This window comes from Paenibacillus sp. YSY-4.3 (genome assembly GCF_054767475.1).
The window spans coordinates 1-114,425 of record NZ_BAABMC010000008.1; the positions used below are offsets into that span (position 1 = coordinate 1).

General features: G+C 51.7%; 111 protein-coding genes and 2 riboswitches (1 of these 113 running past the window's edge). Of the genes, 20 read left to right on the top strand and 91 right to left on the bottom strand.

The features are described from left to right. Positions 1-185: 185 nt before the first annotated feature. Positions 186-1,106 carry a nucleotidyltransferase-like protein gene (locus tag ACYUJT_RS20740; RefSeq protein ID WP_460325840.1) on the bottom strand — a complete coding sequence of 307 codons (921 nt, stop codon included), beginning with the start codon at positions 1,104-1,106 and terminating at the stop codon, positions 186-188. Positions 1,107-1,230: 124 nt separating this feature from the next. Here ACYUJT_RS20740 and ACYUJT_RS20745 point away from each other — a divergent pair, with 124 nt between their 5' ends. Then, positions 1,231-1,608 (top strand): DUF2614 family zinc ribbon-containing protein, encoded by a 378-nt coding sequence (locus ACYUJT_RS20745; RefSeq protein WP_460325842.1) that lies wholly within the window; start codon positions 1,231-1,233, stop codon positions 1,606-1,608. A 60-nt stretch (positions 1,609-1,668) separates the two neighbouring features. Here the strand turns inward: ACYUJT_RS20745 and ACYUJT_RS20750 are convergent, their stop codons facing one another. The 18 genes from ACYUJT_RS20750 to uptA form a co-directional block, all read right to left on the bottom strand. Further along, the gene (locus ACYUJT_RS20750) at positions 1,669-3,399 is read right to left on the bottom strand and encodes a glycosyl hydrolase family 18 protein (protein WP_460325844.1); all 1,731 of its coding nucleotides are present in this window, start codon (positions 3,397-3,399) and stop codon (positions 1,669-1,671) included. A 128-nt stretch (positions 3,400-3,527) separates the two neighbouring features. Then, positions 3,528-3,953 carry a Fur family transcriptional regulator gene (locus ACYUJT_RS20755; RefSeq protein WP_460326202.1) on the bottom strand — a complete coding sequence of 142 codons (426 nt, stop codon included), beginning with the start codon at positions 3,951-3,953 and terminating at the stop codon, positions 3,528-3,530. Positions 3,954-4,037: 84 nt separating this feature from the next. Beyond that, positions 4,038-5,891 (bottom strand): DUF4097 family beta strand repeat-containing protein, encoded by a 1,854-nt coding sequence (locus ACYUJT_RS20760; protein ID WP_460325846.1) that lies wholly within the window; start codon positions 5,889-5,891, stop codon positions 4,038-4,040. Between the two features lie 128 nt (positions 5,892-6,019). Next, complete coding sequence (locus tag ACYUJT_RS20765; RefSeq protein WP_460325848.1) at positions 6,020-6,496, bottom strand: GNAT family N-acetyltransferase; 477 nt, start codon at positions 6,494-6,496, stop codon at positions 6,020-6,022. Positions 6,497-6,543: 47 nt separating this feature from the next. Beyond that, entirely contained in the window at positions 6,544-7,983 is a 1,440-nt protein-coding gene (gene gatB, locus ACYUJT_RS20770; RefSeq protein WP_460325850.1) for an Asp-tRNA(Asn)/Glu-tRNA(Gln) amidotransferase subunit GatB, read from the bottom strand. 43 nt (positions 7,984-8,026) lie between these two features. Next, positions 8,027-9,481, bottom strand: a complete 1,455-nt coding sequence (gene gatA, locus ACYUJT_RS20775) for an Asp-tRNA(Asn)/Glu-tRNA(Gln) amidotransferase subunit GatA (RefSeq protein WP_460325852.1) — start codon at positions 9,479-9,481, stop codon at positions 8,027-8,029. 112 nt (positions 9,482-9,593) lie between these two features. Continuing rightward, positions 9,594-9,881 (bottom strand): Asp-tRNA(Asn)/Glu-tRNA(Gln) amidotransferase subunit GatC, encoded by a 288-nt coding sequence (gene gatC, locus ACYUJT_RS20780; RefSeq protein ID WP_460325854.1) that lies wholly within the window; start codon positions 9,879-9,881, stop codon positions 9,594-9,596. 191 nt (positions 9,882-10,072) lie between these two features. Further along, positions 10,073-10,456, bottom strand: coding sequence for an ATPase (locus tag ACYUJT_RS20785; RefSeq protein ID WP_460325856.1), 384 nt, complete (start codon positions 10,454-10,456; stop codon positions 10,073-10,075). A gap of 118 nt (positions 10,457-10,574) precedes the next feature. Further along, positions 10,575-11,360, bottom strand: coding sequence for an ABC transporter permease (locus ACYUJT_RS20790; RefSeq protein WP_460325858.1), 786 nt, complete (start codon positions 11,358-11,360; stop codon positions 10,575-10,577). After that, complete coding sequence (locus tag ACYUJT_RS20795; RefSeq protein ID WP_460325860.1) at positions 11,357-12,274, bottom strand: ABC transporter ATP-binding protein; 918 nt, start codon at positions 12,272-12,274, stop codon at positions 11,357-11,359. Before ACYUJT_RS20795 ends, ACYUJT_RS20790 begins: the two co-directional genes overlap by 4 nt. Beyond that, positions 12,275-12,469, bottom strand: coding sequence for a PLD nuclease N-terminal domain-containing protein (locus ACYUJT_RS20800; protein WP_460325862.1), 195 nt, complete (start codon positions 12,467-12,469; stop codon positions 12,275-12,277). A gap of 4 nt (positions 12,470-12,473) precedes the next feature. Continuing rightward, positions 12,474-12,713, bottom strand: coding sequence for a hypothetical protein (locus ACYUJT_RS20805; protein ID WP_460325864.1), 240 nt, complete (start codon positions 12,711-12,713; stop codon positions 12,474-12,476). After that, on the bottom strand, positions 12,710-13,045 hold the full coding sequence (locus ACYUJT_RS20810) for a DUF5345 family protein (protein WP_460325866.1): 336 nt from the start codon (positions 13,043-13,045) through the stop codon (positions 12,710-12,712). Before ACYUJT_RS20810 ends, ACYUJT_RS20805 begins: the two co-directional genes overlap by 4 nt. Continuing rightward, positions 13,035-13,574: an RNA polymerase sigma factor SigY gene (gene sigY, locus ACYUJT_RS20815; RefSeq protein ID WP_460325868.1), complete on the bottom strand. Its 540-nt coding sequence runs from the start codon at positions 13,572-13,574 to the stop codon at positions 13,035-13,037. The genes ACYUJT_RS20810 and sigY overlap by 11 nt, the downstream gene beginning before the upstream one ends. Before the next feature lie 142 nt (positions 13,575-13,716). After that, positions 13,717-13,914: a hypothetical protein gene (locus tag ACYUJT_RS20820; RefSeq protein WP_460325870.1), complete on the bottom strand. Its 198-nt coding sequence runs from the start codon at positions 13,912-13,914 to the stop codon at positions 13,717-13,719. Between the two features lie 226 nt (positions 13,915-14,140). Next, a complete protein-coding gene (locus ACYUJT_RS20825) occupies positions 14,141-14,767 on the bottom strand; it encodes an MBL fold metallo-hydrolase (protein WP_460325872.1) in 627 nt (208 codons plus the stop codon). A 1-nt stretch (position 14,768) separates the two neighbouring features. Beyond that, positions 14,769-15,335, bottom strand: coding sequence for a thioredoxin family protein (locus ACYUJT_RS20830; protein ID WP_460325874.1), 567 nt, complete (start codon positions 15,333-15,335; stop codon positions 14,769-14,771). Position 15,336: 1 nt separating this feature from the next. Beyond that, the gene (gene uptA, locus ACYUJT_RS20835; protein WP_460325876.1) at positions 15,337-15,951 is read right to left on the bottom strand and encodes an undecaprenyl phosphate transporter UptA; all 615 of its coding nucleotides are present in this window, start codon (positions 15,949-15,951) and stop codon (positions 15,337-15,339) included. Positions 15,952-16,114: 163 nt separating this feature from the next. Here uptA and ACYUJT_RS20840 point away from each other — a divergent pair, with 163 nt between their 5' ends. Next, positions 16,115-16,417, top strand: coding sequence for a dehydrogenase (locus tag ACYUJT_RS20840; protein ID WP_460326204.1), 303 nt, complete (start codon positions 16,115-16,117; stop codon positions 16,415-16,417). On the opposite strand, the gene ACYUJT_RS20845 is transcribed toward ACYUJT_RS20840, so the two are convergent. The 5 genes from ACYUJT_RS20845 to yyaC form a co-directional block, all read right to left on the bottom strand. Beyond that, positions 16,414-18,645, bottom strand: a complete 2,232-nt coding sequence (locus ACYUJT_RS20845; RefSeq protein ID WP_460325878.1) for an O-antigen ligase family protein — start codon at positions 18,643-18,645, stop codon at positions 16,414-16,416. The two genes, ACYUJT_RS20840 and ACYUJT_RS20845, sit on opposite strands and share 4 nt — an antisense overlap. A 143-nt stretch (positions 18,646-18,788) precedes the next feature. Further along, positions 18,789-19,955, bottom strand: coding sequence for a class I SAM-dependent methyltransferase (locus tag ACYUJT_RS20850; protein WP_460326206.1), 1,167 nt, complete (start codon positions 19,953-19,955; stop codon positions 18,789-18,791). A 58-nt stretch (positions 19,956-20,013) separates the two neighbouring features. Further along, positions 20,014-20,661, bottom strand: coding sequence for a DUF6483 family protein (locus ACYUJT_RS20855; RefSeq protein WP_460325880.1), 648 nt, complete (start codon positions 20,659-20,661; stop codon positions 20,014-20,016). A 162-nt stretch (positions 20,662-20,823) separates the two neighbouring features. Continuing rightward, positions 20,824-21,624: an alpha/beta hydrolase gene (locus tag ACYUJT_RS20860; RefSeq protein WP_460325882.1), complete on the bottom strand. Its 801-nt coding sequence runs from the start codon at positions 21,622-21,624 to the stop codon at positions 20,824-20,826. Between the two features lie 100 nt (positions 21,625-21,724). Beyond that, complete coding sequence (gene yyaC / locus ACYUJT_RS20865; protein WP_460325884.1) at positions 21,725-22,270, bottom strand: spore protease YyaC; 546 nt, start codon at positions 22,268-22,270, stop codon at positions 21,725-21,727. 135 nt (positions 22,271-22,405) lie between these two features. Between yyaC and ACYUJT_RS20870 the strand changes: the two genes are divergently transcribed. Then, on the top strand, positions 22,406-22,633 hold the full coding sequence (locus ACYUJT_RS20870; RefSeq protein WP_460325886.1) for a DUF1128 domain-containing protein: 228 nt from the start codon (positions 22,406-22,408) through the stop codon (positions 22,631-22,633). 104 nt (positions 22,634-22,737) lie between these two features. Here ACYUJT_RS20870 and ACYUJT_RS20875 read toward each other — a convergent pair whose 3' ends face one another. Together ACYUJT_RS20875 and ACYUJT_RS20880 are read right to left on the bottom strand one after the other, a co-directional pair. Beyond that, complete coding sequence (locus ACYUJT_RS20875) at positions 22,738-23,457, bottom strand: pirin family protein (RefSeq protein WP_460325888.1); 720 nt, start codon at positions 23,455-23,457, stop codon at positions 22,738-22,740. Between the two features lie 137 nt (positions 23,458-23,594). Then, positions 23,595-24,608 carry an asparaginase gene (locus ACYUJT_RS20880; RefSeq protein ID WP_460325890.1) on the bottom strand — a complete coding sequence of 338 codons (1,014 nt, stop codon included), beginning with the start codon at positions 24,606-24,608 and terminating at the stop codon, positions 23,595-23,597. Positions 24,609-24,813: 205 nt separating this feature from the next. Here ACYUJT_RS20880 and ACYUJT_RS20885 point away from each other — a divergent pair, with 205 nt between their 5' ends. From ACYUJT_RS20885 to ACYUJT_RS20895, 3 genes are all read left to right on the top strand, one after another. Continuing rightward, positions 24,814-25,182 (top strand): YtxH domain-containing protein, encoded by a 369-nt coding sequence (locus ACYUJT_RS20885; protein WP_460325892.1) that lies wholly within the window; start codon positions 24,814-24,816, stop codon positions 25,180-25,182. Between the two features lie 96 nt (positions 25,183-25,278). Further along, complete coding sequence (locus tag ACYUJT_RS20890) at positions 25,279-25,599, top strand: DUF5665 domain-containing protein (RefSeq protein ID WP_460325894.1); 321 nt, start codon at positions 25,279-25,281, stop codon at positions 25,597-25,599. Between the two features lie 65 nt (positions 25,600-25,664). After that, entirely contained in the window at positions 25,665-25,889 is a 225-nt protein-coding gene (locus ACYUJT_RS20895) for a hypothetical protein (protein WP_460325896.1), read from the top strand. 93 nt (positions 25,890-25,982) lie between these two features. Here the strand turns inward: ACYUJT_RS20895 and ACYUJT_RS20900 are convergent, their stop codons facing one another. The 11 genes from ACYUJT_RS20900 to ACYUJT_RS20950 form a co-directional block, all read right to left on the bottom strand. Then, complete coding sequence (locus tag ACYUJT_RS20900) at positions 25,983-26,930, bottom strand: magnesium transporter CorA family protein (RefSeq protein WP_460326208.1); 948 nt, start codon at positions 26,928-26,930, stop codon at positions 25,983-25,985. 111 nt (positions 26,931-27,041) lie between these two features. Then, a complete protein-coding gene (locus ACYUJT_RS20905) occupies positions 27,042-27,815 on the bottom strand; it encodes a sigma-70 family RNA polymerase sigma factor (RefSeq protein WP_460325898.1) in 774 nt (257 codons plus the stop codon). Then, positions 27,812-28,264, bottom strand: coding sequence for an anti-sigma B factor RsbW (gene rsbW, locus ACYUJT_RS20910; RefSeq protein WP_460325900.1), 453 nt, complete (start codon positions 28,262-28,264; stop codon positions 27,812-27,814). Before rsbW ends, ACYUJT_RS20905 begins: the two co-directional genes overlap by 4 nt. Positions 28,265-28,282: 18 nt before the next feature. Next, positions 28,283-28,621, bottom strand: a complete 339-nt coding sequence (locus tag ACYUJT_RS20915; protein WP_460325902.1) for an STAS domain-containing protein — start codon at positions 28,619-28,621, stop codon at positions 28,283-28,285. A gap of 55 nt (positions 28,622-28,676) precedes the next feature. Further along, on the bottom strand, positions 28,677-30,371 hold the full coding sequence (locus ACYUJT_RS20920; RefSeq protein ID WP_460325904.1) for a response regulator: 1,695 nt from the start codon (positions 30,369-30,371) through the stop codon (positions 28,677-28,679). A 14-nt stretch (positions 30,372-30,385) separates the two neighbouring features. Further along, a complete protein-coding gene (locus ACYUJT_RS20925) occupies positions 30,386-31,258 on the bottom strand; it encodes a CheR family methyltransferase (RefSeq protein ID WP_460325906.1) in 873 nt (290 codons plus the stop codon). A gap of 80 nt (positions 31,259-31,338) precedes the next feature. Beyond that, complete coding sequence (locus ACYUJT_RS20930) at positions 31,339-35,010, bottom strand: response regulator (protein ID WP_460325908.1); 3,672 nt, start codon at positions 35,008-35,010, stop codon at positions 31,339-31,341. Next, positions 35,007-36,176, bottom strand: coding sequence for a PP2C family protein-serine/threonine phosphatase (locus ACYUJT_RS20935; RefSeq protein ID WP_460325910.1), 1,170 nt, complete (start codon positions 36,174-36,176; stop codon positions 35,007-35,009). Before ACYUJT_RS20935 ends, ACYUJT_RS20930 begins: the two co-directional genes overlap by 4 nt. 142 nt (positions 36,177-36,318) lie before the next feature. Further along, on the bottom strand, positions 36,319-36,663 hold the full coding sequence (locus tag ACYUJT_RS20940) for a YflT domain-containing protein (RefSeq protein WP_460325912.1): 345 nt from the start codon (positions 36,661-36,663) through the stop codon (positions 36,319-36,321). 116 nt (positions 36,664-36,779) lie between these two features. Next, positions 36,780-37,307 carry a hypothetical protein gene (locus tag ACYUJT_RS20945; RefSeq protein ID WP_460325915.1) on the bottom strand — a complete coding sequence of 176 codons (528 nt, stop codon included), beginning with the start codon at positions 37,305-37,307 and terminating at the stop codon, positions 36,780-36,782. 43 nt (positions 37,308-37,350) lie between these two features. After that, the gene (locus tag ACYUJT_RS20950) at positions 37,351-37,857 is read right to left on the bottom strand and encodes a DUF948 domain-containing protein (protein ID WP_460325917.1); all 507 of its coding nucleotides are present in this window, start codon (positions 37,855-37,857) and stop codon (positions 37,351-37,353) included. Between the two features lie 263 nt (positions 37,858-38,120). On the opposite strand from ACYUJT_RS20950, the gene ACYUJT_RS20955 reads away from it, so the two are divergent. Beyond that, on the top strand, positions 38,121-38,285 hold the full coding sequence (locus ACYUJT_RS20955) for a DUF1328 domain-containing protein (protein WP_110931360.1): 165 nt from the start codon (positions 38,121-38,123) through the stop codon (positions 38,283-38,285). A gap of 81 nt (positions 38,286-38,366) precedes the next feature. Here ACYUJT_RS20955 and ACYUJT_RS20960 read toward each other — a convergent pair whose 3' ends face one another. Further along, entirely contained in the window at positions 38,367-38,951 is a 585-nt protein-coding gene (locus ACYUJT_RS20960; protein WP_460325919.1) for a hypothetical protein, read from the bottom strand. A 117-nt stretch (positions 38,952-39,068) separates the two neighbouring features. Here ACYUJT_RS20960 and ACYUJT_RS20965 point away from each other — a divergent pair, with 117 nt between their 5' ends. Then, positions 39,069-39,392: a hypothetical protein gene (locus tag ACYUJT_RS20965; protein WP_460325921.1), complete on the top strand. Its 324-nt coding sequence runs from the start codon at positions 39,069-39,071 to the stop codon at positions 39,390-39,392. Positions 39,393-39,486: 94 nt separating this feature from the next. Here the strand turns inward: ACYUJT_RS20965 and ACYUJT_RS20970 are convergent, their stop codons facing one another. Beyond that, positions 39,487-40,527 carry a C40 family peptidase gene (locus ACYUJT_RS20970; RefSeq protein ID WP_460325923.1) on the bottom strand — a complete coding sequence of 347 codons (1,041 nt, stop codon included), beginning with the start codon at positions 40,525-40,527 and terminating at the stop codon, positions 39,487-39,489. Positions 40,528-40,763: 236 nt separating this feature from the next. Further along, positions 40,764-41,636, bottom strand: coding sequence for a cation diffusion facilitator family transporter (locus ACYUJT_RS20975; RefSeq protein ID WP_460325925.1), 873 nt, complete (start codon positions 41,634-41,636; stop codon positions 40,764-40,766). A gap of 194 nt (positions 41,637-41,830) precedes the next feature. Here ACYUJT_RS20975 and ACYUJT_RS20980 point away from each other — a divergent pair, with 194 nt between their 5' ends. Then, the gene (locus ACYUJT_RS20980) at positions 41,831-42,016 is read left to right on the top strand and encodes a hypothetical protein (protein ID WP_019637580.1); all 186 of its coding nucleotides are present in this window, start codon (positions 41,831-41,833) and stop codon (positions 42,014-42,016) included. A 619-nt stretch (positions 42,017-42,635) separates the two neighbouring features. Here the strand turns inward: ACYUJT_RS20980 and ACYUJT_RS20985 are convergent. The 6 genes from ACYUJT_RS20985 to ACYUJT_RS21010 all read right to left on the bottom strand — a co-directional run bounded on the left by ACYUJT_RS20985 (position 42,636) and on the right by ACYUJT_RS21010 (position 48,127). After that, positions 42,636-44,261 carry an ABC-F family ATP-binding cassette domain-containing protein gene (locus tag ACYUJT_RS20985; RefSeq protein ID WP_460325928.1) on the bottom strand — a complete coding sequence of 542 codons (1,626 nt, stop codon included), beginning with the start codon at positions 44,259-44,261 and terminating at the stop codon, positions 42,636-42,638. 162 nt (positions 44,262-44,423) lie between these two features. After that, positions 44,424-45,374: an MBL fold metallo-hydrolase gene (locus ACYUJT_RS20990; RefSeq protein WP_460325930.1), complete on the bottom strand. Its 951-nt coding sequence runs from the start codon at positions 45,372-45,374 to the stop codon at positions 44,424-44,426. Positions 45,375-45,479: 105 nt separating this feature from the next. Further along, entirely contained in the window at positions 45,480-45,581 is a 102-nt protein-coding gene (gene cydS / locus ACYUJT_RS20995) for a cytochrome bd oxidase small subunit CydS (protein ID WP_460325932.1), read from the bottom strand. 8 nt (positions 45,582-45,589) lie between these two features. Continuing rightward, positions 45,590-46,621, bottom strand: a complete 1,032-nt coding sequence (locus ACYUJT_RS21000) for a cytochrome d ubiquinol oxidase subunit II (protein ID WP_460325934.1) — start codon at positions 46,619-46,621, stop codon at positions 45,590-45,592. Next, a complete protein-coding gene (locus tag ACYUJT_RS21005) occupies positions 46,618-47,967 on the bottom strand; it encodes a cytochrome ubiquinol oxidase subunit I (RefSeq protein ID WP_460325936.1) in 1,350 nt (449 codons plus the stop codon). The genes ACYUJT_RS21000 and ACYUJT_RS21005 overlap by 4 nt, the downstream gene beginning before the upstream one ends. Continuing rightward, positions 47,900-48,127: a hypothetical protein gene (locus ACYUJT_RS21010; RefSeq protein WP_460325938.1), complete on the bottom strand. Its 228-nt coding sequence runs from the start codon at positions 48,125-48,127 to the stop codon at positions 47,900-47,902. Before ACYUJT_RS21010 ends, ACYUJT_RS21005 begins: the two co-directional genes overlap by 68 nt. Before the next feature lie 171 nt (positions 48,128-48,298). On the opposite strand from ACYUJT_RS21010, the gene ACYUJT_RS21015 reads away from it, so the two are divergent. Together ACYUJT_RS21015 and ACYUJT_RS21020 are read left to right on the top strand one after the other, a co-directional pair. Beyond that, positions 48,299-49,447, top strand: coding sequence for a virulence factor (locus ACYUJT_RS21015; protein WP_460326210.1), 1,149 nt, complete (start codon positions 48,299-48,301; stop codon positions 49,445-49,447). Positions 49,448-49,593: 146 nt separating this feature from the next. Continuing rightward, positions 49,594-49,789: riboswitch (Lysine riboswitch) on the top strand. A gap of 106 nt (positions 49,790-49,895) precedes the next feature. Next, positions 49,896-51,356 carry an amino acid permease gene (locus tag ACYUJT_RS21020; protein ID WP_460325940.1) on the top strand — a complete coding sequence of 487 codons (1,461 nt, stop codon included), beginning with the start codon at positions 49,896-49,898 and terminating at the stop codon, positions 51,354-51,356. 107 nt (positions 51,357-51,463) lie between these two features. Here ACYUJT_RS21020 and ACYUJT_RS21025 read toward each other — a convergent pair whose 3' ends face one another. Next, positions 51,464-52,630, bottom strand: a complete 1,167-nt coding sequence (locus ACYUJT_RS21025; protein WP_460325942.1) for a transglutaminase domain-containing protein — start codon at positions 52,628-52,630, stop codon at positions 51,464-51,466. 259 nt (positions 52,631-52,889) lie between these two features. Here ACYUJT_RS21025 and ACYUJT_RS21030 point away from each other — a divergent pair, with 259 nt between their 5' ends. Further along, a complete protein-coding gene (locus ACYUJT_RS21030) occupies positions 52,890-53,087 on the top strand; it encodes a hypothetical protein (protein WP_460325944.1) in 198 nt (65 codons plus the stop codon). 118 nt (positions 53,088-53,205) lie between these two features. Here ACYUJT_RS21030 and ACYUJT_RS21035 read toward each other — a convergent pair whose 3' ends face one another. The 11 genes from ACYUJT_RS21035 to ACYUJT_RS21085 form a co-directional block, all read right to left on the bottom strand. Next, entirely contained in the window at positions 53,206-53,454 is a 249-nt protein-coding gene (locus ACYUJT_RS21035; RefSeq protein ID WP_460325946.1) for a glutaredoxin family protein, read from the bottom strand. A 54-nt stretch (positions 53,455-53,508) separates the two neighbouring features. Further along, on the bottom strand, positions 53,509-54,456 hold the full coding sequence (trxB, locus tag ACYUJT_RS21040) for a thioredoxin-disulfide reductase (RefSeq protein WP_460325948.1): 948 nt from the start codon (positions 54,454-54,456) through the stop codon (positions 53,509-53,511). Positions 54,457-54,641: 185 nt separating this feature from the next. Further along, on the bottom strand, positions 54,642-56,585 hold the full coding sequence (locus tag ACYUJT_RS21045) for a heavy metal translocating P-type ATPase (RefSeq protein ID WP_460325951.1): 1,944 nt from the start codon (positions 56,583-56,585) through the stop codon (positions 54,642-54,644). A 748-nt stretch (positions 56,586-57,333) separates the two neighbouring features. Beyond that, positions 57,334-57,477: a hypothetical protein gene (locus tag ACYUJT_RS21050; protein WP_460325953.1), complete on the bottom strand. Its 144-nt coding sequence runs from the start codon at positions 57,475-57,477 to the stop codon at positions 57,334-57,336. A 227-nt stretch (positions 57,478-57,704) separates the two neighbouring features. After that, positions 57,705-58,997, bottom strand: a complete 1,293-nt coding sequence (locus tag ACYUJT_RS21055) for a homocysteine synthase (RefSeq protein ID WP_460325955.1) — start codon at positions 58,995-58,997, stop codon at positions 57,705-57,707. A gap of 312 nt (positions 58,998-59,309) precedes the next feature. Further along, positions 59,310-60,170 carry an ATP-binding cassette domain-containing protein gene (locus ACYUJT_RS21060; RefSeq protein ID WP_460325957.1) on the bottom strand — a complete coding sequence of 287 codons (861 nt, stop codon included), beginning with the start codon at positions 60,168-60,170 and terminating at the stop codon, positions 59,310-59,312. Then, positions 60,157-61,011, bottom strand: a complete 855-nt coding sequence (locus tag ACYUJT_RS21065; RefSeq protein WP_460325959.1) for a hypothetical protein — start codon at positions 61,009-61,011, stop codon at positions 60,157-60,159. The genes ACYUJT_RS21060 and ACYUJT_RS21065 overlap by 14 nt, the downstream gene beginning before the upstream one ends. Beyond that, entirely contained in the window at positions 60,992-61,621 is a 630-nt protein-coding gene (locus ACYUJT_RS21070; protein ID WP_460325961.1) for an RNA polymerase sigma factor, read from the bottom strand. Before ACYUJT_RS21070 ends, ACYUJT_RS21065 begins: the two co-directional genes overlap by 20 nt. Positions 61,622-61,685: 64 nt before the next feature. Then, positions 61,686-62,408, bottom strand: coding sequence for a hypothetical protein (locus ACYUJT_RS21075; RefSeq protein ID WP_460325963.1), 723 nt, complete (start codon positions 62,406-62,408; stop codon positions 61,686-61,688). After that, the gene (locus ACYUJT_RS21080; RefSeq protein ID WP_460325965.1) at positions 62,392-64,599 is read right to left on the bottom strand and encodes an ABC transporter permease; all 2,208 of its coding nucleotides are present in this window, start codon (positions 64,597-64,599) and stop codon (positions 62,392-62,394) included. The genes ACYUJT_RS21075 and ACYUJT_RS21080 overlap by 17 nt, the downstream gene beginning before the upstream one ends. Further along, entirely contained in the window at positions 64,596-65,483 is an 888-nt protein-coding gene (locus tag ACYUJT_RS21085) for an ABC transporter ATP-binding protein (RefSeq protein ID WP_460325967.1), read from the bottom strand. Before ACYUJT_RS21085 ends, ACYUJT_RS21080 begins: the two co-directional genes overlap by 4 nt. Before the next feature lie 189 nt (positions 65,484-65,672). Here ACYUJT_RS21085 and ACYUJT_RS21090 point away from each other — a divergent pair, with 189 nt between their 5' ends. Beyond that, the gene (locus ACYUJT_RS21090; protein WP_460325969.1) at positions 65,673-66,596 is read left to right on the top strand and encodes an AEC family transporter; all 924 of its coding nucleotides are present in this window, start codon (positions 65,673-65,675) and stop codon (positions 66,594-66,596) included. Positions 66,597-66,663: 67 nt separating this feature from the next. Here the strand turns inward: ACYUJT_RS21090 and def are convergent, their stop codons facing one another. After that, positions 66,664-67,245 (bottom strand): peptide deformylase, encoded by a 582-nt coding sequence (def, locus tag ACYUJT_RS21095; protein ID WP_460325971.1) that lies wholly within the window; start codon positions 67,243-67,245, stop codon positions 66,664-66,666. A gap of 49 nt (positions 67,246-67,294) precedes the next feature. Beyond that, the gene (locus ACYUJT_RS21100) at positions 67,295-67,552 is read right to left on the bottom strand and encodes a YqkE family protein (RefSeq protein ID WP_460325973.1); all 258 of its coding nucleotides are present in this window, start codon (positions 67,550-67,552) and stop codon (positions 67,295-67,297) included. A gap of 225 nt (positions 67,553-67,777) precedes the next feature. On the opposite strand from ACYUJT_RS21100, the gene ACYUJT_RS21105 reads away from it, so the two are divergent. After that, positions 67,778-68,347 carry a type II toxin-antitoxin system PemK/MazF family toxin gene (locus ACYUJT_RS21105; protein ID WP_460325975.1) on the top strand — a complete coding sequence of 190 codons (570 nt, stop codon included), beginning with the start codon at positions 67,778-67,780 and terminating at the stop codon, positions 68,345-68,347. A 355-nt stretch (positions 68,348-68,702) separates the two neighbouring features. Here the strand turns inward: ACYUJT_RS21105 and ACYUJT_RS21110 are convergent, their stop codons facing one another. The 3 genes from ACYUJT_RS21110 to ACYUJT_RS21120 all read right to left on the bottom strand — a co-directional run bounded on the left by ACYUJT_RS21110 (position 68,703) and on the right by ACYUJT_RS21120 (position 72,329). Further along, complete coding sequence (locus ACYUJT_RS21110; RefSeq protein WP_460325977.1) at positions 68,703-69,266, bottom strand: TetR/AcrR family transcriptional regulator; 564 nt, start codon at positions 69,264-69,266, stop codon at positions 68,703-68,705. Between the two features lie 21 nt (positions 69,267-69,287). Then, positions 69,288-70,004: an MBL fold metallo-hydrolase gene (locus ACYUJT_RS21115; RefSeq protein WP_460325979.1), complete on the bottom strand. Its 717-nt coding sequence runs from the start codon at positions 70,002-70,004 to the stop codon at positions 69,288-69,290. A gap of 78 nt (positions 70,005-70,082) precedes the next feature. Further along, a complete protein-coding gene (locus ACYUJT_RS21120; protein WP_460325981.1) occupies positions 70,083-72,329 on the bottom strand; it encodes an MMPL family transporter in 2,247 nt (748 codons plus the stop codon). A gap of 190 nt (positions 72,330-72,519) precedes the next feature. On the opposite strand from ACYUJT_RS21120, the gene ACYUJT_RS21125 reads away from it, so the two are divergent. Together ACYUJT_RS21125 and ACYUJT_RS21130 are read left to right on the top strand one after the other, a co-directional pair. Then, positions 72,520-73,137 (top strand): TetR/AcrR family transcriptional regulator, encoded by a 618-nt coding sequence (locus tag ACYUJT_RS21125; RefSeq protein ID WP_460325983.1) that lies wholly within the window; start codon positions 72,520-72,522, stop codon positions 73,135-73,137. A 23-nt stretch (positions 73,138-73,160) separates the two neighbouring features. Further along, on the top strand, positions 73,161-73,463 hold the full coding sequence (locus tag ACYUJT_RS21130; RefSeq protein ID WP_460325985.1) for a hypothetical protein: 303 nt from the start codon (positions 73,161-73,163) through the stop codon (positions 73,461-73,463). 55 nt (positions 73,464-73,518) lie between these two features. On the opposite strand, the gene ACYUJT_RS21135 is transcribed toward ACYUJT_RS21130, so the two are convergent. Beyond that, positions 73,519-74,979: a SulP family inorganic anion transporter gene (locus ACYUJT_RS21135; RefSeq protein WP_460325987.1), complete on the bottom strand. Its 1,461-nt coding sequence runs from the start codon at positions 74,977-74,979 to the stop codon at positions 73,519-73,521. Positions 74,980-75,221: 242 nt separating this feature from the next. Further along, positions 75,222-77,522, bottom strand: a complete 2,301-nt coding sequence (locus tag ACYUJT_RS21140) for a PAS domain S-box protein (RefSeq protein WP_460325989.1) — start codon at positions 77,520-77,522, stop codon at positions 75,222-75,224. Positions 77,523-77,703: 181 nt separating this feature from the next. On the opposite strand from ACYUJT_RS21140, the gene ACYUJT_RS21145 reads away from it, so the two are divergent. After that, positions 77,704-78,972 carry an MFS transporter gene (locus ACYUJT_RS21145; RefSeq protein ID WP_460325991.1) on the top strand — a complete coding sequence of 423 codons (1,269 nt, stop codon included), beginning with the start codon at positions 77,704-77,706 and terminating at the stop codon, positions 78,970-78,972. Between the two features lie 139 nt (positions 78,973-79,111). Here ACYUJT_RS21145 and ACYUJT_RS21150 read toward each other — a convergent pair whose 3' ends face one another. Next, positions 79,112-80,044: a manganese-dependent inorganic pyrophosphatase gene (locus ACYUJT_RS21150; protein WP_460325993.1), complete on the bottom strand. Its 933-nt coding sequence runs from the start codon at positions 80,042-80,044 to the stop codon at positions 79,112-79,114. A gap of 187 nt (positions 80,045-80,231) precedes the next feature. Here ACYUJT_RS21150 and ACYUJT_RS21155 point away from each other — a divergent pair, with 187 nt between their 5' ends. Both ACYUJT_RS21155 and ACYUJT_RS21160 read left to right on the top strand, forming a co-directional pair. Continuing rightward, on the top strand, positions 80,232-80,915 hold the full coding sequence (locus ACYUJT_RS21155) for a response regulator transcription factor (RefSeq protein ID WP_460325995.1): 684 nt from the start codon (positions 80,232-80,234) through the stop codon (positions 80,913-80,915). Further along, complete coding sequence (locus ACYUJT_RS21160; protein ID WP_460325997.1) at positions 80,912-82,468, top strand: sensor histidine kinase; 1,557 nt, start codon at positions 80,912-80,914, stop codon at positions 82,466-82,468. Before ACYUJT_RS21155 ends, ACYUJT_RS21160 begins: the two co-directional genes overlap by 4 nt. Positions 82,469-82,543: 75 nt before the next feature. On the opposite strand, the gene hflX is transcribed toward ACYUJT_RS21160, so the two are convergent. Continuing rightward, the gene (hflX, locus tag ACYUJT_RS21165; RefSeq protein WP_460325999.1) at positions 82,544-83,815 is read right to left on the bottom strand and encodes a GTPase HflX; all 1,272 of its coding nucleotides are present in this window, start codon (positions 83,813-83,815) and stop codon (positions 82,544-82,546) included. 460 nt (positions 83,816-84,275) lie between these two features. Here hflX and ACYUJT_RS21170 point away from each other — a divergent pair, with 460 nt between their 5' ends. Beyond that, positions 84,276-84,701, top strand: coding sequence for a DUF2500 domain-containing protein (locus ACYUJT_RS21170; protein ID WP_460326001.1), 426 nt, complete (start codon positions 84,276-84,278; stop codon positions 84,699-84,701). Positions 84,702-84,845: 144 nt separating this feature from the next. On the opposite strand, the gene ACYUJT_RS21175 is transcribed toward ACYUJT_RS21170, so the two are convergent. From ACYUJT_RS21175 to ACYUJT_RS21290, 24 genes are all read right to left on the bottom strand, one after another. Further along, a complete protein-coding gene (locus tag ACYUJT_RS21175) occupies positions 84,846-85,745 on the bottom strand; it encodes an SDR family oxidoreductase (RefSeq protein ID WP_460326212.1) in 900 nt (299 codons plus the stop codon). A 242-nt stretch (positions 85,746-85,987) separates the two neighbouring features. Then, a complete protein-coding gene (locus ACYUJT_RS21180) occupies positions 85,988-86,959 on the bottom strand; it encodes a ring-cleaving dioxygenase (RefSeq protein WP_460326003.1) in 972 nt (323 codons plus the stop codon). Between the two features lie 43 nt (positions 86,960-87,002). Then, a complete protein-coding gene (locus ACYUJT_RS21185; protein WP_460326214.1) occupies positions 87,003-87,437 on the bottom strand; it encodes a MarR family winged helix-turn-helix transcriptional regulator in 435 nt (144 codons plus the stop codon). Between the two features lie 767 nt (positions 87,438-88,204). Beyond that, positions 88,205-90,406 (bottom strand): discoidin domain-containing protein, encoded by a 2,202-nt coding sequence (locus tag ACYUJT_RS21190; protein ID WP_460326005.1) that lies wholly within the window; start codon positions 90,404-90,406, stop codon positions 88,205-88,207. 162 nt (positions 90,407-90,568) lie between these two features. Beyond that, positions 90,569-91,756, bottom strand: coding sequence for a response regulator (locus ACYUJT_RS21195; RefSeq protein ID WP_460326007.1), 1,188 nt, complete (start codon positions 91,754-91,756; stop codon positions 90,569-90,571). Then, on the bottom strand, positions 91,734-93,551 hold the full coding sequence (locus ACYUJT_RS21200; protein WP_460326009.1) for a sensor histidine kinase: 1,818 nt from the start codon (positions 93,549-93,551) through the stop codon (positions 91,734-91,736). The genes ACYUJT_RS21195 and ACYUJT_RS21200 overlap by 23 nt, the downstream gene beginning before the upstream one ends. Positions 93,552-93,617: 66 nt before the next feature. Beyond that, the gene (locus tag ACYUJT_RS21205) at positions 93,618-94,499 is read right to left on the bottom strand and encodes a carbohydrate ABC transporter permease (protein WP_460326012.1); all 882 of its coding nucleotides are present in this window, start codon (positions 94,497-94,499) and stop codon (positions 93,618-93,620) included. Positions 94,500-94,514: 15 nt separating this feature from the next. Continuing rightward, positions 94,515-95,405: a carbohydrate ABC transporter permease gene (locus ACYUJT_RS21210; protein ID WP_460326014.1), complete on the bottom strand. Its 891-nt coding sequence runs from the start codon at positions 95,403-95,405 to the stop codon at positions 94,515-94,517. Between the two features lie 102 nt (positions 95,406-95,507). Beyond that, positions 95,508-96,830, bottom strand: a complete 1,323-nt coding sequence (locus ACYUJT_RS21215) for an extracellular solute-binding protein (protein ID WP_460326216.1) — start codon at positions 96,828-96,830, stop codon at positions 95,508-95,510. Positions 96,831-97,020: 190 nt separating this feature from the next. After that, a complete protein-coding gene (locus ACYUJT_RS21220) occupies positions 97,021-98,322 on the bottom strand; it encodes a pyrimidine-nucleoside phosphorylase (RefSeq protein ID WP_460326016.1) in 1,302 nt (433 codons plus the stop codon). Between the two features lie 118 nt (positions 98,323-98,440). Further along, positions 98,441-99,148: a purine-nucleoside phosphorylase gene (gene deoD / locus ACYUJT_RS21225; protein ID WP_460326018.1), complete on the bottom strand. Its 708-nt coding sequence runs from the start codon at positions 99,146-99,148 to the stop codon at positions 98,441-98,443. A 20-nt stretch (positions 99,149-99,168) separates the two neighbouring features. Further along, a complete protein-coding gene (gene deoB, locus ACYUJT_RS21230; protein ID WP_460326020.1) occupies positions 99,169-100,350 on the bottom strand; it encodes a phosphopentomutase in 1,182 nt (393 codons plus the stop codon). A gap of 69 nt (positions 100,351-100,419) precedes the next feature. Then, entirely contained in the window at positions 100,420-101,085 is a 666-nt protein-coding gene (deoC, locus tag ACYUJT_RS21235; protein ID WP_460326022.1) for a deoxyribose-phosphate aldolase, read from the bottom strand. Positions 101,086-101,319: 234 nt separating this feature from the next. After that, positions 101,320-102,261, bottom strand: coding sequence for a sugar-binding transcriptional regulator (locus ACYUJT_RS21240; RefSeq protein ID WP_460326024.1), 942 nt, complete (start codon positions 102,259-102,261; stop codon positions 101,320-101,322). A gap of 53 nt (positions 102,262-102,314) precedes the next feature. Beyond that, positions 102,315-103,622, bottom strand: a complete 1,308-nt coding sequence (locus ACYUJT_RS21245; protein WP_460326026.1) for an MFS transporter — start codon at positions 103,620-103,622, stop codon at positions 102,315-102,317. 87 nt (positions 103,623-103,709) lie between these two features. Continuing rightward, positions 103,710-104,861, bottom strand: a complete 1,152-nt coding sequence (locus tag ACYUJT_RS21250) for a winged helix-turn-helix domain-containing protein (RefSeq protein ID WP_460326029.1) — start codon at positions 104,859-104,861, stop codon at positions 103,710-103,712. Between the two features lie 167 nt (positions 104,862-105,028). Next, positions 105,029-106,216: a KamA family radical SAM protein gene (locus ACYUJT_RS21255; RefSeq protein ID WP_460326031.1), complete on the bottom strand. Its 1,188-nt coding sequence runs from the start codon at positions 106,214-106,216 to the stop codon at positions 105,029-105,031. Between the two features lie 133 nt (positions 106,217-106,349). Beyond that, a riboswitch (cyclic di-AMP (ydaO/yuaA leader) is annotated at positions 106,350-106,499 on the bottom strand. A gap of 58 nt (positions 106,500-106,557) precedes the next feature. After that, positions 106,558-106,968, bottom strand: a complete 411-nt coding sequence (locus tag ACYUJT_RS21260; RefSeq protein WP_460326033.1) for an antibiotic biosynthesis monooxygenase — start codon at positions 106,966-106,968, stop codon at positions 106,558-106,560. Continuing rightward, positions 106,965-107,378, bottom strand: a complete 414-nt coding sequence (locus ACYUJT_RS21265; protein WP_460326035.1) for an ankyrin repeat domain-containing protein — start codon at positions 107,376-107,378, stop codon at positions 106,965-106,967. The genes ACYUJT_RS21260 and ACYUJT_RS21265 overlap by 4 nt, the downstream gene beginning before the upstream one ends. Next, positions 107,360-107,527, bottom strand: a complete 168-nt coding sequence (locus ACYUJT_RS21270) for a hypothetical protein (RefSeq protein ID WP_460326037.1) — start codon at positions 107,525-107,527, stop codon at positions 107,360-107,362. The genes ACYUJT_RS21265 and ACYUJT_RS21270 overlap by 19 nt, the downstream gene beginning before the upstream one ends. 774 nt (positions 107,528-108,301) lie before the next feature. After that, positions 108,302-110,971: a glycoside hydrolase family 31 protein gene (locus ACYUJT_RS21275; protein WP_460326039.1), complete on the bottom strand. Its 2,670-nt coding sequence runs from the start codon at positions 110,969-110,971 to the stop codon at positions 108,302-108,304. 51 nt (positions 110,972-111,022) lie between these two features. Continuing rightward, positions 111,023-111,907, bottom strand: a complete 885-nt coding sequence (locus ACYUJT_RS21280) for a carbohydrate ABC transporter permease (RefSeq protein WP_460326041.1) — start codon at positions 111,905-111,907, stop codon at positions 111,023-111,025. 18 nt (positions 111,908-111,925) lie between these two features. Continuing rightward, complete coding sequence (locus ACYUJT_RS21285) at positions 111,926-112,816, bottom strand: ABC transporter permease (protein ID WP_460326043.1); 891 nt, start codon at positions 112,814-112,816, stop codon at positions 111,926-111,928. Positions 112,817-112,881: 65 nt separating this feature from the next. Next, positions 112,882-114,425, bottom strand: the 3' portion of a protein-coding gene (locus tag ACYUJT_RS21290) for an extracellular solute-binding protein (RefSeq protein WP_460326045.1). 157 nt of this gene lie beyond the right edge of the window; 1,544 of the gene's 1,701 nt are visible here — the last part of the coding sequence; its start codon lies beyond the right edge, outside the window; its stop codon occupies positions 112,882-112,884.

Below are 114,425 nucleotides of genomic sequence, written 5' to 3' on the forward strand. Positions count from 1 at the left end.
TTCTCGTTTTGTGCACCGCCGTTGTTTCAGCAGCGACTCTTATAATATATCATGATCACCCGGATTAAGTCAACAAGTTTTTTTAAAAACTTTTTTAGGCTGTTGCCTGTATAAGATTCTACAAAACTTGATGCCTTGAAGGGGCGAGATTTAATTTAACACAGATCGTACAGAAGAGTCAATCTCTATTTATATTTATTGTCCTGGAAATGTATTACATCATAATTTACCGCTAAATACTTGAGTTCCCGATCCTCCCCGCCGTATCCCTTAGGATCCTTTGTAGTCTCTTTCGCCAAGGAATGGTGCACCAGCTTACGCAGTATCATCGGAACTTCCTCCCGGACATGAACTAGCTCTGGCAATTGTCTGAGTTCCTGAATGCTCCACCCTTCTTTGCGGCTTGATAATATGCGAAGCAGGACCGCACAGCAGTCGGCCATTTTGGATATAATCGTAAACTCGCAAGCCAGGAGCACAAGCTGAATCCGCTGCTCCAACGTCTCCTTGTTATCCGTCAGCTCGTCAAACAACTTATAAACTACGGAATTAAGCGGACGCACCTGCTCCCACACACTATTCTCCGGCAGCATCCCCTGCTCAATCAATTCGATCCTTGCATAATGCTTTAAAGCCTGAAGAACATGATAATAAGCATCAAGGAAATCAAGATCCTGGGTATAACGCTTCGCTTCAATATACACTTTCAGAAACTTGGCAAATTCAATAAATTTGCGTTGTTCTTTCATATCTTCCCCAAAATCGATAATCTCTTTGCGTAATCGAGCCAATCCCCCCTCGACGTCCCAAATAATTTCTCCATGTAAAAAACACTGTACAATTTCCCGGTTCTCACCGGTCATTACCCAGCGTTTTAAATCCTCATTGCCAATATAGAGCAATTGGTATTGAATGTCTCCGTTCGAGCAATGCTCAATTTCGATGCCGGCCTCATTTCGCCCTTCACATACCGTGATAACAACCAGTTCAAAGTCGTATACGAGCGAACTGCGAAATTCCCCTTTGTCATGACGGTATCCGATAGCGCCCAAGGCTTGCCGGCCGACGCTGTCTTCATCAACCAATGAAAAAATAGTTGGTTCCACGATATCCCCCTACCTTGGCGTTATTCCACCAATTCGTTATAATATAGTTCTACGCTATATTGAAGTTTCCTGCTTTTTCTAAGGCAGCGTCCTAAAAAAAAAACATGAATTGGGGTTTGCTCAAATGTTCTTTAAATCAAGCAAAATCAATGAATTCAGACTATGGGGCCTACTCCTGACCATGCTAGGCATGGGGCTTATGGTCCTCGGCACAGCTGGCATCGTCTTCTGGGGACAATCCGGTAAAGTCGTTGCCGGGATCGGGCTAGTCATCGGACTTGTCGCTATGCTCGGAAGCTTGGCCGTTTATTTCATCGCCGGCATGTTGTCCACTTCTGCCGTACAGCTGGAATGCCCGGAATGCCATAAATTAACCAAGATGCTAGGCAAGACGGATCGCTGCATGTTCTGTAAAACAATGCTAACCTTAGATCCGGAGCGGGCGAACATAACAGTAGATCAACTGCAACAACAAAAAACTGCAGTACAGTCAGCCGACTGACGTAAACATAAAGAAGGCGGGAACCTCCTAAGGTCCCGCCTTCTTTATGTTTAACCATGCCTATTTCGCGATTTTGCTCAGCACATCCCAGGCTTCGCTCGACGCAAAGCTCCGATTCCACGTTGCTACCCCTCCGAGCTGAAGCGACTTTGCCAACTCCACCCGGCGAGCCAGTGAATCTTTGTCTTCCAGCCAAATTCGGTGGAGAGCTCCGTTTTCCCGATACTCGACATAATTCTGTCCGGTTTCTTCCGAAAGCTGAGGCTTCAGGGATTTTTCCTTTATGATCTCCTGGGCCTTTTTCATGCCAATGGCCTTGGACTTCACCTTGGTTGCCCCGTCTTCTTCAGTTTCCGTCCATACCCGCGTATATAACGGTATGCCCAAAATCAGCTTGCCCGGAGGAACATCATCCTCTTCAATAATCCGCGTCATCGACGAACGGACCCACGGCAAGGAAGCAACAGAACCCGCAACCGGGCTTGCGGCCCAATGCTCATCGTAAGCCATCACGATCAAGTAGTCCGTAACCTTCCCCAAAGCTCTGCGGTCCAAAAACGCGGACCACATTTCGCTATTCGACTTCGGAGTCACGTCTATGGAGACCACCAGTCCCTGTTCCTGTGCCAATGGCCATAATTCCCTCATGAATTGGGTTAAATTGGCCCCATCCTTTGTATAAACATTTTCATAATCGATATTAATGCCGTCCAAATCGTATAACTTCGCATAATACAGCATTTGCAGGATCGTAGTTATCCGCCGCTCGAATGTCGATAAGGATTCCGACGTAATTTCCGGCTCGAAGCTGTTGCTGAACAAGCCCCACACCTGCATGCCCCGGCCATGCGCCCACTCTACATAAGCGCGATCAGCCTTGCTTTGCACATTTCCTTTGCCGTCCACAAGCGAAAACCAGGTAGGACTAACTACGTTTACCCCGGGCAACTCCCCGATCGAGGAAGGCTTCGGTGCTACGTTGTACACGGCCTCCCAGGTCAGATTGACGACTTTGGACTGCCACTTTTGTTTGGCCGGAGGAATCTCCTGCTCTTCCAGCGGTGGAACCACCACTTGCTCATCCACTGTGACATTCTTTTTCTTCACATATCCGGCATAGCCGTTATTCAGTTGGGCATGATACCAATCATCAGTCTCGTCCAAAATCCGCAGCCGCTCTCCCGGCTTCATCTCCGCTAAAATCGGGGTATGAATGCTATTGCCCTGCCGCAGAGCCACCGTAGCGTCCTTCCTCGTGCTGGTACTTTGAACGTGAGCCATTTGAATCGTCTCCCCGGCCCGATATAACAGCACTGTACCGGAAGCGGCATCTTCATGGACCTCAATGCCATATAATTCCTTCAGCAAATAGGCCGGCAGATATAAGTTCCCGTCCTTCTCGACAGGCGCAAACAGCAGTTGAACTGGCTTGTTGTTGATCTGCCCATTCATATCGTCCATCTTCATCAATACAAGCTTGCGCTGTGTAGTCAAAATGACCGACTTTGTTTCTTCTTCATATCTTACATTGGGATCAACTTCCGACTCGATCACCGAAAAAGGAAGCTTAAGCCCCTCCCCGCTGTCCAAAGCGGGCAGATCCATCACTTCGCCTGCAACGAATATCGGCTTCTCGAACTTCCCCTTCCAGTCCGGATCGGCATGCTCCCAGCTTGGCAGTAGCTCAGACGCAGCCCAATACGCTCCGGCCGCAAACAGCACAAGTACGACAAACCACTTAAATCGGCCCCCGCGCTTGCGCCTAATGCGAGCCGTTCTTCTATTCTTCAATCCGCAGTACCTCCATCAAAAAGAAATAATAATTTCGATGCGGCAGCACCATACGGGGCTAAAAAACAAGAACGTGAAGAATCCACGAAGGAATCCGTCACGTTCTTCCAAACCCGCAGGTCAAATGATTATTGTTCCCGGCAATCGCCGCAAACCCCGTAAAGTTCCAATCGGTGACCATGCACCTGGAAGCCGGTCATCTCCTCGGCCTTTTGTTCCACATCCTCCAACGAGGAGTAAGTGAAGTCTTTAATTTTTCCACACTTCTCACATATTACATGATAATGATTCGAGACGTCCGCGTCAAAACGGCTGGAGTTATCCCCATAGGTCAGCTCCCGAACCATGCCAGCTTCTATAAACATCTTAAGATTGTTATAAACTGTTGCCACGCTCATATTCGGAAAACGGGGCGCTAAAGCACGGTAGATTTCATCTGCCGTCGGATGGCCCATCGATTCCATAAGAAACGTTAAAATGGCATGACGCTGCGGCGTAATTCGAACCCCGCTCTGTTTCAATTGATCCAGAGCATGCTGTACCCGCGTAGTCATTATGTCCACCGCCTTTAAGAGGTTGTTCACTGCTCCCTCTTCTTCTTCTTACAACTTTATTGTACTTTTACAATAAATCTTTTGTCAACGGAGTGCGGATTCATCGATTATTCGTTTGTTCACAAATAAATTACTGTTGCCTTCGACCTTAACCAAATATTCCCCTTCGCCGACAATGCCATGGATTGTTTTATTATCAACGGCAAACGGCAGCTCCGTCAAAATATCTCCATATCCGCTGGAGCCTTCCAGCGTGTAATCGCCTTCCTCCGGAATGGTTAATGTCATCTCGCCTACCGCGCTATACACACTCCAGTCCCCTTCAATCTGCGGCGATTCGATCTGAATTTTGCCATTCAAAGATTCGGCTTTTAATGCCGCAGCAACGCCATTGATAACGATGTTGCCATTCTTAGTCGCGACATGAATATCGTCATCCACGTTCATAAGGGCAATATTGCCGACTAAAGTAGACATGGACACCTGTCCAGTGATCATGTTCCCCATCATGTTCCCGCCTTGGGTATCTACACTGACATTACCGAATATCCGGTACATTTCCGCATCGCCATTTAGCGTCTTTGCCGTCACGTCGCCGTTGACGTCCCAGAGCTTCAGATCCCCGTTGCCCGTCTGCAGCTTGATTTGCTTCAAGGCGCGAACGCCGCTCATTTTGATTTTGCCGTTTGAAGTACTTATATCGATATCCAAAAAACGGTTCTCCGGCAAAAATACAGTCATATTCATGCGTGGATGCCTCTTGCCGGAAGCACCGTAGACTTTATCCTTCACATTCAAGGTCAACGTCTTCCCTTCAATCACCTGCAGCTCGGTCTCCTCTGCCACAGGCTTAGCTTCCTCAGCCGGCAATTGATCCACCCATACTGTGCTCTCTACGCGAATCCCTTCGATTTCAGCTCTCCTTACGTCGATATTTCCGTTAACGCCATTAAGAACAATCTGCTCTGTACTTAAGTCAATTGGAATTTCCAGCTGATCCTTGGTCAGGGAGTATCCTTCCTCTGCACTGAAATCCGTACCGGCCGCCGTTAAATCGAGACTCACCCGGTTCCATAAATGCATATAATGATCCTGCTGCGTTACTACAAAGACGGAGAACGCCACAAAGATCGATAGCAACAGTCCTTTAATGTCAACGCGGAGCAGTCGCAAAGGATAAGCAGTTTTCCGGCGATTCCACAAAAATACGTAGATTTGCTCAAGTCCGGCGACAACGAGAAGCAGCGGCCACCAATTCAGTAAACGAAGCATAAAATTGCTTCCCGTAGCGACATCGACCAGAAGTATGATTCCTATGCCTATAAGCAGCAGCGAGGCGGTCATCCGGCCGGTTCTAAACAGGCGGCGGCGTCCTTCCCGAATCAGCAATGCCGCTCCGCTCAGAACAAGCAGCACCGCTACCGAATAACCCGCACTTGCCTGAATGAGCGCAGCAAGCCAAGGCGGCTTCTGGCTAAGCAGGAATATCAAACCGCCGCCCGCAATCAACAGAAGTCCCGAGAGAATCCCTCTCCAGACATGCTCCTTGGATCTGGCAGACTCTTCTCTTGGAGCACTTTCACTTCTTACTCTCGCATTGACGACATCCGTAGATTGCAGCACATCATAAATGCTGTAAAAATACATCACGGGAATCATTATTCCAAGCAGGAACAAAAAGGGAATATTAATGGTCATTCGCACGGACGAAAAATAAATTAATGTCGAAGCATCCAGGATAAGAAAATATATAATAGCTATGCCTCGCCAGAACATTCGCAAATAAAGATGGCCCAGACCCGGAAGCAGAGCCGAGAGCATACAAGCCATGAATTTTCGTTTGAGGCGTCTGGGTCTGTAACGTTTGACATTCCCCATCGGCACGGGCTTTTTGTTGTGTCGCGCTGCGCCGCTTGCGGTCATTCGATCCGGTGTCATATCCATCCTCCTTTTGACTAATAATAACCGATTTCAGCACTGTTCGTAACTTGGAAGGTACTGGCGGGAGACGTTTTCTCTTCAGGAATCAGTATATTGAGTTCATCAGGGAATGCAAAGAAACTCTCCTATATAGAGGAGAGTTTCAGAGGTTCAAGCTGGTATATCGTTAATTCTACATTCGGAATCGCCATTAATGTGCCGGCAGCCACGAAGCCCTGCTGCTCGTACAGCGAAACAGCCGGGACGTTTAACGTGCCCGCCTTCACCTCGAACAGCGCTGTATCCGGATAATTCCCAATAACAAAACACAATAATGATCTGCCGATTCCCTGGCGGAGATGCTGAGGATGCACCATAAGGCGCGTAATCTCGACCTCCCCATCCTTCTTAACGGTAACAGCGATCGCACCGAGAACCTCGCCCTCCGGGGTTACTTCCCCGTAGAAAGACTCGGGGCTGTTCATCAAAGTCTCGAATGTATCAGGAAGCGGGGGCAGATACTTAACTCCTACCGCGTGCGCCTCAAGTCGGTACGCCGCATGCTGCAGGCTCCAAATTTGTTCAGCGGTCTCCAGATCATGCAGCGATAGCGGTGTAATCATGCTTCCGCCCCCTTCTTCATTTAAACAATATTGGAACCAGACACACTCTAACCTTTCAATACGTCGACAAGCAGCTTATTAACAAGTCCAGGATTGGCTTTACCTTTACTGCGCTTCATCACTTGGCCTACTAGGAAGCCGATCGCCTTCTCCTTGCCGGCCTTGTAATCCTCGACAGAGGCCGGATTGTCGGCAACGACTTCATTAACGATCGCCAAAATGGCTCCTTCGTCGCTAATTTGGACAAGGCCCTGCTCCTCGACGATTTGCTGAGGCAGCTTGCCGCTCTGAAGCATTTCTTTGAACACGGTCTTGGCGATCTTGGAGCTGATCGTTCCTTTCTCGATCAGGCCGATCATTTCGCCCAGCCCTTGGCCGGTCAGCTTCACATCGGACAACTCTTGCCCGTTAGTATTCAAGTATCCGAGCAGGTCGCCCATGATCCAGTTGGATACCGATTTGGCATCCTCCGTGAACTCCAGGCTGCTCTCGAACAAATCGGCCAGCGCTATAGATGAGGTAATGACCTCTGCATCATAGCCAGGAAGGCCGAACTGCTCGGTATAGCGTACCTTACGTGCATCTGGAAGCTCAGGAATGGATGCTCGGATCCGATCCTTCCACGCTTGGTCGATATGGAGTGTAACTAAATCCGGGTCCGGGAAATAGCGGTAGTCATGCGCTTCTTCCTTGCCGCGCATAGAGAAGGTCTTGCCCTGGGTCTCATCCCAGCGCCGCGTCTCTTGAACAACTTCTCCGCCTTCATCCAATATTTCAGCCTGACGGTATTGCTCATATTCCAATCCGCGCTGCACGCCGCGGTACGAGTTCATGTTCTTAAGCTCAGCCCGGGTACCCAGTTCCTTCTGGCCTACCGGGCGAAGGCTGATATTCGCATCGCAGCGCATTGAGCCCTCTTCCATCTTCACATCGGATACGTCGCAGTACTGCATAATTGCACGCAGCTTCTCCAAATAAGCCTTCGCCTCCTCCGGCGAAGAAATTTCCGGCTCAGATACGATCTCCACCAGTGGAGTGCCGACGCGGTTGAAATCGACAAGCGAGGCATAGCCTCCATCAATATGGGTCAGCTTGCCCGCGTCCTCCTCCAAATGAAGACGGGTTATGCCGATGCGCTTCGTCTTGCCGTCAACTTCGATATCGATATACCCATTCTGCCCGATCGGCTGGTCGAATTGGGAAATTTGATAGGCCTTCGGAGAGTCGGGATAGAAATAATTCTTCCGGTCAAACTTGCTGACGTCAGCAATTTCGCAATTGAGAGCCATCGCGGCTTTCATCGCGTAATCGACGGCCTGGCGGTTAAGCACAGGCAGTACCCCGGGATGTCCGAGACAGACCGGGCATGTATGACTGTTAGGCGGGGCGCCAAATTCGGTGGAGCAGCCGCAGAAAATTTTCGATTTCGTATGCAGCTCCACATGCACTTCCAGCCCAATTACCGTTTCATATTTGGATATTGACATATTGATCCTCCTGAACACTTTAGTGAAACAATCCTGCTATCCCTTACAACGCTGGGCGGCGCTTGTGATGGTCGCTATTGGCTTCAAAAGCATGGGCTAGCCGCAATATCGTGCTTTCATCAAATGCTTTGCCGATAAATTGCAGACCGATCGGAAGCCCATCCGCAAAGCCGCATGGCACGCTAAGCGCCGGCACTCCGGCAAGACTGACCGGAATCGTCAATATATCATTCAAATACATCGTCAGCGGATCATCCACCTGGGAGCCCATCTGGAACGCCGTCGTCGGCGTCGTCGGTCCGACGATGACATCGTATTTCTCAAAGGTTTGGTCGAAATCACGCTTGATCAACGTACGCACTTTCTGTGCTTTTAAATAGTAAGCATCGTAGTATCCGGAGCTAAGAGCGTAAGTTCCTAGCATAATGCGCCGCTTAACCTCCGGCCCAAAGCCTTGGCTGCGGGACTCGTGGTAAAGATCAAGCAGGCCGCCGGCATGATCGGCCCTGACCCCGTAACGAACACCGTCAAAGCGCGACAGGTTCGAGGATGCCTCCGAAGAAGCCAGCAAATAATACGCCGCTACGGCATACTCGGTATGCGGAAGCGAAACTTCCTCCCACACGGCGCCCAGGCTTTCGAGCAGGCGTAATGCCTCCATTACGGAAGCCTTGATTTGCGGGTCAACGCCCTCCAGGTATTCCTTCGGCACGGCGATGCGAAGCCCGGCGATATCCCCGGTCAACGCGCTGGCGTAATTCGGAATATCCACCTGTGCCGATGTAGAATCCTTTGGATCGTATCCGGCGATCGCCTGCAGCAGGTAAGCGGCATCCTCCACATTTTTAGTGATTGGCCCGATTTGATCAAGCGATGATGCAAAGGCTACCAAACCGTATCTGGAGACGAGGCCATAAGTCGGCTTCAAGCCAACTACACCACAGTACGCGGCCGGTTGACGAATGGAGCCGCCCGTATCCGAGCCTAACGCAAAATAAGCTTCACCTGCAGCCACGGCAGCAGCCGAACCGCCGCTGGAGCCGCCTGGTACCCGAGTCAAATCCCAAGGATTGCGTACCGGATGGAAGCTTGAGTTCTCATTGGAACCACCCATCGCGAACTCGTCCATATTCAATTTGCCGATCATTATAGACTCCGCCTGCTTCAGCTTGGAAATGACCGTGCCGTCGTAAATCGGATCGTAGTTGGACAGAAACTGGCTCGCACAGGTTGTACGCAGTCCCTCCGTCACCATATTGTCCTTCACGCCGATCGGCAGTCCGAACAGCAATCCTAGATCCTCCCCACTAACAAGCTTGTCATCCATCCGCGCCGCTTCCGCGCGAGCGCCTGCTTCATTCAGCGTCAAATAAGCGCCGATCCGTTCCTCTCTCTCCCCGATCTTGGCAAAGGCTTCATTAACTAGATCGGTAACCGATAACTCCTTGTTGCGGAGCTGGTTATGTATATCCTGCAAACGTAAATCAAAAAGCGTCACAACCGCTTCCTCCTTCCGAAATTTAGCAGCATGTCCACTGGGACAGCACATTTGTTGGCAGCACCTTCACAGGCGCTGCATCTTCTTCTGCAGAACTCAGCTCAGGCTCCGCTTACTCCAGAACGGCAGGCACCTTGAATTGCCCATCCTCTTCCTCAGGAGCATTGCGGAATACTTTCTCTTGCGTCAGGCTCTCCGCCACGACATCATCGCGCATAACATTGTTGAGGCGCAGCACGTGAGTCGTCGGTTCAACGCCCTCCGTATCCAGCTCGTTCAACTTCTCGGCATATTGTAAAATAGCGTTCAATTGTTCCGTGAACATTTCCCGCTCTTCATCCGTCAAATTCAAACGGGCCAGCCTGGCCACATGTTCAACATCTTTAATTTCGATGCTCATACCGGAATCCTCCTTGTACCTTCCCTGACGGGACTTGATTTGTCCATTCTAACATGTCCGCATAGATGATTAAAATTATATTGTAGATTATCCTACAATTCAATCCATTAACGCGAAGCTTGAATAAACTCAAACAGCGGCCGCAAAGCGAAACAAAACTCAAAAAAGGCCGGCATAGCCGGCCCTTTTCTCTAAATCCAAGCTCGCAAATTCACCTGCTTGATGAATTCCGCCTGAGACATAACTTCCTTTGTTGGTTCTCCTTGCTCCTCCGCTTGAGAATCTTCTCCATTGATGACTTGGTGGAACAACTTCTCGTTGTACGTAGCCAGTGCGTAGTCGATCAACGCTTCCTGGGTGGTGCGCTCTACTTCTTGCTCAATCAGCAGCTCTTCAGATTCCACATCCTGGGATGGGACAAAATAATTCCGCCCCGTCTTTGGAGACCGCACAACGTAATCGAACACATTGTCCGGATTACGGTCATAAGCAATAATATAGCCATATTCCCCAACAGGAAGATTCTGCTCAAAAGCATCGCCGACGATAACAACCTTCTCTCCCAATTGCAGCATCGTCTACCTCCCTGATATTTACTCTCAGTTATTTTACTATCCTACTAAAAATAAGCGAGATTGGTCAAGCGTTTCAGGGATTTTGTAGACTTCTGCGGTAAAATGCGAAATTCAAGGTTCAGTCTCCCCTGAGATCAGGGATGGATTGCCGGCGCAAGCTCCATACGGCAATACCTATACAAATAAAACTTAGTAATGCGGTCATTATACTAGGAAAAGTTGCCGACTTAAGCGCCGTATCCCCGAATACGGCAGTCCCTTCCACGAGTAATCGGCCCGGACTCCAAGAAAACCAAGAGGGTGCTAAGCTGTAGCCTAGCGATAAAGCGCCCATCAGCAGCAGCGAAATCACGGCGGCTGCGCTGCCGCGCAATAAAGTACTAAGCAGCACAGTCAACGATATTGCAAATGTCAGCCATAGAATATACAGCCCCCCAGCAATCAACCCTTCCCGCCAGGAAACTGGACCCAATAGCAGCACAGTATAGTACCATGCGGCTGCGTAGCTTGCCGTAAAGGAGAGAAGCATCAAGGTCATCTGCCCTGCCCACTTCGCAGAAATGAAGGAAGCCGAGCTTACAGGCCGGACAAGCACCAAGGCGGCAGTTCCCCCGTAACGCTCGCCGGCTACGACCTGCATTCCCGCAATGACCAGAATAAGTACACCGATAGTGCTGTACTGTCCGAGCACGCTCGCCATGACCTCGGCAGACCCGGGAATCGGGAAGCCCGCAATCAGCTCTTCGGGCATGCTGCCTGAAGCAGCCAATATCTCTGGCAAATAATACGAAGTGACCGGCTGCATAACGACGAGCAGCATCAATACAACGGGAACCCACAGCAGCTGATAGCTGCGAGCCATGCCAAGCAGTTCCTTCTGATATATCAGCCATGCTTGCCTCATGCTGTCACCACCTTCATGAACATTTCCTCAAGCGAAGTTGCGCCCGTTTCAAAGCTGAGCAAAGGAATATCCCGCGAAGTGACCTCGCCCAAAATGAGACGTCTGGCATCCTCCATATTATTGACGGTTAACTGAGCGGTACTGCCTTGAATTTGCGCATCCTGGACAAATGGCCGGCCCCGGAGCGATTGCAGCCATTCATTTGCGGCGTTATTTCGCTCCACCTGAATGATGAGCTGCGGTTTTCGATATTTGTCGGCAAGCACCTGCAGTTCTCCATTCTCCACAATCTCCCCATCCCGCATCATCATGATCCGGTCACAGATTTCCTCCGCGTCAGGCAGCACATGAGTGGAGAATAGAATCGTGGCCTCCGTCCGAAGCGATTGCAGCAAATTCATCACCTCGCGGCGACCGATCGGATCTAGCGCCGATACCGGCTCATCGAGCAGCAGCAGCTGCGGCTGATGGACCAGCGCCTGAGCCAAGCCAAGCCGCTGCTTCATCCCTCCGGAATATCCTGCGATCCGCCGTTTAGCAGCCTGGGCCAAGCCGACCCGCTCCAGCACAGCGAGCGTCCGCTTCCGGGCATCTTGGCGGCCCAACCCGCTTAAGCCTGCCGCATATATTACGAATTCTTCTCCGGTCATCCAGCCGTAAAACGCAGGATGCTGCGGCAAATATCCGATCAACGAGCGGTATTCCCCGCTGGAATGCAGCCGTTCCTCAACTGTAATCCGTCCATCGGACGGCGAGATCAATCCAGCAAGCATGCGCATAGTCGTCGTCTTTCCAGCCCCGTTCGGCCCAAGCAGCGCGGTACAGCTTCCGCGCTCCAGTTGAAAGGAAATCCCTTTGACCGGGGTGCGCGAACCGAATTTTTTAGTCAATTGATCCACATGAAGAAATGACATCTAAGTCTCCTTCCTTCCGAATATAAAATAAACGATGCTTCCGATCATATTTCCGAATATAATAACCAGTGCCCAAATCCATTTCGCTCCCCGTACCGTTTGCGCCCGGATCAGTGAAACCAGGGCCGTAATCATAAGAATGAGCTGCAGAGCGATTACCGGCGCAAGCAACCCCCAATTAATGTCGATGTCCATATTTCTATTCCCCCGTTCTCTTTTTGGCCTTGCGATAATCGCCCCACACGACGACAAGCAAGTATACAATCAGCGGACCGGGACAATTGATAACCCCCCATACTCCCCAGAACCAAGCTTTTCTTCCCCGTTTGCGGGCATCGATAAACATCCATGTTCCTTGAACCAGCAGCAGCAGAGCAGATAACACGAACACCCACCAAGGAGGAAGCGGATCAGATTGAATCTTAAATGACATATTCATTCCGTTCTCTCCCTTCTGGCCGGGCGCAGCGCCACGGCGATCACTACCGCCGCGATGACTCCAAGTCCTTGCAGCAGCGCATAAATGACCGGCGTCGATAGCGCGAACAGGAACCCGCCACTAATCATCAGCAGGGCAACGAAACAGAACAGCAACACTTCCCATCTTCTCATCCAGGCCATCATGCGCCAGCGCTCTTTCACGACCAACTCCCAAGACTCCGCCGAAGGCCCGTGCTTCTCGGGAACGACGCGATCCAAGGTCTGCAAGTCCTTCAGCAGCTCATGAATAAGCTCGTCCTCGAACTCCTTGTCTTGTCCATTATGATTCATGGGGATTCAACTCCTTTCGCAATTCACGCAACCCATAAGCGACTCGGGACTTGACCGTCCCTGCGGGTACATTCAGCATGCTTCCGATTTCATCGTAGCTATATCCGTAATAATGCTTCAGCAGGATGGCGATCCGGTGCTCGGCAGACAGCCTAGAGAGCAGCTCAAGCAAATCGCTCCATTCCTCCTGATTCGTCTCGAATTGCCATTTCAACCGATCGGAGCTATCGGAGCTGCCGTCCTGCGCCAGCCACTGCCGTTCCCGCTTCCGGCGGCGGGTCACATCGATGAACAACCGCGTCGCGATCGTCATCAACCATGAAGAAAAAGCGGAGGTTCCATCGTATCTCTGTATATTCTCCATGCATTTCAGCATCGTATCCTGGGTCAAATCCTCGGCCGTTTTAGGCTCCATGGTTACCTTCACCAAGTATTTGTACACAAACGAATAGTGATGTTGTATTAGTGAAGCGAGAGCGGCGGCATCGCCTTGTTTAGCTCGTTTGATCCATTCCCTCTCCTGAGGCATCGTGTCACCCCTTTTTGTCCATAGCACCTATAATACGCCCAGACAACACAAATCGTTCAAATATGATAATAAAAAATTAATTCCAAAAAATAGAGCCGAATGAGGGGATATCATACCGCTCATTCAGCTCCTCCGAGCATGCCTATTCATATCGTTCTTTGCGTATTTGCATTAGCTTATGATGCCAAGGCTGGTTGATCAGCCCCGAAGCAATGACAACCTGACGCCATGAACGGAAAATGTCGGATGCTGAAGACTCTGCAATCGCTATGTCTCCCTTATTCTTTCCCATTTCATAGCCGAAGCCTTCATCCGTAACATAGGATACGCTGCGCTTCACCTTGCTCTCTCCTTCCTGATTCTGCGACTCGCCTGCTTACCTGCATTTGCTGCACAACCCGAAAAAAAGACAAAAAAAAGAACGCAAACCGGGACTAATTCCACAGCTTGCGTGCTTCGCAAAGGTTACAAACATTTAATTAATATACATCCTAGCAAAGGAATGTAGTTTTGTCTAGTATTTTTGCACTTTTTGTAGCTAATTCTCGCTAATTCGCATTTTCTGTTCAGGAAACGTACGGATTATTGGCCTTTTCGAATCCGATCGTCGTTTTCGGACCATGGCCCGGATATACCGTCACCTCGTCCGGCAGACGGTACAGCTTGCCGCGGATGGAATTATACAGATCGACCTCCCGGCCTCCCGGCAAATCCGTGCGGCCTACGCTCATCCGAAACAGCACATCTCCGGAGAATAGGTCGTTACCGCATAAGAAGCTGACGCTCCCCGGGGAATGGCCCGGCGTATGGAATACGGTAAACTCATGACCGATCAGCTTCAGCTTCTGTCCCTCAGCAAGCTCATACTCTGCGGCATCGCTCTGGATTGGAGGCGATACCTCCGCCCAGCGAAGCGAGCCGTTAAGAGCCGGCGTTGTCAGCCAATCACTCTCCAGGGAATGTAAGTAAACGGGACACTGCTTCAAGCGGCGAATCTCATCCACTCCGCCGATGTGGTCGAAATGGGCGTGCGTCAGCAGGATCGCTTCAATTTCAAGACCTTCAATTCTACGGATCAAGGGAGCAGGATTCATTCCGGGATCGACGATAATGGCCTTGCCTCCCTCTTCCCCGCGAATTAAATAAGCGTTGGTCTGCAGCGGCCCTAGAGAAAATGTCTCGATGTTCAGCATTTTAAAATTTCGAGAGCAGCGCGCGCAGTTCGGATACGACCTTGCCGTTAACTCCCGCCCCTTCTTCGTATTTCACGGCCATTTGCTTGCGAACGACGGCGATATTCTCCTCATAGTCCGCAGCTTCGCGATCCGGGTTCTCCTGCTTGAAGCGAATCATAAGCTCCTGCACATCAGCCGGACGCGGCCCCCAATGTCCAAATACCTCACCTTCCGCGTTCGTCACGATAACAATCGGAACGGCGCGGCCGCCCATGGTCAGGAAATGGTCCATGACGTCCTGATTCTCCTCCAAGATGAGGAGTTCCGTACTGATTCCCGCTGCCTCGAGTGCCCGAAAAATGACCGGGACGCTGCGAATGACGTCTCCGCACCAGTCTGCCGCCAAAATCAGCACGCGCAGATCATTCCGGTTCTGCAGGCCTTCAAAAAATGCGCGATCTTCCTCGCTCACCCACTTGAAGCCATCATAACCGGATTGGAACGCTTCTTGATTACGCTGCATTCCATCCATAAATTGCTTCGGAGAAATGCCTTTGCCCAATTTATCCTTTAAATTAACGCCCATATCATTTCTCTCCTTTCTTCTTGTTCGCCCCATACCATTTCACGATAAAATACCCGATCAAGAGCGCAAGAGCGACGAGCAAAATCGGCATAATGTACGGCCCGGCCTTCTCATCGATTGCCTTCCACTGCTCTCCCAGCACCATACCTAAGTAAACAAACAATACCGACCATGGAATAACGGCAAGCGTCGTCAGCCATAGAAACTTGCTTACGGGCATCTTGGCCATGCCTGCAGGAATGGAAATGGCGTGCCTAACTACCGGAATGAAGCGGGCAGTAAAAATAACGCCTGAACCATATTTCAAGAACCATGCCTCGGATAAGTCGATATGCTTTTTTTGGATCAGAATATACTTGCCGTACCGCTCCAGGATCGGCCGGCCGCCGTAGCGTCCGATCCAATACACGAACAGTTGGGCGATCACGCCGCCGATGACGCCGAATATCACCGCGCCGATGAAGCTGATGCGCCCTGCATACACGAGATATCCCCCGTAAGCAAGCACGATTTCACTCGGGATAACCTCAATCATGAGGCCCAGCATAATGCCGAAATACCCAAGCTGCTGTATCCACTCAAACAATACACCGACTATATTAGACAACCATTCCAATACTCGTCCTCTCCTCGAAGTCTTCTTATTACCAAGTCTATTCTATCATAGCCTGAGACATGCCTTCTAGTTGGGCCAAGTTAGGTCAGGGTTTTTAAACTTAGTGTCCCGCCAGATTCAGGGCGCATATGCTGTTACAAAGGAGGCGATCATTCTGAACAAGCTGCAAGGCAAACACCAATCCGCCCTTCCAACGCCGCGCAAAATCCGCCGTGGATGCAGCAAGGAGCTCTATCGAACGATCAAGCGGCTCGGTGTATACATCCCCGAGGATCTGCTCCAGGAAGGAGAAACGCTGTACTATAAAAAGGTCATTGCCAACCTCCTCTGGATCGGCGAACACAGCAGCAACCGCAAGCTGCTGGCGGACTGGTGGGACGAGGAGGTCGGCCCAGAGCTCGCCGAGCTGTGGAGCCTGGACACGGAAACGCTATGCAAAGCGTTCCGGGCTGCCTTCGGCGGCTAGCGATGAACGGGAGAGTAGCGGAGCACGTACTCTCCCAGCTCACGCCCGCGGTCTTTCGCCTCCGCCGTCACGGTAAAGCGCCGATCATTGCGTAAGTTTGCTGCACTCGCCAGCCGGCTGGCGAGATCTTCGTAACGAACATACAGCTTATATCCTACTGCGGCGGCAAAGTCAGCTTCCTGCGGGCGATGCTCTCGCAGCCTTCCGGCGAGGGAAGCAAGGCTGCTTAAAGCCTCGGTCTGCCTCTTCCGGCTGTAAGGATCGAGCTGCACAGCCTGCTCCCAGGCGGCAACGGCCTCCTTCGGCCGAGAGCTAGACAGCGCCTGCCCCAAGGCGGCCCAGAGCTCGGGATCGCCCCGGTCATACGCGAGCCCTTGCCGCAGCACCTCAGCCTGCGCCGCAGAGTCGGACAAGCTGGCGAGATGCAGCCGGGCCGAAGTTCGGGCAGGATAAAGCGCAAGCGCCCGTTCCAAAAGGACCGCAGTCTGTCCGATGTTCCCCGAGGCGGCCGCAGCCAGCGCCTGCCGTTCCCAGGCCAGGCTGACTGCCTGCCGCATCCCCGTCGCACTCACGAGCAGAAGCAGCACGGCCAGGGCTGCAAGAGAGCCGCGGGACAGCAGACGCCCCACCGTCGCACAAGCGGGCCGCGCGGGTAAGCGCTGCGGGCGGGTGATGCCAGCAGCAGCCATCCAAATGATGAGCAGCCACGTTAGGCCATAGCTCATATCGAAATCGGCCGCGCTATGCAGGAGCACCGCCAGGAAAGGCGGAAGCATCCTGCTGTGCGAGCGGGCCAAGCCGGCACCGATCGCCGCAAGCCAGAGCAGCACGATAGCCAGCCCAATCAGCCCCGTATCCAACGCCATGTTCAAATAGCCGTTGTGCACGTCTTCCCCGACGTAAGGAGAGCTCTGAACGCTCCGGAACAGCGCTTCCCAAGTCTTTCCCCCTCGTCCGATCCACGGCGAGCCAAGGAATAGGCTCCATCCATCGCGATACATGAGGATGCGGGCGGATACTGTCGCCAGCGGGCCTGTCCGCTCAAGCACCCCCGGGCTCAGCGCTGCGCCAAGGAGAGCAGCCGCGAGCAGAATGCCGCCTGCCGGCAGTAAACGGAAGCCATTTCGATATCCGCGTCCATGCTTCCGGCCATGCTGTTGTCCATGTTTCCCGGTACCCTCCTGGCCATACCGATAATCCAGAAGCCCTACCCCGGCCAAAAGCTTCGCTGCAGCCATGGCCGCACCGGCCGTCCCCGTGAGCAGAACCAGCCCTGGAAGCAGCGGTGGCGCAAGCGCGGAAGCAGCCAGTTGCCCTGCGGCAAGCGAACCGCAGAGCAGCAGCACCCCGCTTTGCAACGCAAAGCGGAGGCGGTCCGTGGCCTGCAGTTGGCACAGCCCAACGACTCCCGCAGCTGCGGCCGCCAGGTAAGCTCCCCGTGACTCCGTCAGCAGCAGGCATAAAACATAAATAAATGCGCTGCCTGAAACAATATACCCTCTGCATCGGTACCTGAGGGTAAAGTCTGCTGCCCTCAGCCGGGCCAGGAGCATCAAGCGCTCCAGGAAAAAGGCTCCCATCACCGCCCCGAAGGCGTTCGGGTACTGCAGCATCCCTCCTAACCGTGCGCCGCCTGCCGCAACATCCGCCTGATCCGTACGAAGAATGGCATCCGGATACGGCAACAATCCGTATACCGATGCCAGTCCCGTCACGCCGAGCACCAGTCCGATCAGGCTCCAGCCTGCCTGAAGCACCTGCCTGCCCCTTGCGCTGCCCGCGGCATAATAAGCAGACAATCCGAAGCAGCCGTAAAAACTCCACCCGAGCACAGCTTCCCCTGTACCCTGTACGGACAATGGACCAGCGGCCAGATGAGCGGCATAGAGCAAAGCGATCATGAACGGAGCAGCGGCAATAAGAACAGCTTGCCGCAGATCAAGGGGAAGACGGGCAGTTGGAAGCAGGCCGGACCGATCCGCTCTGCTGCTGCCGATCAGCAGCCCCAAGCTCTCGTCTGTCCGCCGCCCCCTCACCGCTCGTCCCGCTGCTATGATGGCCGTCACCGCGGTTCCCGATGCCAATAGCCCCAACGCCGCCAGCGCATCTGCAAAATATAACCCGCAGCTCAAACATGCGACGCTCCCTGCCGCGATGCAAGCGAACGCCGCCAGTACCGCAGGCATGTCATTTCCGCCGCCCACTCTCTTCACTCTTCTTGCGTCCATGCCGCTCCCCTTTCCACCAGTAACAAGCCTTCTCAGTACGGCTTGCGCCACAATGCAAAAAGGCCAACACCTCAAGTGTTGACCTTAAAAGCCAGCTTCAAACGGTGGAAGCCGGACATGCTTACGCTAATTCTGGCCGCAGCTCAACTGGTAGGCAGCAAGTCCCGGCAGGCCCTCTCCAGATAAGGATCCGCTTGCAAAAAGTCCCGAAAAGCGGCATATTCCTGCCACAGCCGTTCTTTATCGGCTCCGGATGACTTAACGGCCCGAATCAGAATGTTCTTGGGCGTATGCTCCATATCGATGAACTCGAGCAGCTGCGTCTTGTAGCCAAGCAAATCGAGCAGTTTGGCGCGAATGGCATCCGTAGCCAGCGCCGAGAAACGCTCCTTCAGGATACCGTGCGACAGAAGCGGCTCAAGCACGGGGCTCTTGATCTGATTGAACAGCTCGTGCTGGCAGCAAGGCACCGACAAAATAACCGATGCCCCCCAGCGCACCGCCTTCTCCAACGCAGCATCCGTCGCCGTATCGCACGCATGCAAAGTAACGACCATATCCACTTGGCTGAGTTCGTCATAATCCGCGATATCCCCTACGAGGAAGCGAAGCTGATCGTATTGCAAATTCTTCGCGAGCATCCCGCAATGCTCGATGACATCCGCCTTCAAGTCAAGCCCGACAATATTCAGCTCCCGTCGCTGCTGTACGGACAAATAGTGATACAGCGCGAAAGTCAAATACGATTTGCCGCAGCCGAAATCGACGATCGTGAGCGGACGGTCTTCCGGAAGATGGGGAATGACGTCCTGCACCATCTCCAGGAAACGATTGATCTGTCTGAACTTATCATATTTCTTGGCGAACACTTTCCCGTCCGGATTCATGATGCCCAGCTCAACCAGAAACGGTACCGGCGTCCCCTCCTCCAAGATGTACTGCTTCTGCCGATTATGCGTCAGAGCCCCGGGCTTCTTGGAAGGAGATTTCTTCAGGATCGATACTTTGTATTTCTTGCTGATCAGCACTTGATAATCGGTCTCGGTCGTACACAGCAGCCCCTGCCGGAACGTATTTTCGAACAGCTCCATCATCTTCTCTTCGAATAGCGGAGCTTCAATATTCTCGTGGGTGACCTTCTTGGCATAATGATACGCCAGTTGGTAATGAAGACTTTTTTTCAATTCCACAGGTTTGACGACCACTTTGGTATAGCCGGCGTCTCCTGCCTTGCGTAGCTGACTGAGCGTAGCGGAGATCAAAGTGCCTTCTTCCGCCAGTTGATGGACAAGATTCCGCAAAGACTCCATAGTAGACAACTCTCTTTCGCTTCTCAAATAATTGTTCCTTATCGCTAACTAAGCCATTTTACAAGCGATGGCGCAGTTCGGCAAGCCCCTCCTGGACTTCGGCTGCAGACAGCCCGCCTTCCTCCAGTTTATCCGGAGCAACGCCGGCTAAGCGTTCGTAAAATGCAATCCCTTCATGCACGTCCATTTCCTGCTGATCGATTAGACGATACAAAGCATTTTCGGCCAGATCAAACTTGCCCTTGTCCTCTGCAAACCCAAACACCATTCGCTCTGTGTCTGGATCGAGAGAATTGCCCTTTAGCTTCTCCATCAAACTGAATATTTCCTCGTCCAGCTGCCACAATGAGGGATCCGCGCCGTGCTGCCTGGCTTCAAGAAATAAATGGAGCGCTTTCCGCTGCCGCATCCTGCCTTCATTCGTTTGTCCGCTATCCAGGATCAGATCCCCTTCCTCCCGCAGCAGCCGGGCTAAAGTTTGCAGCCGATCCGCCTCGATGACTCCGCCGCTGCGGAATAATTCGGCAATATCCTTGGGGGACAGCGTTCCAAGCAGCAAAGAACTTAGGCGAAACTGGGTTCTATACAGTTCATCGAGTTCCTGAAGGGCTTCAGGATGCTTCTTCTGCTGCTTCAAGCCAAAAATCGTACCCAACGCCTCAGTAATCTCTTCGATGACTTGAACTAGATAATCTTTTCGGAACATGCGAAAAGCCTCCTTTCCTGCTCTAAATGGATAATATTTTATATTATTTCAAGCGCTATTTCCAGCAGAGCCCCGAACGCAGCTCACGCAAATAGACCGGAGTCTGCCAGCAGACGTCCGGTCTATTGCAGTGAAGAAAGAGGGGCGAGAGCCAGGTTAGCTCTATTCCTTTTCCTCGTGGATATGGCGAAGGAAATCGTTGATGACGACCGCCAGCTGCTCGGGAGCCTCGTACATGCTCATGTGTCCGGCCCCTTTAATGACAGCCTTGGTGACATTGCTGCCATCGGTCGTGAACGTCCGGTCAATCGGAATCAGCCTGTCATCCTCTCCCGCGACCAGCAGAATGGGCAGAGTCGTAGCGGACAGTACATCGCGGCGGTCGATCCGCTCACGCATCGCCAGCGCAGTGCCGGAGGCTCCCTGCGGAGGCGTCTTGTAGCCAATTTCTTTAACGCGATCCAGAGCCGCTTCGTGCGAAGCTGCATTTGCAGGAGCGAATAGGCCAGGTACCAGGCCGTCCACGAACGGCGTAATTCCTTCTGTGCCGATCACTGACACTGCCTGAAGCCTCTTCTCCTTGGCTTCCTCGCTGTCCGGATAAGCTGTCGAGTGGACCAAACCGAAGCCGTTCAAGCGGCCCGCATAACGCTGCGCCAGCGACAGTGTGACGTATCCGCCCAGCGAGTGGCCCAGCAGCGTATATCGATCGACCGCCAGCTCCTCCAGCAGGCCCGCTACATCATCAGCCATCTGCTCTATCGTATAAGCGCCGAGCGGCGCATCAGACAAACCATGTCCCCGCAAATCGGGAGCGATGACGCGAATTTGCTTGGATAGCAGCGGCATCACCTGCTCCCAATAACCCGAGCTGCCGCAAAAGCCGTGCAATAGCACGAGAACGTTTCCTTCACCCTGATCCTCGTATGAGATCGTTGTCCCGCTTATCGTTAGCTTTTCCATCGTTCATCCTTCTTTCTTGTCTATGTATTGAATATATATAATTAAGCCAATATCGCCCGTCTGAAACGCCTCTTGCCAGTAATATCGAACATGCACCCGTTTATTCGCCTCCGTAACCAAATCCGTAAGCCGCCGCCCGGACGATTTCGTCCGCCATCTGCATGACCTTGTACAACGAAGTCATCCCCAGCGTCCAATACGGCTTCGGGCCGTTTACGTTCACAACGGCGGCAATGCTGTAGTGGCCGGCCTCCGGCAATCCGCCGCCTACCGATTGGGCCGGAAGAAGCGGTTTTCCCGATACGATAAAACTGCCGACTGAAGCGGGAACGCCCAAACAGGCATCAATCGCGATAATGACATGATCCTTAGGAATCGCATTCATCCGGTGCACCAAATTATCGGCATCGCAGGGATGCCGCAGCGAACCGACGACCGAAGGAAAACCCAGCTCCTCCAGCCGGGTGCCGACAAGGGGGCCAAGCGCGTCTCCAGTGGAGCGATCCGTCCCGATGCACAGAAAAGTAACGTGATCCAACGGATGCTTCTGGCGAATGCTATGCATGAATTGCGGCAATTCATTGCCTGTCAGTTTCTTTTGGCTAAAGGCAGAGTCGCTAAGAAGCCCCTGGCCCTTCAACTTCATCTTCATCCCCCCAGTACAAACGTATTTAGATTGTACCCTAACCAGCCTTTCACCGCAAAACATAGAACCGGACGGACGGTCGTGATACAATACAATGAGGTCAGAACGAGCACTTTATAGAGAGGATGAGCGATCATGGCAGATTTGACGCAGAGAACCCAGGAGAACGTGGAATATATGATCGAAGCAATTAAAACGAAATTAAGAATGGCGACGGGAGCAGCCATGTTGGCATCGGCCTTCCATGTCGATCGCTACGACGACATTCTGGAAGTATATGAAATCGTGATGAGCAAAGAACGGCTGAGCATCTCGGAGGTAGAGGCCCTCGCTAAGGAACTCGGGCAGCTTAGAGGCAATTAATACTTGAAAAGAAGAGTCCGACACCCGCTTTAGCGCATCGCGCCATGCAGGTATCGGACTCTTCTATCTTCTTGGCAAGTACGCCGTTAGTCGTTGTTCTTAAATTAAGGCAAATCGATCAATATGAACTCGGCGGCCTCGTCACTGCCGGTGCTGCAAACGGTCAGTTCCTCCGCATTTCGTACTCGGGCTGCATCGCCTGGGCGAAGCGAAAACTTTTGCTTGCCGCAGTGCAAATCAATATGGCCAGAGAGTATGAATACATGCGTCCGGCGTTCCCTGCTAAATGGAATTGCCAGCTCCTCGCCTGTCTGCAGCCTCGGAATGAACAGCCGGACATCCTGATTGATACGCAGGCTGCCGCCGCCCTCCTCGGGCTCAATAACGGGGTTCAGCAGCCCCTCCCGCTCCTGCCACGGAAACCACCGGCTAGCCCAGGCCGGCTTCAAATTCCTCTTCGCAGGCAGGAACCACATCTGAATGAAGCGCACAGGCTCTGTAGGCGATGGATTGCTCTCGGAGTGGCGGATGCCAGCTCCGGCGCTCATGACCTGCACGCTCCCCGCCGTCAGGTCCTGCGTATTGCCAAGATCATCCTCATGCCGCAGCGTGCCTGACACAACGTAGGTGACGATTTCCAGGTCATGATGCGGATGGGGAGCCAACCCTTGACCAGGCTGAACGATGTTGTCGTTTAAAGCAAGCAAACAGCCGAAATGAGCATTACTCGGATCATCATAATCGGCAAAGGAGAAGCTGAATTCGCTATGAATGGCTCCTTTGTCCGAAGTATGCCGTTCCTCTGCGGTGACCACTTTGATCATGGTTATCCTCCTCGCTCTCTATCAAGATCTATACTTGGATTCATTGCTGTTAAGGATGGTTTGAATATTTCTTACCCTTAACGCAAAAATGCTAATCAAAGTACGTCCCGAAGGAGGCCAGAGTTCAACGCGGACCGCTAATTCCCCAATGCGAACACCGCTTTTGTGTAGCCGATTTCATTCCCCTCGTCATTTAAAATGCGGTCTGGAAATTGTTCCTCCAGCTTAAGTATCAGCTCTTTGTTGCTATAATCGAGCTGTTTCAAAATTTCAAGGACAATCCTGCCCCACTCTTCCTCGGAACCGTCGGATACTTTAAAGGAGATGCCAAGACGTTCCCGTTTGAGGCTGAACCCATAAACGCCTTTGAAACCGCCTTTGGCGATGATATTGTCATCTTCCAGCAAGGCAGAGTCGATACGTCCGCTGCCTCCGACAAGCTCCGGGCGGGCATTCATCGCACGGGTAATTTGCCGTACGGCTTCTGCCGTGCTGTTGTCTCGAATCCGATCGGGACAAGCTAATTTCATATAAGCTGCAGCTAATGCCGACAAGGGCAAAGCGAATACCGGAAAGCCGCAGCCATCTGTACCCCGGCCGATGTCTTCCGCCGAAATATCGGCAAGTTGGGCCAGTGTATCGACAATTTCCTGCTGAACAGGATGGTCCGGCTCATGATAGCTCGCCAAGTCAAAACCCTTCATTTTGCAATAAGCAAGCACACCCAAATGTTTTCCCGAACAATTATGGTATAATCTGCGCCGCTGCCCCCCGGACCGGAGAAGTGCTTCCTTGGATTTGCCGTCCAGCGGCAGGCTGGGGGCACATACCAGGCCCTCTTCTTCGACTCCGATCTTGGAGAGCAGGGATTCCAGCGCATCGATATGAACATCCTCTGCGCGATGAGAGGCGGTCATCACCGCCACTTCGGCATCGGTTAAATGATAAGCGTCCTTAATGCCGGCCCGAATGGCCGGAATGGCCTGAAAAGGTTTCGCGGCGGATCGGGTAAATACCCTGATATGCGGATCGCCGGCATGCTTCAGCACTCGGCCTTCTTCGTCCACCACGCATATATTCCCGCGATGACTGCATTCCAGAATGCCTCCGCGATATTCCTGAATCAATAATGTATCTCTCAAGCTGTCCATCGCTCTTATTCTCCCCTTTCATGAACCCGTGCCATTACAGTATAGTACAGCGGCTTCGCTGGTGCCAAATCGTGTGATTTGCAAGGATTCCGCCGGCCTGCGGGGGGGATTTCTTGTTTCACTCCTTCTTCTGACGTTTATATAGGAAGTAAGCTGAACGACTTCTGTCAATCACGATAAACTGAAATATAAGGAGCGATGAAATATGAATAAAGAAGAAATGGACTGCCAAGTACAAAGCGGTTCCACGTTTACTAAAGGCCTTATGATCGGCGCATTGCTTGGAGCGGCCGCCGCTCTTCTATACGCACCCAAGCCGGGACGCGAGCTGCGCAGCGATCTGACCGAGAAGCTCAGCGCAGCCACGGATAAATCGAAGGAAGTCGCCGCTGTCGTAGGCGAGAAGGCAACCGACCTCGCAAAAAATGTGACCGAAAAAACGACGGATCTCGCCAAGACGGTCGGAGAAAGCGCGGGAACGATTTTTAACAGTGCCAAAGAAGCATCCGCCGATGTAGCCGAGGATGTAAAGCAAGCCTCCGACGAAGTGATCCATGAAGCGCAGCGTTCATGACGGGGCTGTCCCCTGAAGTAGCCAGCTCTCCAGAGCTGGCTACTTATATTTCACCCCATAAACAACAATCCATGCCACATTTTAGGAGGGAACGTCATGGCGCGCACTCAACCTTTCGATCCTCAGGAGCATCCCTTTGAACTGCGGCACGAAGTCAAGCGCTTGAACGGCAGGCTGGACTATATTGCCGATCTGCTGGAAAAGGCGGAGTTCAAAGATATTCTCGAGAACTATACGAGCCCCAAAAAACGCGTACTTACCAATTTCATGGCCGGCCTGTCGCGCGGCCTCGGCCTTAGCGTCGGCACCTTTGTCGTCCTTGGCCTGCTGGGCTGGATTCTGACTCTGTTCGTAGACATGCCCATGGTCGGCGATTACATCAAAGAGCTGCAGGATTACATTAAATCCAAGCCATAGCGGCACACTGTGTAATAGGCCCTATAGGCTCTACAGGCTCTATTACGAAAGAGGAGATGATGAAGATGGCCCGAATCAATGCGGAGCAGGAGCAAGAAAACTACGTGAACAAACAGATCAGGGAAGCGCGTGAAGGCGAGTATCCAGAGCATAAAAACATCCAAGAGGCCGATAACGGCTCCATGGTCAACGATATGGAGGATTTGAAACAGCTCGGCGAAGATATGGAGGAAATGTCAACCAATAGCGAGGATAAAGCGCGGGGACTTAGGCCCGATCCAGAACAATAGCCTGGGCAAACCGCTCAGAACGATAAACAAACCACAAACGAACAAAAGAACCTGCTGCCTTCCGCGTCAGGTTCTTTCTCCGTTTTGTTTTATTTACAAATGTGAGTCCTCTTTATCCACCTGCAGCAGATCCCCCGTCCACCCCTTCATGTTCATCCACAGATAAAAGGCGAGGGTACTAAAAATGGTGATCGCACTAATGATCAAAAACCCGGCAATCCCCGTCTTGACCCAGGGCAGAAAATCGAAGTTCATGCCCCAAATAGCCCCGATCACGGTAGCCGGCGTAAAAATGGCCGTCATAATGGTCAGCGTCTTCATAATATCATTCCCTCGAAAAGCGGAAACCGCCTCATCGATCGAAATCAGAGTGTCGATTTCCTTCTCGTAATGCCTGACCAAGACGTGCATCCGCTCCGTGCGGTATACTAGCCTCTTGAAATATTGACTGTTCTCCAGTTCACCCGTCGAGTATGCCTCCCGGGCGGCCGTCACGATTTCTTGAAACGGAATGAACAGATTTGACCAATATAACAGCTCAAACCGGGAATTCAAGATCCGGTCCATTAAATGCTTCTTGTTATGCTTCTTCATAACCTCTTCGAGCTCACGGAGATTTTGCTCAAACCGGTCCATGCCGATATGAATATAATGCAATATCGTCCGCATCAATACGAACATGCCCTCGATCGGCAGCCTACAGGCGTGAAGCATCCGCATTTTCTCCTGCATATGCATTCTTTCCCGGGTATGAGCATCCAGATTAAGCGTAATGAAGCATTCTTCGTTGACAAAAAAATGAATGTGCACGCAATCTTCGATTTCCTGCATCTCCTCCTCTACGGAGTAGACGAGGGAGCCGAATATGATCGGGCGACTTCCGTCGGGAAATCGCACCGATAAATAGTTCCTATCAACGGATGGGATGATTTTCAGCCATTCCTCCGTATCAGGAATATCCCGGCAAAGCTCACTCAGCTGCGGATCATCCCAGCCGCTAATTTCAAGGTCTTGCCACTTCCATCCCTGCTCGGATATCATGAGGTGCCGCCTTTGATTCGCGTGATTCAAGCTTCATCCCCCCTTCATCAGAAAGGCACGCCGTTCCTTTCGGAAGAAAGCGTGCCTCTGTGTCCTATCCCATTCAAACCGCTAATATAAATTAGAGTTTGACATAATTTGCTTCAACTTCTCGGTCGCTCTTTTTTGTATCCGGGAAACGCTCATTTGCGAAACACCCAGCTGCTGGGCGATGGCACGCTGGGACTGCCCCTCCTGGAAGGCCAGCAGCAGCACCTGCTGCTCCTGCTCCTTCAACTGGCTAAGCGCTTGCTGCAAATCCATCCGCTTCTCCACCGTATCATAGTCATTGGCTTCGGAGCTGATTAATTCGCCAAGCGTAGCCGCGCTTTCATCCTGGGATAAAGGAGAGTCCAGCGATACATAGTGGTAGCATTCTCGCCCAGCGAGTACTTCGACCGTTTCCTCCACCGAAAGATCCAAATATTCGGCGATTTCTTTCACGTCGGGGGAACGTTCCAATTTCACTGTCAGCTCATCAATCGCCTGCTGGACAAGGGCGCCCTTCTCCTTGATTCGGCGCGGCACCTGGATATACCAGGACTTGTCCCGCAGAAAGTTTTTCATGTGCCCGATCATGCTTTTCATGGCGTAAGGTTCAAACGGGATGCCCAGTTCAATGTCATACTGCTGCAGCAGCCGAATCAGCGCCATTTGTCCAACCTGATATAAATCCTCATATAAATCAGGGCGGTTGCGGGCGATTTTGCCAGCTGCCATCTTGACCATCGGCTCGTATTTCTGAATGAGAAGCGTGGCAATCTCGTTGTCTTTCGTTTGCTGATATTCCCAGATCAGGCTGGTTGATTCATTCAAAGACTCGGGGGGAGTCATTTTATCGCTCATACTTTCTCCTCGCTCTTAACGAGCCGACGAGTAAGAACAACCTTGGTTCCTTGGCCGGCCGCACTTTCCACGCTTACATCATCCATAAGCGCCTCCATAAGATAGAAGCCCAGTCCGCCAATTTGAGCTTCGCTCAATTCCTTGTCGTGTAACGATGCCCGATCTGCAGTCTTGCCCCAAGAATCAAAGCTCTCCCCTTCGTCTTTAACCGTAATCGATAATGCATCTTTGTGCACTTCAAAGGTAACTTCCATTATTCCTGGCTCTTGCTTATACGCATACAAAACGGAGTTATTACAGGCCTCTGACACCGCAACCTTCATATCCTCGATTTCTTCATAGGAAAATCCGATCTTAGAGGCTACGCCATATAGATTCAATCTTACGATATCCACATAATCCGCAGTCGCCGGCAAACTGATAACTACTCTCTGAACTTCGTCTTTCATTCCTACTTCGATCCTTTCCTATTGGGAATTCTCTTGTGCGGAAAAAAACTTGGCAATCCCAGTCATGTCGAAGAGCTTCTGGATTTGATCAGGCACTTCCTCTACCAGGAACTCCGCCTTCATGCCATGTCTTGCTTTTAGGATAGACAACAGAATTCCGATACCCGTACTATCGATATATTTCAAGTCTTTCATGTTGATAATCAGGTGCAGTTCTCCATCCCCGACGAGCGGCTCCATCACCTGACGAAAGTCAGGAGCTACGGATAAATCCAGCTCTCCCCGTAAGTACACCGTGCAAGTGCCATTCTCCAGTTGCGACGTAGCTGAAAACTTATCATTTTTATTTGTATTCATAGACCACTCTCTCCTGAAAAAAATGTTTTCTCTATTCATAACCCGAAAGGACTAGTTATGAATCAACCAGGCTTTCCCGATACGTTCCCTGGAGATGCTTCATCGGCTCCTGAATCGCTCCTCTACTGTACTTGGCGATCATCTTTCTCACAGAGCTGAGTTTTACCGGCTTGCTAATATAATCGTTCATTCCCGCCCTCAGGCACTTGCTCTTCACGCCTTCCATCACATTTGCCGTCATAGCTATGATGACGGGCTGCTGCCTGCCCGGGGAATGACCTTTGCGAATCCGCTTTGTAGCTTCTAGCCCGTCCATGACGGGCATCTGCAAATCCATAAAAATCATGGGATAGCCATCACCTTCCAGTGTCATTCGGACAGCCTCGGCCCCGTCTTCAGCTACGCTGGCTTCATAACCCAGCTTGCTCAGCATGCTGACCATCAGGCGCTGATTGATCGGATGATCATCAACAACAAGCATCCGTTCTGGATACGGGATTTTGCCTTCCGCAGGAGCACAAGCGCAAGAATTCGGTTCCTCATCCTCGTCCACACATTTGCGTACCTGCACCGAGAAGGTAAAGGCAGCCCCCTTATCCTCCTGGGGCTCTACCCGGATTTCGCCGCCCATCATCTGCACCAGCGTCTGGCAGATGGCGAGTCCGAGGCCAGTTCCGCCGTATTTTCTCGTCATGGACGAATCCAATTGCGAGAACGGCTTGAAGAGCTTGCCGACCTTATCGGGAGCAATACCGATGCCGGTATCTTTCACGGTGAATTCCAGAACGAGCTTATCCTGATCGCCTTTGTCCTGAGTTGAAGACACGACCAAATAAATCCCGCCCTGATCGGTAAACTTAATGGCATTGGCTATCAAATTGATCAGCACCTGACGCAATCGTCCCATATCCCCGTAAAGAACCTGTGGAATGCCGTCATCCATAAAATACACGAGCTCCAGGCCCTTACGGCTGGCATCGACCGAGAACAGATTAAATACCTCCTGGATTCCGGCCCGCAGCTCGAACGGGCTTTCTTCCAGCTCCATTTTACCAGATTCCATTTTGGTAAAGTCGAGAATATCATTAATGATCGTCACTAAGGTATTCGCACTGTTGCGGATAATCTCGGCATATTCCTTCTGTTCATCCTGCAGCTCGGTTTCCAGCAGTAAATCGATCATGCCGATGACTCCGTTCATCGGGGTACGAATCTCATGACTCATCATCGCCAGAAATTCCGTCTTGGCCTTCACGGCAATCTCCGCCGCCTCTTTGGCCTTCACCAATTCATCGTTAATCCGCTCCAGTTCCTGGGTCTTCTGCTGCAGCAGCATGCTCTGAGTCTTATGGCGCTGGTTCGTGATGTACATGGCAACAAAGCCATCGATTTTCGATTTTAAAATTTGCGGGATAAACGGCTTGACCATATAATCGATTGCACCTGCCGAATAGCCCTCGAATAAATGGTCCGCATCCTTGCTGTTCGCCGAAATGAATATGATCGGAATATCCTTCGTCTTATCGCGGGCCTTGATCAGCCTGGCCGTTTCAATGCCGTCCATTCCCGGCATCTGCACATCAAGCACGATCACCGCGAAATTATCCTTGAGCAAATATTTGAGTGCCTCTTGGCCCGAAGTGGCCAGCACGAGCTTATATTGTTCACTGCCCAGCACGGCTTCCAAGGCCATTAAGTTCTCAGGACGGTCGTCTACCAACAGTATATGAATCGGTTCTTCAACCCCCATGAAATCCTCCCAGATCACTTGATCTTCCGATATATTTTCTCTTCACGATCCAACGCCTCGTAGCAGTCCGTGAAGTCTGTAAAATGAATCGATTCCTTAGCCCCTAGCACCAATACGCCAAAATGGCTCAAACTCTCGTGAAACAGGGCATGAACGCGGTTTCGCAGTTTTTCGTCAAAATATATCATCACGTTACGGCAAAATACCACATTGAACTCATTAAAGGAGCGGTCTGTCGCCAGGTTATGTTCGGCAAAAATAATGTTTTTCCGCAGAAACGGCTGAAAAATAACCGAGTTATACTTCGCCGTATAGTATTCGGAGAACGAGCGCGTGCCGCCCGCCTCCAAATAATTTTTCGTATACTGCTTCATCTTCTGGATCCCAACGATCCCCTCTTTGGCAATTTGCAGCGATCTGTCGTTCATATCGGTAGCATATATGCGGGCTTTATCGTAGAGGCCTTCCTCATGAAGCAGTATGGCCATCGAATACACTTCTTCTCCCGTGGAGCAGCCCGCATGCCAAATGCGAATATAAGGGTAAGTTCGCAGCAGGGGGATGACCTTCTCCCTAAATACCCGAAACAGATTCGGATCACGGAACATTTCCGTCACGGGAATCGACAGGTTGTACACAAAACGCTCAAAGCACTCCCGGTCATGAAAAATTTTCTCCTGCAGCCCGGAAATCGTCTGCAGCTGCTCGGAGTGCACATGGTGCCAGATCCTTCTGCGCAGAGAGGGAATGGCATAATTTCGGAAATCATAACCGTAAAGACGATGGACTCCCTCCAGCAGCAGCTCAATCTCGATATTCTCACGTTCGTTTTGGCTAGCATCATAAAGAATATCGTCTTCGAAGTCTATAAAATCACTGGATGACATGAATTCAACTCCACTTTCTCATAAATTACAGCTTGCTGCCTGAACAGCCTTCGTAAAATATTATTACCCCGTTATTCCGCTTACGAATACAACCATACGCGCATTAATGAAAGTAATTGATCCGTTTGGATTGGCTTCTTCACATAATCGGAGGCTCCGGCCTCGATGCATTTCGAGCGATCCTCTTTCATCGCCTTGGCGGTCAAGGCAATGATCGGCAGCTTCGCGAATTCCTGCTTCTCCCGAATACGGCGCATCGCTTCATAGCCGTCCATTTCCGGCATCATCATATCCATCAGAATAAGATCGAAATCGCTTTGCTCCTCCAAAATCTCAAGCGCCTCCCTGCCGTTCTCGGCATACACGACGTTCATCCGGTAGCCTTCGAGTACACTGGATAACGCAAACACGTTGCGGACGTCATCATCTACAAGCAGAATCTTTTTGCCCTCGAACAATTCTTCCTTATTGTGCAGTTTCTGCAGTATTTTCCGTTTGTCCTCCGGTAGATCCGCCTCCACGCGATGCAGGAACAGGGTCGTCTCGTCCAGTAACCGCTCCGGCGATTTAACGTCCTTGATAATGATCGACTCAGCATATTTACGCAGTCTGGTCTCTTCCTTCTTATCCAAATCCTTGCCGGTATAAATAATGATCGGCAGATCGTTCAAATTCTCGTCGTCGCGAATTTGATCCAGCAATTCAAAGCCGGTCATGTCCGTCAACATCAGATCGAGCACCATGCAGTCGTAATGCTTTGTCCGCAGCTCAGATAGCGCGTCGGCTCCCGTGGATACGGCCGTGATCGCCACGTCATCATGGCCGATCAATTCGATGATTGATTTCTGCTGAATTTCATCGTCTTCTACGATCAGCAGATGCTTCAGGCTTTTCTCCGTATATGACTCTATATAAGTGAAGGCCCGTTCGAGATGATCCCTTGAGGAAGGTTTGCGCAAATAGGCGATTGCCCCCATCATCAGGCCCTGCTTCACGTCATCAACGACGGAAATGACATGTACCGGAATATGCCTTGTCTTGGCATCGCCCTTCAGCTCGTTCAAAATCGACCAGCCATCCATGACAGGCAGTTGAATATCCAAAATGATCGCATCCGGCAAATATTTATGAACAAGACGCAGCCCCTCGTCTCCCTGAACGGCAACGAGTCCTTTGAACCCGTGATTTCGTGACATTTCCAGCAGAATTTTGGCAAATACCACATCATCCTCAATAATGAGCAGCACTTTGTCCTCGTCTGCAATAATTTCCCGGTCATCCTCAATTGGATTGGCCACAGCAGCCTGCTCTTCGATTGGCGCAGCCAGTGCGAAGGTCGCCTCCTGACTTAGCGCCGGAGCTCCGATAACGGCAGTCGCAGCTGCCTCCCTGGCAGCCCCAAATAACTTGGAGCCCGGTTCCTTTGGCAGATACAGCGTGAAGCTGCTTCCTTCCCCTTCTTTGGTCTCAAGGCCGATTCCGCCGCCAAGCAGCGCGGACAATCCCCGGCTGATTGATAGGCCTAGACCGGTTCCGCCGTACTTGCGGCTCGTCGTCCCGTCCACTTGCTGGAAGGCCTCAAAGATCAATTCCGTCTTATCCTTTGGCACGCCGATACCGGTATCCCTAACGGTCAGCTCCAAATATTCGCGGCTGTTCTCCAGGTAGCTAGGCAGCTCTTCCGGGGAAGCCGTTTTGACCAGAAACGCAACCTCGCCCTTACTCGTAAATTTAAACGCATTCGAGAGCAGATTCCGCAAAATTTGCTTCACCCGATGACCATCGGTCATGATCCGTTCAGGCACTTCTGGGCTTACTTCAAGCCGCAGCTGGATGCCCTTGCTCTCCGCGACTGGCCGGAAATTATGTTCAACGAACCGCTCCAGTTCCTCGATGCTGACCGACTCCTGATTCACTTCCATCTTTCCTGCATCCACCTTCGATAAATCGAGGATCTCATCGATCATCTTCAGCAGATCCGTTCCGGATATATGAATCGTCTGTGCATATTCAACCTGCTTCGGCGTCAAATTATTAGCCTTATTCTCCGCGAGCAGTTGCGATAGAATGAGCAGGCTGTTCAGGGGAGTCCGCAGCTCATGAGACATATTCGCCAGAAACTCCGATTTGTACTTGCTCGTAACGGCAAGCTGGGAGGCATGACGCTCCAGTTCTTCCTTCGTTTTCTCGATTTCCTCGTTCTTCTCCTTGACTTCCTGCACCTGCTCCTCGAGGGCGCGGGTCTTGGCGATCAGCTCCGTATTGTAATGCTCCAGCTCCTCCTGCTGCCGCTGCAGCAGTTCCTCGGAGCGTTTCAATGCCGCGGTTTGTTTCTCCATGCTTTCATTGGAGCGGCGAAGCTCCTCCTGCTGCGTCTGAAGCTCTTCCGATTGCACCTGCAATTCCTCGGTCAGGGCCTGAGATTCGCGCAGCAATTCTTCGACACGCAGCCTGCGGTTGACGTTATTCAATACGATGCCCAAATTCACCGTCAGCTCCGCAAGCAGCTGCTCCTCTAGAGACGTAAATTGATCCAGGCAAGCCAGCTCGACGACGCCCAGAAGTTCGTCTTCGAACAATATTGGATAAATAAGCACATGGGCAGGCTTAGCTTCACCCAATGCCGAGCGGACGGATAAGTAATCGGCTGGAGTTTCGCTAAGGGATATCGGCTTATGATCCAGGGCTGCCTGGCCGATGAGGCCTTCGCCAATTTTAAACATGGCCGGAGTGTTCAACTCCCCTTCCTTGGCATAGGTTCCTGCCAAATACAGCTCGTCCGGATTTTCAGTTTCCTTCCGGATATAAACGGCGCCGACTGTGCCGCCAAGGACCGGGGTAAACTCATTGATGAACATCTGCGATATCTGCTCTAACGAGTTGATGCCGTGAAGCAGCTCGGTAATTCGCGCCAGGTTTGAGTTAATCCAGTTCATATCCTTTTGCTGCTGCACGAACTTCCTCTCAAGCTCCTGCTTCTCCCGCAGATCCTCGCTCAGCTCCTGGAACACATGAGCTACGCTGCCGATCTCGTCCCTGGACTGGAACGATATGTTTCTGATCTCTTCCCACTGCTCCTTGCCGAAGTGGTTGATCATAGCATTGACGATGTTCAGTCCCTTGGTTATGCTTGGGAGCACCCACAATACGATGGCAAGCCCCAAGAGCAGGCCAAATGCCATCGTAGCGACCGTGACCTGGATCGAGCTCTTATACGCTTCATTGGCCTCCTTGATTTCGGTCTCAATTTGAACATCAAGGTAATCCTTAAGATCATTCAGTGTATTCAGCAAACGATCCTGGATATCCTGTCCCGACGAAATGCGGTACTCATTGGCCCGATCGTACTGCTCATTACTCAGCAGCGTTACAATGCGAGCTTGATAGCTTTCGAAGTCCAGGTTTGCCTCTTCGATCTTCTTGATGAGTTGGCGTTCGTCCCCATTCGTCAGGCTGTCACGGAGCAGCTGCATGTTCTGCCGAGCCGACTCTCGTTTCTTCTCGAGCTTGCCGCTCTCTTGCACAATATAATCGGGGTTTTTCAACTGAAGCATATTCGTAAGGACCCGGGCCATATCGTTCACATCGCCGCGCATTCCCGTAGAAGCCCTTACTTTCATATAACCGTCCGAATACATGTGCTCCAGCTGCGCATTCATAAAATGCAGCCGATCATAGCTGGCGAAAGTCAATACCAGCATAATGATCAGAAGTGAGCTGAAGCCGACAATTAACTTGCTCCTGATTTTCATTCGCCAACGTCCCCTTCTTTGAGCGTTATCCAGACCAGGCACTTATCGTCTTCCCGCTCCTGCGGATGCCCCTCATCAAAAAACAATCGCTGCATCTGATCCTTGTCCAACTTGCGCCTTCCGTTCAAGGCTCGCTCCAGGAATTCGATCTGCTCCTCCTGCGTTCCCTCCGTCACTTCCATTAAACCATCGGTATACAGGACGATGTGACCTTCCCCTTCATATGTAATCGTATGGGTCTCAGTCTCCATCTTATCGAACAATCCCACAGGCGGACATACCGTCTCCAGTCTGACCACCTCTCCCTCCTTCTGAAAGAAGAGCGCTGGAGGATGCCCGGCGTTGACGTAATCTATCTTCTTATGCTTCGTGTCGACGACAAGGTAAATGGCCGTAAAATAATACTGCACGAGCTGATTTTCGATATGAAGCTGATTAAAACGCCGGTTCAGCTCCTGCACGACCTTCTCGGGTTCGACGTAAGTGCTGACCGTATCTTTGAGCACCGAAGCGATGAACATGCAGAACAACGACGAAGATATCCCGTGGCCCATCATATCCAGCAGTATTACGCCGTACCGTCCCTCGCCGAGCGGATACCAGGAATACAAGTCTCCGGCCAGCTCGAAGGACGGCTTGTACATGGCATCGATTTCGAACTGCGGATCGTCGATGGCGGCGCTGAGAACGGCATGCTGCACCAGCGCGGCCAACTTCAGTTCCTCCTGAATTCGCTGATCCCTTTCCTTATGCCAATCCTTCTCCTGCTTCAGCCTGAGCGCCAGACGAATTCGCGCCATAAGTTCCACCTTATTGATCGGCTTCGTCACATAGTCGACCGCCCCGGCATCAAGAGCTTCGGCCAGTTTTTTGGAGTCCCCGACCGCGGTAACCATAATGATGGGAATATCCTTTAATCCCTCATACTTCTGAATGACGCGGCAGGCCGTAATGCCATCCATTTCCGGCATCATCATATCCAGCAATATCAAATCGATGTCTGTGGATCCCGGCATCCTTTCGCCACTTGGCTCTTCGATCCCCAACTGCTGGAACATCTCCGCAGCAGAAGAAGCCGCCACCGTATTTCTGTAATTCTCTTTTTTCAAAATCTCCCGAATGATAATTATGTTAGTCGGATTGTCATCCACGATTAGTATTTTCACCTGAATTCTCCTCACAACGAAAAATAGGCCCTAAACTTCTTATTCTGTGTAAAAAAACATAGATAAGGAATGGGGGAGAGCAATTTCCCCATTCCTTATCCATGTTTTGATCCTATAGCTTCAGGGCGAAAGTTCCTCTTCATCAAGCCGTATACCTTGCTATAACTAACACTTTTCCCAAATCCAGTTCCTTCTCATAAAAGGCAGCCTCTGACTTCGTGAATCCCAGGGATTCTATCTTGGCGCGGAGTTCGTCGCCGCGCGAACGGAATAGGTTGGCGATGGCATCGAAGATGCCCTCCTCCTTAATGCCGATTTCATTCGCATCGGATGTGTCTGCAATTCGTTCCGTACGGTCCTGCTCATGGGCGAGCACAAAGATATTGTCCTTTGTGTATCCGGCCGAGCGCAGTTCATTTACGGCTTCTACCGCATGAACTCCATTCTGAACCACCTTGGCATAAGACTTCTTGTCCGTCATACTCATCGTCAACACTCTCCTTTGTCTATAATGAAATCCTATCCTTCTCTGTCGCCATGGGCTGTTATTACCCTTTTCAATATCGGTTGAAACAGCATATTTCATATTTCATTTAAAAATAATTAAAATGCGATCGTATCGAACAGGTCAACGCCTACGATAGCTTTTGTCGTAGGATGACGGTATATCTTGATCGCTGCTAAATCACGGATATATACATCTCCGTCTTCAGCTTTGAAGTCAGGCTCTCCGAGAGCCTGCGTGATTTCCTGCTTTTGCAGAGGGAGCCATTGTCCGTTCAATTGGATTACTCCAGCCCAGGCTCCCGTACTTTCGTCCATATGCATATGGACATAATAAACCAAATCCTCACTTAATCCGACAGTAATGTCCTTGTAATGATATTCAGTATAGCCGGAATAAACGTCTTTATTGATCGACAGCGGTTCGCCTTTCTTGCGGACGACGCTTTCGCGATCATCGTATAAGCTTACCTCGCCCATCGACTCAAATTCCGTTATCGGCTTAGGATTGGATTGCTGCACCTGGGCAAGTTTCACTGAAAGTTGTGGAGCGCTGTCCACGGTTGCCGGAATATGGTCTGGAGAAGCTGTAAGGAGCCCGAGCAGCAATAACATCATGTTCAGCATCGTTCTCACCTCTTCTTGGAAACTTGCCGATCCGATCCTATGTTCACGTGCGGTATTTTTGCCAAACGCCAGAAGCGATGTCCACCCATTTCATCCAGCCGGGATCCGACTTAGAATTTGCCGGACTATCATAGGCCGAGCTATAAGTATGCATTGAACGGTCAATCGGCTGCTCTTCGGGTACGCCATGCTCCGCTCCAGCTGCGCTTTTTGCTTTATGTGTGGTTTTCTTCACCCTGCCGACCAGCGAAGAAGATACCTGCTTGGCGGCGAGCGTCACCTCGTTCAATACATCTCCAACGTTCTTTACGGATTCTAACACGGGATCGAGCTGCTTCATCTTATGCTCGACATCCTCGGTAATGCTGTTAGCCTGTCTAACGACCTGCTTGACTTCATAGCTGAGCTCATCCACCGTCTTCTGAATTTCCTGCAGTGTCTGGGTCGTTTTATCTAGGGATTTTTCCGCAGCCTGCAAAGTTTTTACCAGAAAAATAACTAGTACCGCAAATGCTACGGCAATGAGTGCAACGCTGATCTGCCAAATCATACCATTCCCTCTCTTTCCTGTCCTGACTTCTGTCGATACTCCTTAGTTACCCTTGACCTTTCGGGGCGAAACAACGTCTGTCTTAACGACGATTCTCGAAAATATGCCTCCTGTTTCATCCAGATTTCACCCGGTTAATGACAACTACAAGCGACGGGATGCCAAATTTGGGATCACTTCCGCATAGGACATTTTACACATCCAGCCTTTGTCGCTTTAAGCTTCATACTACACTATTTTACTATGAAGGAAAGGTGATTATCATGTTGAAATGGTCAGTTATTTTTCTGATGGTAGCGATTATTGCAGGAATTTTCGGATTCTTTAACATTGTAGCGGCAGCTGCTTCAATCGCTAAAGTGCTTTTCTTCATTTTCCTCGTCTTGTTCGTGATTTCTCTCTTCACTGGACGCAGCCGTTCACTTTAAATAGATAAGCCATCATGAGTACGGCAATCTCATACTAAAAAAAGGCGGCGCTTCATGACGAAGCAGCCGCCTTTTTTCATTTTAATAGGAGGATAAGTACCTTGCGATTTCAAGCCAGTCCAGCGAAAGCTTGATCGTAATTTGCCGGTCTTGGAAGACGATATTCTGTATGGCAACCGGATCGGGGACATAAGGGCCGGGATCGACCTCCACCTGCTCAAGTCCGAAGATTTGCGGCGGAAAGGATAAGCTCCTGACCTTGACCGCTTCCGGGGTCAAAATTAACCGGTCTTGAAAATATTCCATGACATACCGGGCCGCAGCTCCGAACTTCACCGCTCCCCAAGCGCCGTTCAAATGGACCGTAAGCCGGTCGCCCGCAAGCTCGAACTGCGTGCCCGTAATCTTAACCGGAAGCTCACCGTGACTCTGCAGCGCGCGGACCAAATTTTGCTTGGCCAGATCGTTGAACTCCTCCTCCGAGAGCTCAACCTCCGGCTTGCGGGTTTCGATCATCCTTGTCAGCTTGTCCTTCCAGCGTAATTCTGAGTAATTCATATCGAGGCTGTGTTCCGGGCGGACGTACCAGAGTGCGGCAGCCGCGAGCAAAGATAATACTAGCAGAAGCATGAACACCCGCAGCCCCCATGACCGTCTTTTTTTCACACCAAATCTCTCCTTTAAATTAAAAACTGTCATTTAGCATGATTCTGAAGTTGCTTGATTGTTTATTACATAAGTACGACAAGAATACAACCAAATATATTCAAGGAGGAGTTTCAATTGAAAAAATTTGCAGCTATTACCGCTTCCGTAATTATCTCCACCGCCCTGGCTACCGGAGCCTCAGCAGCTGAAGCCGATCCGGCCGTCCCCGTTCTCGACGAACCACTCATTCAAGCTGAGGACACGGTGATCGCTCCGAATCCGATTGAATTGCTTAGCATTACGAATTTCTATAACGCTCCGAACGGCGATGCGATAAACGCCCTTGCCCCGCAATCAGTGCACCCGACGGGACATATCATCGATGATTGGGTAGAAATATATACTTGGCTCGGCAAAGCCTGGATCTACGTTCCAAACTATGTGCCGGACTATAGCTAATATATAACATAGGAGCATGCCTTAATGCACGAATCGCTCCGCAGAGCCAGGGATTTCCCAGGTTCTGCGGAGCGATTTTTAGTTTGGGGCTAAACTATTGAAGCACGCTGCCCCCGTATAGAAAACGGTGTTCCCACGAGCCGTCGAATTTATCAATCCGGACGCCGCCCGATTTGACGGAATAGGTTTGCAGCAGTTGGCCGTTGCCGATATACATGGCAACATGCGTAATCCGTTCCTTATCCCTGTTGACCCCCGCGTAGGCGGAAGCGGACGAGCCTTTATAGCTCATGAAAAAGACCAAGTCTCCGGCTTTCAGATCGCTAATCCGATAGACTGGCTTGCTGTTCTCCTTGACCCACGCTCCTTGCTTTCGGGAATCAGACGGAAGCGTAATGCCAAGGGCTTCCTTATAAATATGTTTTATAAAATCGGAACAGTCGAAAGTAGCCGTCGTGTTCCGGTTGGATCCGTACTCGTAAGGAGTCCCCAAATACTTCTTCCCTGTTTTGATTACCTTATCTACCTGCTCTTTGATGTTCGCCGGGACGGACGGTTGAGGAGCAGGAGCAGATGCACCGCCGTTCCCTTGGGAAGCCCCACCTTTGGTGAGCTCTATATATTTGCTCGATGAGCTGACATAACCGGTCAGGCCATTCTCGCTCTTCACTTTATAAAATGAATTGTTGGTTTGTTCCAAAATAGTAACGTTGGTGCCTTTTTTCAGCATCGTAATGATTTGCCCGGACGTGGACGGCGCTTTGCGCAGATTCACCCCATAGATGACGCGGCCGCTTTGCTTCGTCTCCGATGACCCCGGTGCAGAGGCCTTACCATTAACGGTGATGTACTTTGGCGCCGAGCTCACATATCCGACATTCCCTCCGGCATCCTTCACCTTATAGAAATAGCTGTTGCTTTCTTCTAGGACTTGAACCGCCGTCCCCTTCTTCAAGAGACCGATAACCTTTCCTGACGTGGACGGCTTGTCCCGCATATTGACGCCAGCCACAATCTGGCCCGTAGTCTGCACGGCGCTCTGAGATGAAGCCGCTGCCGAGGTCAACGCCGGCATGGAAGAATAAATGGATAATGCTATGGCACTGGATAATAAAATAGCCACACTCCGTTTCATTGATGAAAAACCTCCTAGATGTTGTTGGAAATATGGGGTATTCTGTCAATTCCTCCTTTCTTTTAAACTTCTAACCATTATATCCTTTGTCGGCAAATGTCTAAATAAGTCGATTTTCGTGTTATGTATATGATTCAGCTACAAAATACCCAGCAAGCATTCAGAAATTAGGTCTGATATCCTATTTATCTTAAGTGCAAAAAACCGTTAGAGCCTGCATACTCTAACGGTTCTTCCTACGTTCCGGCCTTCGGTTCAACATGGACGTGAACATGCATGACGTTGCGGATACGCCGCATCTGCTCCTCGACGCGATCACTGATTTCGTGGCTCTCAATCACCGTAAGCAGCGGATCTACTTCAATGACGACATCAACCAGCACATGATTGCCATGGACGCGCGCTTTTACATCCCGTATTCCCTCTACACCTTGAATTCTTGAAATGGAGCTCCGCAAATCTCCAAGCTCGCTTTCGTCGAAGCCATCGGTCAACCGATGCGTCGAATCCCTGAAAATATCCCAGGCAGTCTTGCAAATTAACAGCCCGACAGCAAATGCCGCTACGGTGTCCAGCCATGGAAGCCCAAATTGCGCGCCGATAATTCCGATAGCTGCGCCGATACTCACCAATGCATCGGACAAATTATCCTTGGCCGCTGCCATTAGCGCCTGATTGTTGATCTGCTTCGCCAGTCTGCGATTATAGGCATAGACGAGCCACATCGCTGCTGCACTGATCAACGCAACCCCCGCCGAGCGAATATCCGGCTCAGTTTCTGTTCCTGTCACAAGCGAACGAATCGAACCATAAATGACTTGAATCCCCACCATCGCCATAATAAAAGAGGCCACTAAAGCTGCAATCGTCTCCGCCCGCATATGCCCGTAGGCGTGATCGGAATCGGGCGGTTTCTGCGATATGCGAAGTCCGATCAGAACCGCAAGCGAAGCCACGATATCGGTTACGTTGTTGAAGCCATCTGCCAAAAGGGCACTCGATGCAAAGAGATACCCGCAAATTAGTTTGAATGCAGACAGAACCAGGTAAGCGGAAATACTGATCCAGGCCCCCCGCTCTCCTTTGCGTATCTCTTCATAAATGTCCAAATCTGCACCTCCAGCTCCTTCTCTATTTGGTAAATAAAATTTGGTTATATCATCGTAGCAAATGAACTTCGTGTGAGTCTAGAGAAACAGTGTTGCCCCGGGCTAAAGCAAGCGTTATTCATTATTCCCGTTGTCCAATAATTTAAAAACGTATAGAATAAGAGAAACCCCTTTCCCTATAGGAGATGATCGACATGACAGAAAGCAATGAACCGCGGAAAATCGACTTAGCCGAAGCGATGCGCCAGAAGCTGCAGCAGAAAAAACAGCAGCAAGCCGGAGGTAACAAACAAGGGTTCATGGGAACCGAGACCAAAGCAATGAAAAGCCAGAACAATAAAAAGCCGAATAACCAACGGCGCCGTACAGGCGGGTCATAGGAGGAGCAGCTCCAAGACGCAATAGAGGGTGTCCCAAAAGTAAACCTTGGAGCACCCTCATCAGCAAAATAGGATAGAAATCGTAAAAAACCAAGGAGCTAAGCGGCTTGTTCTCGCTTAGCTCCTTGGTTTTTGGCATCAACGGCGGCTGTCTTAAGCTGATAGCAAACCTATTCGAATGCATTGCATGTAGTTTCCTTAAAAAATTACATTCTCATTTGCGAAACGACCAGTTGCCCTTGATGCGACCAAATACGCTCTGCACCTCCCCCTTATGCCGAGCGTGAATCGCGGATTTCACGTTCTAAATGGAATTATAGTAGTTAGTTTCCGCGGTAAAGAAAGAAAAGTAGATTTAAATGGATTTTATGTCTTTAGAAAAAGGGAATTGTCCATCATGGGCGGGATTCTTGATTTTAGGTGCATAAAATCCATCTAATCCATTAAACCATTCGTTTTAGATACATGAATTCCATTTAGTGTCGGACTGCTTATGTCTAACAGTTCCACAGAAATTGGTTCCACAGACTCGGATAGCTTTCTAAAAGAAAGGGGCGCCCCTCAGTCATCTATGATGACTTCTGGGACAACCCCTTCTGCATTTAGCGCAGTTTTGCAATTATTTTTCTTCAGGATACATTTGCTTGCGCAGATTTTGAATTTCTTCGCTCTCCAAGTATTCGTCGTAGGTCATAACGCGGTCTATGATGCCGTTTGGCGTAATTTCAATAATCCGGTTGGCAATCGTCTGGATGAACTGATGGTCATGAGACGTAAACAGAATCGTACCGTCGAAATCGATCAAGCCGTTATTCAGTGCCGTAATGGACTCCAAGTCCAAGTGGTTCGTCGGCTCGTCAAATACCAGCACGTTCGCGCCGTTCAGCATCATTTTCGCCAGCATACAACGAACCTTCTCGCCCCCGGACAGCACGCTCGCCTTCTTCAGCGCCTCTTCCCCGGAGAACAGCATCCGGCCCAAAAAGCCGCGAAGGAAAGTCTCATCCTGGTCATTCGAATATTCACGCAGCCATTCAACCAGATTAAGGTTGACGCCGTCGAAATATTTAGAGTTATCCTTAGGGAAATACGCCTGTGACGTCGTTACGCCCCAGCTGTACTCTCCAGCGTCCGCTTCCAGTTCGCCCATGACGACTTGGAAGAAGGTCGTCTTCGCCAGACCGTTCGGCCCGACAAAAGCGATTTTGTCGCCTTTATTTACGACAAAGCTGAGGTTGTCGAATACCTTCTCGCCTTCCACCGTCTTAGTCAAGCCGTCGACGCTCAGAAGCTGCTTGCCTGCCTCGCGCTCAGACTTAAAGTGCAGGAACGGATATTTCCGGTTCGAAGGACGGATATCGTCGAGCGTGATTTTGTCCAGCTGCTTCTTCCGGGATGTAGCCTGCTTCGATTTCGAAGCATTCGCGGAGAAACGCTGAATAAACGCTTGAAGCTCTTTGATTTTCTCTTCCTTCTTCTTGTTCGCATCACGCTGCAGCGCCAACGCCAATTGACTGGATTCATACCAGAAATCATAGTTGCCGACATAGAGCTGAATTTTGCCGAAGTCGATGTCCGCGATATGCGTACAGACCTTATTCAAGAAGTGACGGTCGTGGGATACGACGATAACTGTGCCCTCATAGTCCATGAGGAAATTCTCAAGCCATTGGATCGATTCCAAATCCAAATGGTTAGTCGGCTCATCCAGCAGCAGGTTGTTCGGACGTCCGAACAAAGCTTGGGCAAGCAATACCCGTACCTTCTCGTTGCCGCTCAGCTCAGCCATCTTCTTATCATGAAGATCGCGTGGAATTCCGAGCCCGATCAAGAGCGCAGCCGCATCCGGCTCCGCATCCCAGCCGTTCAGCTCCGCGAACTCCCCTTCCAGCTCCCCAGCCCGCATGCCATCCTCTTCGGAGAAATCCGCCTTGGCATACAGGGCATCCTTCTCCTTCATGATGGAATACAGACGGGTATGCCCCATGATCACCGTCTCCAGCACAGGGTACTCGTCATATTCGTAATGGTTCTGCTTCAGCACCGCAAGGCGCTCGTTCGGAGTCATATGCACTTCGCCTTGGTTCGCCTCGATCTCTCCGGACAAGATTTTGAGGAAGGTCGATTTACCCGCCCCGTTCGCGCCGATGAGGCCGTAGCAGTTCCCCGGCGTAAACTTTATATTCACATCTTCAAAAAGTGCTCGTTTTCCATAGCGGAGCGTTACACCAGTAGTACTTATCATTTCGGCATTACCATCCTTTATAAATATTACACACTGGTCAACATTATAGCATAAATCATGGCGGCCCGCCCCAGTCGAAAACGATTTGCCCACAAAAAAAAGACGCACGGCGCGTGCGTCTTTTGCAGCCTCTGCTTACCCGGCGGTCTTATCCGGAGTCCGCTAGCCGCTACCCGGATAACGAAGCGTCTCACCGTGAAGCAGGATCTTAATGGCCTCTTCTGCGATTCCCCGTCGCTTCCGGTCCGCATCCAAACGATCGAGCGCCTCACGCGCGGTATCATCAGCAAGCCGAAACGTTCCATAATGCATCGGAATCATCAGCTTAGCCTTCACATCGAGGAACGCCTGCAGCGCTTCCTCCGGGGTCGTATGCTGTGAGGTCATGAACCACTCCGGCTCATAAGCTCCGATCGGCATTAAGGCCACATCGATTTTGTAGCGCTTGCCGATTTCCTCGAAGCCGCGAAAATAACCGCTGTCGCCAGCGAAATAAACGACATGCTCCTGCTGCCCTTCATCTACTCTCGCCGGTTCTAAGACATATCCGCCCCAATGCGACGTGTTCGTATCGAACGGCGTCCGCCGCGTCCAATGCTGGGTCGGCACAAACGAAATTTTGGCGTCGCCGATCTCCAGATGCTCCCACCAGCTCAGCTCGTGAACGCGCTTAAACCCTTTGCGCCGCAATTTGCGCCCTAGGCCGATCGGCACGATTAGCTCGGTGTTTGCCCCATACAGCCTGCGGATGGAAGGTATATGCATATGATCATAATGGGAATGGGAAATGAGAATGACATCAAGCTCCGGCACGTCGGCAATCGGTATTCCCGGCGTTCCAAGCCTGCGCTGAAATCCCATTCGCCCAGCCCAGACGGGATCGGTTACGATATTCAGGCCTTTGTATTGAATCAGGAACGTAGCGTGGCCTATCCAGGTCACGGTAAGCTCGGTTGTATTGGCCTGCAAAAAATCAAGCTGCGGCGTAGAGTTCGGAATGATGTAGGTATAATCTTTCTTCTTGCTGCGCCGCTCCTCCCGCCACTGTCTGAACTGCTTTAAGGTTTTGTCGGTGTTGACGTTGTCGATGTTCGTATAGCGTTTCTTGGCCATGCTTGAGGATTCCCTCCTTCTATCTCCCCTCCAGTTTGTTCTTTGCGCTTCTTATTTTATTATACCTAGAACATATACACCCGTAAAAGCAAAGGATTAATCAAATTAATCAGTAGGGTCTTTGTAGCGGTAGGCGTAAACGAATAAAAACACGACCGCGGCGATAATAACCAGCTGCGGTGCCCCCATCATCAAGAAATGCTCCATGGCTTAGCTCACCCCTTCTTCGGCGATCCTCCCCGAATGTATTTGGCATCGAATAGAAACAAGCGCATCAGCAGCACAAGCGAAGGGACCAGAATGAATAGGCCGGCAATGAACGCCGTGATTAGCGCCACCGCCATCGTTTCGTTCGTGAAGCCCTCGTAAATGCTTACCTGCTTAAAGAGGATATACGGCAAATGGGACCGCCCATATCCGTACCAGGCAAAGCCGAATTGCAGCATGACGAGCAGAAAGGACCAGCCTAGACGGTTTCTTTTCCAAACGAAATAGATGGCGAGCAGAAAGCACAGGAACGATGCGATAAACATCCAGGCAATGCTGAGCATATTTTGGAAATGCTCGGGATTATGCCGATTGATCTGAAAAAAAGCCAGCACGGAAGCGATGATCGTGGGCGCGCTCCACATAAGCGCATATCCTCGCAGCACTTCAAACGCTAGGCGGTCGCCTGCTTTCTTTGCGTAATAGGTCAAGAACATGGCAGAAATGTACAGCACGGAGACGAGCGCCAGCACAATGACGGACCAAGTGTAGGTACTAGCGAAGAACCTCGCCCAGTCGAGGATAACATGGCCGCCCTCTTCCCGGATGATGCCGCCTTCCGATATCGCCAGCACCGTCGATAACGCCGCTGGGATCAGCAATCCCGTCGCCCCGTAGATCGCCATATAAACTTTGTTATCTTCCTTGCTGCTCCCGTAGGTGTTATAGGCATAATAAGCGCCGCGAAGCCCCAGCAGCACCGTGGCCAAACTGCCCGGTACCAGCAGGGCTGTGCCGTAGTAATACGCCGATATCGGAAAGAAGCCGACAAGGCCGACGACGAAGAAGATCAGGAATACGTTCGTCACTTCCCAGACCGGGGAAAGATAGCGCTGAATGATATGGTGCACCCTGTTCTTCTGCCCGGTAATGACGCTGTAATAGCTGAAGAAGCCGGCTCCGAAATCGATCGATGCCACGATCAAATAACCGAATAGAAACGTCCAGAGCACCGTAATTCCGATGATTTCGTAGCTCATCCCTGACCCCCTTCCTCGATTCCCCGCTCTCTCATTTCCGAGAACACGTCTTTATTGCGGAAAAGCTTGGCTAATACGTAAACGCATGATACGCAAAGGACGAGATACAAAATGATGAACAACAGGAGCATCGAGCCGACATTCGGTGAAGTCGTCGCCGCATCGGCAACTCTCATGTAGCCTCGAACAATCCACGGCTGCCGCCCGATTTCGGCGAACATCCAGCCGAGCTCAATCGACACCATCGCGAACGGCCCCAGCGTAAGGATGCCGATCAGCAGCCATTTCGGATAGCCCTTATTGCGGCCCGGCAGCCAGCGGCGCAGCAGGAACAGGAACGGAATGAGCACAAGCAGCATGCCGAGCGTTACCTTCATATCGAACATGTAGTGAATGAGCAGCGGCGGCCACTCGTCTTTGGGGTATTCCTTAAGGCCGATCACTTTGGTGCTCGGGGTGCTGCCGGCTAGTATGCTCAGCGCATAAGGAATCCGCAGCGCATATTTCACCTCATCGTTCTCACCCAGAATCCCTCCGTAAATGAGGGGAGCCCTCTCCATCGTCTCAAAGTGCCATTCCGCCGCCGCCAGCTTCTCCGGCTGGTACTTCGCGAGAAATTTACCCGAGAAGTCCCCGATGACCGCCGTGGATACCGCAAAGACGAACGCGCATGTCACCGTGAGCTTGAGCGCTTTTTTGAAATAAGGGTGGTTGCGCCCCTTGAGCAAGCTATAGGCAGCAATGCCCGCCAGCAGCCCGGAGCTCATCGTCAGCGAGGACGCCAGAACATGCGATACCTTGGTCGGCGTAGCCGGATTGAACATCGCTCTTAGCGGGTTAATATTCGTGAAGACGCCGTTCTCCAGTGTGAACCCCTGGGGCGTATTCATGAAGGCATTGACCGTGGTAATGAAAAACGCCGAGGAGAATGCCCCAAGCACGACCGGAATCAACAGCAGCAGATGCAGGATCGGCCGTCTGAACCGCTCCCATGTATACAAATATATGCCGAGAAATATCGCTTCGACAAAGAAGGCAAAAGTCTCCATAAACAGCGGAAGCGCAATCGCCTGCCCGGCTACCCGCATGAAGCTGGGCCATAGCAGGCTGAGCTGCAGGCCAATCGATGTGCCCGTAACAACACCGACTGCCACGGAAATAACGAATCCGCGGGCCCATCTCCGGGCGAGCAGAGAATAATGCGGGTCTTTATGCGTAATCCCCCTCCATTCGGCCAAAGCGATGATGAGCGGGACGCCTACCCCGATCGAGGCGAAATTAATATGTACAAACAATGTAAGGCCGGTTAGAATCCGGCTCAATGTGACTGGGTCCATAGAGAACATGGGTCTGGCTTGGCTCCCTTCTCGTCATAATCCAGCGGCCGGGTTCCGGCTCCGCTGGCGCGCCCAAATACCGGAAAGCGCTCTTGATGGTGGCATACAGCATAATGACCGCTACGATGAAGCAGACGAGGATAAGTATCCGTTCCTGGCGGTGATACATAATAACGATACGCCTCCCCTTTGAATCGATTCGTCTACTTGTATTGTGCCGCCCGGATTCCTTTTTATTCCTGACTGGTCCTGGGTATGCCGTTCTTCCGTAGCTTGTTTCCGAGGCTTGGGTAAACCTCTTCCTTGATGTACAATAAATTGAAAGGAGTGTGAACAAATGATGAAAATTGTATTTATCGAACCAACGCCGAGCCCGAACACGATGAAGCTCCATCTGAGCGAAAGTCTGGAGCCGGGCATCCGCAAAACATATACGCTAGACAATGAACGCTCAGCTCCGTCCTGGATTGCAAAAATGCTGCATATCCCCGGTGTGAAAAGCGTCTTTCATACCGCCGATTTCGTCGCTCTCGACCGGAAGGGCAATGCGGATTGGTCGGCGATTTTGGCCGAGGTCCAAACCCAATTCGGCCAGGAGGGTATTGCTTCCGCATGGGAGCAAAGCGATTCGGAGGCGGCGCAAGGCTATGGCGAAGCGCAGGTCTTCGTGCAGTTCTTCCGCAGCATCCCGATGCAGATCCGCGTGAAATCCGGAAACCAGGAGGAGCGGATCGGCCTGAGCGACCGCTTCGTGGCGGCGGTGACCGAGGTGTCCAGCGCCACGCTGATCAAAGAGCGCAAGCTGACCGATTACGGCGTGCGTTACGGCGAACTGGCGGATATCGCCCGCGAGGTAGAGCAAGAGCTGGAAGCGGCCTACCCGCCGGAGCGGCTGCAGGCGCTCGTGGCGCAGGCGATCGAGCACGGCAGCAGCGAGGGTGAATTCATCGAGCAGCGCCGCGAACTTAGCCTGGACGAGGTGCGCGAGCAGATGCAAAGCGACGACTGGCGCGTTCGCTACGCAGGCCTGGAGGCGCTGAAGCCGGAGGCCGAAGCGCTGCAATTGCTAGCCGAAGCGCTTAGCGACAAGCAAATGCAGGTGCGGCGCTTAGCCGTCGTCTACCTTGGCGATATCGGCAAGCCGGCCATGGACCTGCTCTATGAGGCGCTGCGCGATAAGTCCGCCGCGGTACGCCGCACGGCAGGCGATACGCTGTCCGACATCGGCGACCCGGCGGCGACGCAGGCGATGATTGCCGCGCTGCAGGATTCGAGCAAGCTCGTTCGCTGGCGGGCGGCCCGCTTCCTCTACGAAGTCGGCACCGATGATGCGCGCGACGCGCTCCGCGCTGCCTCGGATGACCCGGAATTCGAGGTTGGCCTTCAGGCGCGGATGGCGCTTGAGCGGATCGAATCCGGAGAGCAGGCTGCGGGCACGATCTGGCAGCAAATGGCGCAGCATAGGCAGAACAGCGCGAAGGACGCCTAATTGCCTGATTCCAGTTGCTCCGTTTGATCAATTGGCTTGTCGCATAATGCCGATGTCAATAATTGATCATTGTCCTTGGCAGGCCGCTGTTATATACTGAGTAATCATTTAATCTGACAATTTAATAAGAACCTCATCGGCATTTCGGGTGAGGTAGAGGTCGCGATGTTGATCAGTACGTCCGGGGAGGCATGGAAGCCGCCGATGAACCGGATGGGAAGGCAGCATCGCCGAAGCGTGGACGTCCTGCTTCCAATAGACGGACATGCTGGGGCTGTTGCCGAAAGGGACAGAACTGTCACGGCTGACTCCTGCGGGAAGCCGTGTTGTGCTATCTTGAAGATTGTTTATGGGGATCACGGTATAACGATAAGACCGCGGAACCTTTCCGGCGGTCTTTTGCTTTTGTATTATTTATTTTTTATTTGAGAGGATGCAGATACGGATTATGGGCAGCAACAAAACAACGACAAATCAGTTAAATCGAGGACTCAAAGCCCGCCATATGACGATGATCGCCCTCGGCGGGTCAATTGGGACAGGATTATTTCTCGCCAGTGGAGGAGCGATTGCTTCGGCAGGCCCCGGCGGTGCCCTTCTTGCTTACGTTGCCGTCGGAATTATGGTTTATTTCCTTATGACGAGCCTGGGCGAGCTGGCTACGTATATGCCGGACTCGGGCTCGTTCGAGACTTACGCCTCGCGCTTCGTCGATCCGTCCCTGGGCTTCGCCATGGGCTGGAATTTCTGGTACAACTGGGCCATAACGATTGCCGCCGAGCTGTCGGCTGCAACGCTGATTATTAAATACTGGTTTCCGGACAGCTCATCCCTATTGTGGAGCGTTCTGTTCCTTGCGCTCATTCTGGGTCTCAATTTATTATCTGTTAAAGGATACGGCGAATCGGAGTATTGGTTTGCCACCATTAAGGTAGCGGTAGTCATTATATTTTTGGCGATCGGCGTGCTGATGATATTCGGCATCATCGGCGGCGAAGCGGTCGGCTTCAAGAATTTCACGATCGGCGACGCGCCGTTCCACGGCGGATTCTTCGCCTTCCTCGGCGTATTTATGGCCGCAGGCTTCTCCTTCCAGGGAACGGAAATGGTCGGCGTCGCCGCCGGCGAAAGCGACAATCCGCGGGAACATGTTCCCCGTGCGATCCGTCAAGTATTTTGGCGCATCCTTATTTTTTATATTTTGGCGATCTTCGTCATCAGCTTGCTCATTCCTTACACAAATCCCAATTTGCTGAAGGATGGCATCGAGAGCATCGGCGTCAGCCCATTTACGCTCGTCTTCGAGAAAGCCGGATTGGCTTTTGCTGCCTCGGTGATGAATGCGGTCATTCTCTCTTCGGTTCTGTCAGCGGGCAATTCCGGTATGTATGCGTCCTCCCGCGTTCTGTACTCGCTGGCCAAGCGGGGCAAAGCACCGAAGTTCCTCGCCCGGCTCAGCCGCCGGGGACTGCCGATCAATGCGCTGCTGCTGACGACGCTAGTCGGAATGACCGCCTTCCTGGCCTCCCTATTCGGAGACGGAATCGTGTATACGTGGCTGCTTAACGCCTCGGGCATGTGCGGATTTATTACCTGGCTCGGCATCGCTATTAGCCATTACCGCTTCCGGCGGGCCTATGTTGCCCAAGGCAAAGACTTGAACGATCTTCCCTATAAGGCAAAATGGTTCCCGTTTGGTCCGATCTTTGCTTTTGTGCTCTGTATCGTTGTCATCCTGGGGCAAAATCTGTCGGCCTTCACCGGTGGGCGGATCGATTGGTACGGCGTCGTCGTGTCGTATATCAGTGTTCCCTTGTTCCTGAGCATCTGGCTCGGGTACAAATGGACGAAACGCACCAAAGTCATTCCCTTGCAGGAGTGCGAGCTGGAGCCGCCGGCAAGAAAATAATAATCCGTCTATACGTGTAAAAAGGAGCTGCCCCAAAGTAGATTGCCCTACTTGGGAACAGCTCCTTTTTTTATATAAATATATGAACTCAAAAATGCCTATCTATCTCATTTATTCTCCCAATGAATCTCGACCCGCAAATCATTGGTTCCTTCCAGCGGCTCAGCCAAATAAGAGATATTCTTAAGGCCAAGCTCAAGTTCATACAGGCTTCCCAAATGATCGACAAGCTGCCGCTCCGAACCGGCATATCGGATCGTTACGGTCTGCTGTTTGCTGGCGACCGCCTGCTTGACCCGAGTCTGAACTCCTTGGGCCGTGCTGAGGGCAGCATCCGGACGATACAGCGTATATTCCAGCTGGTTTTCCAGCTCCTGTAGCCCCGCAGCCGCCTGGCCGCCTGCAGCGATCAGCGATCCGAGCGTCTGACGATAGGATTGCTTGGCGGCCGGATATACGTTATTCCAGGTGTGCGTCTTTCTCATCTGCTCGTCCGTCCGCATGTAATAGCCGTATTTAACGACACCCGGCATGTCCGGGGCAGGATCATCCCACGTCGTGTCGAGATGGTACCATTGTCCCCCCAAATATACGAGGTTCCAGGCGTGCAGCTGGCCGCCCGCGCTGCCTTCGACGATTCGATTGTTGATTCCCGCCTGCTGCAGGAGCTTATATGTTAACAGCGTATATCCCTGGCATACCGCTTCGCCTGTCTTCAAGCCTTCATATGCGGTGTATTTCTGCAAATTTTCATCATATTTCATATTCAACACGACATAATCGTGAATCACTTTAATTTTCTGATGATCATTCATGCCTGGCTTCAGAATTTCTTTCAGAATCGCCTTTACCCGTTCGTCAACGTAGGCCGACTGCTCCGCCGTCTCCCGGTAGTATATTTGGAAAGTGATCTTGGCCGAACCGGAGGTTCCTTTCCAAGAATATGTATAACGGTCAACGACATACTTGGTGTAAGGATCGCTCTCCAGCGCCCCGTTCACGGCTTCCTTCAAAATATCCTTCAGATTGCTAGTCGCGCCCTGATATTTCAAAGTGATGGTCGTTTGCCTAGCTCCCATAAGCTCGGCTAGTGTGGATTGAAGCTCCTTTGAAGTGGTTACGGCTACGTTCTCTGCAGCTATCTCCGACTTCGCGTATGCTTCGCTATAACCGACGCCCGGCGGTACGGCACCAAACACAATAGCACTTGCGATCCCAGCCGTAATCCATCGTTTTGCGATTTGCTGCTTCATCATCTCCCAACCCTTCTGCATAAAATATACAATTCCCGTTAGTTCAAGCTCATTGTAACATAACCTAAAATGAAAAGGGCTTCTAGTTTTGTCGAATCCTCCGTCTCATACCCCTGCCTGCAGCCCGTTACCAGCCAAACAAAAAAGACGCTAAAATGCCTTATTTCCCTATACGATTTCCTTTTAAATGGATAGCAGTTTAGGTATAATATAAAACATGCTAATAATGTGATAAATATCATTGCGCAATCAGCCATATTAGAAACGGAGAGACAAATATATGACTATAGTAAATATATCGGACATTTCCGTTGAACTTTTTATTACTGTGATGTTTTTCATCCTGATCATTGCCCCATTAGGCAGCTTGGGTTTGCTGCGCCTGTTCCAAGGACGGAAGAAGAGCGGGCTCATCCTGATCGGCAGCGGAATCGCCAGCTATATCGTATTTCAGCTTGTTGTCGGCTTGTTTGTCTGACAAAACTTACAACATCGTCTTCGCATCTATGGAATATAAGAGGAGAACGGGCAATCCGTTCTCCTCTTCTTGTTCTTCATTATAATCGATTCGACATATTCGACGTGTTGCTTCAAGTTCAAGCCCGAAGCAAAGCTTGCTCTGCCAGCGCCTTGTCGAGCTGGATTTTGTTCAATCCAAGAATGCGCTGCTCGCCAATGACCGTTACCGGAACGACTTGTATCCCCATATCCAATACCTGCTGAGAGAACTCCTTGTTTCTCTGCACGTTGCGCTCCTCGTAAGTTACGCCCTGCTCCGCAAGATAGCTCTTGACCCGATGGCAGTTCGGACAATTCGTGCTCGTATATACGATAACTTGACTCATATGATTTCTCCTATTTCCCTACCCGGGTTATCTATCTATCTATCTATTTATCGATTATTTCGTCGCAGTTGCTGCCTCATGCTCTAGGCTTTCTATGAATTTCTCGCTGTCGATCGCTGCCATACAGCCGCTTCCCGCAGCCGTAATAGCCTGGCGGTAACGGGTATCCTGAACGTCGCCGCAAGCGAACACGCCCGGTACGTTCGTCTCGGATGTTCCCGGCTTCACCACGATATAACCGTTCTCGTCCGTATCAATCTGACCGCCCAGGAAGCCCGTATTCGGATGGTGCCCAATGGCTACGAATACGCCGCTGGCCGGGATAATTTCCTCTTCTCCGGTCGCGTTATTGCGCACTTTAAGGCCGGTTACGCCCACATCGTTCGTCAGAACTTCAATCGGCGTGCGGTTCAGCGCCCATTCCACCTTATCATTGGCGCGCACACGGTCCTGCATAATCTTCGAGCCGCGCAGTTCGTCACGACGATGAACCAGCGTTACCTTGGAGGCGAACCTCGTCAAGAAGCCCGCTTCTTCCAGTGCGGAGTCTCCGCCGCCAATGACGATGATTTCCTTCCCGCGGAAGAAAAAACCGTCGCAGGTTGCACAGGTGCTCACGCCGCGGCCCACATTGTCCTGCTCGCCCGGAATCCCGAGATATTTAGCTGTCGCTCCCGTCGAAATAACCAGGGTCTCGGATACCAATTCCCCGATGCCTTCCACTTGAAGCTTGAATGGACGGCTGCTCATATCCACCGAGTTCACCCATCCCATACGGAATTCAGCGCCAAATCGCTCTGCCTGCTTGCGCATGTTATCCATCAGCTCAGGCCCCATGATTCCTTCCGGAAAACCAGGAAAGTTCTCTACGTCCGTCGTTGTCGTCAGTTGGCCGCCAGGCTGGGGTCCTTCAATAACGAGCGGCTTCAAATTCGCTCGGGCCAGGTAAATCGCAGCTGTCAGCCCCGCCGGGCCCGTTCCGATAATAATAGATTTATACATAATATAACATCCTCCTTCAAGGCAATTTATCACGAGTACTGCAAACCTATTTATTCATATTGTTAGTACCTTACCTTTATTATCTTGCAATCATTAATTAAGGTCAACATTTGCGGTAGCCGCGTTCAGTGAAGTTTGCATGAAGGATTCATGAATCCGGGAATCCGGGAAGGAGACGGCCTGCTTCAACGAAGTAGGCGCAGCCCATTCAATATGACGAGAAGCGTGCTTCCCTCATGCCCGACTACACCGAGCGGAAGCGAGATGCCTTGAACAAAGTTGCCTACGATTAGCGTCAGAATGACGGCAGCGGCAAAAATGAGATTTTGCTTCACGATTCTGCGAGCACGGCGAGCCAGCGCCACCGTCTCCGCAACCATCTCCAAATTGTCGTTCATCAGCACGACATCCGCGACCTCCAGCGCAGCTCCCGTTCCGCCCGTGCCCATGGCCATGCCAACAGTAGCGGCGGCAAGGGCCGGAGCATCATTAACGCCGTCGCCGACCATGACGATATGTCCGTGCTTTGCCCGCAGGCTTCTGACATGATTCACCTTATCCTCCGGCAGCAAATCGCCGAATACCTGATCCACGCCAGCCGCTCTCGCAATGGCCTCCGCCGTCCCGCTGCGGTCGCCCGTTAGCATAACCGTGGCAATTCCCATTTCACGCAGCTTGGAAATCGCGGCGACCGCCTGAGGGCGAATGACGTCCTGCAGCGCAACAAGGCCCACATAATCACTGTCCTTCATAATCAGCGAAACAGTGTTGCCCTCTGCTGCCAATGTTTTCAGCCGTTCCATCAATGCGGCCGGCATGGCAGCATCCTGCTCATCCGCCTTGCCGATTCGCCACATCCGGCCGTCCACCTTGGCCTCGATACCCCAGCCAGTAATGGCTCTCATATCCACGGCCTCTTGCAGCTGCAAGCCTTCGCTGACAGCTTTGCTTACGATAGCCTTGGCAAGTGGATGCTCGGACAGGCTTTCGGCAGAAGCACAGGCCGCCAGAACATCCAAACGATCATAGCCCTCTGCCACAAACAATTCGGTCACGACCGGCTGCCCGGCCGTTAGCGTACCCGTTTTGTCAAAGGCCACCACCTTCGTATTGCCCAAATTATCCATATGTGCCCCTCCCTTAAAGAGCACGCCCTTTCTGGCGCTCTTAGACATGGCCGAGAGCATGGCCGGCATAACGGAGGAGACCAGGGCACATGGCGAAGCAACAACGAGAAAGACCATCGCTTTATAAAAAGTAAACGACCAGCTCCAACCGAGCATCAACGGAGCTAGCAGGATAAGCGCTGCTGTCGCTGCCACGATCGTCTTGGCATAAATGCCTTCCAGCCGCTTGATGAAGCGCTGGGATTCCGGCGTCTCATTCTGCGCCTGCTCGACCAGTGCGATAATTTTGGCAAAGAGGGTTCCTTCAGCCGGGCTCGTTACTTCAACATACAGAGCTCCTTCTCCGTTCAATGTTCCGGCATATACGCTGTCGCCCAGCGCCTTATCAACCGGGATCGATTCCCCGGTAATGGTAGCTTGGTTAACGGCCGAGCCTCCGCTTCGCACCAATCCGTCCGCGGGAATCACCTCGCCCGGCTTCACAAGCAGCAGGTCGCCGATCGCCAACTGTTCCACAGGGACGATCTTCATGCCGTCCTGGCCCACCTTCACCGCGGTCTCCGGCTTTAAAGAAATCAGCTCGGAAATATCCTTATGGCTGCGTTCGCTGGCAAAGGACTCCAGCGCGCCGCTCAAAGCGAAAATGAAGATGAGCATCGCGCCTTCATTCCAGTAGCCGATGGAGGCAGCCCCCAGCGCCGCGGCGATCATGAGCAGATTCACATCCAAGTCCCGTTCCTTGAATAGCGTCTCAAGCCCTTCTTTGGCCTTCAGGAATCCTCCCGTAAAATAAGCGGCAATGTAGAGCAGCACAGATATCGTCTGCGAGAAAGACCCTACCCCCCACGCCGTCAGCATAAGCAGTCCGCTGCCCAGCGCAATAATAATCTCCCGATGCTTCAGCATGTGAAGCAGCGACTGACGGCGCCGTCTTCTCGGATCCGGCGAATTTGCGGACGCGGATTGCTGGATTGTGCTCATTCTTTTGTGTATTGCTTGCATGTAAATCTCCTCCCTTATGTGGATCTAATTGAGAATGAATACTATTGTTAATGCCCTTAAAATGGCACATGCTGCCCCGGGAAAATCCCGGAGCAGCATGTAATTGAGAACGATAATCATTTTTTGCATAAGAACAATAATTTTTCCTTAGTGAAACTTTATGTTCATTTTAAACCTTTCTGCGCTTTGTGTAAATAGGTGAGTAGACATAATCATCGAAATCGACGGCCCATTGTCTCTCTCCCTCATTTTGATAGTTGTTGGGAGGTTTTAGTTGTTGGAGAGATTAGGCAGGTGGGTGAGTTTGGCTTGAGGGGGATGGTTTGTAAGATAGTTTGACTAGGTGAATTTTAGCTGGTGGGAGAGTTAGTTGGTGGGTGATGTTGGTGATGAGTGATGTTGGTGGTGAGTGATGTTGGTGGTGGGGGAATTTTAGCTCTGAGGTAGATTTTAATTGAGACTAACTGTATTTCTTACATCTATTTAGTCTTCATTCAGGGTAATTTTGCAATTTAAATGTATTTCCTACATCTAAAATGTCCCTTTTCACCTTCGTAACCCGTAATCGTCTAATTTAACTGTATGAAATACAGTTAGTTACGCCTCAGCGTGTAGAAGCCTCATTTTAACTGCAACAAATGCAGTTAGTATGCGTATATCCGTGTTCACCACTGTACTACACCCCCTGTCACTATGATTACTAAACCATCGTCATCAACACCATAGCTAGTTCAACTATTTCAGCTACTTAACCCGTAAAGCTACCTAAAGTCACTATAGTAATTGTGGTCATTGTGGTTATTACAGTTATTACAGTCATTACAGTCATTACAGTTATTGCAGTTATTGCAACCATTACTGTCATTACTGTCATTGCAGTTATTGCAGTCATTGCAGTCGGTTAGCCTCTTTAGCCACTACACCTATTACATTCACTGCCCCTGCAGCCATCGCAGCTACCACAGCCGATCACCACCACCACTTCCGCCACCAGTAATCACCGAATTCATAAATGGTGCTATTGTCCAATTAAAAAAGCTGCCCCCTAGGTTTGATGACAAACCTTCGGGAGCAGCGTTCAAACTCGCCTATCTCTCACGGGATATGAACAAATAATAATTAGGCCTGGCTGGCTGCGATCGCTTGTTCCAGGTCATAAAGGATGTCCTCGATCGACTCCGTACCGATCGACAAGCGAATGAGTCCGGGCGTAACGCCTGCTGACAGTTGCTCCGCCGGAGACAGCTGCAGATGCGTCGTGCTTGCCGGATGGATGATCAAGGATTTGGAATCGCCGACGTTGGCCAAATGCGAGAACAGTTTCACGCTTTCGATCAGCTTGCGGCCTGCATCTACGCCACCCTTGATCTCGAAGGTCAGAATCGCGCCTTGACCCTTCGGCAGATATTTCTGTGCGAGCGCATAAGATTCGTGGCTAGGAAGTCCAGCATAGCTGACCCACTCGACATTCGGATGTGCTTCCAAATGCTTCGCCACCTTAAGTGCGTTCTCGCTATGGCGCTCTACGCGCAGATGAAGCGTCTCCAGACCCTGAAGAAGCAGCCAAGCGTTAAATGGAGCCAAGGATGCGCCCAGGTCGCGCTGCAACTGAACGCGGGCTTTAATAATGTAAGCCAGCGGTCCAAGCGCTTCCGTATAGACAACGCCGTTGTAGCTCGGATCCGGCTCGGTCAGCCCCGGGAATTTGCCGCTAGCCTTCCAGTCGAATTTTCCGCCGTCGACGATGACGCCGCCAATGGAGGTCCCATGTCCGCCGATGAACTTCGTTGCAGAATGAACGACGATGTCCGCCCCGTGTTTAATCGGCTGCAGCAGGTACGGGCTCGGGAAGGTGTTGTCTACAATAAGCGGAATGCCGTTCTCATGAGCAATCGCAGCTACCGCTTCAATATCGAGGACATCCCCCTTCGGGTTGCCGATCGTCTCCGCAAACAGGGCTTTGGTCTTGTCGGTGATCGCCGCGCGGAAATTTTCCGGATTGGACGAATCCACGAAAGTCACTTTGATTCCCAGTTTGGCAAGCGTAGTGGAGAACAGGTTATACGTTCCGCCGTACAAGGTTGAGGACGAGACTATTTCATCCCCCGCACCTGCGATATTCAGAATCGAGAACGTAATCGCTGCCTGCCCGGAACTCGTGGCAAGTGCGCCAACGCCGCCTTCGAGCGCCGCGATTCTTTTCTCAAACACATCGTTCGTCGGGTTCATGATACGGGAATAAATGTTGCCGAATTCCTTCAAACCGAACAAATTGGCCGCATGCTCCGTATCGCGGAAGCCATAGGATGTTGTTTGATACAGCGGTACTGCGCGCGAATAAGTAGTAGGATCAATTTCCTGACCTGCATGAACCGCAAGTGTTTCAAGACCGAGTTGACGCTCTTCAGACATAGTTAAATCCTCCTTTAAATTTGCATATCCCAAAACGGATGTCATTGTTTTTCATATTCTCTCACATAATGAAGCGTTTGAAAATACCAAATCCGATAAATTTCCTCTGAATTATTCAACTTCTTGATCCGCTGTGGACAACAAATAAGCCGACAGCTGAAAACCGCGGCTAATTTGTTCATATGTGCATGGAAATGTGCATACTGTTCATAAACTTCCGAAGAACGGGGCAGCAACCCTCAACATATTCACATTATCGCCCCGTTGGCACCCATGATTCCCGCCAGATTAGGGTTATACACATGTGGACAGTTATCTGCTCCGGGAATTCACAGAAAATTTGCGGATGAAATAGGCATCCTCCATGGACGGCAGCACCTCAGCCAGGCCGGGAAAAGGTTCGTGTTCCGCGACAACCCGTACGAAAAGCCCCGCCTCCGTCTCCCTCATAAAAATAACCCGCTGCTCGGGGAACAGACGCATCTGCTCGCTTGTCACCGTTCCCTCCCATACCTTCGAAGGAAGGTCCCACTTCCATTCCGCGGCGCCGCCCTCAAAGCGAATCCCGCCGTTCTCAAGCCATACTATGCGATTCGCCGCCGCCTCCCACTCATTCAATTCATGAACAGCAGCTACGACGATCCGCCCCAGCGCATAGCGTGTCAAATAGGCAATGGCCATTTTCCGCTCCCCTGAATCCAACGCGTTAAGCGGCTCGTCAAGGAAGAGGAATTTCGGCTGAGCCAGCAGCGACTGAACGATGGCGATCCTTCTCTGCACGCCGATCGATAGCCGCTTGATCCGGGTATTGCGGTACGTTTCCAGCCGAAAATCACGAATCAGGCGTTCGACCAGCTCGGTTTGGAACACTCCCTTCAGCTCGGCAAGATACATAAGCAATTTATGCGTCGTCATTTCCTCATACAGCTCGATGTCCGAAGGAACGTAACCAATCTGGCTGCGGACGAGCGGCAGGTGATCGGCCGCTTCCCGGCCTTGATAAGCGATCCTGCCCTTTCTCGGTTTGTCCACCGTAGCCAGCAGCTTGAGCAGCGTCGACTTTCCGGCCCCGTTAGGACCGACGAGCAGCGTCAACCCCGGATACAACCGCAGCTGTTCAATCTCCAGCGCAAACGTACCAACAGGCTGCCGAACATAGTCAATGGATATCATGGCCTGCACCTGCGCTTACCTCGAATTTCACTTTGCGGCTGCGGTAATAAGAGCGAAGCAGCAGCATGACTCCTGCAGCCAACAGCAGGCTGTCGATCACCGCCCGGTACTCGATCCGCAAAATGTAGGAATGGGAATTATCAATATAAATGAACCACAGAACATATACGGCCACGGCGCTGGCCAGCGCGTAATAAATTCCTTTGCGGAAGAGAACATACATGGCCGCCCCGCTTGTCAGCAGCGTAATGCCGAGCCATTGCAGCAGAAAAGGCCCCAGCGGCAGGACAAATTCGCCGGCTTGGAATATGCGTACGCTGACGACCAGCGAGCTCATGAAAGCCCACACGACGATCAAGGCGATGACCATCAACATCCGGCTGTACATAACAAGTGCCGGAGGATAAGGAGTAATGCTCTCGATCGAACGCATTCCGGAATCCCAGGTCCGGTAGCTGAACAGCATGGATGCGATTAGCATGAGCGGCGTGATAACCGGAAACAAAGAAGACGGCAGAACTCCAATGGACATGACCGGCTGAACTGGATCGACGAGAAGAATCAACATTAGAAATACCGCTGTACTGGACATGATTAGCGATTTGCGATTCAAGCGGAATTGGCTCCGCAGCAGCATCCTCAAAGTTGGAGCTTCCACCTGCTCATTGAACTGAAGCGATTCCGAGGCATGATCCGCCTTAATCGCGTCAAATTCCGGCTGCAGCTTGCGAATCAGCTCCGCGGTCTCCGCCGGGGACGGCGGGGGAGCTATCGCGCGCCGCAGTGGCTCCCGCAGCTCTTGCTCCAGCATTTCCAGCTCTTCATCGATAAAGTGATTCATGAAGCTGCACCTCCTTCTCCTTATTCCTTCGGCTTCGGCCCCCCGCATGCGGGGATGTTATATCCGGCTCGGAGCCTTTGAGCAACAAGCGCTTCAGCTTTCGCAAAGCTCCGTATAAATGCGATTTAACGGAGCTAAGGGGGATTTCCTTCAACTCCGCGATTTCCTGCAGCTTCAAATCATGGAAGAAGCGCATCCTGACCACTTCCTGCTGAATATCCGGCAAATATTCCAAGGTAGCTGCAATCTGCTTGGACATTTCCTGCCTTTCCAGCATCTCCTCGGCACCGGGGGCAGGATCGGCATTATCCGGAATGTCCTCAGCAGCGGTATGCTCCGAGCGAAAGGCGGCGCTGCGCCAATAATCCCGGCATAAATTCAGCGCCACTTTGTAGAGCCACGCCCGCAGCTGCTCCATCCCTCCATGCTGCCGCAGGTGGCGAATGAGCCGGATGAACGTTTCCTGAACGATATCCTCGGCTTTCCCGCGGTCCTTCAACTGCTGGGTCACGTAATTCAGCAAAGGCCCGTGATAACGGGTGACAAGAAGCTCGAAAGCCTCCTGTTCCCCTAGGGCTACCCTCTCCGTTAATTGCTGATCGGAAATCATGGCTTCCCCCCCCTCTCTCTCTCTTTTTTTGCGATAAACAATAGGATTATCCCGCTCTATAACTCTACTCCTCTTCTCTGCCGATCCAGCGTTCCCGGCTGCCCATGATTCCTCCAGCCAGCAGCAATAAGAAGCTTGCAAGAACTAGTAAAATAACGCGATTAGCTATAAATGAGGAGCCTTCCATCAAATACGCCGTATACAGCGTAAAGCCTCCAAGAATGCGTCCTGCACTCACCGTATCAAGCATCCATAGGGCAAAGGCAATCATTAAACCGCCGTATAGCTTCTGGAACCAGGTGATGCCCAGCACCGTCACGGAAGCAAGCAGCATATAGGCCGGCAGCGTCTGCAGCAGAAGCGGCAGGTACCCTGCCTGCCGGGATACGGCCTCTCCCCCGTCCCAAGGATACATGACGCTCTCGATTCCGCCGAATTTCATCCGGTACATAGCCATCCAGCCCACGCCCGCCAAAGCGGAGAGCACCAGGGAGAGTATCCACTTCCTGACGGCCATAAGCCGGAGGGATACGGGATAGGTGGCGATGATCTCCATGCTTCCCCCGCCGATTTCCCGCTCGAATAACAGGACGGTGAGCATAATAACGATCGGGAACATGCCCATTTCCGCATAATAATATACAGTCTGAGGACGGTATGGATCGGCCAGCCAGATGGCTGCCCAGTAAGTGAAATAAATGAGCAGCGTGAGTAGGAACAGCGGCTGTTTACCAATGCTCAAATCAAGCCGCACCTGACTGCCCAGCGCCTTAAGCTCCGCTTTCATGCCCCATCACCCTCCCCCACTCCCGCTCCCAGGATTCGTAAGGAACCGGGCTCGCTTGAACCGGGCCATCCGGGTCCTCCAGCGGTATTTCCATCCCCTGAGTATAGAAATAATTCAGTATTTCCTTCACTTGGCTGATTTTTCCCGCATCGATCGCCTTGCCTACCTCTTCAGCCATGCGGCCGCCCAAATTGTCGGGATCCTTATTAGTATCAGAATGGAACAGCGCGCCAAGCATGCGAAAATCGGCCATCCCATTCTCTATGTCCTTGTGACTGAGCCCCTCGGCTTCTCTATAATAAACGTACCACATCAAGCTGCGCAGAGGCAGCCGGATGTCCTCCCTCGTATTCTCGATTTGAAAAGAGCCCTTTCGCGTACCAAGCAGCATTTCGGTCATCAGCAAACCAGCAAAGCCGTTATCCTCGCTGTAGCTTGCAAAAATCGAGTACATTCCGTTCTCGTTTCTTTCGTTCAGCATCTGCTTGGTCACAAAATAGCCGGCCTGATGAATTTTGGGTGTAAAATCCGTTACCCATGAGGCAAAGTAACGGTAATATCCGCTCCATTCCTGCAGTACATGCTCTGCTAACGCCCTGCTGTTCTGTGTCGTAATGATCCGGCTTGGCAGCGTTGGAACGCTAACCTCAACGAACGGCCCGCCGAATATGCTAATACCGTCCTTGCCGAGCCCTTGAAACACCTGCATTTTGAAGTCAGCGCCATACGGCTTATCGCTATTTGCCTGCGGCTCGAGCTCCGGCAAGCTTGTATAGAGCTTCGAATCGAAGCCTTTGACCGTCAGCCGGTATTCGGCAGCCGGAAAAGGCATTTCCTTAAACACCGAACCGAGCTGCAGCGTGTTGGACCAATTCTCCTTCACATAGACATGCCGCGTGCCAGGAAACGGATACCAGACAAAATCCCTCGGCAGCAGCACATTGTCCCGCTGGACAACAGCCTGGAATAGGCCCTTTCCGTTGTCTTCCGCAACCTTTCCCGAATAGCGGATCTCCAGGCTTACGCTCTCCCGCTGTTCCGGCGCATCGCTCCAGGGCAACGATAGCAAATCACCTAGCCGGATAAAAGACACAGGATCATCGTTCACCTTCACTTCGCTAACGCTAAAGAGTCGGTTGAGGGTCAGCGTTACTCCTTCCTTGCTTTGAGATAAAAGGGCCGAACCCGGAATCTCCAGCCGGGCCGTGCCGAATATTACGTCATTTTCCGCTCTCTCCAGCACAAGGTCATAATTCGCAACCTCAAACATCTCCGTTTCTTCATCTTCATCCCACAAATTAGCGATTTCCAGAATGGTATCGTCATTGACTTTATCGTTATAGCTGCTATACCTGTCTTGCCACAATAAACCGTAGGGGGCAAAAGCTGCACAGGCGAGCAGTACAGATAAACCGGCGGTGAACCACATACGCGCTCCATGCTTGGTCGGACGCAGCAGGTTAAGAATCGTCACAGCAGCCGTCAACAGCAGCGCCGCGAATGCCAAGACGAACAGCCCCGATCTTATGAGTTCATCTATATCAGTCCCATAACCCCATAATTCATATCCCCGTGTCCCATCAACAAACAGCTCGCTCAAGTGAAAAATGCGCAGTATATATAAATTGTACCTTTCTACAATAAATAGCTGCATGAAAAACGTCCCGAACATCCAGGCACAAAAGCTAATCAAATAGACAACGCGATTCGGCAGGCATACCGCAAGAAGCATAGCCAGCGCCAGCGTCACGACATACGAGATCTCATAAGATAAAAAGAAATAAACGCCATGCGAGATGTTGACCGCAGATTCGATCCCCCTGCCATAGGAGAAGGCGACAAACAAACCGGCCGCCAGCAGGGAAAACAAGGTTAAATACGCCATGGCTGCAGCAAATTTCGCCGTGATCCGCATACCGTAGGACAGAGGCAGCCCCGCATTCCACTCGTAAGCGGGCCGCCTAATATCGCGTCGAATAGCCAGAATGCCCAGTAGCATCACTATGCCTAGCGTAAGCGTATGAACCAGGGCATGAAAGCCATAGGCCTCAATAAAAAGATTGTTCAGCGGCGAGACCGCCGATAGAAACCATGTAAACAGTACCCCGTAAAGAGCCGGCAGTCCCACTAGCCAAGGATTGCGAAAGATATGATTCCACTCCAGCGCAAATTGCCGCTTCCATTTCATCATCGCTGCTCCGCTCCTTCCTCCTGAGAGGACCTTAGCAGCGCCAAATAGCCATCCTCCAGGGTAGGCCGAACTACGGACGCTTCCATATCCTTAGGGGGAGCATCGGCGATGATCCGGCAGAGCAGTCCGTCATCCGTTCGCCGGGTGGATACAATGGACATCGGATCCAGTTCGGTAAACAAGCCTTCTTCAACGATCCCTTCCCACACCTTGCCTTCGCCGGCGGCCTGCAGGCGCGCCAAATCCCCGGAAAAGCGGACTTCCCCTTGATCAAGCACGGCGATCTGCCGGCAATTGCTCTCAATGTCCGCAACGATATGCGTGGACAGCAGCACGATCCGGCCTAAGCTGAACCGCGTAAGCAGATTGCGGAAGCGCACGCGCTCCTCCGGGTCCAATCCGGCGGTCGGCTCGTCCACGATCAGCACTTGGGGGGAGCCAAGCAGCGCTTGGGCGATTCCAAGGCGCCTCTTCATACCGCCGGAATAAGTGCGAATGCGCTTATTTCCCTTCTCCGCAAGGTTGACCTCCTCCAGCAGGCGGGAAATTTCCGCTTTGCGCTTGCGGGGATCACTCATTCCCTTCATTACGGCGACATAATCCAAAAATTCCGCGCCAGTCAGTTGAGGGTACACTTGAAACTGCTGCGGCAAATACCCGATCATCTTCCGGATGTCCTCCGCGTTCTTCAGTGAAACTCCATGAATCAATGCATCTCCCGAACTGGGACGGATTAATGTAGCCAGGATGCGCATCAGCGAGGTTTTGCCTGCGCCATTAGGCCCGAGAAGGCCGACCATGCCTTCGCCGATCGTCAAATTGACGTCATCCAGCGCCATGTGGCCCTTCCGGTACATTTTATACAAATGATTGATTTTGATCATGCCTAAATTTCCTCATTTCATAACGGTAATGTAATGAATAACCCCGCGCGGTTGGCTTCTGCTACTGTAACGGGATAGCGGATGAAAAAGTTCTCGCTTCGCACATATTTATTATTTTTTCTTAGACCACTGGCGGAATTTTTGCTAGAGTCTATATAGCCGTGCTAGTCGGCTGAAGGGAGATTATTGATGCTGTATTCTGTCCTAAACACCATGCTGCAAGTCATCGTGCCGATCTCGATTCCCGTCATTTCCGGGGCACTGCTCAAACGATTTCAGAAGCTCGATACCAGGCCGCTGGTCACACTCTACCTGTATTTCCTGAACCCAGCCTTGATCCTGGAGACGCTGGCTAAAGCGGATATTTCATATCAGGACATTTATCAAACGCTTGGCTTCTCTCTATTGAATCTTATTCTGCTCTGGCTGGTCGCCGCCGCGGCAGGCAGGCTTCTAAAGCTTCCGTCCGACGAAAAAGCGGGGCTCACCCTCGTTGCGACGTTTACGAACAGTGTAAACTACGGATTGCCCCTCGTTTTGCTCGCATTCGGCCAGCTTGGGCTGGACAAGGCCTCCGTCTACGTCATCGGCCAAATGATCATCGTCAATACGATAGGTGTGTATTTAGCGGCACGCTCCAATTTTTCCATAAAACAAGCGGTGAAATCGGTATTTACCTTGCCGTCCATATATGCAGCGGCTGCCGCCATTTTGCTTAGGGTTACCGGATTTTCACTGCCCTTCGGCATCGCCCAGGGCATCACGATGGCTGCGGCCGCTTATTCGCCCGTCGTGCTCGCCATCCTCGGCGCACAAATGGTCGGCGTAGCCGGCGTGCCGATGAATTCGGGCTCCAAACGGGCCTTCCGATCCGGCATCGCTATCCGGATGCTGCTGTCGCCTGCAGTCGCGCTGCTCGCCCTTTGGCTGCTGCAAATCGACGGCGTGCTGTTCGCCGTACTGTTCATCCTCGCCTGCATGCCTGCAGCAGTGAATGCTTCCGCACTCGCCGAGAAATTCGGTGCCTCGCCGCAGACGGTATCCAAATGCGTACTGTGGACGACGATCGCCTCTTTCATTACTCTGCCGATTTTGATCGTCCTGCTGCAGTAAAAGTAATAAAATACGTAAAAGGCCAACCCTATTCCGGGTTAGCCTTCGTTAAATGCTGAAGCAAATTCTAATACAAGCTCGCTATAGGCACGCCGCTCGGCAGCTTATAAGGATGCTCTTTATTGATATGATCATAGAACATGATCCCGTTCAAATGATCGATTTCATGCTGCATGACGATCGCGTCGAAGCCTTTGAGCCTTAGCTTCAGCTCATTGCCATTTCCGTCATAGGCCTTGATTTGCACCTTCTCGTAGCGCGGTACGAATCCCTGCACGCTGCGGTCGACGGACAAGCAGCCCTCGCTCTCCGGCAAATAGATCATCGCCTCGGAATGGCTGATGATTTTCGGATTATAGAGGGCGTATTCCCGGGATTGTCCGTGATCATCGGTAAGATAAGCCGCGAACATCCGTTTATTGAGGCCAATCTGGTTAGCTGATAGTCCAACGCCGGCCCGAAGCTTGTATTTTTTGGACAATTCGGGGTCCTGACTGTTCTTCAAAAATTGCAGCATCGCTGCCATCTCTTCTTGATCTTCTTCCGTCGGCGGAATGCTAACAGGCTCGGTTACCACCCGAAGAATGTCATTTCCCTCTCTCACGATATCGTCCATAGTAATCAAATAGTCTCTATTGAATTTACTCATAAATGAACCCCTCATCCACCTTCATTACCAGATTTGCGCCAATCTGAGCTTATTTGTATTTATGCCAATCCATATCACTGTTATTCAGCAAATACTCAAAATTGCTCTCCAATTTTTTCTGCTCCGCCTTGCGAGCCTCTTCAGCCTGCTGTCTAGCTGCAGCCTTGCGCTCCTCTTCCTCCTGCTTCAGGTTCGCGGCCTGTTCTTTAAGCTTGCTGATCGTATCCGCCCCAAGCAGATCTTTAAGCGTCGCGGGCTTATCTCCGGTGGAAGCAGCTGAAGGCTTCGAATCTCTTCTCTTGGCCATTCTTGGTTCACCTCTATTTCTGACTTCCTCTTATGTTCATAGTTCATGCCTGCCTAAAGTATCATACGGTCAAATTTATTTGTCAACAATCCTACTCCCCGGTTTTAAGTTGATTTTCTTCCGATTCAATCTTTATTAAAAATTTTTACAATATTTGTTTAGGATAAGGGCAAACGTGTGTAATTCTACAATATGTCTATTCCCAAGGCTTGGAGGAGAGAACGTATGAGAAACGAGCAGGAAAACAACCATCATTCTGTGAATAGCCCCGCATCCCAGCCCAACGCCAGGGTCAGAGCACTGCAAAAATTGAAAGAGGAACAAATCAATGCCTGGAAACCTGTCAAAATCGAAATGTCACAATACTGGATTGAGCATGAGAAAGTGCAAATGAGACGAAGAATGACCCGCGGTGCAGTGCATTTCTGTAATTTTGGAGAAAATATCGGTTGCGAGCAAAACGAAGAGCGGCCTGTCGTCGTCGTATCGAACAATACGGTAAACTCTACGTCTGGCAATGTCATCGTCGTACCGCTGACCAAAAATTTAAAAACGCGAACTAGTCCGAAAACCGGCCAACCAATTTTGACGAAGGAAGGCAAACCGATTCCGCGTTTTCAGAGTCATTACTTTCTGTTCAAAAGCAAATATGACTTCCTCGCCTTCGATTCCGCCGCCAAAACGGAGGAAGCTACGTCTGTCAGCAAAATACGCTTAAAGGAGCACCTCGGTAATTTGGATGAAGAGGACATGAACCGCCTGGAAAACCGGCTGAAATGGACGCTGGGTTTTTAGTGGGGCGCTTTGCGGGCAAAAAAATGATCGAAAAAGATTGACATGTGGCTGGTAAAAGGTTAATATATTAACAAGTGATTTGTCCGTAGAGTTTTATTATGTCATCCACCTCGTCGTGGATAAACTCACACGTTCTACGTGTATTGAGTCAGAAGAGGAGCCTAGGCTCCTCTTTCGTATTATTAGGAATTTTAATCTGCAGGTGTCATGCTGCACCTGTGTTCTGCACATAATAGTCATATGTCGCCCACCTGGTCGTGGGCAAATTCACCCCGCAGGGAGGCTCCTTCCTTGCGGGGATTATTTTTGTTCTCTTGTGTAATATTTAACCAGACCCACTGTATCCTAACCAAAATTATTGCACCAGTCCCTTGAGAAAAACCCGCAAATTAAAGTCCAGGCTCTCCTCTACGGACAGCGGCAGGCCGAAGCCGCCTAGTTTCTGCAGCGCGGCGAAGCCATGAATCAGACTCCGCAGCCCGCGAACCGCATGCAGAGCATCCTCCTGCGGAAGCCCGTAAGGCTTTAGAAGCTGCAGCACAAGATCGACAACGCGTTCCTTCGCCTGTCCGATCTCCTCTCGATTCATCCCTTGCGGCACGAGCTGGGCGCTCTCGTACAATCCGGGATGCAGGCGGGCAAAGCCGATATAGGCATGGGCAAAACGTCCAAGCCCCTCTTTCCCCGCCAGCCCGTCTACCGCTTCGCTGACACTGTTGTAGAGCTGTTCCAGGGCATATAGCGCAAGCAGGGCTTTCAGCTCTTCGAGCCCGCGGATATGGTTGTATAGCGATGGAGAACGAACTCTGAGGGCGGCTGCGACCGAAGCGATCGTTACGGCCTGAACGCCCTGCTGGTCGGCAATCTCCACCGCGGCCATCAGTACTGTATCGGTATCAAGACCTGGTCTTGGGGGCATGATGAACACTCCTCATAAATTCTAATTATCTCGCTCCAGTTGGCGTCTCGCCGCCATTATTGCTGCCTGTATCGCCCTGTCCGGGTCGTTTAGCATTTCTCCATGCCCTGCACTAATCAGAGTGGGCCGATACTCCGCCAGCTTGATCGCACTTGCGACTGCGGCCTCTTTATTCCACGTAGCCAGCGCCGGGAATGGAAAGCTCAAACGCAGATGCCCCGACACCGTAAGCCCTCCTCTTGTGTGGAAGGCATCGCCGACGAGCAGTGTTCCTGTTCTCGTGTCGAGCAGCGAGATTGAACCCGGCGTGTGGCCGGGAGCAGCAATAACCTGCAGGGAGCCAATGCTGTCTCCTTCGCGAACGAGATGATCCGCCCGGGTCTTAACGGATTTGGGTACCCCGCCCCGGATCGGCGTCTGCGGCTCGCTGGGCAGTAGACTCCGGTCCCCCGCAAGCAGCAGTGCATCACGGTCAGAAATGCAAACCTCTGCTTCAGGAAAGCTCGCCTTCAATTTATCCAAAGCCCCTACATGGTCATCATGGGCATGGGTCAATACGATTCGGGCCAGCGGTTTGCCGCTATCCTTAATCGCCTGCATGATCCCGGCTGCACTATAAGGAAGAGCGGCATCTACTAAAGTAAGACTCTCCTCCTCTTCAACCAGATAACAATTCACCGGAAACACTCTGGGCATAAACGTTAATTGCCTTAAATACTCACGCTGAAGAATCCTCATCCACACACGCTCCTCTAAACAAACTAATACCATTAGTTTTATTTTAACTAATGGTATTAGTTTTGCAAGCATTATTTTTTAACTTGCCGAATACTGCTCACCTTGCTCAGCCAGCGCTTTCTTTGAACCTCGTCCCGGCCAGAAGGAGAAGCGGCCGAGCACCATCGTAATGGATGGCACAAGGAAAGGACGGACGATGAATGTATCCAGCAAGATGCCGATCGCCGAGATGATGCCAAACTGAACGAGCGCCTGAATTGGCAGCGTTGCCAGTACGGCAAACGTGCCAGCAAGAATCAGCCCGGCTGACGTGATGACGCTGCCCGTCTCCGTCACCCCGTCCCGAATCGCCTGCTTCAGCGGCATCGTTCTGCTCTTGCGCCAAATACTGGAGATCATAAATATGTTGTAGTCTTCGCCGAGGGCTACGAGAAAAGCAAACGCATAAAGCGGAATAAGCCCCTGAATCGCTTCAGTCCCCATCAAATCATGGATAACGAACCAGCCGAGACCGAGCGCCGAGAAATAGGACAGCACAACGGTCAGGACGAGATACAGCATCGCCACGGCGGAACGCAAATACAGCAGAAGAAGAAGAGCGATCAGCCCAATGACGATCGGGATAATGACAGCCGCATCGCGCTGATTCGTCAGATCCGTGTCATATTGGGTCGCCGTCTGCCCCGAGATCCACACATGGTCTTCCGGCGCTGAAATACCAGCCGCCAGAAGCATATTTTCTGCCGTCTCCCGCAGCTCCGGAATGAGCGCCATCGCTTCGTTGGAATACGGATTCAGATTCAGTTCGATCTCTACAGCCTTAATATCCGGGTGGCCTCTCCCTTCTACCGCGTCCGACACTTTGCTAACGTAAGTGAGAGCGGAGAACATCTCCTGCAGAGACACGTCCTTCCCTTCCGTATTGACCATAAGTTTGACCGGAGCCAGCTCGCCTGGCGTGAACTTGTCGCTGATAATGGCAAAGCCTTCCCGCGATGGGCTGCTCTCGGGAAACGTTGACAATAAGTCCACGGTATATTCGATCCGGGTGGAATTCATTGCGCATGCCCCTAGAAAAATGACGGTGATCGCAATGATTAGCCATGGACGCCGCGTTACCGCCCGGCCGATCAGGCCCCCTTGCGGCTTGACTGCCGCCGGGGAAAAGGCCGGAACAGATTTGCCCTTCTTCCGCGCTCTTTCGGCGATCATTTCCGGCGTACGGGGTACGAACGGATAGAAGGAGCCCCGGCCGAAGATGGCCAACAGCGCAGGAACGAGTGTCAGGCTGGCTGCACCCATAATCAGGATAGACAAGCTGAACGGTACCGCAAACCGGTGGACTGCGCCGTATTTGGCGAACATAAGCACAAGCAAGGCGATGACGACCGTGAAGCCGCTCATCGCAATCGCTCCGGCGGAATCCTTGAATGCGCGGATAAGCGCCTTCGTCTTATCACGTTCTTCGCCGAGAATTTGCCGGAAACGCGAAATCAGGAACAAGCAATAGTCCGTTCCGGCGCCGAACAACAGCACTGTCATGATGCAAATGCCCTGTGAATCGACAGTGATCCAGCCCATATCGGCCATTTTGCCGAGAATCGGACTGGCCGCCCCATAGGCAAAGCCCACACCGATCAAAGGAATCACCGCCAAAATCGGCGATCTGTAAATGAGCAGCAGCAGCACAAGCACAAGCACCACCGTGGCAATAAGCAGCGATACGTCCGCACTGGAGAACAATCCGACCGCGTCAATGGAAATACCCGCTGGACCGGACACCCTCGCAGACAGGCCTTCTCCATCGTCAATGCTTACCGCGAACGGATCGGCGGCAAAGATTTCCTCCGACTGCTCCCGGATTTGCTCCATGCCCGCTTCGAGGGTATCCGCATCCGCTTCTTTGCTGAAGAACAGCGGCAGCACGAATGCCGTTCCATCCTCGGAAGCCAGCTGCTGAAGTACGGCCAGCGGCATTTGGTGGAATGGCGGAACCCCCTCCTGCCCTGCAAGCGGATTGTCCGTTAGCCAAGCCGCAAGCTGCTGCAGGCTGCCGAAGTCCTGCTCGGTCAACCCGCCGTTCCTCTGCCAGACGAGCAATGCCGGAATCCCGGAATCACTCGGGAATTCCTGCTCGGCTAACTGCTGTGCCTGCACCGAGGGCATCGACGCCTCCAGATTGGCCGCATTATTGTTCTCCTTCTCGTTAACGCCCGGCCAGATCGCGGTCAAAGCTCCTACGAGAACAATCCAGACAGCCAAAGTAATCCATTTCGTTTTGCTTCCCGCAAACCAGCGGCCAAGCCGTACCAGCAAATGTTCCATCGCTTCTCTCATCTCCATATTCTCAAATTTGAGTCTACGTGAAATAAATCATATCAGTAATTATATATACCGGGAGGTTAATTATCAATCGCCTAATTTCATTTTTTGCTCGCCCTGTGGGGAAGATGATTATTTGAACAGCTTCTTATGGTATAATGATTCGTCAGTAAAGTAATTTGAGGTGAGCTTAATGAAAGCACCAAGCAAGAAGCCCTTGGGAAGGCCTCCCGTACAGCAGGAAGGGCTGCCTACTTCGCAGCATATTTTATTTACCGCCTCCAAGCTGTTTATGGAGAAAGGCTTCGAATCCGTCTCCATGAATATGGTCGCACAGCATTCGGGGGTAACTAAGGCTTCCGTCTATTATTACTTTCCAACCAAAAACGAACTGTTCGTGGCTTCGATGGCCGCCGTTCTCATCAATGTGAAGGAGCGGATCGAGGCGCTGCTCGCTCAGTCAGGCTCTTTTCGGGAACGGCTTGAGCTCATTGCCCAAAATTATTTGCGCGTTCCGCAGGTACATATGGATGGCATGGCGGCAAAAGTGAAACATCATTTGACCGTGGAGCAGCATGATCAGTTGAACCAACATGAGAACGCCTTGTACGAAGCGCTGGAGACCGGCTTCGCCGATGCCGCCAAGCAGGGAGAGATCCACTGCGAGGACTCTTTTCTCACGGCGCATTTATTCGTGTCTATGCTAAGGATCGGCGAACGGCGCTATTCGAATAATGAGTCATTGTTCGAGTCCAATGAAGAAGCAGCGGCTAAAATCGTGGCCTTTCTATGGAGAGGCATTCATAAATAATTACATGCAAAGGAATGGATGTCATGGCCTTCGGAATCACCCGGGAGGAGCTGAACGTCTGGAAACAGCGGGCCTCGCGAGGAGAAATTGCATACTTGACGCATTACTGGCTGGATCCGCGCTTTCCAGGCATCACGACTGTCACCAAAGTCGGGTGCAATGATTTGGAGCGATTGGCGGCATGGTGCGAGGATAACGGGCTGAACCCGAAATACATTCATCACCGGGACGCTTATCCACACTTCGATCTGATCGGGCCGAAACAGGTGGAAATTCTAATCCGGGAAGGGCTCCATGACCAGCTTGAAAGATTCAGTCTCCTATAAAAATATTAAAGGCAGGCCGCATTCATGTTATGCGGACCTGCCTTTGTTCTGAACATTAGCCCTGTTCTCCGGGAACGAATAATCCAACCCGGGCAACGAGCTCCGAGCTTTCCCTGTTTAATCCCACGAGCTGTACTTTCTTACCCTGCTCGTTGTATTTCGCAATGACTTTGGAAATGGCCTGAACGGCGGAATGATCCCACACGTGAGATCCCGTGAAATCAATAACGATATGCTTTGGGTCATCCGATACGTCAAATTCATTTAGGAAGCCAGATACGGTACCGAAGAACATTTGGCCTTTTACCGTATAATGCTTGAAATCAGCCTGCTCTTCCGAAGTAATCCGAATCTTAGCCATCCTCCAGGCAAAAATAAGCGCGCTGAGCAAAACGCCGATGCCGACGCCAATGGAAAGATTGTTCGTGGCTACGACGGCCGCGACGGTAACAACCATTACGAAGCCTTCCGAATATGGGATTTTCCGGCGCATGGATCTGATATAACCCCAATCGAACGTGCCTATGCAAACCATGAACATTACGCCGACCAGGGCCGCCATAGGGATCGCTTTGACGACATCGCCGAGCACGATGATGAGGAACAACAGGCCAACACCCGACACCAATGTAGACAAACGGGTTCGTCCACCGGATTTAACGTTGATCATCGACTGGCCAATCATAGCACAGCCCGCCATACCGCCGAAGAAGCCTGTAACGATGTTGGCTAGTCCCTGCCCTTTCATCTCGCGGTTCTTATCGCTTGGCGTATCGGTGATCTCATCGATCAAAGTCGCCGTCATCAATGACTCAAGCAGCCCCACCATGGCTAGGGATAAAGAAACCGGAAATATCACCTTGAGCATGTCCCACGACAAGCCTACCTCTGGGAGATGGAATACCGGCAAAGCGCTCGTAATCGTCCCCATGTCTCCCACCGTCTTGACGTCCAAGCCGAGAAGCATGGTAATGACGGATACGATGATAATAGCTGCCAAGGCCGAAGGAAATGCCTTCGTAATCCGGGGAAATACATAAATAATAACTAGAGTCAATGAAACCAGGGCGTACATCACCCAGCCTTCGCCCGAAAAATAATGAAGCTGGGCCATGAAGATCAGGATCGCCAAGGCATTTACGAATCCTACCATGACGGAATGCGGCAAAAAGGTGATTAATTTTCCAAGCCGCAGCGCGCCGAGAATAATTTGAATGACGCCGGCGAGAATCGTAGCTGCAAAGAGATACTCGATGCCATAGTCGCGGACGAGGCCGCCCATCAACAGCGCCATGGCCCCCGTAGCTGCCGAGATCATTCCCGGTCTTCCCCCTGCAAAAGCAATCACTACAGCGATGAAAAATGAAGCATACAGCCCGACCATCGGGCTCACTCCGGCCAATAGCGAGAAGGCGATGGCCTCAGGTATTAATGCAAAAGCAACCGTTAGGCCGGACAGCAGATCAGCGCGCGTGTTCGAGAACCATGCCGTACGAATATTCGATGTTTTAAACAAATGATGTAATCCTCCTGTATACATTAAATTGGGGTCCGGTGCAACGCTCACGGATTCGATTATATAAAATTTAAGCGTTTTTTCACAACTGATCGAGATTTGCTTGTAAACGCTAACAGGGCATGCATTCTTTTGATCACTGCTTATTAGAGCCTTTTGCTCCCCTTCTCTGTCCTTAATAAAAAAACACCCTGCATTATCATGCAAGGCGCTTTCCATTATATGCTGATTCAGTTGCCTGATTATCCGAAGTACTTAGCGATGATTTCCGCGATGGTCGTGCTCTTGATCGGTTTGCTGATATAGTCATCCATCCCCGCATTCAGGCAGTTCTCTCTGTCCCCCTTCAAGGCGTTGGCGGTGACGGCAACGATAACGGGCCATTTCTCCGCGGGTACGGTCTCCTTAATGACCCGCGTCGCGTCAAGCCCGTTAAGCTCAGGCATATGCACGTCCATAAAAATAAGATCAAACGGCTCATAGGCGACTTTCTGTATAACCTCTATGCCGTTCGAGACGATCGTAATATGATGACCAAGCCGTTCGAGCATTTTTTTCAATACAATCTGGTTTATCTCATTATCCTCGGCTACAAGAATTCTCAGCTTTTGCGCGCGCCTTCCGTCCAGGCCAGCTCCGTCCGCTCCTTTGCCCGCAGCCGTCTGCATGGCGGGCACTTTCAGCATAATATGGAATACAAAGGTAGCGCCCTGCCCATCCGTAGGCTCTACCCAAATATCACCGTCCATCAGGGCGATCAGCCGTTTGGTAATCGCCAGCCCCAGCCCCGTGCCCTCATAATTCCGCGTCATGAAATGATCGAGCTGGGAGAACGGTTCGAATAGATGCGATACTTTATCTTTGGGAATCCCGATTCCGGTATCTTTGACGATAACCTTCAATCTGACGTATTGATCCTGCCTCTCCAGCAGCTCAACCGAGATCGATACTCCGCCGTTAAAAGTGAACTTTACCGCATTCCCGACCAAATTGAGAAATATTTGTTTCAGGCGATCCGGATCGCCGATCAAGGCGTCTGGAACGTCGGGATTGACGTCGTATTTCATCGTCAGCCCCTTCCCATAAGCTCTAGGCGTAAGCACGTCCAGCGTCTCGGCGATGCACTTGCGGATATCGAACAGTTCCTTATGCAGCACGGTCTTGCCCGATTCGATTTTGGCAAAGTCGAGGATATCGTTGATTATGCTCAGCAGGGTGTCCCCGCTCTTGCGGATAATGTTCAGGTATTCCCTCTGGGTGTTATCCAGCTCCGTCGTTTCCAGCAGCAGATCCGTCATGCCGATGACCCCGTTCATCGGCGTGCGGATTTCATGGCTCATCATGGCCAGAAATTCGCTTTTGGCCTTATTCGTGCTTTCGGCCGCTTCTTTGGCGATGAGCAGTCTTTTTTGCTCGGTAATATCTTTAGCGATAATATAGAAGCCCACGTTCTCGTTGTTGATAATGATTGGAGCAATCGTCGTCAATACCTCTACCGTTTCGCCCTGTTTCGTATGAAGCTTATCAATCAGCTTTTCGATGCTCGGATCGTTGATTGCCTCTTTCAGGATGCGCTGGACGTATTTCTCCCCGATAAAGCGCGAGAAGCTCCTGCCGGCCATTTCCTCGATTTCATAGCCGGTCATCTTCACAGCCATGACGTTGGCATTGATAATGTTGCCCTCCAGGTCAAGGGAAAATACGGCATCATGATTGTACTTCTTCAATGAAGTATACCGTTCAACCGTTTCCTGGATTTTGCGCTCGATGTTTTTGCGTTCCGTAATGTCCTGCACGGTTCCGTTCATCTTAACGGGCCTCTTGTCCTCGTCATAGGATACAGTACCTTTTAGGCAATAATAGCCAATAGTACCGTCCTCATATTTATATTGGAATTCGAAGTCGAGCTTCCCTACTTCCATGGCCCGCCGAATCGCTTCTATGAATCGCTTTCGCTCATTTTCCTGCATAAGCTCTACGAGCTGGGCGGTTGTTACTACGGAGCCCTTTTTAATATGGAACATCTCATATACATAATCGAACAGGACGATCTCATCCTCTGCCAGTTCCCATTCCCAGCTGCCGATTAACGCGGTGCGCATCGTTTCGGACAGAATTGCCCGTTCGTACTTCCATTTTGAAATATCGCGGCCGATGGCAAGAATGACCGGCTTCTCCAATCCTCCCTGGGCACCGAGCCGGGTAATGTTGAATTCGAACCATACGTATTTTCCGTCCTTATGCTTAAGCCGGAGCTCTACGTTTTCCCCGCCGCGGAGCATCTCCCGCCGGAACGTAAAAATCCGGTCATCAGGATGGCATAGCTCCGTGAAATGGCGGCCCAGCAATTCCTCCGGGACGTAGCCGAGGGAAGACTCTACGGACGGCGAGATGTATTCGCATATCCCTTCTTCATCACAGCAGTAAATGATATCTCCAGCATGGTTGACGATCTGTTTATAAAACTGGCCAATTTCGCTTTGCTTTGAATGCTCTCTCCGGTTTCCGCGAATAGTCTGCTGTCCGTCTTCTCTGATGCTCATGTCTCTGCCTCCGTCCAGTAGGATGTTCATACATCAAGTGAATCACTCTGAAAATAATAAAAAAATACAGGAAACAATTATAGTTAAATTTTCTCTTTTCAAGTAGATCGAAATGCATTATTGTTGCTAAGGGGCATCCTATGCCCACCTAGAAGAGAAACCATATTTGAGGTGATTAATCATGTCCATAGCTGGGCAGGCTTCGAATCACGGAAGCCTTTTTCGTAATCGGTTCTACCAGACCATTCTCATCTCAAATGTCCTTTTGCAGATTGGAATTTGGGTTAGGAATTTCGCCATCTTGATGTTCGTTACGGATATGACGAATGAGGATCCGCTGGCAATTTCACTGATCTCCGTAGTAGAATTCGCGCCGATCTTTGTGTTCTCCTTTATCGGCGGGGCATTTGCCGACAGATGGCTGCCGAAACGCACGATCATTTGGTGCGATTTCCTGTCCGCGATATCCGTATTCGTCGTATTGCTAACGCTGATGTACGGATCCTGGGAGACGGTCTACTTGGCTACCTTCGCATCGGCGATCCTGTCGCAATTCTCGCAGCCTTCGGTGATGAAGCTGTTCAAGCAGCACGTTCACCCCGATCAATTGCAGCAAGGCATGGCCTTGTTCCAATCGCTGGTTGCGATCTTTATGATCATCGGACCTGCGCTCGGCATCTATGCTTACCACCAATTCGGGATTGAAAAATCGATCGCCGTTATGGGCGTAGCCTTCCTGCTGTCCGCCCTCGTCATGTTCCGCTTGCCTGCGGATGAGAAACCGGAACACAAGGAGGAACGCGCATCCAACATCCGCCAAGAACTGGCCGATGGATTCCGCTACGTATGGCGCAGCAAAGTCCTGAAAGTGCTCGGCGCTACCTTTGCGATTGCGGGCCTTGCGGTCGGTACCATTCAAACTCTGGGACTGTTCGTTGTTACCGAAAGATTGGGACAGCCGAAAGAGTTCCTGCAGTTCCTGCTCATCGTCAACGGCTCCGCCATGCTTATAGGCGGCGTCCTGATTATGACGCTGACGAAAAAAATCGCGCCACAGCTGCTGCTTGCCTTCGGAATGGCGGTCAGCGCCGTATGTATCGCCGGAATGGGCTTCTCGACCAGCATTCCGCTAACGCTAACGCTGCAGTTCATCAATGGCCTCACCTTCCCGTGCATTCAAATCGGCATCAATACGCTGATTCTCCAATGGACCGAGCAGTCTTACGTCGGCCGGGTGAACGGCGTGCTCAGTCCGATGTTCATGGGGATGATGGTCATCATGATGTCCCTAGCAGGTCTGCTGAAAAAAATGTTCCCGCTCGTCGAAATTTATGCCGTATCGGGAATCGTCATGCTGATCGGAGCGCTGATCCTTATCCCGATCTTCAAACACAAGCCTAACCCTATCCCGGTGGGTGCGGATTCAGGCTCCGCCCTGGATTCGGTTTAAACTTCTTCATTCTATTATTTTAAACCGCAATCGGCATAGTGACTCAGCACCAGTGCAGTCAAAAGGTGACAAATTGTTGTTTTAATGCGAAAAAAGAGTCCGGAAGCAGAAATTTGCTTCCGGACTCTTTTCGTAAAAATTAACGCTTGTTGAAAATGTCCGTCAATACGGGTACGATTTGCGATTTACGGGATACTACGCCCTTCAGCACCGCTTTGTTGTCATCGAGCTTAACACCGTAAGCCTCTTCCACCGCAGCAGCATCCTTACCTAGAGCTAGTCCCACGGAGTCGTTGTTCAGGATATCCGTCACGACGAAGAGGAACAGATCGAGCCCCTTCTTCTCCACGATGCCATTCAGCGCAGCTTCCAGCTCGGATTGGCGCGACAATACGTCATTTACGTCAACAGCGTTGACCTGGGCGATTTCTACCTTGGAGCCGCCCATTTCAAATTCCTTCGCATCGAGGGAAATCAGGTCCTCGATCGTTTTGTCGCTTAAATCCGCTCCCGCTTTGAGCATGTCCAGGCCGTACTCTTCTGCGTTCACGCCAGCGATTGCAGCCAATTCACGAGCTGCTGCGACGTCCTGCTCGGTGCAGGTCGGGGATTTGAACAGCAGGGAATCGGAAATAATAGCCGACAGCATCAAGCCTGCGATATTCGCCGGAACCTCGATGCCGTTCTCTTTATACATTTTGTTCAGAATCGTTGCCGTGCAGCCTACAGGCTCCGCGCGGTAATAGAGCGGCCCGCTTGTCTCAAAGTTGGCGATTCTGTGGTGGTCGATAACCTCAGCCACCCGAACCTGATCGATATCCGACACGCTCTGCTGGCGTTCATTGTGGTCAACGAGAATGACATCCTTCACTTCGCCCGCTACACTCTCCACAATGCGAGGAGCCTTGAAACCGAAACGATCCAAAGCGAACTGAGTTTCCCCATTCGCGCTGCCAAGAGCGACGGCTTCGACGTTCCAGCCCAGCTTAGTTTTCAGGTCCGCATAAGCGATAGCGGAGCAAATTGTATCCGTATCCGGATTTTTGTGACCGAAAATCAATACTTTGTCCATCTAAATACTCTCCTTTTACTCATTAGCTTAGAAAAGTATATCCTACAAGGCCTCGGACAATCAAGATGATAGAGTCCTAGATTCAAATATTTTACATCGGGATCGTTTTTTTCAGCGTACTTTCAGTAACATCCCCTATAATAAAGAGAACTAAACTGCCAGTCGCTACAAGAGGAGGCCTCGACCTATGAGTCACTTGAAAGGCATAAAAATTCTGCTCGTCGACGACGAGCCCCACATCGTTCAGTTCCTCGAGCTCGGTCTCGTCAATGAAGGATACGAGGTGCGGAGCGCGCACGACGGACTAAGCGCGGTTAATCTGGCCGCGGAATTCCAGCCGCATATCGTCGTTCTGGACGTGATGATGCCCGGTATGGACGGTTGGGAGGTTTGCCGAATGCTGAAAAAAAGCGGTTTGCACGCCTCCATCATTATGCTGACGGCAAAGGATGAAGTAGAGGACCGGGTTAAGGGACTGACAATCGGGGCCGACGATTACGTCATAAAGCCGTTCAGCTTCGAAGAGCTGCTGGCCCGCATCGGCGCGCGCCTGCGCAACCAATTCCCGGCGCTGATCGGCGAGGTAACGATCGGTCCGTTCCGCGTCAATGACAAGAAGAAAGAAATCATCTACCACGATCAGGTGCTTGAGCTCTCTCCTACGGAGTATGAGCTGCTTAAATATCTCGTGATCAACCACGGCATCGTGCTGAGCAAGACGATCATTCTAGACAAAGTATGGGGCTATGACTTCGGCGGCGAAGAAAATATCGTCGAGGTATACATCCGGTCGCTGCGCGATAAATTGCACGATAAAGAGCATCGCCTCATCCGGACGCTGCGCGGGGCCGGATACAGGGTCGATATATGAGCAGGCTGAAGCTGATTCAGAGCCGCATCCGGAGCGCCGCAGCCCCTCGTTCTCTCCGGATCCAGCTGCTGTCCCGTTCCTTGCTCGTACTGGCGGTTCTGCTTCTGCTGATCGGCGCGCTGCAGTACGTCATTATGAAGGATTTCCTGTACCGGAACCAGGCGGAAACGATGAGTTCGCAAATGCGCGGATTCCCAAAGGAGCTCTTCGGCGTCCCCGGCTTCGTACCGGAGCGCTGGAACATTCGTGTACCGCTAACCGGGGAAACATCCGCCGCCAACCCCGCAGCCTCGACTACGGGGAAGGACAGCTCGGATAATTCCAGCGGTCGACCGCTGCTGTTCCTGCCCGACATGTCGATCGCCTATATTTCGGAGAACGGGGGATTCATGGACCTGTCGGGCGCTTCAGGCATGCGCTCGCCGCAATTGTCCGCCGAGAAATACGCCGCTCTCCTGAAGCAATCCGAGCATAAGGCGCATGGCGGCTATGAGGTTGTTCAGGATGAGACTGGCCGGGAGCAGCTCATCGTCTTCCGGCCGGCGGGAGGGCCCGGCACGCAATACGGGCTGATCCAGATCGGCAAAGACACCGCGCCGCTGCAGAGTATCGTCTTGCGCCAGCTGCTGACGTTCGCTGGCCTGTCGGCAGTTGCCCTGGCCTGCGGCCTGATGCTCTACCTGCCCCTGCTGCGCCGGACGCTGCATCCGCTGAACCGCATGGTTCGTACCGTCGAGGACATCAATGCCGGCAATTTGAACATCCGCTTCCCCTCCAGGCAGGGACAATCGGAGATCGATGCCCTCGCCCAGTCGTTCAACGGAATGCTCGAGCGGCTCGAAGTTTCCTTCGAAGGTGAACGGGAGGCAAAGGAGCAGATGCGGCGTTTCATCGCAGATGCCTCGCATGAGCTGCGGACTCCGCTCACCTCCATCCACGGATTTCTGGAGGTGCTTCTGCGCGGCGCGGCAGCGAATCCGGAGCAATTGCACGCATCCTTGAAGAGCATGCTTGGCGAATCGACGCGCATGAAGAAGCTCGTTGAGGATCTGCTGCTGCTTGCCAAACTGGATCGCCAGCCCGAGCTGGAGCGGCGGGAGACGCGGCTGGATTCCCTCGTTTCGGAGATGGAGCCCCACTTGCGGATGCTCGCCAAGCAGCGGACAGCCCGTTTCGTCCTGACAGGAGGAGTGACGGGAATGTATGATGACAATGCGATTAAACAGGTTATCCTCAACCTGTTCAGCAATGCCGTGCAGCATACCGATCCCGAGCAGGGCCTGATTACCGTAACGCTAACCGCGACGCGGACGGAAGCCGTGCTGGCCATTCGCGACAACGGCTGCGGCATCCCGCCCGAGCACCTTCCCCACGTATTCGACCGCTTCTACCGCAGCGACGCTTCGCGGACGCGAAGCCAAGGAGGTGCAGGTCTCGGCCTCTCCATCACCCAGTCGATCGTAGAAGCGCATGGCGGCGAGATCCGTGTCATGAGCCAGCCGGGAGAAGGCACCGCGTTCGAGGTGAAATTACCGCGGAATAAACATAAATGAGCCGACCAGCAAAAGGCCCGGACAGCCGCACTTCATAAAGTGTACTGTCCGGGCCTTTTGCATATTTGTTATTTTCTAGCTACCCGCTTCAATCACGTACTGCTTGAATTTACTGTAATCGCTCTGCCTGCATTCCATCGTCAGCTTGGTGCCTTCAGCCTCATAGCTGGTGGATTCAATGTTCGCATTCTCATTGAAATAAGATACGAGCGCACCCTGATCATACGGAATAAGCATCTCACAGCGGATGTAATCCTTGAAAATTGACTTCCTGACGGACTGCACCAATTCCTCGATACCGATTCGCGGCTTCGCGGCCATATAAATCCGATCTTCTTCAACCTTCGGTACGGAATGATCGGTTAAATCGCTTTTGTTGTACGCATAGATCGTCGGAATGTCAGTAATGCCGATTTCCTTCAAGGTTTCATTGGTAATCTGGATGAGCCGCTCATATTCCGGGTTGCTGTAGTCAACGACGTGGATCAGCAGATCCGCCTCCGCCACCTCCTCCAGTGTGGAGCGGAACGCCTTAACCAGATGATGCGGGAGCTTACTGACGAAGCCGACCGTATCTGTAAGCAAAAAAGCCTTGTTGTCCGGCAGCGGTATGTTCCGCACCGAGGTCTCCAGCGTAGCGAACAGCATATCCTTCTCAAATACCTGCTTCTCCGGCGCTTGGTTGTACCGCTCCATCAGCGCATTCATAATCGTCGATTTACCGGCATTGGTATACCCTACCAGGGATACGACGGGCAGCTCCTTCTTCTTGCGCTGCTTGCGCTGGGTCTGGCGATGAGCCACGAGTTCCTCGAGCTCTTTGCTCAGTACCGTGATTTTCTCCTCGATCCGCCGGCGATCCAGCTCGAGCCGCGTCTCCCCTGCTCCGCGGTTCTTCGTGCCTACGCCGCCGCCCTGCCGGCCAAGGGACTCCCTCATCCCGACGAGGCGCGGCAGCATGTATTTCATGTGAGCGACCTCAACCTGAAGCTGAGCCTCCCGCGTTTTGGCCCGCTGAGCAAAAATGTCGAGGATGAGCACCGTCCGGTCGATGACCTTACATTCCAGATCCGCCTCCAAATTGCGGATTTGCGACGGAGACAGCTCATCATTGAAGATAACGAGATTCGCCTCCTGCCCCTCAAGCAGCCCGCGGACTTCGCTGATTTTGCCTGTTCCGATGTAATGAGATTTATTGACTTTGGGCAAATTTTGCGTGAGCGTGCCAACGACCTCAATATGGCAGGCCTCCGTCAAATTCGCCAGCTCTTCCATCGAGTATTCGAAATCCTCCTGATGATCCAGGTTCACTCCTACCAAAATCGCCTTCTGCTCCAATTGTTCCATATATACATGACCTCCTCCGGCATTCGATGCCGAATTTCTGAATTATGATATGACAAAAAAGACACAGGCATCCCCCTGTGTCATGCAAACAAGATTGCCGCGGCATCCAGCCTACGGCAAATAGCGCTCACTGTCAGCGACAGCAAGCAACAATCGGCATATTCTATTATAAAGATTCCCTTTATGATAGCACACCTATCCCGTTTGCCCTGCACAGGGCAGAGCCTTTGAGCACTATTCAATTAGCCGCGCAAAGTGGTAAAACGGAATTTAATGTAAATCACAGGGAACCCTCCGTTCTTGTTTAGAAGTAATTTCATATTAACATAATTTGCAAAACGGCACAATAAAGGCAAAATAACGTAGCAACGTCTAAGCCGGACAATTTTGGAATAGTAAAACAATATAGCGAAACCATTTGTATTTTAGTTGCGTTTATATTGAGGAGGAGGCTTGCCATATGTCTAATTTCGGTTTTTCACCTATGGGAGGAGACCCTTTTTTTAATACCATGTCCACTCTTTTCCCCATTATTTTCATCATTATATTTGGAATAATCATCGCCGTATTCATCTCAAACGGAGTAAAATACGCCCAAAACAAGCGATCGCCGCAAGAATCGGTTTTTGCCACCGTCGTATCCAAACGTACGTACGTAGAGCATCATTCCAGCCACCATGCGGATGATCACATGCACTCTTCTACATCGCGGACCCACTATTATATCACCCTGCAATTTGACGACGGAAACCGCAAAGAGTATCTCGACGTCAAGAATCTGTACGGACTCGTCGTCGAAGGCGATTCCGGATATGCTCTCGTGCAGGGCGAGTGGATTGTCGCATTCGAGCGAAGCGTGGAGAGAAGCCGAGAGAGAGCTTATTGAATACTTTGGGTGTTACGGCGCTACATTACGCCAAGCTCAAACAAAAAAGCCGGTTCCCCGTATGGAGAGGCCGGTTTTTTTGCGTTCATCCTGTGGATCAAGACTTGAGCGGATCCGCGAAAACTCTGGCAAGCTTATAAACGGTCAATTAACTGGCAGCCCCTGAGCTTCGGCATAATTGCCCCAATGCGGCTTGCGGCCGTCAATATCGCGGTAGCCATACTCATCGGACAAGCTCCAGCTTGACCATACCCGGCCCTCCTGCGCTTTGGCGGCAACCTGAGGATCGGCGGCGAGCTCGGCAATTCCTTGCGCCAGGAAATAAGGCGTTTCTGATTCGGCATAGTGCGGTTCTTGGGCGATGGCGTCCTGCCAATTTCCTTCTTCCACGCCGAAGTACTCCAGCATTTGCTCAGACCGCAAAAATCCCGGCGTCACCGCTAATGCGGTCACATGATAGGGGCGCAGCTCTTCGTTCATGGCGGCTGCCAAGTGGATTGGGGATATTTTGGCCAGGCTATAATACAGATTGCCGCGATAGTTGTAACTCACTCCGTCCGTAACCTCAAGGATCAGCCCCGATTGCTTTGCAGTCATTAGCGGCGCTCCATAGTAGCTTGTAATCATATGTCCTTTGACGGCCCGCTCCTGCATGAGCAGTCCCTTCGCCAAGGAGGATTCCCAGAAGGGAACGCCCCACTCCGTCAAATGCTCGCCGCCCCATAAATCATTCACAAGAATGTCCAATCGCCCCTCCTGCTCCGCGCTAACCCGCTCAAACAAAGCCTTCACTTCTTCTTCCAGTGTATGGTCCGTCCGGACAGGGATTCCTTGGCCCCCGCAAGCCGTCACCAGCTCTGCCGTATCCTCGATCGTCTCGGAGCGCTGCAGATCAGACGGATTTCCGCGAACGCTTCGTCCCGTGCAGTATACGGTAGCCCCGGCTGCCCCCAGCGTCACTGCAATCGCTCGTCCAGCCCCTCTTGTTGCTCCGGCCACGACAGCAACCTTGCCCCGTAACGAATTCCGTTTCACGCTCGCCATTAAGCTGTCCAGCCTGTCCCTCTCCAACTTCGTATTCATGTTCATTCATTCCTTCCCGGTGATTTATACTTATTTCCTCTTTAGCTTACCCCGGAATATATGACATCTTTTGTCTTATATCACAAACGAAAGAGATTCAGGCAACAAAAAGACCCGCTGACAGCATGATTTCCATGCCCGCGGGTCTCTCCTAAGCCGTGCACCGTGCTAAACTATATATTTATCGGGCTTGCAAGCCACGGTTACTGCACGGTATCCAGCGGCTTCAGATGAGCCTCGATCTGCTCGCGCTTCGCCTCCAAAAATGGCGGGAGTGCGAGCGATTCGCCCAAATGATCGATATTCTCGTCCGTATCAAAGCCCGGGCCATCGGTGGCAATTTCGAACAAAATGCCATTCGGCTCTCTAAAATACAGCGACCGGAAGTAGAAGCGGTCCACATAGCCGGAGCTAGGGATTCTCGCCGCTTTAAGCTGGCTGACCCAGCCGTGCAGTTCCTCCTCATTGTCCACGCGGAAAGCCACGTGATGCACTCCGCCGCGGCCAAGGCGTTCCTTCGGAAGGTCATTCCGCTCCTCGATATGCACTTCAGCTCCTGTGCCGCCTTCCCCGGTCTCAAATACTTGAATATCCGGCTGCCCAGGAACGCTGGACGGGTATTCCCCTTTCTTCCGGAAGCCCATCAGTGCACTCAGCACCGAAATCGTTTGCTCGGCACTCGCTACCGTTAATTGCACCGGACCCAGGCCTGTAATCCCGTACTCTGCGGGGACGACGCTCTTTTCCCATGGCACGCCGCCCTGAACGCCCTCATTATGCTCATCGGAAACGAGGATCAACCTTTGGCCCTCAAAATCGGTGAAGGCCAGCGTCGCTCTTCCAGCCCGCTCAGTAATTTCTCCATGCTCTACGCCATGCTCATCCAGCCTTTTGCTCCAATAGACTAGCGCGGCATCGTTCGGCACTCTCAATGAGATCGCCGAAATACTGTCATTCCCGTCCCGGTTGTGGCCTGCCATCGGGATTTCAAAAAATGTCAGTTCCGTTCCTGGATTCCCTCTCCCATCCCCATAAAACAGATGATATACGGAAACATCGTCCTGGTTTACCGTCTTTTTAACTAAACGCAACCCTAACACCTTCGTGTAAAACGCGAAGTTTTGCTGGGCATTCGCTGTGATGGCCGATACGTGGTGAATTCCTTTGAAATGCATGATTTATCCCTCCATGTTAGTAGATTGTGCATGCTGGTATGATCTATTCTTGTTCCAACGAGGAGTGCTGAACCTTCCGCAGCAAAGCGATGAGCTGCTTCTTCTCTTCCAGGTCGAGGCCATCGAAATGCGATGCCTGGAAATGCTCCTGAGCCGGAACAGCTTCGTTATAGAGCTGGCGCCCTTGTTCGGTCAAAAATAAGGATTTCGTCTTCCAGGATTGCTTCCTCTCAATCCAACCCAGCTGTTCCATCTTTGAGAGCAGCTGCGTGATGTTCCCCTTGGTAACGAGCAGCTTATCCGCCAGTTCCTGCTGGGTAAAGCCTTCATGCGAACCGATTTGCACTAAGCAATCAAACTGCGCTACCGTCAAATCCCAAGCCTTCAAATGCTGGTTCGACGCCCGCAAGCTCTGATTATAAATCCGGGATAACCGGTACCATATAAGCAGCCCCAGACGTTCCTCCTGCCGGTCCATTTCCACTGGCCATCACCTCCTTTAAAAAATGTGATTGTTGTTATTTAGATGAAATGTAACTGATAATCGATTCGATTGATGTATAGATGTACTTGTTGTTCCTGTTGTTATTATCAGTTTATACCTAAACTGATAGAAAGTCAAACCCCTTTCCCTTCGTGCAATAATGTCCCAACTCCCCCACATATCACCGAATAAATCACTCACAAATTGTGGACTTCACCTTCCAGAAGCTCAAGTAACCTTTCTTTGATAATTTAAAATCGGAATGTATTTTATACAGCTAGTTATGCTCTTTTATAAAAAATACATGCGCTAAATGCAAAACATACAGTTAGTTTGCCTGAATAGAGCTCATTCGTCGAAATAGCTTAAAACTAAATGTAGGTTTTGCAGTTAGTTCTCTCTGATACGGCCAAAACCGAGAAACTAACTGCATGAAATACATCTAGTGACCTGATCCTGAGTTACCTGATCCTGATTACCTTCTCCTAACCATCTAGGAACAGTCATATATCAGTAGTTTAATTTATTGGAGGGAAAGACCCCACTTTTAATAGGTAACCGTGAGGACTTTGTATCATAAATATGCAATATTGCTGTTGCAACGAAAAAAATCCTGCACTTTCGCAGCATTCCTTCCAAGCAAGCCCACCCGATCAAAACTAACATTCCTCCTTCAAAAAAAGCATTAGCCCTGCTGCCTAGCAGAGCTAATACTCTTAACAAGTCTAACGCATTATTCAATTCAAGCTTCTCTTCAGCCTCTAGTTATAGACATTAAATTCGTGGATCGACCACCAATTGGAGGCTGTTCCAGTCTGTACGACCTTGATGTAGCGGGCCGTCTGCTGCCCGAAGCTTGCGGTGATAACCGCACTCGAGCCGCTGCCGCTCGCTACGGCGCTGCCCCAGTTGGTGCCGTCATTTGAAACGTAGATCTCGTAGCCGCGAGCATAATCATCGTTGCTGCCCGTCGAATCCATAACGATTTTCTTAAACGTCTTCGCTGCCTTCATATCTACGATAAGATATTGTCCCGGAATCATGGCTGTCCCTGCGCTCCAGCGCGTAGACGGGTTGCTATCAAGCATATTCGCGGACACGTCCCCGCTGGAAGGCACCGAGCTGGCTGTCCAGCCTGCGCGGTTAAGCGCCGTCTCGGTACCGCCGCCGCTGCCCGTACCAGCGAATTCATTGAGCGTCTGCCTCATCGCTTCGCTAGGGGAATTGGCATACACCCGGCCGCCGATATCGTTAATGATATGCGTGATTTCGCTGCCCGGAACGCCGTTCAGCCAAATCGTCGTCGCATGGTGGATTTTCACGCCCGGCACATTCGGGACTTCGATCGCGCTTTTTGCCTTGACGGCAGCATCCCTGAAGAAAGAATATACCCCGAGCCCCCACGCTTCATGATTCGTCACCGAATCGGCCACTTTATACGAGGCATAACCGTTGACCGTACCACTGTGGCTCATCCATGAGGATTGGTTCGGCACATCGTAAGGGATCTCCGATTGATAGAAATAAGTGCGGCCGTTATTACCGTTCCAGAGCGTCTGATATTGATGGTAATGCTCCACGAACAGCCCATATATCGTAACGTCATTCCCATTGACGACCAGGCCGTTCTTCGTGACGTTCGTATTCCAGCCTACGCCGTCACCATGGTCCCCGCGCCATATCCAGAAATGGTCGCCAATGACGTGGTTGCTGTTAATCTCAAGGCTGATGTCGGCCCTCCCTACGCCGGCTCCTCCAACTCTAAAGAACAGATCATAGAGTGAGGACGGATTGGCCGCATGACTCTGTGAGCTGCCGCTCGGGCCGACTTGCAGCAAGGAAGGCGAGTTGGCCTGTCCGGCATCGAATAACAGACCGGCAATCTTCACGCCGTCGACATCAGCGACCTTCATCGCAGTAACGCCGTTGTCTGGAATGAGTGTAGGCAAGCCGATGCCAAGGACGACCGTATTCGGATTGTTGATTTGAATCGTTTGATTCAAATGATACACGCCCGGAGTGAACAAGAGGTGCTTGCCTTGGCTCAGCGCGGCATTGATGCTCGCAGCCGTTGCGGTGCCGGGCTTGGCAATATAGAACTGATCGATCGCAATCGATGTGCCCGGCGTCGACCCGTTGGCCCAGGTAGCCCCCTTCGTGTTCGTCTGCAGCGATGGAACGAATACTTGGTATTGTCCCGCATTATTAATGTACAAATAAGGCTTCTCGCGGATAATTGGCGTTGTATTGACGACCGTATACGGTGGATCAGGGAAATTCCCTGACGGCGGATTGCTGTCGCCTACAAACACCATATTCCAAACGCCGTTCGACCATTCGGAATACCGGCTGTTTCTAGAGAACCACTGCTGCTGGGAAGCAGGCACGATTTTGCCGTCGACGATCGAGTCAGCCAAATAGCCTCCGCTGGCCCAGCCTGCATTCCAGTTAGGATCAAAGTCGAATAAGTCCATCGAACCGGCAATATGCACCCGTCTCATCGGCGCTGCCTGCGAAACGGCCCACTGCGTCTTGCCATTGGACGGCGTTATCTTGATATTCTCGATGGAACGCCAGAAATTCTGGGTCGCATTGGCATTAAACCACTTGGCATCCACATTGAACCCGCCGGTAATATTCACGTCATCCGGGTTCTGGCCGAGTCCCGCAACATGCGTATAGAAGCCCTCCCGAATGTTCACATTGTAAGAACCGGGCTTGAACAGCAGCGCATACCGCTCCGTACCGAACTGATTCTGTTCCTGAATATTAAAAATCGAATTTGCCACATTCTGAATATCCGCCGTAGCCATGGATGGATCAAATACATACACATTCGGGCCAAAAATGGTCGAATTCGCCTGACTGATCGGTGTTGCCGCCTGGGAAATCCCCGGAGTAACGGAAGATAGACCCAGAACAATCGCTAAAGCCGCAATGACCGACATCATTTTCTTTGTCATGAGTAAAGACGCCTCCTCTTTTATCTTTATATGCTCATGCTATTCGTGTTGCGATCTCGTCCAAGAAGCCCAACCACCTCCCGGTTCCTAAACTCATCTCCCTTCAGTAAGCGCTTCCAAGTTAGTTGGCATCACCTCCCTTCCAGCTCAAAATGAGTGTTATCATGGACATGCTTTATGTGCGTGGGCGCGATGCTCCTGCCGGTATTCTGTCGGTGTAGCGTTATATTTTCTGCGGAAGACCTGGGTGAAATGCTTGACGTCCTGGTAGCCGATCCGCTCGGAGATATCCGCCAGCTTCAGCTGCGGATTGAGCAGCAGTTGCTTTGCCTGCTCCATACGCAAATGGATGATGTATTCCTTGAAGCCGTAACCCGTTTTCTGCTTGAATACCTGACTGAAATAGACAGGGTTCAAATAGACGATCGAGGCTACCTTCTCAAGCGACAGGTCGGTATTGTAATAGGCACGAATGTATTGGATCGCCACCTCGATAATCTCGTTTCCGCCAGTCGCGTAATATTCGAATTCAGCGCTTGCCGAATCCTGATGCATTCTTTGCACCTCGCCGGGAACCTTGTTGAAATCATGCAGCATCTCGCTGTGCATAATTTGAAAGGGCACCCTCAAATATCGCTTCAAATTGCTGCGCAGCTCTTCGAGCAGACTCTCCAGCGACTTGCCTTCATCGACCGTAATTAGGCCGAGCAGGCTCTTGGCATCATAGGTCGTCACGAATCCCCGCCCATACTGCGTCGCCAATTCGGACAAGACATTATCGATGATAAAATGCTCCAAATGAACGGCCCGGTCACTTTCCATCTTGACCATAATCAATTGAAACCGCGGGTGGTTAGCGATTACAGAAGTCATATCCATCCCTCCAATGCCAAGACCGGAAGCCCAGCGCTGAAACATGGCTTCTCTCAGAAATTTCAAATTCGCCCGCAGCAGCTTCGATTCCCGCGCCTTCTCCGCCTCTTGATCGATAAGCTCCTTCAGCTTATCGATCATGTCCAGCAGCAGCTCCTTGCCGATCGGCTTAAGCAGGTAATCGACCGCCCCGAGTTTTATCGCTTCTTTGGCATAATTGAATTCCGAATAAGCGGAAATGATCACCCATTTTACATGCGGATAGCCGCGCCTCGACAGCTGCATCAATTCCAGCCCCGTCATGCCCGGCATCAAAATATCAGTCAGCACGGCCTCGATCGGATAGCTTCGCAGCAGTTGCACAGCCTCCTCCGGGTTAGCAGCCAGATAAACATCATAATGCGGATAAGCTCTTTGAATCGTGCGCATGATCCCTTCCCGGATCACTGACTCATCATCCACAATTAGAATTTTCATCCCTACGCCCTCCTTGTAACGCTATCGGTATCGGTACGACGACGGTGACCGTCGTTCCCTCGCCCTGCCTGCTCTCCACGTGTAATCCATAGTTCTCGCCGAACATCATGCCGATTCTGGCATGCACATTATGCAGCCCGATCCCTCGCCGCGGCCGGCTTACCGGTTCGAGAGCCAGGCTTGGCCGTCTCCGCAAATTCGCTTGAACCTGGCCGAGCGCCGCTTCGTCCATGCCCATACCGTAATCGATAATCTTGATATGCAGCTGATGGTTATACCGCTCTGCAAGCACCTGCAGCTTGCACGGACTGCCAAGCGGTTCCAGGCCGTATTTCACCGCATTCTCAATGATCGGCTGGATGGTCATTTTCGGCAAAACAACGTCAAGCCAGCGCTCCTCCACATCGATTTCCGTCTGCACGCGATCATTGAGGCGGCTCCCTATAATCGTTAAATAGTGGCGAATTTGCTCCAGCTCTTGCCGCAGCGTCGTCTGGGAGGCCTCCTCCCAATCGCTGCTGTAGCGGAACATCTGGGACAAGGACAGGATGACGCGGCTCAGTCTTTCATTGCCCTTCTCATCGAGCATCCAGTAAATCATGTCCAGCGTATTGTATAGAAAATGCGGATTCACCTGCGACTGGAGCGCCTGCAGTTGGGCGTTCTTCTCGCTGACCGAGGAGAGCTTGATCCGCTCGATCAGTTCATCCATCCGCTGCACCATCCGGTTGAAGGAGGAGACGAGGCTGTTAATTTCCTCGAACGAATTGACGTTCACAGAGCCGCTGAAATTGCCCAATTCTACTTTTTTCATTTCCCGAATGAGCAGCTTGAGCGGAGAGGCAATCGTCCTGGACATAATGGAGGCCAGCATCGTACTGACGATAATCAGAGCCAGCACGACGATGAACAAATACAGCCGGGTCTGGTTGATTTCCGAGCTAAAGTCGCTTTTTGGCGTAATTCCGTATATCGTCCAATCAGCAAGCGCGGTGTTGGCGGCTACGATTAGCTGGTCAGAGGTATCATCCACGATAATAGCTTGATCCTCCGACGGCTTGGGCAGCTGCGAAAATACCGGCGCTCTTGCACCTTGCTGTCCTTTGCTCGCGATGAGCTGATCGTCCATCCCCGTAATGAACACCCGGGTACCGGGACTGATGCTCACGTTGGACAGCGCTTCAGTAATCGGGGTAGGATCGGTCTCGATCACGATAACGCCGATGGATTTGTAATCCGTCAGGTCATAGAGCTGCCGCCCAAATACGAATACTGTATCCTGCTGCATCGTGTTAATGGGAGAGCCTGAATACAGCCCGAGCCAGACCATATTGCCCCTGGACGCTTTTAATTTGCTGTACCACTCGGTCTGCGCATAATTGATATCGATGACGCCCGCAAACTGCTTCTCGTAGCTGTATACTTTGCCGCCGTTCGTAATGATGTGGATGCCTACGATTTCCTTGCGGGAATAGAAGGCCGCCCCGATGATGTTCGTGATGGAGCGCTCGTTGATGACCGATACGGCTGGATTGCTGGATGTCTCCTGCAGCAGGCGGGTGAGTTCGTAGTTGCCGTTCAGCGATTTGGTGACGCTGTTATAGCCCTCGAGCATCAAATCGAACAGTCCGGCGGTTTGCGAAATATTTTTCTCAGCAATGTCGCTGATCTTCGAATGAATAATCGCGAGTGCGCGCGTATAGTACAGGAAGCTGACTAAAATGAGAATCACAGTCATGCACGTAAGAAATAGCAGAAAAAGACGGCTATGGATAGAACGGAATCCTCGAGCCAATGATGTCGTCTCCCTTCATTCGCTGCAATAGTCTTTCCAGTTTATCACAGTAGCCGTTTTTCAAAGTCAGCCCTTTACGGCACCAGCTACCATGCCCTGGGTAATTTTATCCGCCAGCAGAAAATAGATCACGATGACGGGAAGCGCGCCGAGCACGAGAAAAGCCCCGATCGCTCCATAGTTGACCGAATACTGGCTGACGAAGCTATTCACACCAAACGGCAGCGTCTTCAGCGATTCGGCGGAAATGAACGTGGCAGCCAGAATGTATTCGTTCCAAATGTTGATAAACGTCAATATGCACACTGTCATGATCGGCGGCACGGAAATCGGCAGCAAAATATTGAGATATACGCGGAATACGCTGGCCCCGTCCATAATCGCCGACTCCTCGATTTCATGCGGAACCGTCTTCATGAATCCGTTCAGGATGAACACGGAGATCGGCGTCGAAAAAGCGATGTACGGAAATATAATCGATAAATGCGTATTCAGAATGTGCATATTTTTGAAAATGAGCATCAGCGGCAGCAGCGTTGCCTGCATCGGTATCATCATACCGACCAGAAAGACAAGCATGACCGCCTGGCCATACTTCCAGCGGAAGCGGCTGATCGCGAAGGCGGCGAGCGAGCTTAGCATAATGACGCTGACCATCGTGATCGAGGTGACGAAGAAGCTGTTCCATAGATAGCGGAAATACCTCCCCCCGGCCAATGCCGAGCTGTAGTTGATCCACTGCGGCGACCCAGGGAGAGCGAAGAAGCTTCCGGACAATATTTCCTCATTGGTCTTGAAGGAGTACAGCAGCAGCCAAAGCAGCGGGTACACCTGCGTCACGACGAGCAGCGACAAAAGTGCGATAACGATTCCTTTCGTAACAGAAAATCGTCTGTGCCTCGGTACGGAGGTTTCGTTCCGAACGGCCAGAGCACCCGGTGTATTCATTTCGATTTTCCTCCTTTACGAGAACCGTTTCTCTAATGAATTAAAAATGAGGTTGATGATCAGCGTCGCGATCAGGCAGACGACGACGAGAAATGCGGCAATCGAGCTGCCGTACCCGTATTTCATCGATAAGAACGACATATTGTACATATGGGTAGAAATCACATCGGTGGCATGAGCCGGCCCTCCGGCCGTCATGACCATAACCATATCGAACGCCTGGAGCGAGCCGATGAAGGCCAGCACGATGGAGATTTTGAAAATCGGAATAATGAGCGGGAACGTGATGTGGCGGTCGGCCTTGAAGCCTTCAGCGCCGTCGATCCGTGCAGCCTCGTAAAGCTCTCCGGGGATATTGGATATTCCCGTAAACTGAATCAGAGTGTGGTACCCGAGGTACTGCCATAGAGCGACAAAATAAAGAGCATACATGGCGACCGCCGGATCGGTCAGCCAAGGCCTTGTCCACGATTCCAGCCCTATGGCAATCAGGACCTGATTCAGCATACCGCCCATGGAGGCCGGATTGTAAATGGTCTTCCATAGTTGCCCGACGACAACGACGGACAAGATCACTGGCAGAAAATAGCTCGATACGAGGAAATTGGGCCGCTTGATGAATCTCCGCAGCAAAATGGCCACGAGCAGAGCTAACGGAATTTCCGCCATGGAGAACACGGCGAACATTAGCGTCCTCCGTACAGAGGGCCAAAATACGGGATCGTTAAAAAACAGATTTTTGAAATTCTTCATTCCAACAAATGTCGCCTCGCCGATTCCGTTCCAATCCAACAGCCCGCTATATAGCGAGACGAGAATCGGGATGAACACCATGGTGCAATAAATGAGCAGGCAAGGCAGTACGAACAGGGCAATTGTAAGGCGGGAGACCTTAAGAACATTCATGCCGCATCCCTCCTTTTTCTGGCCGACATAATTTGGCGTCAAGATAGATGACGAAGGGAACAGCAAGTGTTCCCTTCGTACAGCTTCAATTATTTAATGATGCTAATTATTGTTTGACTCATAAGCCGTTTGATGTTCTTTGGCCACCTCGGCGGAGTCCTTTTTCTGTACGAATAGGTTCTGGATGCTGCTTAAGTGAGCTTGCGCCGTACCCGGGTTCATCGTATTATCGAACGCCAGATCGCCGCCCTTGACCTCTTTAAACAGACCGAGCACTTCCATCGCCATATCGGAGTAGCCAGCTGCTTTGAAATCCCCGTCTACAACCTGGCCGATACCGACCGCGCCTTTCGCTTCAAATGTCTCCTTCGGGAAATTCAGCATGAAGTAGTTCAAGAAATCCTTCGTCTCCTGCAAATGCTTGCTGTCGGCCGAGATCGCGAACGCGCTGCCCGGCGCCAGCATGAATTCGTTCGGATCGCCTTTGCCGTTGATGGTCGGGAATTTGAATACGCCGACTTTGCCGTCTACTGACGATGTTTCAATGCCGCCCGTTGCCCAGGACCCCATATAATACATTGCTGTCTTGCCTGTCTTGAATAAATTCTCCCCGGCATTGTAATCGAAGGAGGTAGCCCCCTCCTGGAATGCGCCTGCCGCGACCAGGCTCTGGAATGCGTCAACGGCTTCAATGAACGCTGGGTCCTCGAAGGTCTTCTTATTCTCCAGCACATCGCTCAAGAAGCCCGGCCCGTTCGTGCGCAGCAGCATGTTCATGAATAGGAATGATCCCGTCCATGTATCCTTCTCGCCGATCGCAATCGGCGTAATGCCCTTCGACTTAAGCGCTTTCACAACTTCGAGCATTTCTTCGAATGTCCCCGGCACCTCGACGCCCGCTTGTTCAAACAGCTCCTTATTGTAGTACACGACCCCAATGTTGTTCCCGTCCGGCAATGCATAAATGTTGCCGTCAAAGCTGTACCAGTCGAGCAAGCCCTCCTGGAACGTATCCTTGAGTCCGTTCACTTCGAGCATATCGTTGAGCGGGGCAAACAGTTTCGCATCCACGAAAGGCTTCATTTGCGCCGCAGGATTGACCACGGTAATGTCGGGAACCTCTTTGGATGCGGCTTGCGTCTTCAGCTTCAATTTCTGATTGTCTGTGTTGAGCGAATCGAGCTCGATCTTGATGTTCGGATTTTCCGTTTCGTATTGCTTTACGAGCTTATTCATGATTTGATGCTTGGGATCGGTGGGATCCGGAAAAATATTTTGGAACGTAATCGTGATTTTTTTATCCGGAGCTTTAACCTCCGCTCCCCCTGTCTCGATGCTGCCCGCATTGCCCACGGTTTCTTTGGCTCCGCCTCCGCAGGCAGCGAGACCAAGCACCAAGGTTGATGCCAGAGCAAGACTTAACATTTTAGATATTTTTGCCTTTGACACTTTATTCCCCCCTTGTCATTTATATCCCTCATTATGAGCGGCAACCTTTCATTTGGGGAGGTGCGATATTTAGGAAAGAGGTTTGATTTTTTCGGAATTATGCTTAAAGTGCAAAAAAATCTGCCTCCCATGAATTTGGGATGGCAGATTTCGCTCGCCGCCTAGCCTACTCGGTTACAAAACCGTGAATGAGCGCAGGGGCTGTCGCCTGCTCGGCGATTGTGATATTCGCATAAATCTTCTCGAGAACTTCATCGACGTTTTCCCGGTTAGCGTGAATTGTCACCAGGGATTCTCCGGCCGTCACCTTGTCGCCGATTTTCTTATTGAGCATCAGGCCGACCGCCAGATCGATTTCCGATTCCTTCGTCGCCCGGCCCGCTCCAAGGAGCATCGCCGCGGTACCGATCTCGTCGGCAACGATGGATGCAACGACGCCGTCCTTCTTGGCCGGCACTTCAATCCGATATGCGGCTGTCGGCAGCTTATCCGGATCATCGACGATCGAGGCGTCCCCGCCCTGGTTCGCAATGAATTCCTTGAATTTCGCCAGCGCTTTTCCGTTGCGGATAACCTCCCGCAGCTTCTCCTCCGCTTCCTCCAGCGAAGCGGCTTTGCCTGCCAGGAAGACCATCTGGCGGCCAAGGGCCAGGCAGAGCTCCTCCAAATCCTTCGGTCCGCTGCCACGCAGGGTGTCGATCGCTTCGCGAACCTCCAGCGCATTGCCAATCGCCGCACCCAGCGGCTGGCTCATGTCGGAGATGACCGCCATCGTTCTGCGGCCGACATTGTTGCCGATGCTGACCATGGCATGCGCAAGCTCCTTGGCGTCCTCCACGGTCTTCATAAAGGCGCCCGCGCCCGTCTTCACGTCCAGGACGATCGCATCCGAGCCGGAGGCGATTTTCTTACTCATAATAGAACTGGCGATCAGCGGAATCGAATCGACTGTAGCCGTCACGTCCCGCAGCGCGTAAAGCTTCTTGTCTGCCGGGGTCAAGTTGCCGCTCTGGCCGACGACCGCGATTTTATGCTCGTTAACGAGCTTCACGAACTCCTCCTTGGCCAGTTCGACATGGAAGCCCGGAATCGCCTCTAGCTTATCAGTCGTGCCGCCCGTATGACCTAGTCCCCGTCCCGACATTTTGGCTACGGGGATGTCCAGCGCAGCGACCAGCGGAGCAAGAATTAGCGTCGTCGTATCGCCGACTCCCCCGGTGGAATGCTTATCCACTTTCACTCCTTCGATCGCCGACAGGTCGATCATATCGCCGGAATGGGCCATCGCCAGCGTCAAGTCAGCCCGTTCGCGCTCACTCATATCCTTGAAATATATCGCCATGGCCAACGCGCTCACCTGATAATCAGGAATTTCGCCCCGGGTATAGCCCCCGATGATGAATTTAATTTCCTCGGTCGTAAGCTCTTGCCCGTCGCGCTTCTTCTCAATCAAATCTACCATTCTCATCGCAGATTCTCCTCACTCTGATCTGATTAGCTGCTCCTTCATACCGTCACATAACCTGGCTCGTACCCAACAATTCGAACTTCCTTGTCTCCGGAATACTACGGATAACTACAAGAAACTACAATGAAGCCGCCGTCTCCAACGCAACCTCCATCATGTCGTGAAATGTCGTCTGGCGCTCCTCGGCCGTAGTCTCTTCTCCGGTGATCAAATGATCGCTTACGGTGAGAATGGTGAGCGCGTTCACACCGAACTTGGCTGCGATAGTATAAAGCGCCGTCGTCTCCATTTCTACGCCGAGCACCCCGTGATCCATCAGCTTCTGGACGACGGATTTGTCGTCGCGGTAGAATACGTCGGAGGTGAAGACGTTGCCGACGTGCATGTTCAGCCCTTTGGCTGCCCCGCGCTCATACGCGGCCTTAAGCAGCTGAAAGCTGGCAATCGGGGAGTAATCATAACCACCAAAGGTATGGCGGTTCATGCTGGAATCCGTGCACGCCGCCTGAGCGAGGATGACCTCCCGCACGCGGACATGCTCCTGCATCGCCCCGCATGTGCCGACGCGCATCAGGTTTTTGACACCGTACTCCTGGATCAGCTCATGAACATAAATCCCTATAGATGGAACGCCCATTCCGGTACCCTGTACGGACACCCGCTTCCCTTGGTAGGTCCCCGTAAAACCGAGCATCCCCCTTACCTCGTTATAACAGGTTACGTCGCTTAAATAAGTTTCAGCAATATACTTCGCCCGCAGTGGATCGCCCGGCAGCAGAATCGTGTCCGCAACGTCTCCTTGCTTAGCTGCAATGTGTACGCTCATCGCGGCTTCCTCCCTAATTCTTATTTCAAATCAGCCAAGAAACTTGCCCCGTGCTCCGGCATTTTCACGCCGAAGTTGTCCGCCACGGTAGCCCCGATATCCGCAAAGGTTTTGCGCAGCGGCAGTTCTTTTCCTTCTCCTGTAAAAGCCTTCGAATACACCAGCAGCGGCACGTATTCGCGCGTGTGATCCGTTCCCGTATACGTCGGATCATTGCCGTGATCCGCCGTAATGATCAGCAGGTCATCGTCCTGCAGCAGCTCGAATACCTCCGGCAGACGGGCATCATATTCCTCAAGCGCCTGGCCGTAGCCTTTTGGATTGCGCCGATGGCCGTATACGGCGTCAAAGTCGACTAGGTTTATAAAGGATAGCCCGCTGAACGGTGCCTTGATCGTCTCGACCAATTTATCCATGCCATCCATATTGGACACGGTGCGCACCGCCTTGGTGACCCCTTCTCCGTCGTAAATATCGGAGATCTTGCCGAGGGCGATAACGTCAAAGCCCGAATCCTTCAGTTCGTTCATCGTCGTGCGGCCAAACGGCTTGAGAGCATAGTCGTGACGGTTCGACGTCCGCGAAAAATTACCCGGCTCGCCGACAAACGGACGGGCGATAATCCGGCCGAGCATATAAGGATCGTCCAAAGTGATTTCGCGGCAGAACTCGCAAATTTCGTACAGCTCCTTCAACGGCACCACCTCTTCATGAGCGGCGATTTGCAGCACGGAATCCGCTGAGGTATAGACGATCAGCGCGCCCGTCTTCATATGCTCTTCGCCCAGTTCATCGATGATCTCAGTGCCGCTGGCCGGCTTGTTGCCGATGACCTTGCGGCCTGTCTTCTCCTCGATGCGGCGAATGAGCTCCTCTGGGAAGCCGTCCGGAAAGACGCGAAACGGCGTACCAATATACAGGCCCATAATTTCCCAGTGTCCGGTCATCGTATCTTTGCCCCGCGAGGCCTCCTGCATCTTCGTATAGTACGCCAAGGGCTTATCCGCCTTGGGTACGCCTTTAACCGGCTCGATATTGGACAAGCCGAGCTTGGCCATGTTGGGCATATTAAGCCCCCCGCAGGCTTCGGCGATATGCCCGAACGTATCCGCGCCCACGTCGTCGAATTCGGCAGCATCCGGCGCTTCACCTATGCCGACGGAGTCCAGTACAATCAGGTGGATTCTTTTGAATTTCGCCATATTCCCCCACTACTTCCTTTCTGCGCTACAATGCGTTGATCATCTGCCATGGATTTATGATGCAGCCGCTTAATAAGAGCTGGTGCCCTGCTCTCCCTTCACAATCTGCACCCCGGAGCTTGCGCCGATGCGGGTTGCGCCGGCCTCAACCATCCGGTTGACGTCTTCCAGGCTGCGGACTCCCCCCGAGGCCTTTACGCCTACGCCGGGACCTACGGTTTGCCGCATCAAGGCAATATCCTCGGCCGTCGCTCCTCCGCCTTGAAAACCGGTGGACGTCTTCACGAAATCGGCACCGGCCTGCACAGACAGCTTACAGGCTTTAACCTTCTCCTCGTCCGTCAGCAGAGATGTCTCTATAATAACTTTAACCAAAGCCTTGCCCGCAGCCGCATCGACAACGGCCCGAATATCGCTGAGCACGGTATTGTCGTCGCCGGACTTCAGCGCTCCGATATTGATGACCATATCGACCTCGGCAGCGCCGCTGCCAATCGCATCAGCCGTCTCATAAGCCTTCGTCTTGGAAGTGGAGGCGCCAAGCGGGAAGCCGATGACAGTGCACACCTTCACCTTCGTTCCCGCAAGCTGTTCCGCGGAATAGGCCACCCACGCCGGATTTACGCACACCGAAGCGAATCCATACTCCCTTGCCTCGTCCGTAAGCTTCTTGATTTCTTCTTTCGTTGCGTCAGACCGCAGCAGCGTATGATCGATCATGCCAGCTATACTCATATTTACGCTCTCCTCTATCGTTTGTATTCATCCAGTAAATGATGCACGCTTTTCTTATACCCAATCTTAACACCCGCATGAACGAATGTATATCGTCCGTTGAACTTATGTTCAACTCGTTCTTCCTCTTATTATTCCCGCTTTACACACAATATTCGAGGGAGCAGTCATTTCGACGGCATAGTCCATCCAATGGACTCATCCAACGCGACTATTGCCAGCCTCAACGGCAACCTAAGCTTCTTCCAACAAAGCTTGCGCGGTAAACTGATCAGTCACCAAAATATTCGGGTATTTGCCGTTCAATGCGGCCCGGATGGCAGCCAATTTGCGCTGACCGCCCGCCACGAGGATCGACTTCTCCTTCCGGCGCAGGTCAGGCAGATCTATACCCACGGTACGGTTGTTGATATCTTCACTGACAATATTCCCATCCTCATCGAAAAAGCGGGAGCAAATATCTCCAGCTCCCCGCCGCTGCAGCAAATTCTGCTCCTCCTCGCTGAGATAGCCTAGCCGGAACAACAGGGCATCCTCCTGAATGGTGCCCACCGTAAAAACAGCAATATTCGCCTGTTTCCCGAGCTGGATGATCCGCTCAATATGCCGATCCTCTTCGACCATTTGCTTGAGGGGGACGCTGTCAAAAATAACGGGCAGCGGCAAATAGCGCGCCACGGTATCGTAAGCCTCAGCGAATAATTGCACCGTCTCCGCCGCGTACGTATTCGTGCGGGAGTGGCTGACGCCTCCCTTAAGCTGCACCACCTCAACGCCCCGGAGCTGCTTGTGCCGCAATTGGAGTGCCACTTTGTGCATGGTTGTTCCCCAAGTCACGCCGATGATGTCCGCGTCCTTCACCGTATCGTACAAATAATCGGCTGCCTTCCTGCTGATATGCTCTTGTATGTCCTGATATTCGTTCTGAGGAGAATGGCAAATCAGCACCTTATCGATGCCGTACTTCACCTTGACGCGTTCAGCCAATGCATTCAAATCCTCCAGAGGATCGACGATGCTAATGCGAACGTATCCCTGCTCCTTCGCATGCTGGAGCAGACGGGACACCGTTGGCCGCGATACGCCAAGCCGCTCCGCGATTTCCTGCTGGCTGTAGTCTGAAATATAGTACAGCCTGGCCGCCTCGATACTCAGGCTACGCTTGTCTTTTTCCATATATGCATCCTACTTTTACGTTAATTAATGGCAATGCAATTGCTTTTCAACTATTATAGAGCCTTCCCGGTTCCCTCGCCAGCAGCCGTGGCTGGATTGCGGCTTGACGCCGGCGCCGAAGCGCCCCATATCGCCGATCGGAACACAATACCCACAAGACCAATCAGCGCAGTGACAGCTCCAATAAGCATAAAAGCTTCGCCTGCCTGGACCGTCTTGATCAAAACGCCCCCAATCAAAGGTGCGGTAAGCATCACCAGGCTGACGATCGTGTTCTGAATGCCGAATACCCGGCCGATCATCTGCTCGGAGGTCTCTTTTTGCAGTATATAATTTTGCGTTACCATATACATGCCGTTGCCGATGCCGATCAGCGCCCCGAGTCCGAGAAGCAGCAGCACGCCAGTGCCTGGCGGACACAGCCCCAAAAGGGCGATTCCGGTTCCGATCAGCACATAGCCCCCGCCGAGTCCCCAGCCGTAGCCGACACGATTCAATCGATTAAGGATGACAAGCACGGCCACCGCCCCGGCTCCGATCGCGGACACCAGCCAGCCGATCAGCGATTCATTCGCGGAATCGATCGCACGCAGCAGCGTCGGAAACTGATAATCGATCATTAGCAGCGCGGTCAAGCCGACAAAGCCGAACATCATCGTATACAGCACTTTTTTGGCCTGAAAAAGATACAGCCAGCCTTCGCGCCAATTCTGCAGAAAAGCATCCAAGGCCCCATCGCGTCTGGAATTTCCCCTCTTCAACGGTTCCTCTGTATGATGGGAGACTGGAAGCGCGCGCAGCGAGATCAGCAGTACGGCCGACAGCAGCCTTGCTCCGGCATTAAGTATAATGCATGCCTGAGGCGACAGCGCTGTCAGCGTCATCGCGCCAAGCAGCGGGCCGGCCACCTTCGAGGACTGGTTCACCAGGCCATTGAAGGATGTCGCCTGAAACAGCAATGCCTGCGGCACGACCTGCCGGGTCAGCGCCTGCTGAGCAGGCACATGGAACACGCCGCAGGCCGCCCGCAGCGCCAGCAGCGGGAGCAGCCAGGCCATGTTGGGCGCAGCCAAAATGCATAGGGTGAGCCCGACGGTGATCAGATCGCAGACCATCATAAGCCGCGCTTTGCGCACCCGGTCCGCGACCGTTCCAGCGAAGGAGCCGAGCAGCACCGCCGGCAGCGCCATCGTCACCGGAATGAGGGCCAGCAGCATCGGGTCCGCGCCCCAGCGGTAGGCGACGAGCACCTGAATGGCCAGCGCGTCGAACCAATCGCCAAAGGAGGCGAGCGCATAAGCTGCAAACATATGCCTGAAGCTGCGGATTGATAACAGGGAGGAGCGTTCTTTTCGTGTCATAGGGCAATCTATCCTTTCGCATCTCTAGATACCCCTATCCTATCCCGTGATTGTCAGAGGATTATCAGACGGCCCTGCTGCAAGCGGCTATGACAAAGATAGCGCTCTGCCAATGATGGCTTCCATCTCCTTCTTATGCCTGGATAGCCCAAGCTCTTCATCTTCGGAATCATAGAGCGAGGCATATTTACGCTCCATTTCCAGGCCAGGATGTTTCCACGAGATATATCGCCTAATTTGACAGAGAGAAATGATCCGAAGCGGGACATTTAGCGACATCTCCAACACATCAAGCCCTTCGTCGAAGTGCTGCTCGGCCTCTTTCTCCCGGCCGCGTGCCATGTCCAGCAACCCCTGAGCGATGCGAAAACGGCCGATCTCTCGCAAATACGGCGTATCCTGAAGCAAGCCGGCCAATCGTTCCGCTACCTTATCCGCCAGCTCCAGTTCTCCCGCCAGCACGTAAACGTATATTTCCATAATGGCTACCGGCATGACGAAGCCGGTCAGTCCCTCCGCCTCAACCGTCATTCTCGTCTCTTCGAACCGCTGCATGGCCTCCATCGCAAGCCCGGCGTCGGCATACACCTCAAGAATGTTAAGAATACGCATTTCGCGATGCTCCTCCGGGGAGAGGACACGCCGCGAAATGGCCTGCTCACAATAGCGCAGCATCTGCCCAGGCTCCGGATTCATCCCACGGTATAGAATTAGCAACCAGTACAGCCGGGTTTGCAGCGGCAGGTCATTCGCCTCCAGGAACCAGGGGATATCGCCCTGAATAAATTTCAGATAAACGATATAGAACGGGTCCATCTCGAAGCCGAGAATGTCCTGCTGTGTCGCCAGAGCCAGCATCGATTTGCCTTGCCCGAACAGATGGTATTTCTTGAAAATGTCCCGTACTGAGGAATTGACCTCGCGATCGCCTACCGATGGATTCATCACGGATTTCGGCTCCCCGACGGTCAGGCTGTATCCGTATCCCCGCACCGTATTAATGCGGATATGCGCCCAAGGAGTCAGCTTCTTCCGCAGGCGATAAATATGATCATCGACCGTCCGCTCTACCGGGAACTCCATCGTCCAGACCTGGTCCAGGAGATGTTCGCGCGTAAATGCCCGGTCGCGGTGGCGATACAAAAATTGCAGCAGCGCGAACTCCTTCGCCAGCAGCTCGATGCTCTCGGCACCCCATTTTATTTTGTACCCGGAAGGATCGAATGTCAGTCTCTCCATAACTACCCCTTCTCCAAATGTCTTATTAGATTTATCATAATCTATCACCGCCATCCTGAGAAATGAAAAGCGTGCAAACGATCAGGATACAAACAAAAATCCCCGGAGGATGCAGCCAAATATTACTTCAGGCCGCTCCTCAGGGGATGGTCACTATGATTTATATGTTATAGCATAGCAGGCGTGCGTTTTCTCTTCTGCGGTAAATCGGGCATTTCGTTCACGGAGACAACTTCATCGGTCTTCTTCTCGGGCTGCCGCCAATACTGCTCATTGCCGGGAAGATCGTCAAACCAAGCCGCATCCTTAGGGCAATCGAGGATCATCAATTTGCCGTAATCCCCGTCGCGGGACTGGTGGTACTTCAAATAGGCCTTGCCGTTTTCAATCGCGAGAATTTCGATCTTGCCGGACGTATGGCTCATCGACAGCCTGACTCGTTTACCCAGACCGGATGTCCGCGCCTTTGCCTCCTCGACGATCCGATAGACCTCTTCCAAGGAAAGGACGAAATCACGGTTCCCCGCTACCGGCCTGTTCACGAAGAAGTAGTAAGGCGTAACCCCTGCCCAAGACAGCTTATCCAGCAGCTCGCCAAGCACTACAGGGTCATCGTTAATGCCTCTCAGCACCGGGGTCTGGTTGACTACGATCGCGCCGGCCTCATGCAATGCCTGAAAGCCGCGTCTCGCTTCCTCCGTAATCTCGCGCGGATGGTTAATATGGGCCATAACGTAAATGCGCTGCTCCGGCGTAGAATAGGTGCGGATCACATCGAGCAGCTCCTCGTCCTCGTAAATGCGCATGGGATTGAACACGGGAATCTTCGAGCCGAGACGAATAATTTTAACGTGCTCAATTTCACGCAGCTGGGCAAGGATGCCCCGCAGTTTCTCCGTGGCTAGAATAAGGCTGTCCCCGCCAGTCAACAGGACGTTGTTGATCTCGGGATGCTTGGCGATATAATCGATTCCCGGCTGCACATCGGACATGGCCTCCTTCACGTCGTTGCGGAACAGGCGCTTGCGGAAGCAATACCGGCAGTACGCGCCGCATACCTCTGACACGATCAGCAGGGCGGTCGTCGTATACTTGTGCTGACATCCCGGCACAACGTAGTTGGTATCCTCGTCGGAAGCATCCCAGCGGCCATACTCCTCGAGTTCCCCCTCATTTGGAATGACCAGCTTGCGAATGGGATCCTGAGGATCATTCCAGTCGATCAGGTTCAAGTAATAATCGTTCACCCGAAATACGAATTTCTCCGTAATCGGTTTCAAACGCTCGCGCTCCTCTTCCGGAATCATAGTCAGTCTGTCCAGATTCGTAATGTACTTCGTTTTAGTCTTTGTCATTGTACATCCTCCTTCCTAGTAATCAACAAAAAAGACCCCGGATCGGGGTCCTAGACACAGCTGCGCCAGCAAGGGTCAGAAGACAAAAATAGACCCTAAAATAGGGTCTAAGAGACGTAATAAATAATCATATAACAGACCCATCCACTGCTGACGAGGTTAGCTGACGGACTCGGGTAAGATGGTACCCTACACCTCATAGGAATGAGTGATTCGCCCCAAAAAAAAGAACTGGTTCCCCCGCTTTCCTGGCTATCACCAAGAAACTAAGCGTGTGTCTATGATACGGTGTACTGACGGGATTGTCAACCTTAGGGTAATTAACAAGAGAATTGGTATAATTATAAAATTCTTAAAATTTGACGGTTAATGTTATTTTCTGTCATGGGACCGGCCATCCCCCGTTCCGGTTCAAACTTTTGCCGCAGCGGCCTATACTGCGCGGCTACTTCATAAGTCGCCAGCTCGGAGCCAATGAGTTGGCTGACTTCCGGCTTAAGCTCTCTAAACTTGCGGTGGAGCGTTCGCGCTGCTCTGCTCGTTAACCACTTCTCAAAATACCATCGATCCTCCCAAGTAGTGCAAACCTGCAGCTCATCGTATTCCGGGCAATTATCTCTGATCAGCACTTCCATGAACAGGAATCCTTCAAAAGCATGGACCGATATGGGCGTTCTGAAGCGAGCCAGCACTTCGTTTGCTTTGCCTTTTCGGACCCGGATGATCTGGATGGCCTTCATCATCACCATCATTTTCCGACCACCTCTTTCGATAGGAATATACTTAAATACTCATAGACGAAAATGGCAGCATTCCCACCGGCCTCGGCGTGACGGATCAGCGATATTCCGTGCGGCCCCTTAGCATAGACGGTCTCGGGATGATTCTCCACGATCGCTTTTACGACGTTCAGTTCTCCAAGCATAGCTGCAGCGAAAATATCCATTCGTGCCCCGTGCGCCAGCAGCAGTCTTGCAATGCTGAAATTCCCGGTATGCGACGCGGCGCCGAGGGCGCTCTCCCAATCGCCGCTCCCCCAATCGATGACCGCATGCACAAGTGCGGGCTCCTGTTTGAGCAGCCTTGCAACCGCATCATAATCTCCATGCGCGGCCACGATAAATTCCCGTACCAGCTCATGATTTAAAGGCCCTCTTGGCATGCGTTCCCCTCCTTGTCCGTTCTCTGCGAACCTCTCGTTCTCTGCTTCTGCCCATCAACAGTCTCCCATTGCCGCTCAGCCTCTCTTCGGCAAACCGCCGCACTGATAATCAGAAGCCATGATATATATACCAATGAAGTTTGATTCATCTCAATTCCTCCACCTACGTAATTGATAACCATTCTCAACGATTGATCAATTCCATTTTATTGATAATGATTCTCATTGTCAATAAGGTGAGGTGGAAACATTTGAACAGATTATTCTACAAAACTACCTAAATGGTCACTTTCGCCGGAAAATTCCTGCGCTTTCGCCATAAGACTCCAGTTTAATTATGGGGCCATGTAAATAAATTAGTAGTTGTTAGTGCCTTGACTGTTGGGACGGTGGTTTGTTAGAGATTGTTAGATCGTTGGTGGCGGCCATCCATCCAGCTCCCTGGTTTTACGAGGTCATTTAAAAACTAAATGTATTTTATACAGCTAGTTAAGCTCTTATATAAGAAATACATGCGCTAAATGTAAAACATGCAGTTAGTTTGCCTGAATGGAGCCAATTCGTCGAAATCGCTTAAAACTAAATGTAGATTTTGCAGTTAATGCCCTCTAACACGGCCAAAACCGCTAAACTAACTGTATGAAATACATCTAGTTACCTTATCCTGACCATCTAGTAGTTTAATTTATTACTGTTCAATTAAAGGGCCGTGAGGCTCTTGCATCAATTCCTTTATTCACAGCTTTTTTTCTCAAAATTCATGTATTATTGCAGCTCTTTCGCTAATCGAATCCCTTCAAGATGATTGATCTTCGTGACCTTTTATCATACTACTCAACAACAAAAAAGATCAGCCCGAGTTCCTACTCAAGCTGATCTTGTCACGCCAAAATATGCGCGGTTCGACAAAATAAATGCAACAACTAGCCCTCTACGACGATCTCCAAGTCCACGAACACATTCGGAACTTGCAGCCTAAGCTCTTGGGTTTCAGGATCATAGTGCCAGCTGCCTCCGGCTTGGTCCAGATGAACCTGACCACTAAGTCCGGGGCCGCTCACATTGATCTGTCGAGGTACGAACTCCATCCGTCTCACGTGGAGAGATAGCACATCACTGGCTGTCGTCTGCTCTGACACTTTTGGAGCAGTACCTTCACTCGCTGCCATGTGTTCCCCGACTTTGGGAGCGGCTCCAGCCTTCACTGTCCGCTGCTCCACGGCTTCGGAAGCAGCACCCCCATTCGCTGCCAACGTTTGCTCTGCTCCAAGAGCTGCCCCACTCGCTGCCGACAATTGCTCTGCTCCAAGAGCTGCCCCCTTCACAACCGCAAGTCCCTTGACGTCATACTTCAGCTGCACGGACACCGCGTTCGCACTGGATGCAACCCTTGCCGTCACGAGGTTATACGCCCCGTTCTCATAAGCATAGGTTTCAGCGTCGTCGGCATACCATTGTCCCGTGGATTCGCTTCCCGGGGCAGGAGCATATACGCTAAGCACGATCTTTGCCCCCTCATTAAGGGTCGGCTTCCAGTGCCGCTCGTCCTCGGCCAGCTCCGGAATGACCGCCCCAGCTTTCACATACATCGGCATCACATCCAGCGGCGCCAGCGCCAAAATATGACGTCCTCCGGCCATTCTTTCTCCGCTCCAATAATTGATCCATTCACCCTCAGGCAGGTACACCGCACGGGATTCCGCGCCGGGACGAAGAATTGGAGCCACGAGCAGACCGCTGCCAACCATAAATTGGTCGCATAAATTGTGAACGTTGCGGTCATGCGGATACTCCAAAATGAGCGGGCGCATAATCGGCATGCCCGTCTTGTGTGCCTCGTAGAACAAGGTGTAAAGATACGGCAGGAATCGGTAACGCAAACGGATATATTTTCGGCAAATTTCCTCAATTTCCGGGCCGAAGGCCCATGGCTCCTGATAGACCGATTCGAGCACGCTGTGATTGCGGCAGAATGGGAAAAATGCGCCTGCCTGCGTCCAGCGAGCCAGCAGCTCAGGGCTCGCATGATGACTGAAGCCCCCGATATCCGGACCGGCAAACGGCTGGCCCGACAGACCCAGATTCAGCACCATAGGAATCGACATGGCAAGGTGCTCCCAATAGCTGCGGTTATCGCCCGTCCACGTTGCCGCGTATTTTTGAACGCCTGCATAGCCTGCGCGAGTAACGACAAAAGGCCGTTTGCCCTGTAAATTCCGCTTCAAGCCCTGCTGCGTAGCCACCGACATCAGCATACCGTACAGATTATGGACCTCCCCATGGGTTTTCGGATCGCCATCGTTCCCATGAACTACGTCGAGATCCATTGTCTTCGTAGGGCTGTTGAACACCGATGGCTCGTTCATGTCATTCCAAATCCCCGCAATGCCCAGCTCCGTATAGAAACTATGGTGCTCTCCCCACCAGGTACGAACTTCTTCCTCGGTAAAATCGGGGAACGCGCTCGCACCTGGCCAAACATCGCCGATGAACACCTCTCCCTCCAGCTTCCTGCAAAAATAATCCTGACGAACTCCTTCCCGGTAAGGAAGGTAATCCGGGTCACGCTTGACGCCAGGATCGACGATCGGCACGATGCGGATGCCCATATCCCGCAGCTCCGCAATCATCTTCCGCGGGTTCGGAAAACGGACTGGATCGAACGTAAATACTCTGTATTCATCCATATAGTGAATGTCTAGATAAATGACATCGCAAGGAATATGCTTATCCCGAAAAGTCCGCGCCAGCTCCATGACCTCTTCCTGGCTCATATAGCTGTAGCGGGACTGATGGTATCCGATCGCCCATGCCGGCGGCAGCTCCATCCGCCCCGTCAGTCCGCTGTACCTGGTGACGACATCCTTCAATTCGGGGCCAAGAATGAAATAATAATCGATCGCGCCTGAATGCACTTTAAACGTATAAGCCTCGCGATCCGAACGCATGTCGAACGACGTACGCCCCGGATTGTCGAGAAAAATGCCATAAGCCGGACGATCGTACCTAAAATGAATTAGCAGCGGGATCGATACATACAAGCTGCCAATGTCGGGGACATGCGGATCGTAAACATCCGAATTCCACAGCTCATAGTTTTCACCCTTTTTGTCCAGAAAGCCGGTATTCTCGCCCAATCCGTAAATATGAGTGCCGGGCTCCATCCTTCTCCGGCAGCCAAATTCGCTGCGGGCTGCCCGAAAGGTCTCAATTTCGCTCGACACAAGCTCTTCCGCAGCATTATGAAAATCCAAGCGGCCATCGCTTTTGTGCACCACGGCCGAAAGCTCAGGCAGCACTAATCTATACATCTCGGTGGTCTCCTCCAGCGAGACGTGAACGCCTGCATAAGCCTCCTGCTGAATGGCGATCGTAGAACGCAAATCGAACTGATGACCGGGCAGCAGCTTCACCCGAACGATATAGTCATTGACCGGCTGCAGCATAATCGAGGCGTTCTCGCCCTGAAATAGATAGACGCCCTGCTCCTCTTTATACGAGCTGATTGAACCTACCAGCACAGGGCGGGCGCCCGCAGGCGCACTAGTTTTTAGCTCTATTTGATCTGGATGAATTGTTTCACTAGTTTTCATGACGGTTCCCTTTCTAACAAATAATGATTGATGCTAATCCTTGCTGACCCGTTACCCCTTCACGGAGCCAAGCGTAATTCCTTTGACGAAATATCGCTGAAAAAATGGATAAATGACGAGCAGCGGAAGCATCGAAATAAATATTTTGGCCGCGTTCAAGGTTTGGTTCGACGAGCTGGCCAGACGTTTCGCCGATTCCGCGTCGATCTTGGACGGATCGACCACGACCGTCACCTGCCGGATATAGGATTGCAGCGGATAATTTTCGTTTTTCGTCATCAATACCAGAGCCTGAAAAAATTCATTCCAGTGGTAAACGATCGTGAATACGAGAATCGTAGCAATGACAGGCATCGACAACGGCAGGAAAATATTAAACAAGGTGCGCCACGGCCCAGCCCCATCTACCAAAGCGGACTCCTCCATCTCCTTCGGCAGGTTCCGATAGAAGTTCATCACAAGGATGACGTTGAACACGGGCAGCCCGCCGCCGAGCACCAACCCCCAGATGTTGTTGACCATCCCGAGGGACTTCATCGTCATGTACCATGGCACAAGCCCGCCGTTGAACAGCATGACAAAAATGAGCATCCACATGACAATATTGCGCGATTTAAACTGCTTGGAGGTCTTCGAAAGCGGATACGCCATCAAAACAATGACGAACAGCGTAATCAAGGTTCCAAAGAGCACACGCTGTGCGGATATGAGAAACGATTTGAAAAATTGCTGATCCGACACGATCATTTCATACGAGGATAACGTAAAGCCTTTGGGCCAAAGAAACACTTCCCCCGCCGCGGCGGCAGCCTTGTCGCTTAAGGAAATAACAAACGTATACCACACCGGATACACGCAGAGCAGCGTGATCATGATCAACAGAAATACATTAAGTCCATTCAGCACTTTGGAAGGAATCGACCGATCCTCTACCATCCCTATCCCCTCCTTCTTTTAAAAAATCCGGTAGTTGGCAAACCGATAGGCCAAAGTATACGAAATCGAGATCAGGAACAAGCCCACTACCGATTTCAGCAAGCCGACCGCCGTTGCCAAACCGTACTGCATATTGATCAGGCCAACCCGGTATACCCAGGTGTCGATGATATCTCCGGACGAATACACCATAGGATTGTAAAGGTTAAAAATCTGGTCGAACCCTGCGTTCAAAATATTCCCGAGGCTCAGCGTGCCCAACAGCACCGCGACCGGCAGCACGCTCGGCAACGTAATGCTGATGAGCCTCCTGAATTGAGAAGCCCCGTCGATGGCCGCCGCCTCGTACATTTCCGGGTTAATGGACGTTAAGGCTGCGAAATAAATAATGGCGCCGAAGCCGAATTCCTTCCAAATGTCGCTGCCGACCACGAGCGATGGGAAGATTTGCGGACTGGCAAAAAATAATACCGGCTCAACTCCGAATAACGCGAGCAGTTGATTCACAAGCCCGGAGTATGAGAACAGATCGAGCATAATTCCAGCTACGATGACCCAGGACAGGAAGTGCGGCAGGTAGACGATCGTCTGCACGGACCGCGTAAACAGCCTGTTCTTCACTTCATTGAGCATCAGGGCGAACACCAGCGGGACGATCAGATTCCCGACCATTTTGGCAAAGGCGATCGTGATCGTATTGGCGAAGATCTCCTTGCTGTCATCAAGCTCGAACATGTAATTGAAATTCTCCAGGCCGATCCATGGCGACTTCAACAGTCCGATCCCCGGATTAAAATCTTTAAAGGCCATCAAAATTCCGTACATCGGGAGCAGGTTGAAAAAAACCAACCAAATCAGTCCCGGCAGCAGCATCAAATAGTAATGTATCGCTACCCCTTTGTTTCTCATAACGCTGATCTCCTTAAGAAGATATCAAGACGAGTGAATAAACACCCGTCTTGAGTATTTCGGAATTATTGCAGTTCATTGACTTCCTTGGTGATTTGCTCTCCGCCCTGGTCATACCATTTCTTGACGAAGGTATCGAACTCCTCGACTGGAGCGCTGCCCATAATGATTTTTAGGAAAATTTCATCCTCAAGCTTCTCCAGATTAGTCCATCTTGCCTCCATCGTTTTCGTCTTCGAAGTCGCCAGGCTGCGAACATAGTTCACGTCAGCGTTAACGAAGGCGGAGCCGCCATTCAGGTGCGAATAGACGTGGGCGAAAAATGCGTCATCGCCATTTTTGTCCCAATACTGGATATCATAGTTGTCGTACGGCTCCTTTTTCACATTTTTCGCATGATCAGCAACCTCGTAGCCAAAGCCGTAATTCACCTTATCAATGTCCTCTAGCTTGATTTCTCCCGCCAAGTACTTCTCGGCGGAATGGACCGCATACTGCAGCTGATCCCCATGACCGGCAATAATGAACAGCGGAATTTCCTGCGAGGTCATTTGCTTGTCGGCTACAACCTCCTCATAGCTTGGATCTTTCTCACTGACGTGAATGTTTAGCATTTTGACCACGGCTTCTGGATGGGCATAGCCTTTTCTCACCACGATATACGTGCTGCCGGTCGCCTCATTGGAATTGAACTTGCCTTCCGCATTCAGCGGAGCGGCATAAGGGCGCCAATTCGCCTTCGGATCATTCTTGATAATGTCCTGCAGGTTGTACGGGGACCACCATGGACCGAAGAAAATACCAGCCTTCCCGCTCGTAATTAGCTCCTGTGCGCTTTTCCGCAAAGCCAGCTCCTTATCGAGAATTCCCTGCGCATACCAGTCGCGCATCATGATTAGCGTTTGCTTTGTCTCTTCCGTCGTAGATCCATACACCGCTTTGCCGTCCTTATCTTTGACCCAGATGCCCGGATAGGCATTGTTCGCGAAAAACAGCGGCGAGAAGTTCATGTAGTGGTCGCCCGATGACAGGAAAGTAGAATACAGTGAGCCGCCCTGCGAGGTTCCGATGATGCCAACCGTGCCTTCCCCGCCGACTTTATGATCGATAAAAGCTTTGGCGATGATTTTGAGATCGTCCACTGTTTTTGGCACTTCCAGCCCCAGCTCGTCGAGCCAGTCCTTGCGGATCCAGGTAAGGGGCGCTGAAGGAAGCGTCGTTTCCGGGAAGGCGTACAGCTTGCCGTCATAGGTGACGTTGTCCAGCAGTCCCGGATTGGAATCATAAATATCCTTCAATCGTTCCGCCCCGTACTTCTCGTACACTTCCGACAAATCAGCCAATTGATCCGCTTTGATCATCTGCTTCAGCTGCGTCTCGTTGACCATCATCGCGTCCGGCAGATCATTGCTCGCGATGGCCAAACTGACTTTCTGCTCGTAATCTGTGCCGGCCGCCGCCTCCCATGAATGCGTCGTCACGATGTTGTACGTATCCTTCAACCAGCGGGTGTAGGCATTGTTCTCCGCTGTGTCCTCGTTATCAAATTTATAGTTCGGATCCACCGCTCGGCCGATGGAAATTTTCACGGGCTGCGCGTAGGCCCCCA

Bases quoted from the DNA above. Each gene is read 5' to 3' on its own strand.
- ACYUJT_RS20745 (WP_460325842.1), top strand. From the start codon at position 1,231: ATGTTCTTTAAATCAAGCAAAATCAATGAATTCAGACTATGGGGCCTA.
- ACYUJT_RS20755 (WP_460326202.1), bottom strand. From the start codon at position 3,953: ATGACTACGCGGGTACAGCATGCTCTGGATCAATTGAAACAGAGCGGG.
- ACYUJT_RS20760 (WP_460325846.1), bottom strand. From the start codon at position 5,891: ATGACACCGGATCGAATGACCGCAAGCGGCGCAGCGCGACACAACAAA.
- ACYUJT_RS20765 (WP_460325848.1), bottom strand. From the start codon at position 6,496: ATGATTACACCGCTATCGCTGCATGATCTGGAGACCGCTGAACAAATT.
- gatB (WP_460325850.1), bottom strand. From the start codon at position 7,983: ATGTCAATATCCAAATATGAAACGGTAATTGGGCTGGAAGTGCATGTG.
- gatC (WP_460325854.1), bottom strand. From the start codon at position 9,881: ATGAGCATCGAAATTAAAGATGTTGAACATGTGGCCAGGCTGGCCCGT.
- ACYUJT_RS20785 (WP_460325856.1), bottom strand. From the start codon at position 10,456: ATGCTGCAATTGGGAGAGAAGGTTGTTATCGTCGGCGATGCTTTTGAG.
- ACYUJT_RS20790 (WP_460325858.1), bottom strand. From the start codon at position 11,360: ATGAGGCAAGCATGGCTGATATATCAGAAGGAACTGCTTGGCATGGCT.
- ACYUJT_RS20795 (WP_460325860.1), bottom strand. From the start codon at position 12,274: ATGTCATTTCTTCATGTGGATCAATTGACTAAAAAATTCGGTTCGCGC.
- ACYUJT_RS20800 (WP_460325862.1), bottom strand. From the start codon at position 12,469: ATGGACATCGACATTAATTGGGGGTTGCTTGCGCCGGTAATCGCTCTG.
- ACYUJT_RS20805 (WP_460325864.1), bottom strand. From the start codon at position 12,713: ATGAATATGTCATTTAAGATTCAATCTGATCCGCTTCCTCCTTGGTGG.
- ACYUJT_RS20810 (WP_460325866.1), bottom strand. From the start codon at position 13,045: ATGAATCATAATGGACAAGACAAGGAGTTCGAGGACGAGCTTATTCAT.
- sigY (WP_460325868.1), bottom strand. From the start codon at position 13,574: ATGCCTCAGGAGAGGGAATGGATCAAACGAGCTAAACAAGGCGATGCC.
- ACYUJT_RS20825 (WP_460325872.1), bottom strand. From the start codon at position 14,767: ATGCTGAACATCGAGACATTTTCTCTAGGGCCGCTGCAGACCAACGCT.
- ACYUJT_RS20830 (WP_460325874.1), bottom strand. From the start codon at position 15,335: ATGGGCGTTAATTTAAAGGATAAATTGGGCAAAGGCATTTCTCCGAAG.
- ACYUJT_RS20845 (WP_460325878.1), bottom strand. From the start codon at position 18,645: ATGGACGCAAGAAGAGTGAAGAGAGTGGGCGGCGGAAATGACATGCCT.
- ACYUJT_RS20850 (WP_460326206.1), bottom strand. From the start codon at position 19,955: ATGGAGTCTTTGCGGAATCTTGTCCATCAACTGGCGGAAGAAGGCACT.
- ACYUJT_RS20855 (WP_460325880.1), bottom strand. From the start codon at position 20,661: ATGTTCCGAAAAGATTATCTAGTTCAAGTCATCGAAGAGATTACTGAG.
- ACYUJT_RS20860 (WP_460325882.1), bottom strand. From the start codon at position 21,624: ATGGAAAAGCTAACGATAAGCGGGACAACGATCTCATACGAGGATCAG.
- yyaC (WP_460325884.1), bottom strand. From the start codon at position 22,270: ATGAAGTTGAAGGGCCAGGGGCTTCTTAGCGACTCTGCCTTTAGCCAA.
- ACYUJT_RS20870 (WP_460325886.1), top strand. From the start codon at position 22,406: ATGGCAGATTTGACGCAGAGAACCCAGGAGAACGTGGAATATATGATC.
- ACYUJT_RS20875 (WP_460325888.1), bottom strand. From the start codon at position 23,457: ATGATCAAAGTGGTCACCGCAGAGGAACGGCATACTTCGGACAAAGGA.
- ACYUJT_RS20880 (WP_460325890.1), bottom strand. From the start codon at position 24,608: ATGGACAGCTTGAGAGATACATTATTGATTCAGGAATATCGCGGAGGC.
- ACYUJT_RS20885 (WP_460325892.1), top strand. From the start codon at position 24,814: ATGAATAAAGAAGAAATGGACTGCCAAGTACAAAGCGGTTCCACGTTT.
- ACYUJT_RS20890 (WP_460325894.1), top strand. From the start codon at position 25,279: ATGGCGCGCACTCAACCTTTCGATCCTCAGGAGCATCCCTTTGAACTG.
- ACYUJT_RS20895 (WP_460325896.1), top strand. From the start codon at position 25,665: ATGGCCCGAATCAATGCGGAGCAGGAGCAAGAAAACTACGTGAACAAA.
- ACYUJT_RS20900 (WP_460326208.1), bottom strand. From the start codon at position 26,930: ATGATATCCGAGCAGGGATGGAAGTGGCAAGACCTTGAAATTAGCGGC.
- ACYUJT_RS20905 (WP_460325898.1), bottom strand. From the start codon at position 27,815: ATGAGCGATAAAATGACTCCCCCCGAGTCTTTGAATGAATCAACCAGC.
- rsbW (WP_460325900.1), bottom strand. From the start codon at position 28,264: ATGAAAGACGAAGTTCAGAGAGTAGTTATCAGTTTGCCGGCGACTGCG.
- ACYUJT_RS20915 (WP_460325902.1), bottom strand. From the start codon at position 28,621: ATGAATACAAATAAAAATGATAAGTTTTCAGCTACGTCGCAACTGGAG.
- ACYUJT_RS20920 (WP_460325904.1), bottom strand. From the start codon at position 30,371: ATGGGGGTTGAAGAACCGATTCATATACTGTTGGTAGACGACCGTCCT.
- ACYUJT_RS20925 (WP_460325906.1), bottom strand. From the start codon at position 31,258: ATGTCATCCAGTGATTTTATAGACTTCGAAGACGATATTCTTTATGAT.
- ACYUJT_RS20930 (WP_460325908.1), bottom strand. From the start codon at position 35,010: ATGAAAATCAGGAGCAAGTTAATTGTCGGCTTCAGCTCACTTCTGATC.
- ACYUJT_RS20940 (WP_460325912.1), bottom strand. From the start codon at position 36,663: ATGAGTATGACGGACAAGAAGTCTTATGCCAAGGTGGTTCAGAATGGA.
- ACYUJT_RS20945 (WP_460325915.1), bottom strand. From the start codon at position 37,307: ATGCTGAACATGATGTTATTGCTGCTCGGGCTCCTTACAGCTTCTCCA.
- ACYUJT_RS20950 (WP_460325917.1), bottom strand. From the start codon at position 37,857: ATGATTTGGCAGATCAGCGTTGCACTCATTGCCGTAGCATTTGCGGTA.
- ACYUJT_RS20955 (WP_110931360.1), top strand. From the start codon at position 38,121: ATGTTGAAATGGTCAGTTATTTTTCTGATGGTAGCGATTATTGCAGGA.
- ACYUJT_RS20970 (WP_460325923.1), bottom strand. From the start codon at position 40,527: ATGAAACGGAGTGTGGCTATTTTATTATCCAGTGCCATAGCATTATCC.
- ACYUJT_RS20980 (WP_019637580.1), top strand. From the start codon at position 41,831: ATGACAGAAAGCAATGAACCGCGGAAAATCGACTTAGCCGAAGCGATG.
- ACYUJT_RS20985 (WP_460325928.1), bottom strand. From the start codon at position 44,261: ATGATAAGTACTACTGGTGTAACGCTCCGCTATGGAAAACGAGCACTT.
- ACYUJT_RS20990 (WP_460325930.1), bottom strand. From the start codon at position 45,374: ATGGCCAAGAAACGCTATACGAACATCGACAACGTCAACACCGACAAA.
- cydS (WP_460325932.1), bottom strand. From the start codon at position 45,581: ATGGAGCATTTCTTGATGATGGGGGCACCGCAGCTGGTTATTATCGCC.
- ACYUJT_RS21000 (WP_460325934.1), bottom strand. From the start codon at position 46,621: ATGAGCTACGAAATCATCGGAATTACGGTGCTCTGGACGTTTCTATTC.
- ACYUJT_RS21005 (WP_460325936.1), bottom strand. From the start codon at position 47,967: ATGTTCTCTATGGACCCAGTCACATTGAGCCGGATTCTAACCGGCCTT.
- ACYUJT_RS21010 (WP_460325938.1), bottom strand. From the start codon at position 48,127: ATGTATCACCGCCAGGAACGGATACTTATCCTCGTCTGCTTCATCGTA.
- ACYUJT_RS21015 (WP_460326210.1), top strand. From the start codon at position 48,299: ATGAAAATTGTATTTATCGAACCAACGCCGAGCCCGAACACGATGAAG.
- ACYUJT_RS21020 (WP_460325940.1), top strand. From the start codon at position 49,896: ATGGGCAGCAACAAAACAACGACAAATCAGTTAAATCGAGGACTCAAA.
- ACYUJT_RS21025 (WP_460325942.1), bottom strand. From the start codon at position 52,630: ATGCAGAAGGGTTGGGAGATGATGAAGCAGCAAATCGCAAAACGATGG.
- ACYUJT_RS21030 (WP_460325944.1), top strand. From the start codon at position 52,890: ATGACTATAGTAAATATATCGGACATTTCCGTTGAACTTTTTATTACT.
- ACYUJT_RS21035 (WP_460325946.1), bottom strand. From the start codon at position 53,454: ATGAGTCAAGTTATCGTATATACGAGCACGAATTGTCCGAACTGCCAT.
- trxB (WP_460325948.1), bottom strand. From the start codon at position 54,456: ATGTATAAATCTATTATTATCGGAACGGGCCCGGCGGGGCTGACAGCT.
- ACYUJT_RS21045 (WP_460325951.1), bottom strand. From the start codon at position 56,585: ATGCAAGCAATACACAAAAGAATGAGCACAATCCAGCAATCCGCGTCC.
- ACYUJT_RS21050 (WP_460325953.1), bottom strand. From the start codon at position 57,477: ATGACTGCAATAACTGCAATGACAGTAATGACAGTAATGGTTGCAATA.
- ACYUJT_RS21055 (WP_460325955.1), bottom strand. From the start codon at position 58,997: ATGTCTGAAGAGCGTCAACTCGGTCTTGAAACACTTGCGGTTCATGCA.
- ACYUJT_RS21060 (WP_460325957.1), bottom strand. From the start codon at position 60,170: ATGATATCCATTGACTATGTTCGGCAGCCTGTTGGTACGTTTGCGCTG.
- ACYUJT_RS21065 (WP_460325959.1), bottom strand. From the start codon at position 61,011: ATGAATCACTTTATCGATGAAGAGCTGGAAATGCTGGAGCAAGAGCTG.
- ACYUJT_RS21070 (WP_460325961.1), bottom strand. From the start codon at position 61,621: ATGATTTCCGATCAGCAATTAACGGAGAGGGTAGCCCTAGGGGAACAG.
- ACYUJT_RS21075 (WP_460325963.1), bottom strand. From the start codon at position 62,408: ATGAAAGCGGAGCTTAAGGCGCTGGGCAGTCAGGTGCGGCTTGATTTG.
- ACYUJT_RS21080 (WP_460325965.1), bottom strand. From the start codon at position 64,599: ATGATGAAATGGAAGCGGCAATTTGCGCTGGAGTGGAATCATATCTTT.
- ACYUJT_RS21085 (WP_460325967.1), bottom strand. From the start codon at position 65,483: ATGATCAAAATCAATCATTTGTATAAAATGTACCGGAAGGGCCACATG.
- ACYUJT_RS21090 (WP_460325969.1), top strand. From the start codon at position 65,673: ATGCTGTATTCTGTCCTAAACACCATGCTGCAAGTCATCGTGCCGATC.
- def (WP_460325971.1), bottom strand. From the start codon at position 67,245: ATGAGTAAATTCAATAGAGACTATTTGATTACTATGGACGATATCGTG.
- ACYUJT_RS21100 (WP_460325973.1), bottom strand. From the start codon at position 67,552: ATGGCCAAGAGAAGAGATTCGAAGCCTTCAGCTGCTTCCACCGGAGAT.
- ACYUJT_RS21105 (WP_460325975.1), top strand. From the start codon at position 67,778: ATGAGAAACGAGCAGGAAAACAACCATCATTCTGTGAATAGCCCCGCA.
- ACYUJT_RS21110 (WP_460325977.1), bottom strand. From the start codon at position 69,266: ATGCCCCCAAGACCAGGTCTTGATACCGATACAGTACTGATGGCCGCG.
- ACYUJT_RS21115 (WP_460325979.1), bottom strand. From the start codon at position 70,004: ATGAGGATTCTTCAGCGTGAGTATTTAAGGCAATTAACGTTTATGCCC.
- ACYUJT_RS21120 (WP_460325981.1), bottom strand. From the start codon at position 72,329: ATGGAACATTTGCTGGTACGGCTTGGCCGCTGGTTTGCGGGAAGCAAA.
- ACYUJT_RS21125 (WP_460325983.1), top strand. From the start codon at position 72,520: ATGAAAGCACCAAGCAAGAAGCCCTTGGGAAGGCCTCCCGTACAGCAG.
- ACYUJT_RS21130 (WP_460325985.1), top strand. From the start codon at position 73,161: ATGGCCTTCGGAATCACCCGGGAGGAGCTGAACGTCTGGAAACAGCGG.
- ACYUJT_RS21140 (WP_460325989.1), bottom strand. From the start codon at position 77,522: ATGAGCATCAGAGAAGACGGACAGCAGACTATTCGCGGAAACCGGAGA.
- ACYUJT_RS21145 (WP_460325991.1), top strand. From the start codon at position 77,704: ATGTCCATAGCTGGGCAGGCTTCGAATCACGGAAGCCTTTTTCGTAAT.
- ACYUJT_RS21150 (WP_460325993.1), bottom strand. From the start codon at position 80,044: ATGGACAAAGTATTGATTTTCGGTCACAAAAATCCGGATACGGATACA.
- ACYUJT_RS21155 (WP_460325995.1), top strand. From the start codon at position 80,232: ATGAGTCACTTGAAAGGCATAAAAATTCTGCTCGTCGACGACGAGCCC.
- ACYUJT_RS21160 (WP_460325997.1), top strand. From the start codon at position 80,912: ATGAGCAGGCTGAAGCTGATTCAGAGCCGCATCCGGAGCGCCGCAGCC.
- hflX (WP_460325999.1), bottom strand. From the start codon at position 83,815: ATGGAACAATTGGAGCAGAAGGCGATTTTGGTAGGAGTGAACCTGGAT.
- ACYUJT_RS21170 (WP_460326001.1), top strand. From the start codon at position 84,276: ATGTCTAATTTCGGTTTTTCACCTATGGGAGGAGACCCTTTTTTTAAT.
- ACYUJT_RS21175 (WP_460326212.1), bottom strand. From the start codon at position 85,745: ATGGCGAGCGTGAAACGGAATTCGTTACGGGGCAAGGTTGCTGTCGTG.
- ACYUJT_RS21180 (WP_460326003.1), bottom strand. From the start codon at position 86,959: ATGCATTTCAAAGGAATTCACCACGTATCGGCCATCACAGCGAATGCC.
- ACYUJT_RS21185 (WP_460326214.1), bottom strand. From the start codon at position 87,437: ATGGACCGGCAGGAGGAACGTCTGGGGCTGCTTATATGGTACCGGTTA.
- ACYUJT_RS21190 (WP_460326005.1), bottom strand. From the start codon at position 90,406: ATGACAAAGAAAATGATGTCGGTCATTGCGGCTTTAGCGATTGTTCTG.
- ACYUJT_RS21195 (WP_460326007.1), bottom strand. From the start codon at position 91,756: ATGAAAATTCTAATTGTGGATGATGAGTCAGTGATCCGGGAAGGGATC.
- ACYUJT_RS21205 (WP_460326012.1), bottom strand. From the start codon at position 94,499: ATGAATACACCGGGTGCTCTGGCCGTTCGGAACGAAACCTCCGTACCG.
- ACYUJT_RS21210 (WP_460326014.1), bottom strand. From the start codon at position 95,405: ATGAATGTTCTTAAGGTCTCCCGCCTTACAATTGCCCTGTTCGTACTG.
- ACYUJT_RS21215 (WP_460326216.1), bottom strand. From the start codon at position 96,830: ATGTTAAGTCTTGCTCTGGCATCAACCTTGGTGCTTGGTCTCGCTGCC.
- ACYUJT_RS21220 (WP_460326016.1), bottom strand. From the start codon at position 98,322: ATGAGAATGGTAGATTTGATTGAGAAGAAGCGCGACGGGCAAGAGCTT.
- deoD (WP_460326018.1), bottom strand. From the start codon at position 99,148: ATGAGCGTACACATTGCAGCTAAGCAAGGAGACGTTGCGGACACGATT.
- deoB (WP_460326020.1), bottom strand. From the start codon at position 100,350: ATGGCGAAATTCAAAAGAATCCACCTGATTGTACTGGACTCCGTCGGC.
- deoC (WP_460326022.1), bottom strand. From the start codon at position 101,085: ATGAGTATAGCTGGCATGATCGATCATACGCTGCTGCGGTCTGACGCA.
- ACYUJT_RS21240 (WP_460326024.1), bottom strand. From the start codon at position 102,261: ATGGAAAAAGACAAGCGTAGCCTGAGTATCGAGGCGGCCAGGCTGTAC.
- ACYUJT_RS21245 (WP_460326026.1), bottom strand. From the start codon at position 103,622: ATGACACGAAAAGAACGCTCCTCCCTGTTATCAATCCGCAGCTTCAGG.
- ACYUJT_RS21250 (WP_460326029.1), bottom strand. From the start codon at position 104,861: ATGGAGAGACTGACATTCGATCCTTCCGGGTACAAAATAAAATGGGGT.
- ACYUJT_RS21255 (WP_460326031.1), bottom strand. From the start codon at position 106,216: ATGACAAAGACTAAAACGAAGTACATTACGAATCTGGACAGACTGACT.
- ACYUJT_RS21260 (WP_460326033.1), bottom strand. From the start codon at position 106,968: ATGATGGTGATGATGAAGGCCATCCAGATCATCCGGGTCCGAAAAGGC.
- ACYUJT_RS21265 (WP_460326035.1), bottom strand. From the start codon at position 107,378: ATGCCAAGAGGGCCTTTAAATCATGAGCTGGTACGGGAATTTATCGTG.
- ACYUJT_RS21270 (WP_460326037.1), bottom strand. From the start codon at position 107,527: ATGAATCAAACTTCATTGGTATATATATCATGGCTTCTGATTATCAGT.
- ACYUJT_RS21275 (WP_460326039.1), bottom strand. From the start codon at position 110,971: ATGAAAACTAGTGAAACAATTCATCCAGATCAAATAGAGCTAAAAACT.
- ACYUJT_RS21280 (WP_460326041.1), bottom strand. From the start codon at position 111,907: ATGGTAGAGGATCGGTCGATTCCTTCCAAAGTGCTGAATGGACTTAAT.
- ACYUJT_RS21285 (WP_460326043.1), bottom strand. From the start codon at position 112,816: ATGAGAAACAAAGGGGTAGCGATACATTACTATTTGATGCTGCTGCCG.